The organism is Nocardia sp. CA-119907, assembly GCF_050955995.1.
Lineage (GTDB): Bacteria > Actinomycetota > Actinomycetes > Mycobacteriales > Mycobacteriaceae > Nocardia.
Genome location: NZ_CP192091.1, coordinates 8,725,116 through 8,840,458, shown reverse-complemented (window position 1 = coordinate 8,840,458; position 115,343 = coordinate 8,725,116). Strand labels below are relative to the sequence as shown.

General features: G+C 66.8%; 77 protein-coding genes (1 of these 77 only partly in view). 54 read left to right on the top strand and 23 right to left on the bottom strand.

Annotated elements, in window-relative coordinates:
* The 5 genes from ACQP2D_RS39680 to ACQP2D_RS39660 all read left to right on the top strand — a co-directional run.
* A protein-coding gene (locus ACQP2D_RS39680) for an amino acid adenylation domain-containing protein (protein WP_433681021.1) crosses the window boundary here: on the top strand, positions 1-5,071 show its 3' portion. It extends 2,318 nt beyond the left edge of the window; only the last 5,071 of its 7,389 coding nucleotides appear in the window; its start codon lies off the left edge, out of view; it ends in the stop codon at positions 5,069-5,071.
* 217 nt (positions 5,072-5,288) lie between these two features.
* Positions 5,289-20,960 (top strand): amino acid adenylation domain-containing protein, encoded by a 15,672-nt coding sequence (locus ACQP2D_RS39675; protein WP_433681020.1) that lies wholly within the window; start codon positions 5,289-5,291, stop codon positions 20,958-20,960.
* A gap of 151 nt (positions 20,961-21,111) precedes the next feature.
* A complete protein-coding gene (locus ACQP2D_RS39670; RefSeq protein ID WP_433681019.1) occupies positions 21,112-32,262 on the top strand; it encodes an amino acid adenylation domain-containing protein in 11,151 nt (3,716 codons plus the stop codon).
* 274 nt (positions 32,263-32,536) lie between these two features.
* Complete coding sequence (locus ACQP2D_RS39665) at positions 32,537-33,526, top strand: alpha/beta hydrolase (RefSeq protein ID WP_433685904.1); 990 nt, start codon at positions 32,537-32,539, stop codon at positions 33,524-33,526.
* A gap of 263 nt (positions 33,527-33,789) precedes the next feature.
* On the top strand, positions 33,790-35,040 hold the full coding sequence (locus tag ACQP2D_RS39660; protein ID WP_433681018.1) for an Nramp family divalent metal transporter: 1,251 nt from the start codon (positions 33,790-33,792) through the stop codon (positions 35,038-35,040).
* Here ACQP2D_RS39660 and ACQP2D_RS39655 read toward each other — a convergent pair.
* On the bottom strand, positions 35,037-35,444 hold the full coding sequence (locus tag ACQP2D_RS39655) for a nuclear transport factor 2 family protein (protein WP_433681017.1): 408 nt from the start codon (positions 35,442-35,444) through the stop codon (positions 35,037-35,039). The two genes, ACQP2D_RS39660 and ACQP2D_RS39655, sit on opposite strands and share 4 nt — an antisense overlap.
* Before the next feature lie 10 nt (positions 35,445-35,454).
* A complete protein-coding gene (locus ACQP2D_RS39650) occupies positions 35,455-36,384 on the bottom strand; it encodes a zinc-binding dehydrogenase (RefSeq protein WP_433681016.1) in 930 nt (309 codons plus the stop codon).
* Positions 36,385-36,493: 109 nt separating this feature from the next.
* Between ACQP2D_RS39650 and ACQP2D_RS39645 the strand changes: the two genes are divergently transcribed.
* A complete protein-coding gene (locus tag ACQP2D_RS39645) occupies positions 36,494-36,850 on the top strand; it encodes a winged helix-turn-helix transcriptional regulator (RefSeq protein ID WP_433681015.1) in 357 nt (118 codons plus the stop codon).
* A 9-nt stretch (positions 36,851-36,859) separates the two neighbouring features.
* Here the strand turns inward: ACQP2D_RS39645 and ACQP2D_RS39640 are convergent, their stop codons facing one another.
* Positions 36,860-37,885, bottom strand: coding sequence for an SDR family oxidoreductase (locus ACQP2D_RS39640; protein ID WP_433681014.1), 1,026 nt, complete (start codon positions 37,883-37,885; stop codon positions 36,860-36,862).
* A gap of 89 nt (positions 37,886-37,974) precedes the next feature.
* Positions 37,975-38,778, bottom strand: a complete 804-nt coding sequence (locus ACQP2D_RS39635) for an enoyl-CoA hydratase-related protein (protein WP_433681013.1) — start codon at positions 38,776-38,778, stop codon at positions 37,975-37,977.
* Positions 38,779-38,942: 164 nt separating this feature from the next.
* Here ACQP2D_RS39635 and ACQP2D_RS39630 point away from each other — a divergent pair, with 164 nt between their 5' ends.
* Positions 38,943-40,223, top strand: coding sequence for a TetR/AcrR family transcriptional regulator (locus ACQP2D_RS39630; protein WP_433681012.1), 1,281 nt, complete (start codon positions 38,943-38,945; stop codon positions 40,221-40,223).
* 317 nt (positions 40,224-40,540) lie between these two features.
* On the opposite strand, the gene ACQP2D_RS39625 is transcribed toward ACQP2D_RS39630, so the two are convergent.
* The gene (locus ACQP2D_RS39625) at positions 40,541-42,061 is read right to left on the bottom strand and encodes an aldehyde dehydrogenase family protein (protein ID WP_433685903.1); all 1,521 of its coding nucleotides are present in this window, start codon (positions 42,059-42,061) and stop codon (positions 40,541-40,543) included.
* A 371-nt stretch (positions 42,062-42,432) separates the two neighbouring features.
* Here ACQP2D_RS39625 and ACQP2D_RS39620 point away from each other — a divergent pair, with 371 nt between their 5' ends.
* From ACQP2D_RS39620 to ACQP2D_RS39610, 3 genes are read left to right on the top strand one after another with little or no spacing between them, the layout of a single operon-like run.
* Positions 42,433-43,434, top strand: coding sequence for an ATP-binding cassette domain-containing protein (locus tag ACQP2D_RS39620; protein WP_433681011.1), 1,002 nt, complete (start codon positions 42,433-42,435; stop codon positions 43,432-43,434).
* Positions 43,434-44,252, top strand: a complete 819-nt coding sequence (locus ACQP2D_RS39615; protein ID WP_433681010.1) for an ABC transporter permease — start codon at positions 43,434-43,436, stop codon at positions 44,250-44,252. The genes ACQP2D_RS39620 and ACQP2D_RS39615 overlap by 1 nt, the downstream gene beginning before the upstream one ends.
* Positions 44,249-45,103, top strand: a complete 855-nt coding sequence (locus ACQP2D_RS39610; RefSeq protein ID WP_433681009.1) for an ABC transporter permease — start codon at positions 44,249-44,251, stop codon at positions 45,101-45,103. Before ACQP2D_RS39615 ends, ACQP2D_RS39610 begins: the two co-directional genes overlap by 4 nt.
* A gap of 45 nt (positions 45,104-45,148) precedes the next feature.
* On the opposite strand, the gene ACQP2D_RS39605 is transcribed toward ACQP2D_RS39610, so the two are convergent.
* Both ACQP2D_RS39605 and ACQP2D_RS39600 read right to left on the bottom strand, forming a co-directional pair.
* Positions 45,149-46,330, bottom strand: a complete 1,182-nt coding sequence (locus tag ACQP2D_RS39605) for a lycopene cyclase family protein (protein WP_433681008.1) — start codon at positions 46,328-46,330, stop codon at positions 45,149-45,151.
* Between the two features lie 110 nt (positions 46,331-46,440).
* Entirely contained in the window at positions 46,441-46,917 is a 477-nt protein-coding gene (locus ACQP2D_RS39600) for a hotdog fold domain-containing protein (RefSeq protein ID WP_433681007.1), read from the bottom strand.
* A gap of 509 nt (positions 46,918-47,426) precedes the next feature.
* On the opposite strand from ACQP2D_RS39600, the gene rpsJ reads away from it, so the two are divergent.
* Genes rpsJ through rpsQ form a run of 11 tightly spaced genes read left to right on the top strand, consistent with a single transcriptional unit; the run spans position 47,427 to position 52,679 of the window.
* Entirely contained in the window at positions 47,427-47,732 is a 306-nt protein-coding gene (rpsJ, locus tag ACQP2D_RS39595) for a 30S ribosomal protein S10 (RefSeq protein WP_003938093.1), read from the top strand.
* 14 nt (positions 47,733-47,746) lie between these two features.
* Entirely contained in the window at positions 47,747-48,412 is a 666-nt protein-coding gene (gene rplC, locus ACQP2D_RS39590) for a 50S ribosomal protein L3 (protein WP_433681006.1), read from the top strand.
* The gene (gene rplD / locus ACQP2D_RS39585; RefSeq protein WP_433681005.1) at positions 48,409-49,083 is read left to right on the top strand and encodes a 50S ribosomal protein L4; all 675 of its coding nucleotides are present in this window, start codon (positions 48,409-48,411) and stop codon (positions 49,081-49,083) included. The genes rplC and rplD overlap by 4 nt, the downstream gene beginning before the upstream one ends.
* A complete protein-coding gene (rplW, locus tag ACQP2D_RS39580) occupies positions 49,080-49,385 on the top strand; it encodes a 50S ribosomal protein L23 (RefSeq protein ID WP_040686547.1) in 306 nt (101 codons plus the stop codon). The genes rplD and rplW overlap by 4 nt, the downstream gene beginning before the upstream one ends.
* Positions 49,386-49,418: 33 nt before the next feature.
* Positions 49,419-50,255, top strand: a complete 837-nt coding sequence (gene rplB, locus ACQP2D_RS39575) for a 50S ribosomal protein L2 (RefSeq protein ID WP_364391068.1) — start codon at positions 49,419-49,421, stop codon at positions 50,253-50,255.
* 15 nt (positions 50,256-50,270) lie between these two features.
* Positions 50,271-50,552 (top strand): 30S ribosomal protein S19, encoded by a 282-nt coding sequence (rpsS, locus tag ACQP2D_RS39570; protein ID WP_040686549.1) that lies wholly within the window; start codon positions 50,271-50,273, stop codon positions 50,550-50,552.
* Complete coding sequence (gene rplV / locus ACQP2D_RS39565; RefSeq protein ID WP_062983231.1) at positions 50,549-50,947, top strand: 50S ribosomal protein L22; 399 nt, start codon at positions 50,549-50,551, stop codon at positions 50,945-50,947. Before rpsS ends, rplV begins: the two co-directional genes overlap by 4 nt.
* Complete coding sequence (gene rpsC / locus ACQP2D_RS39560; protein ID WP_355179663.1) at positions 50,948-51,757, top strand: 30S ribosomal protein S3; 810 nt, start codon at positions 50,948-50,950, stop codon at positions 51,755-51,757.
* A gap of 3 nt (positions 51,758-51,760) precedes the next feature.
* Positions 51,761-52,177 carry a 50S ribosomal protein L16 gene (gene rplP, locus ACQP2D_RS39555; protein ID WP_014349059.1) on the top strand — a complete coding sequence of 139 codons (417 nt, stop codon included), beginning with the start codon at positions 51,761-51,763 and terminating at the stop codon, positions 52,175-52,177.
* Positions 52,177-52,416 (top strand): 50S ribosomal protein L29, encoded by a 240-nt coding sequence (gene rpmC / locus ACQP2D_RS39550; protein ID WP_040686552.1) that lies wholly within the window; start codon positions 52,177-52,179, stop codon positions 52,414-52,416. Before rplP ends, rpmC begins: the two co-directional genes overlap by 1 nt.
* Positions 52,413-52,679, top strand: coding sequence for a 30S ribosomal protein S17 (rpsQ, locus tag ACQP2D_RS39545; protein WP_364391063.1), 267 nt, complete (start codon positions 52,413-52,415; stop codon positions 52,677-52,679). Before rpmC ends, rpsQ begins: the two co-directional genes overlap by 4 nt.
* Positions 52,680-52,778: 99 nt before the next feature.
* On the opposite strand, the gene ACQP2D_RS39540 is transcribed toward rpsQ, so the two are convergent.
* Positions 52,779-53,249: a hypothetical protein gene (locus tag ACQP2D_RS39540; RefSeq protein ID WP_433681004.1), complete on the bottom strand. Its 471-nt coding sequence runs from the start codon at positions 53,247-53,249 to the stop codon at positions 52,779-52,781.
* Between the two features lie 129 nt (positions 53,250-53,378).
* On the opposite strand from ACQP2D_RS39540, the gene ACQP2D_RS39535 reads away from it, so the two are divergent.
* From ACQP2D_RS39535 to ACQP2D_RS39505, 7 genes are all read left to right on the top strand, one after another.
* Positions 53,379-54,590: a helix-turn-helix domain-containing protein gene (locus ACQP2D_RS39535; protein WP_433681003.1), complete on the top strand. Its 1,212-nt coding sequence runs from the start codon at positions 53,379-53,381 to the stop codon at positions 54,588-54,590.
* 4 nt (positions 54,591-54,594) lie between these two features.
* Entirely contained in the window at positions 54,595-55,056 is a 462-nt protein-coding gene (locus ACQP2D_RS39530) for an NUDIX domain-containing protein (protein WP_433681002.1), read from the top strand.
* 152 nt (positions 55,057-55,208) lie between these two features.
* Positions 55,209-56,162: an NAD-dependent epimerase/dehydratase family protein gene (locus ACQP2D_RS39525; protein ID WP_433681001.1), complete on the top strand. Its 954-nt coding sequence runs from the start codon at positions 55,209-55,211 to the stop codon at positions 56,160-56,162.
* A gap of 34 nt (positions 56,163-56,196) precedes the next feature.
* Positions 56,197-57,057, top strand: a complete 861-nt coding sequence (locus ACQP2D_RS39520; protein ID WP_433681000.1) for an RNA polymerase sigma-70 factor — start codon at positions 56,197-56,199, stop codon at positions 57,055-57,057.
* A gap of 190 nt (positions 57,058-57,247) precedes the next feature.
* Positions 57,248-58,456 carry an MFS transporter gene (locus tag ACQP2D_RS39515; protein WP_433680999.1) on the top strand — a complete coding sequence of 403 codons (1,209 nt, stop codon included), beginning with the start codon at positions 57,248-57,250 and terminating at the stop codon, positions 58,454-58,456.
* A gap of 419 nt (positions 58,457-58,875) precedes the next feature.
* Positions 58,876-59,349 carry an EXLDI protein gene (locus tag ACQP2D_RS39510; protein ID WP_433680998.1) on the top strand — a complete coding sequence of 158 codons (474 nt, stop codon included), beginning with the start codon at positions 58,876-58,878 and terminating at the stop codon, positions 59,347-59,349.
* 49 nt (positions 59,350-59,398) lie between these two features.
* Positions 59,399-61,585: an MMPL family transporter gene (locus tag ACQP2D_RS39505; protein ID WP_433680997.1), complete on the top strand. Its 2,187-nt coding sequence runs from the start codon at positions 59,399-59,401 to the stop codon at positions 61,583-61,585.
* A gap of 148 nt (positions 61,586-61,733) precedes the next feature.
* Here the strand turns inward: ACQP2D_RS39505 and ACQP2D_RS39500 are convergent, their stop codons facing one another.
* The 5 genes from ACQP2D_RS39500 to ACQP2D_RS39480 all read right to left on the bottom strand — a co-directional run bounded on the left by ACQP2D_RS39500 (position 61,734) and on the right by ACQP2D_RS39480 (position 67,172).
* The gene (locus ACQP2D_RS39500) at positions 61,734-64,415 is read right to left on the bottom strand and encodes a hypothetical protein (protein ID WP_433680996.1); all 2,682 of its coding nucleotides are present in this window, start codon (positions 64,413-64,415) and stop codon (positions 61,734-61,736) included.
* Between the two features lie 161 nt (positions 64,416-64,576).
* Positions 64,577-64,972, bottom strand: a complete 396-nt coding sequence (locus ACQP2D_RS39495) for a VOC family protein (protein WP_433680995.1) — start codon at positions 64,970-64,972, stop codon at positions 64,577-64,579.
* Positions 64,973-64,998: 26 nt separating this feature from the next.
* Positions 64,999-65,742 carry a lysostaphin resistance A-like protein gene (locus ACQP2D_RS39490; protein ID WP_433680994.1) on the bottom strand — a complete coding sequence of 248 codons (744 nt, stop codon included), beginning with the start codon at positions 65,740-65,742 and terminating at the stop codon, positions 64,999-65,001.
* 87 nt (positions 65,743-65,829) lie between these two features.
* The gene (locus tag ACQP2D_RS39485; protein ID WP_433685902.1) at positions 65,830-66,780 is read right to left on the bottom strand and encodes an RluA family pseudouridine synthase; all 951 of its coding nucleotides are present in this window, start codon (positions 66,778-66,780) and stop codon (positions 65,830-65,832) included.
* A 194-nt stretch (positions 66,781-66,974) separates the two neighbouring features.
* Positions 66,975-67,172, bottom strand: coding sequence for a hypothetical protein (locus ACQP2D_RS39480; protein ID WP_433680993.1), 198 nt, complete (start codon positions 67,170-67,172; stop codon positions 66,975-66,977).
* 274 nt (positions 67,173-67,446) lie between these two features.
* Between ACQP2D_RS39480 and ACQP2D_RS39475 the strand changes: the two genes are divergently transcribed.
* Positions 67,447-68,049 (top strand): maleylpyruvate isomerase N-terminal domain-containing protein, encoded by a 603-nt coding sequence (locus ACQP2D_RS39475; protein ID WP_433680992.1) that lies wholly within the window; start codon positions 67,447-67,449, stop codon positions 68,047-68,049.
* On the opposite strand, the gene ACQP2D_RS39470 is transcribed toward ACQP2D_RS39475, so the two are convergent.
* Together ACQP2D_RS39470 and ACQP2D_RS39465 are read right to left on the bottom strand one after the other, a co-directional pair.
* On the bottom strand, positions 68,039-68,602 hold the full coding sequence (locus ACQP2D_RS39470; RefSeq protein ID WP_433680991.1) for a TetR/AcrR family transcriptional regulator: 564 nt from the start codon (positions 68,600-68,602) through the stop codon (positions 68,039-68,041). The two genes, ACQP2D_RS39475 and ACQP2D_RS39470, sit on opposite strands and share 11 nt — an antisense overlap.
* Entirely contained in the window at positions 68,599-69,651 is a 1,053-nt protein-coding gene (locus tag ACQP2D_RS39465) for a saccharopine dehydrogenase (protein WP_433680990.1), read from the bottom strand. The genes ACQP2D_RS39470 and ACQP2D_RS39465 overlap by 4 nt, the downstream gene beginning before the upstream one ends.
* 330 nt (positions 69,652-69,981) lie before the next feature.
* Between ACQP2D_RS39465 and ACQP2D_RS39460 the strand changes: the two genes are divergently transcribed.
* The 3 genes from ACQP2D_RS39460 to ACQP2D_RS39450 all read left to right on the top strand — a co-directional run bounded on the left by ACQP2D_RS39460 (position 69,982) and on the right by ACQP2D_RS39450 (position 74,648).
* A complete protein-coding gene (locus tag ACQP2D_RS39460) occupies positions 69,982-70,977 on the top strand; it encodes a sulfotransferase family protein (protein WP_433680989.1) in 996 nt (331 codons plus the stop codon).
* 90 nt (positions 70,978-71,067) lie between these two features.
* Positions 71,068-72,915, top strand: a complete 1,848-nt coding sequence (locus tag ACQP2D_RS39455) for an ABC transporter ATP-binding protein (RefSeq protein ID WP_433680988.1) — start codon at positions 71,068-71,070, stop codon at positions 72,913-72,915.
* Entirely contained in the window at positions 72,912-74,648 is a 1,737-nt protein-coding gene (locus tag ACQP2D_RS39450) for an ABC transporter ATP-binding protein (protein ID WP_433680987.1), read from the top strand. The genes ACQP2D_RS39455 and ACQP2D_RS39450 overlap by 4 nt, the downstream gene beginning before the upstream one ends.
* Positions 74,649-74,653: 5 nt before the next feature.
* Here the strand turns inward: ACQP2D_RS39450 and ACQP2D_RS39445 are convergent, their stop codons facing one another.
* From ACQP2D_RS39445 to ACQP2D_RS39435, 3 genes are all read right to left on the bottom strand, one after another.
* The gene (locus ACQP2D_RS39445) at positions 74,654-76,051 is read right to left on the bottom strand and encodes an alpha/beta hydrolase family protein (RefSeq protein ID WP_433680986.1); all 1,398 of its coding nucleotides are present in this window, start codon (positions 76,049-76,051) and stop codon (positions 74,654-74,656) included.
* Between the two features lie 187 nt (positions 76,052-76,238).
* Positions 76,239-76,946 (bottom strand): siderophore-interacting protein, encoded by a 708-nt coding sequence (locus ACQP2D_RS39440; RefSeq protein ID WP_433680985.1) that lies wholly within the window; start codon positions 76,944-76,946, stop codon positions 76,239-76,241.
* A gap of 130 nt (positions 76,947-77,076) precedes the next feature.
* Positions 77,077-77,547: a hypothetical protein gene (locus tag ACQP2D_RS39435; RefSeq protein ID WP_433680984.1), complete on the bottom strand. Its 471-nt coding sequence runs from the start codon at positions 77,545-77,547 to the stop codon at positions 77,077-77,079.
* Between the two features lie 165 nt (positions 77,548-77,712).
* On the opposite strand from ACQP2D_RS39435, the gene ACQP2D_RS39430 reads away from it, so the two are divergent.
* Positions 77,713-79,002: a SidA/IucD/PvdA family monooxygenase gene (locus tag ACQP2D_RS39430; protein WP_433680983.1), complete on the top strand. Its 1,290-nt coding sequence runs from the start codon at positions 77,713-77,715 to the stop codon at positions 79,000-79,002.
* A gap of 74 nt (positions 79,003-79,076) precedes the next feature.
* Here the strand turns inward: ACQP2D_RS39430 and ACQP2D_RS39425 are convergent, their stop codons facing one another.
* Positions 79,077-79,742, bottom strand: a complete 666-nt coding sequence (locus tag ACQP2D_RS39425) for a GNAT family N-acetyltransferase (protein WP_433680982.1) — start codon at positions 79,740-79,742, stop codon at positions 79,077-79,079.
* 185 nt (positions 79,743-79,927) lie between these two features.
* On the opposite strand from ACQP2D_RS39425, the gene ACQP2D_RS39420 reads away from it, so the two are divergent.
* From ACQP2D_RS39420 to ACQP2D_RS39400, 5 genes are read left to right on the top strand one after another with little or no spacing between them, the layout of a single operon-like run.
* Positions 79,928-80,698 (top strand): thioesterase II family protein, encoded by a 771-nt coding sequence (locus ACQP2D_RS39420; protein WP_433680981.1) that lies wholly within the window; start codon positions 79,928-79,930, stop codon positions 80,696-80,698.
* A gap of 7 nt (positions 80,699-80,705) precedes the next feature.
* Complete coding sequence (locus tag ACQP2D_RS39415) at positions 80,706-82,034, top strand: polyketide synthase (protein WP_433680980.1); 1,329 nt, start codon at positions 80,706-80,708, stop codon at positions 82,032-82,034.
* Positions 82,027-85,041 (top strand): nocobactin polyketide synthase NbtC, encoded by a 3,015-nt coding sequence (gene nbtC, locus ACQP2D_RS39410; protein ID WP_433680979.1) that lies wholly within the window; start codon positions 82,027-82,029, stop codon positions 85,039-85,041. The genes ACQP2D_RS39415 and nbtC overlap by 8 nt, the downstream gene beginning before the upstream one ends.
* An 11-nt stretch (positions 85,042-85,052) precedes the next feature.
* Complete coding sequence (locus ACQP2D_RS39405; protein ID WP_433680978.1) at positions 85,053-89,573, top strand: amino acid adenylation domain-containing protein; 4,521 nt, start codon at positions 85,053-85,055, stop codon at positions 89,571-89,573.
* Between the two features lie 43 nt (positions 89,574-89,616).
* On the top strand, positions 89,617-94,656 hold the full coding sequence (locus ACQP2D_RS39400; RefSeq protein WP_433680977.1) for an amino acid adenylation domain-containing protein: 5,040 nt from the start codon (positions 89,617-89,619) through the stop codon (positions 94,654-94,656).
* A 201-nt stretch (positions 94,657-94,857) separates the two neighbouring features.
* Here the strand turns inward: ACQP2D_RS39400 and ACQP2D_RS39395 are convergent, their stop codons facing one another.
* Positions 94,858-95,838 (bottom strand): ABC transporter substrate-binding protein, encoded by a 981-nt coding sequence (locus ACQP2D_RS39395; protein ID WP_433680976.1) that lies wholly within the window; start codon positions 95,836-95,838, stop codon positions 94,858-94,860.
* A gap of 213 nt (positions 95,839-96,051) precedes the next feature.
* Here ACQP2D_RS39395 and ACQP2D_RS39390 point away from each other — a divergent pair, with 213 nt between their 5' ends.
* From ACQP2D_RS39390 to ACQP2D_RS39380, 3 genes are all read left to right on the top strand, one after another.
* Entirely contained in the window at positions 96,052-97,764 is a 1,713-nt protein-coding gene (locus ACQP2D_RS39390) for an MFS transporter (protein ID WP_433685901.1), read from the top strand.
* A gap of 43 nt (positions 97,765-97,807) precedes the next feature.
* Positions 97,808-98,854, top strand: a complete 1,047-nt coding sequence (locus tag ACQP2D_RS39385; RefSeq protein ID WP_433680975.1) for an MAB_1171c family putative transporter — start codon at positions 97,808-97,810, stop codon at positions 98,852-98,854.
* 159 nt (positions 98,855-99,013) lie between these two features.
* The gene (locus ACQP2D_RS39380) at positions 99,014-99,358 is read left to right on the top strand and encodes a hypothetical protein (RefSeq protein WP_433680974.1); all 345 of its coding nucleotides are present in this window, start codon (positions 99,014-99,016) and stop codon (positions 99,356-99,358) included.
* A 171-nt stretch (positions 99,359-99,529) separates the two neighbouring features.
* Here ACQP2D_RS39380 and ACQP2D_RS39375 read toward each other — a convergent pair whose 3' ends face one another.
* Positions 99,530-101,566 carry a M13 family metallopeptidase gene (locus ACQP2D_RS39375; RefSeq protein WP_433680973.1) on the bottom strand — a complete coding sequence of 679 codons (2,037 nt, stop codon included), beginning with the start codon at positions 101,564-101,566 and terminating at the stop codon, positions 99,530-99,532.
* 95 nt (positions 101,567-101,661) lie between these two features.
* The gene (locus ACQP2D_RS39370) at positions 101,662-103,704 is read right to left on the bottom strand and encodes a M13 family metallopeptidase (RefSeq protein ID WP_433680972.1); all 2,043 of its coding nucleotides are present in this window, start codon (positions 103,702-103,704) and stop codon (positions 101,662-101,664) included.
* A gap of 345 nt (positions 103,705-104,049) precedes the next feature.
* On the opposite strand from ACQP2D_RS39370, the gene rplN reads away from it, so the two are divergent.
* The 4 genes from rplN to ACQP2D_RS39350 are packed head-to-tail and all read left to right on the top strand — an operon-like array spanning position 104,050 to position 105,492.
* A complete protein-coding gene (gene rplN / locus ACQP2D_RS39365) occupies positions 104,050-104,418 on the top strand; it encodes a 50S ribosomal protein L14 (RefSeq protein ID WP_040686591.1) in 369 nt (122 codons plus the stop codon).
* 1 nt (position 104,419) lies between these two features.
* Positions 104,420-104,737 carry a 50S ribosomal protein L24 gene (gene rplX, locus ACQP2D_RS39360; RefSeq protein ID WP_355183835.1) on the top strand — a complete coding sequence of 106 codons (318 nt, stop codon included), beginning with the start codon at positions 104,420-104,422 and terminating at the stop codon, positions 104,735-104,737.
* Between the two features lies 1 nt (position 104,738).
* The gene (gene rplE, locus ACQP2D_RS39355) at positions 104,739-105,302 is read left to right on the top strand and encodes a 50S ribosomal protein L5 (RefSeq protein WP_433680971.1); all 564 of its coding nucleotides are present in this window, start codon (positions 104,739-104,741) and stop codon (positions 105,300-105,302) included.
* A gap of 4 nt (positions 105,303-105,306) precedes the next feature.
* Positions 105,307-105,492, top strand: a complete 186-nt coding sequence (locus tag ACQP2D_RS39350) for a type Z 30S ribosomal protein S14 (RefSeq protein ID WP_062983162.1) — start codon at positions 105,307-105,309, stop codon at positions 105,490-105,492.
* A gap of 340 nt (positions 105,493-105,832) precedes the next feature.
* On the opposite strand, the gene ACQP2D_RS39345 is transcribed toward ACQP2D_RS39350, so the two are convergent.
* On the bottom strand, positions 105,833-108,640 hold the full coding sequence (locus ACQP2D_RS39345; RefSeq protein WP_433680970.1) for a helix-turn-helix transcriptional regulator: 2,808 nt from the start codon (positions 108,638-108,640) through the stop codon (positions 105,833-105,835).
* A 276-nt stretch (positions 108,641-108,916) separates the two neighbouring features.
* Between ACQP2D_RS39345 and rpsH the strand changes: the two genes are divergently transcribed.
* The 9 genes from rpsH (at position 108,917) to map (ending at position 114,457) form a co-directional block, all read left to right on the top strand.
* Positions 108,917-109,315, top strand: a complete 399-nt coding sequence (gene rpsH / locus ACQP2D_RS39340; protein ID WP_433680969.1) for a 30S ribosomal protein S8 — start codon at positions 108,917-108,919, stop codon at positions 109,313-109,315.
* 15 nt (positions 109,316-109,330) lie between these two features.
* The gene (rplF, locus tag ACQP2D_RS39335; protein WP_433680968.1) at positions 109,331-109,870 is read left to right on the top strand and encodes a 50S ribosomal protein L6; all 540 of its coding nucleotides are present in this window, start codon (positions 109,331-109,333) and stop codon (positions 109,868-109,870) included.
* Between the two features lie 2 nt (positions 109,871-109,872).
* Positions 109,873-110,280, top strand: coding sequence for a 50S ribosomal protein L18 (gene rplR, locus ACQP2D_RS39330; protein ID WP_354952713.1), 408 nt, complete (start codon positions 109,873-109,875; stop codon positions 110,278-110,280).
* A gap of 31 nt (positions 110,281-110,311) precedes the next feature.
* Positions 110,312-110,977 carry a 30S ribosomal protein S5 gene (gene rpsE / locus ACQP2D_RS39325; RefSeq protein ID WP_433680967.1) on the top strand — a complete coding sequence of 222 codons (666 nt, stop codon included), beginning with the start codon at positions 110,312-110,314 and terminating at the stop codon, positions 110,975-110,977.
* Positions 110,978-111,157 carry a 50S ribosomal protein L30 gene (gene rpmD / locus ACQP2D_RS39320; RefSeq protein WP_433680966.1) on the top strand — a complete coding sequence of 60 codons (180 nt, stop codon included), beginning with the start codon at positions 110,978-110,980 and terminating at the stop codon, positions 111,155-111,157. It begins immediately after the preceding gene.
* 1 nt (position 111,158) lies between these two features.
* Complete coding sequence (rplO, locus tag ACQP2D_RS39315) at positions 111,159-111,602, top strand: 50S ribosomal protein L15 (RefSeq protein WP_433680965.1); 444 nt, start codon at positions 111,159-111,161, stop codon at positions 111,600-111,602.
* A gap of 138 nt (positions 111,603-111,740) precedes the next feature.
* Positions 111,741-113,063 carry a preprotein translocase subunit SecY gene (gene secY / locus ACQP2D_RS39310; RefSeq protein WP_433680964.1) on the top strand — a complete coding sequence of 441 codons (1,323 nt, stop codon included), beginning with the start codon at positions 111,741-111,743 and terminating at the stop codon, positions 113,061-113,063.
* A complete protein-coding gene (locus ACQP2D_RS39305) occupies positions 113,060-113,605 on the top strand; it encodes an adenylate kinase (RefSeq protein ID WP_433680963.1) in 546 nt (181 codons plus the stop codon). Before secY ends, ACQP2D_RS39305 begins: the two co-directional genes overlap by 4 nt.
* 54 nt (positions 113,606-113,659) lie before the next feature.
* Positions 113,660-114,457 carry a type I methionyl aminopeptidase gene (map, locus tag ACQP2D_RS39300; RefSeq protein WP_433680962.1) on the top strand — a complete coding sequence of 266 codons (798 nt, stop codon included), beginning with the start codon at positions 113,660-113,662 and terminating at the stop codon, positions 114,455-114,457.
* Positions 114,458-115,343: the final 886 nt, after the last annotated feature.

The window sequence follows — 115,343 nt, the reverse complement described above, 5'->3', positions numbered from 1 at the left end:
GATGTCGGCCTATTCCGATCGGGTGCGCGGCGCACGGCCGGAGTGGCCGCCGCTCGCGGTGCAATACGCCGACTACACCGTCTGGCAGCGCGAAACACTGGGCAGCGAGGACGATCCGGAATCGGTCTTCGCCCAGCAGATCGCCTTCTGGCGCAACGAATTGGCCGCGCTGCCGGAACAATTGGATCTGCCCGCGGATCGGCCGCGTCCGGCCACCGCGTCCAACCAGGGCGCCGTCATCGCCTTCGAGGTCGGCCCTGATGTCCACGAGCGACTGAATCACCTTGCGCACGAACACAATTCGACGCTCTTCATGGTCGTGCACGCGGCGCTCGCGGTGCTGCTCGCCCGGCTGTCGGGCACCCGCGATATCGCGGTGGGCACCCCGGTGGCCGGTCGCGGCGAGGCGGCGCTGGACGATCTGATCGGCATGTTCGTCAACACCCTGGTGTTGCGGACCGAGATCGATCCCGCCATGACCTTCGACGAGCTGCTGCGCACCGTGCGCAAGACCGACGTCGCGGCCTTCGGACATGCCGATGTGCCGTTCGAGCGGCTGGTCGAGCTGCTGGATCCGGTGCGCTCGGCGGCGCGGCATCCGCTGTTCCAGGTGATGCTGGTGTTCCAGAACCTGGCGCGCACCGAACTGGAGCTGCCGGGGCTGACCGTCTCGAGCGTGGATCACGCGGTATCGCTGGCCAAGTTCGATCTGCAGCTGGAGATCGCGGAAAACGTCGACCAGCAGGGGATGTCGGCGACCTTCACTTACGCCACCGATCTGTTCGATGCCGCGACCGTGCAGGACTTCGCCGAGCGCTTCCTGCGCGTACTGTCCGCGGTGGCGGCCGATTCCGACGCGGTGCTCGGCGATATCGATCTGCTCGCCCCCGGCGAGCGCGAGCTGGTCCTGCACGAATGGAATTCGGACGGGGCGACGGTACCCGAGGTGACCCTGGTCGACCTCATCCAGGAGCAGGCGCGCCGCCGTCCGGATGCGATCGCGGTCCGATTCGGCGATACTGCACTGAGTTTCGGTGAACTGCAGCGGCGTGCGAACCGGGTGGCGCGGGCGCTGATGGCGCGCGGTGCCGGTCCGGAATCGCTGGTGGCCGTTGCCGTCGGGCGGACCGAACAGCTGCCCATCGCGCTGCTCGGTGTGCTCACCGCCGGTGCCGGATACCTGCCGATCGACACCACCTACCCGGCGCAGCGGCTCGAGTTCATGCTCACCGACGCCCAGCCGACCTGTGTGCTGACCACCGCCGATCTGATGGCCGATTTGCCGGCGACGGAGCTGCCGGTCGTGCTGCTGGAGGACACCGCGGGCTTCGGCGAATCGTCGATCACCGATATCGAGCGCACGGCCCGTCTGCGTCCGGACAACCTGGCCTACGTCATCTACACCTCGGGCTCCACCGGTGTTCCGAAGGGCGTCGGCGTGGCCCACCGCAATGTGGTGGAGCTGTTCGCCAATACCCAGCTGATGTTCGAATTCGACGAGACCGATGTGTGGACGCTGTTCCACTCCTTCGCCTTCGACTTCTCGGTATGGGAACTGTGGTGTGCGCTCGCCAATGGCGGCACCGTCGTGGTGGTCGACTATCTGACCTCGCGCTCCCCGGAACAGTTCCGCGAGTTGCTGCTTCGCGAACAGGTCACGGTGCTGAATCAGACGCCATCGGCGTTCTATCAGCTCGCCGAGGCCGACCGCGCCTCGCACGCGGGCGATCAGGGCAAATTCGCACTGCGCTATGTCGTATTCGGCGGTGAGGCACTGGATCTGCGCCAGCTGCGGCGCTGGTACGAGCGGCACGCCTACAACGCGCCCTGGCTGGTCAATATGTACGGCATCACCGAAACCACGGTGCACGTATCGTTCCTGGCGCTGGATGAGCAGCTCGCCGAGAATCCGGCCAGTGCCATCGGTCGCGCGCTGCCCGGCCTGGAGAGCTATGTGCTCGACGATCGCCTGCATCCGGCACCGGTCGGGGTGGCCGGCGAAATCTATGTCAGCGGTGCGCAGCTGTCCCGCGGCTACCTCGGTCGGCCCGGACTCGCCGCGACCCGCTTCGTGGCCAATCCGTTCGGGGCGCCGGGCTCGCGCATGTACCGCACCGGCGACCTCGGCCGCTGGGCCGGTTTCGGTGGTCAGGCGAATCTCGAATACGCCGGTCGCAGCGACCAGCAGGTGCAGTTGCGCGGCTTCCGCATCGAACTCGGTGAGATCGAGGCGGCGCTACTCGCCCAGCCCGGGGTCAGTCAGTCCGTCGTGCTGGTGCGCTCCGACGAGCACGCCGGTGACCGGCTGGTCGGATATGTGGTGGCCGAGGCCGATTCGCCATTGGACGACACCGAACTGCGTGCCGCCGTCGCCGAATTCCTCACCAGCTACATGGTTCCCGACGCGATCGTCGTACTGGACGGATTGCCGCTGACCCCCAACGGCAAACTGGACCGAAAGGCGCTGCCCGCACCGGAATTCGTCAGCGGTGTCACCTACCGCGCCCCGCAGACGCCCATCGAACAGGCCGTTGCCAGCGTGTTCGGCGGACTGCTCGGTGTGCGCGAGGTCGGCCTCGACGACGACTTCTTCGGCCTCGGCGGCAACTCGCTGCTGGCCACCAGGGCGGTCAGCCGGATCAATGAGGCGCTGGACGCGAATGTCTCGGTGCGCGAACTCTTCGAGGCCTCGACCGTCGCGGCGCTGGCCGCCCGGATCGTGCCCGGTTCGTCGAACGGTTCTCGTGCGCCGCTGGTTTCGTCGGCGCGCCCCGAGCGGGTGCCGCTGTCGCTGGCCCAGCAGCGCATGTGGGTGCTCAACCAGTTCGATACCCGCTCGGCGGCCTACAACATCCCGCTGGCCATCGGCCTGCAGGGTGCGCTCGATGTGGAGGCGCTGCGCGATGCGGTCGCCGATGTGCTGGAACGGCACGAGGCGCTGCGCACCCGCTACCCGGCGACGGGTCCGGGTGGACTGCCCTACCAGCAGGTCCTGCCGGTCGCCGAGGCATGGCCGGGCGGGCTCACGGTCGAGTCGACCACCGAACCCATCGTGCGCATCACCGAGCTGATGTCGACCGGATTCGATGTGACCGAAGAGGTTCCGGTGCGCGGCGCGCTGCTGCGCGGCGAGACCGAGAACCGTTACCTGCTGGCGATGGTGGTGCACCACATTTCCGCCGACGGCGCCTCGATGGCCCCGCTGGCCCGCGATCTGATGCTCGCCTACGCCGCGCGCTGTGCGGGCAATGTCCCGACCTGGACGCCGCTCGAGGTGCAGTACGCCGACTTCGCGATCTGGCAGCGCGAGGTCATCGGCAGCGATGACGACGAGAATTCGGTGGCCGCCCAGCAATTGGCCTACTGGCGCGAACAGCTGGCCGGACATTCCGGCGCGCTGGAGCTGCCGCTGGACCGGCCGCGCCCCGCGGTGCCGTCCATGCGCGGCGCGTCGACCGGTTTCACACTCTCGCCGGAGGTTCACGCCGGGCTGATCCGCATTGCCCGCGAACACAATTCATCGCTGTTCATGGTCGTGCACGCCGTGCTCGCGGTGCTGCTCGCGCGGTTGTCGGGCAGTTCCGATATTACGATCGGCACCCCGATCGCCGGCCGCGGCGAGCGCGCGCTCGACGATCTGGTCGGTATGTTCGTCAACACCCTGGCGCTACGCACCGCGACCGAATCGGCGACCACCTTCGACGCCCTCGTCGAACATGTTCGCGAAACCGATCTTTCGGCCTTCGGCAATGCCGATATCCCGTTCGAGCGGGTGGTCGAGGTGGTGCTGCCGAACCGCGCGACCTCGCACAATCCGCTGTTCCAGGTGGTGCTGTCGTTCGACAATATCGAGCCGCCGAGGCTGGAACTGCCCGGTCTCACGGTCGCGGCCCTGGATACCGGCGCGGTCGCGGCGAAGTTCGATCTGCAGCTGACCATCGAGCCGCGCCATCGCGAGGACGGCGCACCCGGTGAGCTCGTCGCGGTATTCAATTACGCGACAGATCTTTTCGACGAACCGACGGTGCAGGCCTTCGGGCGCAGGCTGACCCGCATCTGCGCCGCGGTGGTGGCCGATCCACAGGTCAGCGTCGGCGATATCGATATCCTCGATGCGGCCGAGCGCGATCGCAGCGCGACCGTACCGGATACCGCGCTGGAGCAGGCCACCGACGGTGTCCCGGTCACCAGCGGTGCGGCGCTGACCCAGGCGCTGGCCGCCGCGGTGGAGGACGATCCGGACGGACCCGCGGTGGTCTTCGGGGAGGACGCCGTGTCCTTCCAGGAGCTCGACGCCAGGTCCTCGCGACTGGCGCGGGTGCTGATCGGCCGTGGCTGCGGGCCGCGCACCGGTGTCGCGATCCGGCTCGATCGGAGCGTGGACGCCGTGGTCGCCACCTGGGCGGTGCTCAAGGCCGGTGCCGCGCTGGCCCCGGTGACCGCATTCGACACACCACCCCTGGCGAGTGCGCGCAGCGCGGCACTGCCCGACGGGCTGGAGATCAAGGTCGGCCTGACCATCGGCCGCGCTCCCGCCGATACCGGCGGCATCGACTGGCTCGCCCTCGACGATCCGGCCGTACTCGGTGCGATCGCCGCCGAATCGCCGCGACCGGTGACCTATGCGAACCGGACCCAGGCGCTGCGCGGTGAGGATCCGGCCTTTGTCGCCGGGGTGGCGTTGTCCTACAACGACATCGCCCTGGCGACCAAGCGACTGCGGGCACGCACCGAGCTGACCTTCGAGTCACGGCTGTTCCGGCACGGCCGCGCGGATTCCGCGGCGGCACTGCTGGAAGTCGTCGCGGCCGGTGAGAACGGTGCGTCGGTGGTGGTGACGGCGGGCGGTGAGCTGGACAACGTAACGCTGTCGGCATTGTTGGCCGACGAATGGGTGACGCATCTGTTCCTCGATCGTTCCGGTCTGGGTACCGTCGATGTGACGGGGCTGGAGGATCTGCACGCCGTGGTGCTGGACGACGGCGCGCCCGCGCCGGAATTCGGCGCCGTCGCGGCCGTTGTCGAAGTCGATGCGTTGCTGGGCGTCCAGAGGCCGGGCGACCCGAGTTGATCTTCCATCCGGAAGATCCATCGGCCTGTGCGTGCACAGGCCGGCACCGGCGGCGACCGGTCTGCGAAGTGACGATGGGCGAGGTGAGGAAAGTTCCTATGGTTGGGGTGCCGGGACAACGGGTGCTTGGACAGGATCGGGCGCGGCAGCGTCACGATCTGATGCGGTCGGCGTCGTATGCCGCGACCCGCGAGCAGTCGCTCGGGGGGATGTTCGCGTGACGCGGCCCACTCGCACTCGCCCGGTCCGGACCCGGCAGCCGCGGGTCACCACATTGCCGCAGCTGATGGCCACCGCGGTCGAGGCGAATCCCGACGGCACCGCCGTCGTCTTCGCCGATGCCACCGCGACGCTGGGACAGCTGAGCTACGCCGATCTCGACGACCGGTCCACGCGGCTGGCCCGGTTGCTCATCGAACGCGGTGTCGGTCCGGAAGACCTTGTGGCCGTTGGTATTCCGCGGTCGCTGGAGTCGGTGGTCGCGGTGTGGGCGGTGGCCAAGACCGGTGCCGGATTCGTGCCGGTCGATCCCAACTACCCGGCCGAGCGGGTCGCGCATATGGTGACCGATTCCGGTGCGGTGCTCGGCCTCGCCATCGCCGAGGTGGCCCAGCGGCTGCCGGATCGGGTCGAGTGGCTGGTCATCGATACGCCCGAATTCGCGGTGCGCCTGGAGGAATACTCGGGCGAGGCGATCACCAATGCGGACCGGGTCCGCGCGGTGCGGGCGGAATATCCGGCCTATGTCATCTACACCTCGGGGTCCACGGGCAAGCCGAAGGGTGTTGTCGTCACGCAGGCCGGACTGTCGAGCTTCTGTGATGAACAGCGTGAGCGCTATCGCGTCACGAACCAGTCGCGCACACTGCATTTCGCGTCGCCGTCGTTCGACGCGTCGGTGCTCGAGCTGCTGCTCGCGCTCGGTGGTGCGGCCACCATGGTGGTGGTCGCACCGAATATCTACGGCGGCGACGAACTGGCGACGCTGCTGCGCAGGGAACGGGTGACGCACGCGTTCATCACCCCGGCCGCACTCGCCTCCGTCGATCCGACCGGACTCGACGACTTCCGGGTCGTGGTCGCCGGTGGTGAGGCCTGCCCGCCGGATCTGGTGCGGCGCTGGGTATTACCGATCGCGAATGGTCGGTCCCGTGAGTTCTTCAATGGCTATGGACCGACCGAGACCACGATCATGACCAATATCAGCGCGCCGCTGACACCCGGTGAGACCGTGACGATCGGCGGTCCGATCCGGGCCATCACCGAATATGTGCTCGATGACCGGTTGAATCAGGTGCCCAGCGGTGTCGTCGGCGAGCTGTACATCTCGGGCGCGCAGGTGGCGCGCGGCTATCACGCCCGCCCGGCGCTGACCGCATCGCGTTTCGTGCCGAATCCGTTCGACCCCAGTGGTTCTCGGCTCTACGCCACCGGTGACCTGGTGCGCTGGACCGCCGCCGGCGAGATCGAATATGTCGGCCGCAACGACTTCCAGGTGAAGATCCGCGGCTTCCGCATCGAACTCGGTGAGATCGATGCGGTACTCGGCGCGCACGACAGTGTGGACTTCGTCGTCACCATCGGGCACAAACTCGATACCGGCGCAACGATTCTGGTGTCCTATGTGCACGCCGCGGGCAATGCGGTGGTGGACACCGACGAGCTGACCGCCTTCGCCGAACGCTCGTTGCCCGCGCATATGGTGCCGACCGCCATTATCGTGCTCGACACCATCCCGCTGACCCCGGTCGGCAAGCTGGACCGGCGCGCACTGCCCGTCCCCGTATTGGAGACCAAGAAGTACCGGGCGCCGGAGACCGAGATCGAACAGGCCATCGCCGAGGTGCTCGGCGACGTGCTCGGCATCGAACGCATCGGTCTCGACGACGATTTCTTCGCACTCGGCGGCGACAGCATCACCTCCATTCAGGTGGTGTCGCGGGCCAGGGCGCGTGGTGTGATCTTCACGCCGCGAGACGTTTTCGAATCGCGCACGGTGGCCGTGCTCGCCCCGCTGGCCACCATGGGCGCACCGGCCGAGGCCGGCGTCGAGCTGGCGACCGGGCCGCTGGTCGAGCTGTCGCAGGCCGATAGTGACCGCCTGGCGCGCGAATATCCGACGCTGGCCGAGGTCTGGCCGCTGACCCCGCTGCAGTCGGGCATGCTGTTCCACGCACAGCTGGCCGAATCATCGGTCGACGCGTACATGACCCAGTTCATGGTCGATCTCGGCGGTGATGTCGATCCCGAGCGGCTGCACGCGGCGGCGGTCGCCGTGGTGGGTCGGCATGTCAACCTGCGGGTGGCCTTCGCCGAGGATTCCGACGGCAATCCCGTGCAGGTCGTGCTCGATGCGGTCGAAGTGCCCTGGCGCGCTATCGATCTCACTCATCTCGGGTCGGACGCCCCCGCTGAACTGCGGCGGATCATGACGGCGGATCTGGCCGACCACTTCGATATGCGCACCGCGCCGCTGCTGCGCTTCGCCTTGATCCGTTCGGCGGCCGATGCCTACCACCTGCTGGTCACCAGCCATCACATCCTCATCGATGGCTGGTCGATGCCGCTGCTGACCCAGGATCTGCTGACGCTGTACGTCCTCGGCGGCGATGCGTCCCAGCTGCCGCAGGCCCGTTCCTACCGTGACTATCTGGCCTGGCTCGGCGCACAGGACCACAGCGCCGCCCGTGCCGCCTGGCGCGAGGTGCTGGCCGGTATCACCGAGCCGACGCCGCTGGCCCCGGTCGACCCGGCGCGCGAAATCTCGGCTGGCGTAGGCGAAATCGACTTCGAGCTGTCCGAGGACGACACCAAGGCGCTGAGCCGGTTGGCTGCCGATGCCGGGGTCACCGTCAATACCGTCATCCAGGCCGCCTGGGGTCTGCTCATCGGCCGCACCGTGGACCGCGACGATGTGGTCTTCGGCGCCACCGTCTCCGGGCGGCCGCCGCAGCTGGACGGCATCGAGACCATGGTCGGGTTGTTCCTGAACGCGATTCCGGTTCGGGTGCGGCTGGATGCCGACGACACGCTGGCCGGGCTGCTGCGCCAGCTGCAGGCCGAGCAGGCGGCGCTGCTCGACCACCACTACGTCGGGCTGAGTGAGATCCAGGAAATCGTCGGCGTCGAAGGGCTTTTCGATTCGCTGGTGGTCTTCGAATCCTTCCCGGTCGACGGCGAGGCGCTGACCGCGGCGGCGGGCGCGATCGATGGCATGAATATCACCGGCGCGGTCGCGGTGAACGGCACGCACTATCCGGTGACCGTGGTGGTCGTGCCCGATGTTCGCATGCACGTCACCCTCAAGTACCTGCGCGATATCTACGACGAGACGGCGGCACAGACACTCGCCCAGCGCTTCTCGGTGCTGATCGGCCGGTTCCTCAGCGATCCGCTCGCCAAGATCGCCGAAGTGGACGCACTGACCGCGGCCGACCGGGCCGTGCTCGACGCCGCCAATGCCACCGAAGTACCCGAGCTGCTGGATGATTCGACGCTGCTGACGCTGTTCGACGCGCAGGTCGCCCGCACCCCCGAGGCACCGGCGGTCATCTTCGGCGGTACCACGCTCAGCTACGCCGAACTCGACGCCCGCTCGCGCGCGCTGGCCCGTGATCTGGCCGGTCGCGGCGTCGGATCGGAATCGCCGGTGGCCGTTGCGATGCGGCGCAGCATCGAGATGGTCGTCGCGATCTACGGTGTGCTGCGGGCGGGCGGTGCGTATGTGCCGATCGATCCCGACCATCCGGCCGAGCGCAGCGAATATGTGCTCACCAGCGCGGCTCCGGTCTGTGTGCTGACCACGACCGCGACCGGCTTCGAAACCGAGACCGCCGCACCGCTGGTGCACGTGGACGGGCTCGATTCCGCCGATGCGCTGATATTCGGGGATCTGCTGGCCGATACCGTCGCGGCGACGCATCCGGACAACACCGCCTACATCATCTACACCTCCGGTTCGACCGGTCGGCCCAAGGGCGTGGCGATCACCCATCGGCAGATGGCGAACCAATTCCGTTGGGCACAGCGCACCTATCCGCACGGTCCCGGCGATGTGGTGTTGCACAAGACGCCGATCACCTTCGACATCTCGACGTGGGAACTGTTCTGGACCCTGCAGACCGGTGCCGCGGTGGTCATCGCCGAACCGGACGGACATCGCGATCCCGCCTATCTGGCCCGGGTGATCGACGAATATGCCGTCAGCACAGTGCATTTCGTGCCGTCGATGCTGGACGCATTCCTCGATGGCGCGCCTGCGGGTGCGACCGCGCATCCGTCGTTGCGGCGGGTGTTCGCCGCCGGTGAGGCGCTGTCCGCGGAGAGCGCGACGCGCTTCACCCGCTTCCTGCCGGATGCGGACCTGTTCAACTGGTACGGGCCCGCGGAGGCCACGGTCGTCACGGCCTACCCGGCCGAAGTCAACGGGCGCGTTGCGATTCCGATCGGCACCTCGGTCGCCAATACCCGGGTACATGTCCTGGACCGGCAGTTGCGGCCGGTGCCGGTCGGCGCGGTCGGCGAGTTGTATGTCGCCGGTGTGCAATTGGCGCGTGGCTATGTGAACGCACCGGCGCTGACCGCCGAGCGGTTCGTCGCGCACGCCGGTGGTGAGCGCCTGTACCGGACCGGCGATGTGGTGCGCTGGGTACCCGGCAAGGACGCACACGCGCTGGAATACCTGGGCCGCAGCGATTTCCAGGTGAAACTGCGCGGCCAGCGCGTGGAACTCGGTGAGATCGAGACGGTGCTGCTCGGCCTGGACGCGGTGCAGCGCGCGGCGGTGGCGTTGGTCAAGGGGGGCACCGGCGATCGGCTGGTCGCCTACGTGGTGGCCGCCCCGGATGCCCGGATCGACGATGACGCCCTGCTCGATCACGTGCGCACCGCGCTGCCCTCGTACATGGTGCCGTCGGCCATCGTGTGGCTGGATGCCCTGCCGCTCAATGCCAGCGGCAAACTCGACCGCAAGGCGCTGCCCGCACCGGAGTTCATCGGGCGGCCCTACCGCGAACCCGCGACTGCGCTGGAATTCACCGTCGCCGAGGTATTCGCCGAAGTACTCGGCATCGAGCGCGTGGGCGCGGACGACGATTTCTTCGACCTCGGCGGCAACTCGCTCGTCGCCACCCGCGTGGTGGCCCGGCTCGGCACCGCCATCGGCAGCCGCGTCCCGGTGCGCGCGGTGTTCGAGGCGCCGACGGTGGCCGCGCTGGCGGCGGTGATCGCGCCGAGCGCCGGTCAGCGCCGCGAGGTGCCGCTGGTGGCCGGCCCACGGCCGGAACAGATTCCGCTGTCGCTGGCGCAGCAGCGCATGTGGTTCCTGAACCAGTTCGATACCGAATCCGCGGTGAACAATCTGCCGGTCGCCGTCCGGCTCACCGGCGCACTGGATATCGCCGCACTGCAGCAGGCCGTCGCCGATCTGGTGCAGCGGCACGAAAGCCTGCGCACCGTCTACCCGGCCGACCGGGACGGTGTCGCACATCAGGTGATCGTGCCCGCCGCGCAGGCGGTTCCGGATCTGACGCCGCAGCCCATCGCGGCGGAGGCGTTGCGCGCGAAGGTCGTCGAGATCATCGCGGCCGGCTTCGATGTCACCGATCAGGTGCCGTTGCGCGGTGCGCTGTTGCGGGTCGTCGCGGCCGAGGCGCCGACGGACGAGTATGTGCTGGTCTTCGTGGCCCATCACATCAGCGCGGACGGCTGGTCGATGGGACCGATGACCCGCGATCTGATGCTGGCCTATGCCGCGCGCGCCGCCGGTGTGCTGCCCGCGTGGCAGCCGCTGCCGGTGCAGTACGCGGATTTCAGTCTCTGGCAGCGGGAGGTGCTCGGCTCCGAGGACGACCCGGACAGCCTGATCACGGCGCAGACCGAATTCTGGCGCACCGCGCTGGCCGGTCTGCCCGACGAACTGAACCTGCCCGCCGATCGGCCCCGCCCGACGACGCAGTCGTTCGCCGGCGGCACCGTCGGCTTCACCGTCGAGCCGCGGGTGCACCGCCGGCTGCAGGAGCTCGGCCGCGAGCAGAACGCGACCATCTTCATGGTCGTGCACACCGCGCTCGCGGTATTCCTGGCGCGCCTGTCGGGCACCGAGGATATCGCGGTCGGTACCCCGGTCGCCGGACGCGGCGCGGCCGAATTGGACGATGTCATCGGCATGTTCGTCAATACCCTGGTGTTGCGGACCCCGGTGCGCGGCGGCGCGACCTTCGCCGAACTGCTGTCCGTGGTCAAGGATCGCGACCTGCAGGCCTTCGCGCATGCCGATATTCCGTTCGAGCGCCTCGTCGACCTGCTGAATCCGGAGCGGTCCACGGCGCGGCATCCGCTGTTCCAGGTGGCGCTGTCGTTCCAGAATCTGCCGGACAATTCCTTCGAGCTGCCCGAATTGCGGGTCGGCGCGGTCGATCTCGATATCGACACCGCGAAATTCGACCTGTCGCTGGCGATTACCGAACTCGCGGCCACCGCCGAGGGCGGCGGTGGCATGTACGCCGAATTCTCCTTCGCGCGAGACCTGTTCGACGAGGCCTCTGTCCGGGTGTTCGCCGACCGGTTCGTGCGCCTGCTCGAGGCGATCACGACGCGGCCGGAACTGCCGGTGGGCGATCTGCCGTTGCTCGCCGAATCCGAGGCGAAATTCCTGACCCAGGTGCAGCCGGATCATGTGATGGACGGTGGGTTGTTGCCGGATCTGCTGGTGCGTGGATTGCGTCGTGGTGCCGATCGCACGGCCATCCGGTATCAGGGGCGTTCGGTCAGTTACCGCGAGTTGGATGAGTTTTCGTCGCGTTTGGCCCGGGTGTTGATCGAGCGTGGTGTGGGTCCGGAAAGTCTTGTGGCGGTTGCTTTGCCGCGCTCGTATGAGATGGTCGCGGCGGTGTTGGCGGTGTCGAAGGCCGGTGGTGCGCATGTGCCGGTCGATCCGAATTATCCGGTGGATCGGGTGCGGCACATGGTGACCGATTCGGCCGCCGTGGTCGGTCTGACGACTGTCGAATACCTCGGTCAGTTGCCCGATGACGTGCAGTGGCTCGCGCTCGATGACGCCGAGACGGATGCACTGTGTGCCAGCCGATCCGCGGCACCGGTCACCGATGCCGATCGGATCGCGCCGCTGCGGTTGCATCATCCGGCGTATGTCATCTACACCTCGGGTTCGACGGGTATGCCCAAGGGTGTCACCGTGACCCACGCCGGACTCGGCGGCCTGGTCGACCATGCGGTCGGTCTGTACCGGCTGGAGCCGAAACACCGTTTCCTGCACATCTGCTCGCCGAGCTTCGACCCGTCGGTGCTGGAATGGCTTGTCGCCCTTTCGGTCGGCGCCACCTGTGTGATCGTGCCGTCGGCCGTTATCGGCGGTCTGGAACTGGGTGAGCTGCTGCGCACCGAGCAGGTGACGCACGTGATCATCACTCCGGCGGTGTTGGGCACGGTGGATCCGGCTGGGTTGGATCAGCTCGAGATGCTGTCCGTCGGTGGTGATGTCACCACACCGGAACTGCTGGCGAAGTGGCAGCCGGGTCGTCGGTATTACAACGGCTACGGCCCGACCGAAACCACCATCATCTCCTCCTACGGCACGCTGGAAGCGGGTAGGCCGATCACCATCGGCACCCCGGTGCACGGCATGTCGGCGCTGGTACTGGATTCGCGCCTGCACCCGGTGGCCCCCGGCGTCGCGGGCGAGCTGTATCTGTCCGGTGGCGGACTGGCGCGCGGCTATCACAACCGTCCTGGGCTGAGCGCCGAGCGCTTCGTGCCGAATCCATGGGGCGAGCCGGGTGCGCGGATGTACCGCACCGGAGATGTGGTGCGCTGGTTCGCCGAACCCGATGTGCGGGCCGGCAATGCGGCGCTGCCGTCGGTGCCGTGGGTGCTCGACTATGTCGGGCGCTCGGACTTCCAGGTGAAGATCCGCGGCTACCGCATCGAACTCGGTGAGATCGACGCCGTGCTCGGCGGGCACGCCGATGTCGAGTTCGCGATCACCCTCGGCAAGCAGACCGATGCCGGCGTCACGATCCTCATATCGTATGTGCTGCCGGTGCCCGGCCGGGTCGTCGAGCCCAGCGTGCTCACCGACCACGCGGCGCGCAGTCTGCCACCCCATATGGTGCCGTCGGCCGTCGTCGTACTGGACGAGATCCCGCTGACCCCGGTCGGCAAGCTGGATCGCAAGGCGCTGCCGGAACCGGTCTTCGAACGGGTCGCCTTCCGCGCGCCGAAGACCCATACCGAACAGATCGTGGCGAGCACCTTCGCCACGGTGCTGCGCATCGGCACCGGCGCGGACGACCGTCGCTACCTCGGCCTCGACGACGACTTCTTCACACTCGGCGGAAATTCGCTGCTGGCAACGCAACTGGTGGCGCGCCTGGGCGCGGCACTGAATACCCGCGTGCCGGTTCGGGTGCTCTTCGAGGCGTCCACCGTGGCCGAACTCGCGGCCGAACTCGAAAAGCTCGTCGGTACCGGAGGCCGCAGGGCACTGGCGGCGGGTGAACGGCCGCAACATATTCCGCTGTCGCTGGCCCAGCAGCGCATGTGGTTCCTGAACCGGTTCGACACCGACTCCTCGGCCTACAATATCCCGATCGCGGTCCGGCTCACCGGCGCGCTCGATGTGGAGGCGCTGCGGCAGGCGGTCGCCGATCTGGTCGAGCGGCACGAAATCCTGCGCACCATCTACCCGCAGACCGATGCGGGCCCGGTGCAGCTGATCCTGCCCTCGGATGAGGCCGCGACGAAGCTCGAGATCCGCGAGGTGCTGCCGGATGAGCTGGAATCCGCCGTCATCGAGCTGACCTCGACGATCTTCGATGTCACCAGCGAGGTGCCGGTCCGGGTCGCGCTCTTCGATATCGACGGTGCCGCCGCGGCGGGAGCGACGGGGCCGGAGGAGGTAGCCTGCGTAACCACGGAGGGCCCCGCGGACGCCGCCATCGACACCAGCGAATACGTGCTGGCGATGGTGGTGCACCACATCTCCGGCGACGGTTCCTCGGTCGCGCCGCTGACCCGCGATCTGATGATGGCCTACGCGGCCCGTGCCGCGGCCGCCGCGCCCGGCTGGGCGCCACTGACCGTGCAGTACGCGGACTTCAGCATCTGGCAGCGCGAGGTGCTCGGCAGCGAGGACGAACCGGATTCGCTGGCCGCCGAGCAGATCGCCTACTGGCGCGATGCGCTGGCGGATCTGCCCGAACAGCTGGATCTGCCTTCGGATCGGCCGCGTCCCGCGGTGCAGACCTTCGCGGGCGGCACCGCCGAAGTGCGCATCGATCCCGAAACCCACCGGGCGCTCATCGAATTGGCGCGCGCCGAGGGTGCGACGCTGTTCATGGTCGTGCACACCGCGCTCGCCGTACTGCTCGCGCGGTTGTCGGGCACCGATGACATCGCCATCGGCACCCCGGTCTCCGGACGCGGCGAGGCGGCGCTCGACGATCTCATCGGCATGTTCGTCAACACCCTGGTGTTCCGCACCCGAGTCGACGCCGGTGCGACGTTCGCCGAGCTGACCGCACGCCAGCGCGAGGCCGATATCCAGGCGTTCGCGCATGCGGATATCCCGTTCGAGCGGTTGGTCGAGGTCCTCAATCCGGTTCGCTCGACCGCGCGGCATCCGCTGTTCCAGGTCGGGCTGTCGTTCCAGAATCTGGAGCAGTCCACCCTCGAGCTGCCCGGCCTGACCATCTCCGGTGTCGGCATCGATACCCAGGTGGCGCAGTTCGATCTGAACCTCATTGTCAGCGACGCCTACGACGAGCACGGCGTTCCCGCCGGTATCGCAGGTCAATTCGTTTACGCGAAGGACCTTTTCGATCAGGCGACCGTCGAAGGCTTCGCCGAGCGCTTCGTGCGCCTGCTCGGCCGGATCATCGCCGCTCCGGGCTCCCCGGTCAGCGAACTCGACCTGCTGGCTCCGGCCGAGCGGGAGCGCATCCTGCTGGACTGGAACCAGACCGCCCATCCGGTCGCCCCCGAACTGCTGTTGGACGGTTACCGCCGTGCGGTGGCGGAACATCCGGACGCCATCGCGGTGGCCTACGAAGGCGCCGAGCCGGCCCACCCGTCGCCCGACCACCACCCCTCAACGAGTCGCTCCGCGACGCTGACCTATCGGGAATTCGACCAGCGCGTCAACCGGCTGGCCCGACGGCTGATCGAACAGGGGGTCGGCACCGAATCCCTGGTGGGCCTCGCGATTCGACGCTCGCTGGATCTGGTGGTCGGCATGTACGCCATCGTGACGGCCGGTGGCGCGTATGTGCCGCTCGACCCGGATCATCCGGCCGAGCGGATCGCGCACATTCTCGATACCGCCCAGCCCGCGGCCGTGCTCACGACCACCGCCGATGCCATTGCGGTGCCGGGTGATACGCCGATGCTGCACCTGGATGCACTGGAGCTGGACCGATTCGACGCGACCCCGGTGCGCGCCGACGAACTGCTGCGCCCGGTGCGCCCGGAGAATCCGGCCTACGTCATCTTCACCTCGGGCTCGACCGGTCGACCCAAGGGCGTCGCGATCTCCCATGCCGCCATCCACAACCAGACCACCTGGATGCTGGCGGAATACCCGCTCGGCGTCGGCGATGTGTACCTGCAGAAGACCGCGACGACCTTCGACGTCTCGCTGTGGGGCTATTTCATGCCGCTGCGCACCGGCGCGAAGCTGGTCGTGGCCACCCACGACGGCCACCGCGACCCGGCCTATGTCGCGGAAACCATTGCCGCGCAGGGCGTGACGGTCACCGACTTCGTGCCCTCGATGCTGACCGTGTTCGCCGCACACACCCCGGCGGGCACCTGCCCGACGCTGCGGGACATCTTCGTGATCGGTGAGGCACTGCCACCGGAGACCGTCGACGCGGTGCGCGCGATGTCCGAGGCCAGGGTGCACAACCTCTACGGTCCGACCGAGGCCGCGGTCTCGGTGACCTACTGGGAGGCGCGCGGCACCGACCGCCCCGGCGTCCCGATCGGTCTGCCGCAGTGGAATACCCAGGTGTACGTGCTGGATTCGCGGCTGCGGCCGGTGCCAGCGGGTGTCGCTGGTGAGCTGTACCTGGCCGGTGACCAGCTGGCGCGCGGCTATGTGCGCCGACCCGATCTGTCCGCCGATCGGTTCGTGGCCAACCCCTTCGGCGACGGCACACGCATGTACCGCACCGGCGATCTGGTCGTCTGGCGGGAGACCGCGGCGGGCGGTGTCCTCGACTACATCGGTCGCACCGACTTCCAGGTCAAGTTCCGCGGTCAGCGCATCGAACTCGGTGAGATCGAAACCGCGCTGCTGGCCGAGGCTTCGGTGAGCCAAGCCGTCGCGGTGGTGCTGCCATCGGCGCTGGGTGACCAGCTGGTCGCGTACGCCGTGCCCGCGCCGGGTCACGAGATCGATCAGGCCGCACTGCTGACCTCGATCGGGCAAACCCTGCCAGCGTACATGATCCCGGCCGCCATCGTTGCGCTCGACGCCTTCCCGCTGAACACCAGCGGCAAGCTGGATCGCAAGGCACTGCCGGAACCCAGTTTCGCCAGCCGCGAATTCCGCGCCCCGGCCACGCCGGTCGAGGAGATCGTGGCGGGCGTCTTCGCCGATGTGCTCGGCATCGACCGCGTCGGCGTCGACGACGACTTCTTCGCCCTCGGCGGCAATTCGCTGATCGCCACCCAGGTGGTGGCCAGGCTCGGTGCCGCGATCGGCGGCCGGGTGCCGGTGCGCGCCCTGTTCGAGACCTCGACGGTCGGCGGGCTCGCCGTCAAGATCGAGCAGCACGCCGGATCCGGCGGTCGCCGGGCACTGACGGCCGGGCCGCGCCCGGATCGGATTCCGCTGTCGATGGCCCAGCAGCGGATGTGGTTCCTCAATCAGCTCGATCCGTCCTCGGCGGTGAACAATATTCCGGCCGCGGTGCGCCTGACCGGTGCACTGGATCTGGCCGCGCTGGAGCTGGCCGTTGTCGATCTGATCGAACGGCACGAGGTGCTGCGCACCGTCTACCCGCAGACCGATGACGGCCCGGTGCAGCTGATCGTGCCCGCCGAGCAGGCGGTGCCGGATCTGACACCGGTCGAGGTCAGCGCGGACGAGTTGCCCGCGCGAGTCATCGCGACGGCCTCGGCCGGATTCGATGTGACGACCGAAGTTCCGGTGCGGGCCGAGCTCTTCCGGGTCGAGCCGACCGCCGCTGGCGACTGCTCACAGGTCGCTCGAAACAACACAGAGCATGTGCTCGTGCTGGTGGCACATCACATCAGCGCGGACGGCTGGTCCATGGGCCCGCTCACCCGCGATCTGATGATCGCCTACGCCGCCCGCTCGGCCGGTGCGACTCCGGCCTGGGCGCCGCTGCCGGTGCAGTACGCCGATTTCAGCATCTGGCAGCGCGAGGTGCTCGGCTCGGAAGCCGATCCGGACAGTGTGATCAGCGCGCAGGCCGACTACTGGCGAAACACGCTGGCAGGCATGCCGGACGAGCTGAACCTCCCCGCGGATCGGCCGCGTCCGACGACACAGTCCTTCCGCGGTGGACGGGTCGTCTTCCCGATCGGCACCGAACTGCACCGCGGCCTGCGCGAACTCGCCCGCGCCAATAACGCGACCATGTTCATGGTCGTGCACACGGCGCTGGCCGTCCTATTGTCTCGTTTGTCGGGCACCGACGATATCGCCGTCGGCACCCCGGTCGCCGGTCGCGGTGAGGCCGAACTCGACGATGTGATCGGCATGTTCGTCAACACCCTGGTGCTGCGCAGCGAGGTATCGGGCGAGCTGCGTTTCGATGCGCTGCTCGCGCGCACGAAGGACGCGGATCTGCAGGCCTTCGGGCACGCCGATATTCCGTTCGAGCGGCTGGTCGACCTGCTGAATCCGGTGCGGTCGACGGCCCGGCATCCGCTGTTCCAGGTGATGCTGTCGTTCCAGAACCTGCCGGACAGTTCGTTCGAGCTGCCGGGCTTGCGGATCGGCGCGGTCGATCTGGAGATCGATACCGCGAAATTCGATCTGTCACTGACTATTCAGGAGGCCGCGTCGGACGCGGACGCGGGCATGGTCGCCGAATTGTCCTTCGCCAGAGACCTTTTCGACGATGCCACCGTGCAGGGCTTCGCGGACCGGTTCGTCGGATTGCTGGAGCAGATCGTGGCCCGGCCGGATACACCGGTGGGCGATATCGATCTGCTCAGCGATACCGAGCGGGCCGCGGTGCTGTGGCGGTGGAACGACACCAGCCGTGAGCTGGGTGCGGTCGGCACGCTGGTGGACGAGTTCGCCAGGCAGGCGGCGAATACGCCGTACGCGGTCGCGATCGTGGACCCGGCTACCGGAACCTCGTGGACGTATGCCGAATTCGGTGCGCGCGTGCACCGGTTGGCGCGGCGTCTCATCGCGGCGGGGGTCGGTCCGGAAAAACTGGTCGCCCTGGGTCTGCGGCGTTCGGTCGATCTCGTGGTCGCGGCGTATGCGGTGCACGAGGCCGGTGGCGGGTATGTGCCGCTGGATCTCGATCAGCCCGCGGAGCGGATCGGCTATGTGCTCGATTCGGCCGCGCCGGTTTGTGTGCTGACGACCACCCGGGACGATTTCGACAGCGGCGCGCTGCCCACGCTGACCCTCGATGAGCTCGACCTGTCCGGTTACTCGGACCGGCCGATCACCGACATCGAGCGCATCGCGCCCTTGCGGCCGAGCAACCCGGCCTACGTCATCTTCACCTCCGGCTCGACCGGTCGCCCGAAGGGCGTGGCCGTGCCGCATTCGGCGGTGGTGAACCAGATCCGTTGGATCACCGGCGAATACGGCATCGGTGCCGATGACATCGTGCTGTTCAAGACCCCGGCGACGTTCGACGTGTCGGTGTGGGAGTTGTTCGGCCCGTTGAGCACCGGTGGCCGGATCGTCGTCGCGAGCCCGGATGGCCATCGTGACCCGCAGTATCTGGCGGAAGTCATTGCGGCCGAGCGGGTCACCATGACCTCCTTCGTGCCCTCGATGCTCACCGTCTTCGCGGGCGCCGTCGACGGCTCCGCGCTGACCTCGCTGCGCACCCTGCTCGTCGCCGGTGAGGCCTTCACCGCCGACGCGGTGCAGGCCATCCGCAAGGTCAGCTCGGCCGAGCTGTACAACCTGTACGGCCCAACCGAATTCGCCGTACACGCGACCCACAGTCCGGTGGCCGCCGGGATCAAGGGCGCGGTGCCCATCGGCCTGCCGGTGTGGAATGCCCAGGCGTATGTTCTGGATTCGCGGCTGCACCCGGTGCCATCGGGTGTCGCGGGTGAGTTGTACCTGGCCGGTGCGCAATTGGCGCGCGGCTACGCCGGTCGCACCGATCTGACGTCGGACCGCTTCGTGGCCAACCCGTTCGGCGCGCCGGGCGCACGCATGTACCGCACCGGTGACCTGGTCACCCGGAATGCCGACGGCTCGATCGGCTACCTGGGCCGCACCGACTTCCAGGTCAAGCTGCGTGGTCTGCGCATCGAGCTCGGCGAGGTCGAAACCGCCCTCACCGCGCACGATTCGGTGGCCCAGGCGGTGGCGCTGGTGCGTGCGGATGCGCGGACCGGCGACCAGCTGGTCGCCTACGTCGTGCCCGACCACGGTGCGACGGTCGATGCCGAGCAGCTGCGGAGCCAGCTGGCCGAGCATTTGCCGTCCTATATGGTCCCCGCGGCCATTGTGGTGCTCGAGGTCATGCCGCTGAACCCCAATGGCAAGCTCGACCGCCGCGCACTGCCCGAACCCGTCTTCGCGGTGCGGGAATTCCGTGCACCCTCGACCCCGCTCGAGGCCACCGTCGCCGATGTCTTCGCCGAGGTCATCGGCGTCGAGCGGGTCGGCGTCGACGACGATTTCTTCAGCCTCGGCGGTAACTCGCTGCTGGCCGCCCAGGTCGTCAGCCGACTGCGCAAACTGACCGGCGCGCAGATCAAGGTCGCCTGGTTCTTCACCGAACCAACCGTTCTCGGCATCGCCGAGCAGATCATCGCGGTACTCGAGGACGAACACGATTTCGAATCCAGCTCCGCGGCCGCACTCGGCGTGATACTCCCCATCCGCGCCACGGGTACGAGAGCGCCACTGTTCTGCGTGCACCCGTTGGCCGGACTGTCGTGGTCCTACGCCGGATTGGCCAGGGTGCTCCCGGCCGATCAGCCGATCCTCGGCATCCAGTCGCCCGCGCTGTCCGAGGACGACTACCAGCCGGGTTCGATCGACGAGATCGTGCGTCGCTATGTCGCCGAGATCCGAGCGGTGCAGCCGCGGGGTCCGTACCGGGTGCTGGGCTGGTCGCTCGGCGGCAAACTTGCGCACGCGGTGGCGACCCAGCTGCAGGCCGATGGCGCGCAGGTCGAGCTCTTGGCGATCCTCGACGCCTACCCCGGTGGCGACTTCACCGATTTCCGGACCCAGATCCGCCAGGCCTTCACCGAATTGGGATTGGACCCGGCGGCACTGCCGGAGGCGGAGAACCTGCAGGAAATCGGTGACGAGGCGCTGGCCGCACTGCAGGCGATGGTCATCGGTGAGGGCCTGGACGTGCTGACATCGGATCGGCTGCGCCTGATCTACCGCACGGCGATGCGCACGGTCGAGCTGGAATCGCAGTACCGACCACAGGTGTTCCGAGGGCGGCTCGAGTTCTTCAGCGCCACCGCTGATGCCGAGGCGCGCGCCGATCGCACCCCCGCCGACTGGCAGCCTTTCGTTTCCGATGAGATCATCGATCGCCCGATCGGGGTGACGCACGAGTTGATGACCTCGGCCGAAGCGTTGGACGAGATCGGTCCCAGGCTCGCTGAGCTGCTCGAAACCCTGAGCGCAGGTGATAAGCCGGGAAACGCGGGTAGATCGTCGGCGTGAACAAGCGGCCAATGCGGTAACGATCGGCGTCTGACCATGCGATGCTTCTGAGTAAGCGCTGGGTGGGGAGCACTTTAGGGATTACAGGGTAGGTGAGCTCCTTCATGTTTCGGGTGGTTGGACAACGTCGGCATGAGGAAGCGGTGAGCGCGTGACGCGCCAGGCTCGCGTGCGACCGGCACGGGCACAGCGGACGCGAGTTATTACCCTGCCGCAGTTGATGGCGGCCGCCGTGGAAGCTGATCCCGGCGGCCTCGCCGTCGTATTCGCCGATGCGAACCGCAGCTCCGCGGGGCTGAGTTACGCCGAGTTGGATGAGCGTTCTACCAGGCTGGCCCGGCTGCTCATCGATCGTGGTGTCGGCCCGGAGGATCTGGTCGCCGTGGCCATCCCCAGATCGGTGGATTCGGTGCTCGCGGTGTGGGCGGTCGCCAAGACCGGTGCCGGATTCGTTCCGGTGGATCCGAACTATCCGGCGGAGCGGGTGGCGCATATGCTGACCGACTCCGGAGTGAGTTTCGGGTTGACGGTCAGTGCCGTTCGCCGCGGCCTACCCGACTATGCCGAATGGCTATTGCTCGACGATGCCGTCACCGCGCAAGGGATGCAGCGGTATCCGGTGGACCGGGTGACCAATCAGGATCGGGTGCGGCCGCTGCACGGCGCGCATCCGGCCTACGTCATCTACACCTCGGGATCGACCGGTGTCCCGAAGGGCGTGGTCATCACGCACCAGGGGCTATCCGGTTTCTGCGATGAGCAGCGCACCCGGTATCGGGTGACGAGTACCGCGCGGACACTGCATTTCGCCTCGCCGTCCTTCGACGCGTCGGTGCTGGAATTGCTGCTGGCACTGGGCGGTGCGGCCACCATGGTGGTGGTGTCGCCGACCGTCTACGGCGGTGCCGAACTGGCCGCGGTATTGCGGCGCGAGCGGGTGACGCACGCGTTCGTGACGCCCGCGGCACTGGCCTCGGTGGAACCCGAGGGGCTGGACGACCTGCGGGTCGTGGTGACCGGCGGTGAAGCGTGTCCGCCGCAGTTGGTGCGGCGCTGGGTATTACCGATCGCGGGCGGTTTGCTGCGCGAGTTCTTCGACGCCTACGGTCCGACCGAGGCCACCGTCGCCACCAATATCACCGCGCCGATGGTGCCCTGGGAGCCGGTCACCCTCGGCCCGCCCATCCATGGCGTCACCGCCTATGTGCTCAACGATCGGCTGGTGCCGGTGCCGAACCGGGTGGTCGGCGAGCTGTATGTCGCCGGGGCGCAGCTGGCCCGCGGATATCTCGGCCAGCGGGCGCTCACCGCCGCGCGCTTCGTGGCCAATCCGTTCGAACCCGGCACCCGGCTCTACCGCACCGGCGATCTGGTGCGCTGGACCGCGACCGGTGAACTGGAGTACCTGGGCCGCAATGACTCCCAGGTGAAGATTCGCGGCTTCCGCATCGAACTCGCCGAAATCGACGCGGTGCTCGGCTCGTCGCCGAGCGTGGACTTCGCGGTGACCGTCGGGCACGAGCGCGACAGCGGAACCACCGTCCTGGTGTCCTATGTGCACGCGGCGCAGGGGCACACCATCGATCCGGTGGAGTTGAAGTCGCTGGTCGAGCGGAAATTGCCGGCGCATATGGTGCCCGCCTGCATTACCGTGCTCGACCAAGTGCCGTTGACACCGATGGGCAAACTGGACCGGAGGGCATTGCCGGCACCGATCTTCGAGGCCAAGGTGTTCCGCGCGCCCTCGACACCGGTCGAGGAGATCGTCGCGGGTACCTTCGGCGACGTGCTCGGTGTCGCGCGCGTCGGCCTGGACGACGACTTCTTCGAGCTGGGCGGCAATTCGCTGCTCGCGACCCAGGTGACCGCGCGGCTGGACGCGGCGCTGGATACCGAATTGGCGGTCCGCGATCTCTTCCATGCCGCGACGGTGGCCGCCTTCGCCGCGGTGGTCGAACGCACCGCCGGATCCGGCCGGGGTCGACCGCGCCTGATCGCGGGGGAGCGGCCGGAGCTGATCCCGCTGTCGCTGGCCCAGCAGCGGTATTGGTTCCTCAACCAGTTCGACACCGAGAGTTCCGCGGTGGACAACATTCCGCTCGCCGTGCGGCTCTCGGGTGCGCTGGATATCCGCGCGCTCGGTCTGGCGATCGGGGACGTGCTGACCCGCCACGAGGTGCTGCGAACCACCTATCCGAGCGAGGGCGGGCGCCCGCATCAGGTCGTGCATCCGGTGCCGGAGAACTCCTTCGCGCTGGTGCCGACCGAGGTCACCGAGGACGAATTGGTGTCGCGGATCGTCGAATTCGCCGCCATGACCTTCGATGTCACCATCGAGGTGCCGGTCGCGATCGGACTGTTCCAGATCGCGCCGCGTGAGCACGTTGTCGCATTGACGGTGCACCATGTCGCGGCCGACGGTGCCTCGATGGCGCCGCTGGCCCGCGATCTCATGGTCGCCTATGCCGCACGGGTCCAGGGGCAGCCACCGCAGTGGCCCGCGCTGCCGGTGCAGTACGCCGATTACGCGCTGTGGGAGCGCGAGGTACTCGGTTCCGAGGACGATCCGCGATCGCTGGCCGCACAGCAGATCGCGTACTGGCAGGGCCGGCTGGCGCAGCTGCCGGACCAATTGGAGCTGCCAGCGGATCGCCCGCGTCCGCCCGCACAGTCCTTCCAGGGCAGATCGGTCCGATTCGAGATCTCCGCGGATCGGCATGCGCGGCTGCACGCGCTGGCACGGGCCAATCACGCCTCGCTGTTCATGGTCGTGCACGCGGCGCTGGCCGTCCTATTGTCTCGTTTGTCGGGCACCGACGATATCGCCGTCGGCACGCCGATCGCGGGCCGTGGTGAGCGTGAACTCGACGATCTGATCGGCATGTTCGTCAACACCCTGGTCTTCCGTACCCGAGTGCGGCCCGGCGATACCTTCGCCGATCTGCTCGCCGAGGTACGGGAGCGGGATCTGGAGGCGTTTGCGCACGCCGATGTGCCGTTCGAGCGCATTGTCGAGGCGCTGAACCCGGTGCGCTCGATCGCCCGCAATCCGCTGTTCCAGGTCGGCCTGTCCTTCCAGAACCTGGCCGACACCACCTTCGAACTGCCCGGACTTTCGGTCGGCGCGGTGGATTTCGATCTGCAGTTGGCCAAGACGGACCTGCACATCTCGCTGGCCGATCGCTACGGCCCCGACGGTACGCCCGCCGGGATCCTGACCGACTTCGGTTATGCCACCGACCTGTTCGACGAGACCACGGTGCAGGGTTTCGCGGATCGGTTCCTGCGGGTGCTCGATGCCGTCATCACCGATGTCTCGGTGCGCGTCGGCGAGATCGAACTGCTGGCCGTCGACGAGAGTTCGCGGATTCTGGCGGACTGGAACGACACCGCGCACACCGTCGATACGACGGCGACCCTGGTATCGCTATTGGATGCGACGGTGGCGGCGGCACCGGATGCGGTGGCGCTGGTATCGGATCAGCCGGGACGCAAACTCACCTACGCCGAACTCGATGCCCGGGTGAATCGCCTGGCGCGGTATCTGATCCAGCGCGGTGTGCGGCCCGAGGACCGGATCGCGCTGGGCATTCGACGGTCGATCGATCTGATCGTCGCCATGTACGCGGTGGCGAAATCCGGTGCCGCCTATGTGCCCATCGATCCGGATCAACCCGCCGAGCGCGTCGAATACATCCTGCGGACCGCGCGACCGGTCTGCCTGTTGAACACCGCCTACGACGGATTCCACACCGATGCGGTCGATTCGGTGACGATCGACGATCTCGACCTGTCCCGATATCCGGATACGCCGGTCACGGAGCGCGAACGCCGTTGGCCACTGCTACCGGGGAATACCGCGTATGTGATCTTCACATCGGGTTCGACCGGGCAGCCGAAGGGTGTCGCGGTCTCGCACGGCGCGATCGCCAACCAGTTGCTGTGGGAGACGGCCGAATTCGGCCTCGGCACCGATGATGTGGTGCTGCTGAAGACGGTCGCCACGTTCGACCTATCGGTCTGGGAGTTCTGGACGGCGGCGGTATGCGGGGGCACCCTGGTCATCGCCGCCCCCGATGGTCATCGGGATCCGGCCTATCTGGCCGAGCTGACGGCACGCGAGTCGGTGACGACCCTGCATATCGTGCCGTCGATGCTGGACGCGATGTCGACCGGACAACTGTCCCGATCGCTGCGCCGGGTGCTGGCGATCGGTGAGACGCTGCCTGTTTCGACCGCACAGCGGTTCCGTCAGGACAATGCCGCCGACCTGTTCAATCTGTACGGTCCGACCGAGGCCGCGGTATCGATCACCAGTCATCGGGTGACCGATGCGGATGCGGTATCGGTGCCGATCGGTGCCCCGGAGTGGAACAGCCGTGTCTACGTGCTGGATTCGCGTCTGCGTCCGGTGCCGGTGGGCGTTTCCGGAGAGTTGTACCTGGCCGGTGTGCAATTGGCGCGCGGCTACTTCGGACGTGCCGATCTGACGGCGGAACGGTTCGTGGCCAATCCGTTCGAATACGGCGCGCGTATGTACCGGACCGGCGATCTGGTCGCCTGGAACGAACAGGGTGAGCTGGAGTACCACGGCCGCACCGACTTCCAGGTGAAGATCCGCGGTTTCCGCATCGAACTCGGCGAGATCGAGACCGCCTTGCTCGCCCGGCCCGAGATCGCGCAGGCCGCGGTGCTCGTCACATCCGATCCGCGGATCGGCGATCGGCTGGTGGCCTACCTGGTGCCGGCGACCCCGGTGGAGGTCACCGAGGTCAAGGCGGCACTGAGTGCGGTGTTGCCGTCGTACATGATCCCCAATGCCTTCGTGACCCTGGAAGCGTTGCCCCGCAATGCCAATGGCAAGCTGGACCGCGCCGCGCTACCCGAACCCGAGTTCGAAGCCCAGGTCTTCCGCGCGCCGTCGACCCCGATCGAGGAGATCGTGGCCGGCGTCTACGGCGACGTGCTCGGCGTGCAGCGCGTCGGGCGCGACGACGATTTCTTCGACCTGGGCGGCAATTCGCTGCTCGCGACGCAGGTGGCGGCGCGGATCGGCGACGCACTCGATACCAAGGTGCTGGTGCGATCGGTCTTCGAGACGCCCACCGTGGCCGGACTGGCCGCCAAGGTCGAGACCCATGTCGGATCGGGTCGACGGCGGCCGCTGCTGGCCGGACTGCGGCCCGAGCAGGTGCCGCTATCGCTTGCGCAGCTGCGGATGTGGTTCATCAACCAGTTCGATCCCAGCTCGGCGGCCTACCACATCCCGGTGGCCATCCGGCTCTCCGGCGAGCTGGATGTGACCGCGCTCGGCCTGGCCGTCGAGGATATGGTGACCCGGCACGAGGTGCTGCGCACCGTCTACCCGCAGACTCCCGACGGCCCGGTGCAGGAGGTACTCGCCCCGAGCGAGGTGCCGATCGATCTGGTCCCGATTCCGATTGCGGAAGCGGCCGCGGCACAGGAGGTTCGACAGGTCGTCGCGGCGGGCTTCGATGTCACCGTCGAGGTGCCGTTCCGCGCCACCCTGTTCCGGCTCGATACCGGCGATTACATCCTGGTCTTCGTCGCGCATCACATCGGCGCGGACGGCTGGTCGATGGCGCCCCTGGTCCGCGACGTCATGCTCGCCTACTCCTCGCGCAGTGCCGGAGAGCCGCCCGCGTGGGCACCGCTACCGGTGCAGTACGCGGATTTCAGTGTCTGGCAACGCAATGTGCTCGGCTCCGAAGACGATCCGGACAGCCTGATCACGGCGCAGGCCGACTACTGGCGCACCGCGCTGGCCGATCTGCCCGATGAACTCAACCTGCCAACCGATCGACCACGCCCGGCGCTGCGGACCTTCGCGGGCGGACGCACCGAATTCGCGATCGACCCGCAGGTGCATGCCGGTCTGGCTCGGCTGGCGCGCGAACACAACGCCACCATGTTCATGGTGGTGCACGCCGCGCTATCGGTATTCCTGGCGCGCATGTCCGGCACCGCCGATATCGCCATCGGCACACCGGTGGCCGGTCGCGGCGCCGCCGAACTCGACGACATGATCGGCATGTTCGTCAATACGCTGGTGCTGCGCCTGGACGTGCCCGGTGAGAGCACCTTCGGCGATCTGCTCGCCCGTGCCAAGGAGACCGACCTACACGCCTTCTCCCATGCCGACCTGCCCTTCGAGCGTTTGGTCGAGTTGTTGAATCCGCCACGCTCAACCGCACGGCATCCGCTGTTCCAGGTGTCGATGTCGTATCTGAATCTGCCGACCAGCACCTTCGAACTGCCCGGATTGCGAGCGGACACCTTCGATTTCGCGATCGACACCGCGAAATTCGACCTGTCGCTGACCATGTGGGCACCGGGTACCGCCGAGGACAGCCTGCGCGGTGAATTCAACTTCGCGCGGGACCTATTCGACGACGAGACGATCGAGCGATTCGCGGCGCGGTTCACCCGACTGCTCACCGAGATCGTCGCGCGCCCGGATACCCCGGTGGGTGACCTGCCGCTGCTGGAGGCGGCCGAAGAGCGTGCGCTGACGCCGGTGCGGCGCGGTGCGACGCCCGCCGTCCGGCTGCTGCCCGACCTGCTGACCAGTGCCGTCGGCGACGATCCCGAGCATGTCGCGGTGCGTTCCGCCGGTCGCTCGATCACCTATCGCGAACTCGACGAATACTCCTCGCGGCTGGCGCGGGTGCTCATCGATCGCGGCGTCGGCCCGGAAAGCCTTGTCGCACTCGCCTTCCCGCGCTCCTTGGAAATGGTCGCGGCCTTCTGGGCGGTCGCCAAGGCCGGTGGCGCGCATGTGCCCATCGACCCGACCTATCCGGCGGAGCGGATCCGGCATATGGTGACCGACTCCGGCGTCGTCCTCGGCATCACCACCTCGACCTACGCGGAGCACTTGCCCGACGGCTCGAGTGGAACCGCCTGGCTGGAGCTCGACGATCCCGCGATCCACACCGCGGTGGCCGGGAAGTCGCCGGCACCGGTCGCCGATGCCGAACGGCTGACGACGCTGCTGCCGCAGCATCCGGCCTACGTGATCTACACCTCCGGCTCGACGGGTGTCCCCAAGGGCGTCACCGTCACCCATGTCGGCGTCGGCGGGGCCGTGGCGTACGCGAGTGCGCTGTTCCAGGTCACGGCCAACCACCGCTTCCTGCATCTGTGCTCGCCGAGCTTCGATCCGTCGGTTCTGGAGTGGCTGTGCACCTTCCACAACGGCGCGACGCTGGTGATCGTGCCGTCCACGATTCTGGGCGGCCCGGATCTGACCGCCCTGCTGCGCAACGAGCGGGTCACCCACGCGATCTTCACCCCGGCCGTACTCGGCACCGTCGATCCGGCCGGTCTGGACGAATTCCGATACCTGTGCTGCGGCGGCGATATCACCTCGCCGGAACTGGTCGCCAAATGGCAGCCGGGGCGGCACTTCTTCAACGGGTACGGTCCGACCGAGGCGACCGTCGCCGCGTCGTGGAGCGAGATGATCGCCGGGCGGCGCATCACCATCGGCGCGCCCGTGCCGGGAACGCCCATGCTGGTACTGGATTCGCGGATGCGGCCGGTGCCGCCCGGCGCGGTCGGCGAACTGTATCTCGCGGGCACCGCACTGGCGCGCGGCTACCACGACCGTCCGGTGCTGACCGCGGAGCGCTTCGTCGCCGACCCGTGGGGTCCGCCCGGTGCGCGGATGTATCGCACCGGCGATCTGGTGCGCTGGGTCGGCGAATCCGAACAGTGGGAGCTCGAATACGTCGGTCGCGCGGACTTCCAGCTGAAGATCCGCGGCTTCCGCATCGAGCTCGGTGAGATCGACGCGGTGCTCACCGGCCACGACGACATCGAATTCGCCGTCACCATCGGCCGGGAAACCGCGACGGGCGAAAAGATTCTCGTCGCCTATGTGCTCGCGGCACTCGGACGGACCATCGATACCGCCGAGCTCACCGAATACGCGGCGCGCAGCCTGCCGCGGCATATGGTGCCCGCGGCCATCGTGGTGCTCGACGCGGTGCCGGTGACGCCGGTCGGCAAGCTCGATCGCGCGGCCCTGCCCGAACCCGAACTGGCCCGACGCCCCTACCGCGCGCCGTCGACGCCGCAGGAACAGGCCGTCGCCGACGTATACGCCGAGGTGCTGGATCTCCGGAGATCGGGCATCGAGCGGGTCGGCGCCGATGACGACTTCTTCGCACTCGGCGGCAGTTCGCTGGTCGCGATGCGCGCGGTGGGCAAACTGCGCGAGCTGACCGGTATCGCGGTCCAGGTGCAGTGGTTCTTCACCGATCCCACCGTCGCGGCTCTCACCCAGCGCCTCATGGCGGCCGATGAAGCCGGGGACCACGACCACGGATTGAATGCCGAAGCCGCTCTCGACGTGCTGCTGCCGATCCGGCACGGCACCGCGGCACCGCTGTTCTGCATCCATCCGATGGCCGGATTGTCCTGGTGCTATACCGGTCTCGGGCAGTATCTGCCCGCCGACACCCCGATCTTCGGCGTGCAGTCGCCCGCGCTCTCCGAACCGGATTTCCTGCCGGTGTCGGTGGACGCGATCGCGCGCCGCTACGTCGAGGAGATCCGTGCGGTGCAACCGGACGGTCCCTACCGGCTGCTGGGGTGGTCGCTGGGCGGTTCGCTGGCGCACGCGGTCGCGGTCGAATTGCAGTCCGCCGGTGCCGAAGTCGCACTGCTGGCGATGCTGGACAGCCGCACCGGCGGCAGCATCGCCGACTTCTGGGCGGAGCTGCGCGCGGCCTTCGCTGAGCTCGGCATCGGCCCGGAGCAGTTGGGCGACAGCAATATCCGCAACCTCACCGAAGAGGCCCTCGCGGTCCTCTATGCCAGCATCCCGCCGGAACTGGCCCTGCTGACCCCGGAACGCCTGCGCCAGTGCTACCGCGGCGCGGTGCGCTCGGTGGAGCTCGGCATCAACCATCAGCACAAGGTCTTCCACGGCACGCTCGACTTCTTCAGCGCCACCGGCCACACCGCCGAATCCCGGGCCTGGCGCCCCTATGTCGACGGCATGATCACCGAACATCACATCGCCGCGACCCACGAGCTGATGACAACCCCGGCCGCCTTCGCCGAGATCGGCCCGATCATCGCCGGATTGCTAGCGGAAAAGTCCCAGCCGCCGGTCGAGGACGACATCGAGCACACCGCGATGCCGGTCAACGAGCCCGTCGCCGAAAATGCCACGGCATCAATCGAATCCGACGCATTCGTCGATACCCCCGCCCCGGTCGAACGCGAGTACATGGGTTCGGTCGAACGCGAGCATGCGGCCGGATACGAGCGCGTCGGGTCGATCGATTACGACCGTGCCGGTTCGGTCGAACATGAGCGCGTGGGTTCGGCTGACCTCGGGCGTGCGGGGTTGGTCGATTACGAGCGTGCGGGTTCGGTTGAACGTGAGCGTGCGGGGTCGGTCGATTACGACCGTGCGGGTTCGGTCGAACATGAGCGCGTGGGTTCGGCTGACCTCGGGCGTGCGGGGTTGGTCGATTACGAGCGTGCGGGTTCGGTTGAACGTGAGCGTGCGGGGTCGGTCGATTACGACCGTGCGGGTTCGGTCGAACATGAGCGCGTGGGTTCGGCTGACCTCGGGCATGCGGGATCGGTTGAACGCGACCGTGCGGGTTCGGTCGGATACGAGCGCGTAGGTTCGGTCGAACGTGGCCGTGCGGCCGAATACGAGCCCGCGGGATCCGCCAGCGAATACGCCGGATCAGTCGAAACCCCGGCCGCATTCGAATACGACTACCCGACATCGATCCTTGTCCCGGTACAGGTCGATGCCCCAGCACCGGTCGATGACTCGACGTCGATCGATGACCTGCCGCCCACCGTCGAGGCTCCGGCGCTGGGCTTCGACGACGAAGACGACGAAACCGAGGCCGCCGACCGGGCACCCGAGGTCGCCGAGTCCGAACACGTCGCATTCTCGATCGACGCGGCGGCACCCGATGACCCGATCGAACTGGCGGTCCCGCACCGCCCCGAGGAACCCGACGACAGCCCCATTCCGCTGTCGCTCACCCCGAATGCCGTGCGGCTCTTGGATTCCGGTGCCGAACTGCGCGTCATCACCCTCGATATCCCGCCCAACTTCTCGCCGGAGGCGGTGCAGTTCGCCGTCGATACGGTGCTGGAGCAGCATCCGATGCTCTGGGTTCGCCTGCACCGCTCCGGTCTCGGGCCGGATCCGGTCTTCGAGATTCCGGCCGAGGCCCAGCGCCTCGACGAGGCCTTCCTCGGGCTGGAGTACACCGCCGATCAGACCCCGCCGCCGCTCGACGATGTGGTGCGCGCCGTGGCCACCGAACTGGATCCGGCGCACGGCCGCAATATCCGCTTCGTCCTGGTCGGCGGCCGAGAGGTGCCCTCCACCATGGTGGTGGTCGCCAATGGTCTGGTGGTGGACGACACCTCGTGGCGCACCATCATCGACAAACTGTCGCTGGCCTGGTCGCGCGGCAGGCACCGGACACCCGCCGTGCCCGAGTCCGGGCTCTCCGATCTGCTCGATGTGCTCTCGGAGCGGGCGAGCGGCCCGGCCGCGATCGAGGAAGTGGCGTGGTGGCATCACACGCTGAGCGTGGTCTCCGCGGCCGCGGCCGGTGCCACGGGCAAGAATCTGCGGTCGCGTCGTCGCATCTCGCTGACCATCACCACCGAGGGCACCGCGGCCATCGTCGCGGCGGCCGCCGCGCACGGCGCGAGCGTCGACGAGGTGCTGCTGACCGCCCTGGCCCTCGCGCGGATCACCTCCGCGGGCGAAACCGTCACCGACGCCATCGGCCCGGTGGTCCGCCTGCTCGCCGACAGCCGGGGGATGGCCGAGACCGATACCCTCGTCGGCGCCTTCACCACCGCCTATCCGCTCCCGATCGGACTGGAGGGCATCGATATCGAGGAGGCGCTGGTCGGTGGCCACGCGGCGGGTATCGCGATCCAGCAGATCAAGCGGCTCACCGGTGCGGTGCCGTCCTACGGCGTCGGTTACGGATTGCTGCGGTATCTCAATCCCGATACCGCCGCCGCCCTGACCGCGCTGCCGGTCGGCCGCTGCGCGCTGCGCTATCGGGATCTGCGCCCCGCGCGCGTGCACACCGACGAACCGGCCACCGATCTGCTGCTCGATATCACCGCCGACGCGACCGCCGACGGTCTGCTCGTGCGCTTCGACTACGCGGCCGAGGTCTTCGGTGGTGACGAGGTCAAGACCTTCGCCGAACACTGGATCCGGGCACTCGGCGGGCTGGCCGAACACGGTCAGCGGGTGCGTGCCGGATGAGCTCGCCCGGGTGTGGATCCGAGGCGACCATGATCACATTCCAGCAGCTCAGACACGGTCGAGCAACATTGCGGTAACGATGTCCAGTATTGTCACGACTAAATAGGCCGTATGGTCGGGCATGGTGTCGTTGGCACAGGCCCCGACGGTCTGGGGAAGCCCACCCGTAATCACGATACGAAGTGAAGGTGTGAAATTGATGCGTAGTCTGATCCGGCGCCGCGGCACTCGTGCGGCGGCGGTGATCGCGGCAACCGCGGCATTCGCGGGAGTCATGTCCGGCTTCGGCGCATCCACGGCGACGGCCGACCCGATCATGGATTCGAAGACGCTGCTGGCGAATCCCGTCTCGGCGGACGGCTCGAAGATCACCAAGGCCGAGTACAAGGACGACCGCACCATCCGCCTGCAGGTCTACTCCGCGGCCATGGACCGCACCTTCCCGGTCGACGTGCAGCGCCCCGCCGATGCCTCGGTGCCGCGCCCGGTCCTGTACCTGCTCAACGGTGCGGGCGGCGGCGAGGACGACGCGTCCTGGGTGGCCAAGACCGATGCGCTGAAGTTCCTCGGCGACAAGAACGTCAATGTGGTCCAGCCGATCGGCGGCAAGTGGAGCTACTACACCGACTGGATCAAGGACGATCCGGTACTCGGCCGCAACAAGTGGAAGACCTTCTTCACCGAGGAGCTGCCGCCGCTGATCGACGGCGCGCTCGGCACCAATGGCACCAATGCCATCGCGGGCCTGTCCACCTCGGGCACCACCGTGCTCGCGCTGCCGATCGCCAAGCCGGGCCTGTACAAGGCCGCCGCCGCCTACAGCGGCTGCGCCCAGACCAGTGATCCGGTCGGCTCGGAGTTCGTCAAGCTGACCGTCGAGACCTGGGGCGGCGGCAATGTCGAGAACATGTGGGGCCCGATCGGTTCGGCGGACTGGGTGGCGAACGATCCCTACGTCAACGCCGAGGGTCTGCGCGGTACCGACCTCTACATCTCGACCGGCAACGGTCTGCCCGGCCCGTACGACACCCTGAACGGTCAGTACGCCCTCCCCGGCTCCTACGGTCTGGCCAACCAGATCCTTATCGGCGGCATCATCGAGGCGGGCACCAACTACTGCACCAACAACATGAAGACCAAGCTGGATTCGCTCGGCATTCCGGCCACCTTCAACTTCCGCCCCTCCGGCACCCACTCCTGGGGCTACTGGAACGACGAGCTGCACGCCTCCTGGCCCACCCTGGCCCGCGGCCTCGGCCTCTGAGGCAGTCGCCGGGAGATAGTTGCTCGAACCCGACCGCCCCGATGTGTTCTGCGACACAATCGGGGCGGTCGCTTTGTTTTTCGTCGGAGCTAGCGCAATGCCTGATTTCGCAGGTAAATGGGTAACTCGTCGGGCACGGGCTGACTCGCCCGCCTCCGACCGCCGGGCGCCGACGGCACTGTTGGGGCGCCTGAGTCTGGCCTGAAGATTTGGGAGGCGGTACAGCTAACCAAAAAGTTCGGGAACCCGTAAAATTCTGTTCTGTGAGTACAACCCTGGTCGAATCGGCGCGTAACGCGACGACTCGGGCGAGATCTGTCAGCGTCTTGCTCGGCCCGGCATTCGTAGCGGCCATCGCCTATGTCGATCCCGGCAATGTGGCGTCGAATATCAGTGCGGGCGCCGAGTTCGGCTATCTGCTCGTCTGGGTCATCGTGATGGCCAATGTGATGGCCGGGCTCGTGCAGTTCCTCTCCGCGAAGCTGGGGTTGGTCACCGGTATGTCGCTGCCGGAGACGGTCCGGTCGAAGTCGAGTCGTCCGGTGCGCCTGGCCTATTGGGTCCAGGCCGAGACCGTCGCGATGGCCACCGACCTGGCCGAGGTGGTCGGCGGCGCGATCGCGTTGAAGCTGCTGTTCGATCTGCCGCTGCTGGTCGGCGGGCTGATCACCGGTGTGGTCTCGATGGCGCTGCTGCTGGTGCAGAACCAGCGCGGGCAGAAGCCGTTCGAGCGGGTGATCACGGGTCTGCTCGCCGTCATCGCCATCGGCTTCCTGGCCAGCGTGGTGATTTCACCGCCGTCGGTCCCCGGCACTGTCGGCGGTCTGCTGCCGCGCTTCCAGGGTTCGGAGAGCGTGCTGCTCGCGGCCGCCATGATCGGCGCGACCGTGATGCCGCACGCGGTCTACCTGCACTCCGGACTGGCCCGCGACCGCCACGGTCAACCCGAGGTCGGGCCGATCCGCACCCGGCTACTGCGGATCACCCGGTATGACGTCGGACTGGCCATGGTGCTCGCGGGCACGGTCAATCTGGCCATGCTGCTGATGGCCGCGAATACCCTGCGCGGCCGCGAGAATGTCGACACCCTCGAGGGCGCGCATGCCGCCGTCGGCGATGCGCTCGGCCCCGTCGCCGCGCTGCTGCTGGCGATCGGCCTGCTGGCCTCGGGTCTGGCATCGACCTCGGTCGGCGCGTATGCGGGCGCGATGATCATGGAAGGCCTGCTGCGCCGCAAGATTCCGCTGCTGGCCCGCCGGCTGGTCACGCTGGTTCCGGCCATCATCATCCTGGCGGTCGGCATCGATCCCACACGCGCGCTGATCATTTCGCAGGTGGTGCTCTCGTTCGGCATTCCGTTCGCGCTGATCCCGCTGGTCCGTTTCACCAGCGACCGCGTCCTGATGGGCAATGATGTCAACCACCGGGTCACCACGGGGTTGGCCTGGCTGGTCGCCGTCATCATCAGCCTGCTCAATGTCGCGCTGATCTACCTGACCGTCACGGGCAATTAGGCGAACAGGGTGCGCTGGGCGTAGCCGGTATCGAAATACTCACGGGCCTCGATGATTTTGCCGTCCTCGACCCTGAAGACGATCGCCACGTGGTTGACATACGGCTCGCCGGCCTCGGTGGTCGCGCGGGTGGTCCATTCGGCGACCGCCTGCGCGCCGTCGGCCAGTACGGTCCGCACCTCCTGCGTGATCGGCTGGGACAGATCCATCCGCTCGACCATCTGCGCGACGAATTGCCCGAAGATCTCCTCCGGTCCGGTCCAGGTCCGCGCGGTCGGCAGCTCGCCGAACAGGGTCCAGGTCGATTCCGGTGTGAAGAAGGCGGCGGCGCGCTCGGTATCGCCGGATCCGAGCGCCTCGATATAGGCCAGGATCGTGGCGCGGGTCTGCTCGGTGCTCGACATGATCGCTCCTTCAGGCGTCGATGGTGAGGATCGCGTTGCCGCGGATCCGGCGGTTGTTCAAATCGGCGAGCACGCTCGCCGTTTCGGCCCAGTCGGCGACCCTACCGATCTCCGGATGCAGGCGGCCCTGCGCCGTCAGATCCACCAGGACGCGCAGATCTTCGGCATCCGTGGTGTCGGCGACCCAGTGCGGGAAATGCTTCAGCGTGAACGGGCTGACCGTCAGGTATTCGAAGAAGCTGAGCCGGATCGGTCGCAGACTCGCCTGGCCGAACCACAGCACCGTGCCGCCGGGCGCGATCCGGGCGAGCGCGTCCGCGAAGACATCGCCGCCGACCGATTCGAAGATCACCTCGAAGGGCCCGTCCGCATCGGTGACATCGTGGATAACGGCCGCGCCGAGTTCGGCCAGTCGGGCGCCACGCTCGGGGGAGGCCGCGACCGCCGTCACCGCAATGCCCGCGGCCGTTGCCAATTCGACGAGATAGTGGCCGACCCCGCCGGATGCGCCGGTGATCAGCGCCTTCTTATCGGCCGGGGCCTCGACGTGGCGGAGCAGGCGCAGTGCGGTCAAACCCGCGAGCGGCAACGCGGCCGCGGTTGTGGTCGGCATCGCGTCGGGCAGTTCGACCAATGCGGATGTCGGCACCGGCACCCGCTCGGCCCAGCCGCCGCCCTCGGCATGGCCGACCACGCGCGTTCCGACGGCAGGCCCCGAGCCGTCGGCGGCGGCCGCGACCACTCGGCCGACCACATCCTGTCCCATCACCGTGCCCGGCACGGTCGGGGTGCCGTAGGCCCCGGTCATGGCGAGGATTTCGCCACGGTTCACCGAGAATGCCTCGACCTGAATGACCGCGGCGTCGGTGGCGGGCGTGGGTTCGGAGGTCTCGGCGAATCGCACCAAGGTCCGATCACCGGTTGCGGCAAGGGCTTTCATCTGAATTCCTCCTGGTCGTTGCGATGAAAACGACACTAAGAGGGTTGGTTTCCAGGTGAAAGAAGGCAGTAATTAGTGGTATAGGTACCTGGTGGATACCAACGATCCCATGGCATACGACATCTTCAACCTGAACTGCCCGTCCCGCGCGGTCTTCGACCGGCTCGGTGAACGCTGGACCGGACTGGTGCTGCTGGCCCTGAAACCGGGCACTCTGCGCTTCTCGGAGTTGCGCAGGCAGGTGCAGGGCATCACGCAGAAGATGTTGACCCAGACCCTGCGCGGTCTGGAACGCGACGGCATGGTGTCGCGCACGGTCTATCCGACCGTACCGGTCACCGTCGAATACACCCTCACGCCGCTCGGCCACAGTCTCAGCGCCGCGGTCGATGTGCTGCGGACCTGGGCCATCGAGCACATCGACGAAATCAATACAGCCCGAGCGGAATACGCCGCAGTCGGCTAGCTCCTCAGATCAGACCCAGTTCTCGATCCAGTACTTCCAGATCAGCGGGGCGTAGGCGGCCAGCGGCGGCACCTTGATATCGGTGCCGGCCAGCGCGGCGGTGGCATTGCGGCAGTCGAACCAGCAGCTGAATTCGCTGTGCTCCAACACATCCTGGGGCACACCGACGTGTGGTAGCAGCCAGCTCGTACCGGGGATGCGCAGCACCATCTCGAGAGCGCGCTTGGGCATCACCTCGACCAGATGCGGCGCACCGGCCTCATCGGCGAACAGATTCAATGCCTCGGCGGCGCTCTGCCGCCGTGGATCGACCAGATGGTACGTGCTGGCGGTCGAGTCGGGTTGGTGTGCAAGGTGATCCAGGGCGCGGGCCACGAAATCGACCGGGACCATATTGGTTTCCCCCAGCTTCGGCACCAGCACCGGCAGGATCCTGGGCAGCTGCGCGGCCATCCGCAGCAGTCGGAAGAAGTAGTAGGGCCCGTCGATCCGGTCGATCTCTCCGGTGCGTGAATGTCCGATCACGATCGGCGGCCGATAGATGCGCCAGCCTATGCCGGACTCGCGCACGATCTTCTCGGCCTCGAATTTGGCCCGCTGCCTCGGCGAGGTCAGCACCTGGCCGACGTCGAACATGTCCTCGGCGAACAGGCCCTCGAATCCGCCCGCCACATCCACCGTCGACATATGGTGCAGCAGCCCGGCTTTCAGCTCCTCGGCGACGTCGATGACATTGCGGGTGCCGCCGCCCCGTTCGGTGAGGTCATAACTGGACGCCAGATGGAAGATATGGTCGATCGAGCCCCGGTGCTCGGCGAGCCAGCTCGGATCGATGCCGAGCCGAGGCGCGCCGAGATCTCCGCGCACCGGCCGTACCCGATCCGCACCCATCCACTCCCGGGCACACCAGGTGTACCGGTCCGCCGAATCGATGCCCGGCCGTACCAGCACATGAATATCACCCTCGCGTTTCAGCAGCTCGGGGACAAGAAACCGACCGATAAACCCAGTTGCTCCGGTAACCAGGTAAGCCATAGCGGATCAACATAGTCGCTTGTTCGGGCACGACTGTGCCCGGGATCACTTGCCCGCCTCCCCGAGCCCCGCCGAACTGGTCGGCGCGATCAGTCCGCGAAGACCGGCTTGCGCTTGGTGAGCATGGCGGTCGCGCCTTCGATGAAGTCGGGGGACTTCAGCAGTTCGCTCTGGCCGGACTTTTCGGCGGCGAGTGAGCCGTCCAGTGCCGACAGGGTCGCGGCGTTGAGCGCCTTCTTGGTGAGTTCGAGCGCGCGGCGCGGGCCCGCGGCGATCTTGGCGGCCGCCGCCTCGACCAAGGCGTCGAGTTCGTCCTCGGGGACCACGGCGGTGAACATGCCGGCCGCCTTGGCCGCCGGCGCGGGTAGCCGCTCGCCGAGCAGCGCCATCTCCGCGGCCAGCGCGCGTCCGGCCGCCGCCGCGACCATGGTGGCCGCGCCGCCGTCGGGCATCAGGCCGATATTGATGAAGGCGAGCAGCAGGTAGGAGTCCTCGGCGGCATAGACCAGATCGGCGGCGAGCGCGATGCCGACACCGACACCGGCGGCCGCGCCCTTGATCCGGGCGATGACCGGAATCGGAGCGTCCACAATGGCTTTCACGAGCCGGTTGGCAGCGTCCATCACCATGTCCGACGATATGCCGCGCTGCGCTTCCGACGCGGTTGCGGCAAGATCGGCTCCCGTGCAGAAGTCGCCGCCCGCACCGGTCAGTACGATCACCCGCACCGAGCGGTCCGTGGCGGCGGCCAGGAAGGTGTCACCGAGGGCGACCATCGTGTCGTAGTCGATGGCGTTCTTCCGCGTCGGCTTGGTGATCGTTACCCGCAGCACCTTGCCGTCGTGGACGGCGCTGAAGCCCGCGGTCGTGGTCGCGGAGTCGGGGTTGCTCATGTGCTGCTCCTGGTCTGGAATTCGGCGGGTGCTGGGCGATTTCCAGGAACCCGCGATCGCTACGGCCGGCCATGAATGGTGGTTAACTTTGCGAATTGTGGTTAACTTAGGATGATTTGTCCGGCGCTGTCAACCGACGGCGCCGCCGCAGAACGGAGAGCTACATGGTCGCGGATCGCAGCGAGGTCGACATCGCTGGCGATCGCTTGCGGGTCACTCGGAACAACCCCGAGCCCGCGCGCTCCGACGCGGGTGGGGCTCGGGCCGCCGCGGAACCCACCCCGTCGGTCCGGCGTCGCCCGAAGGACCGCAAGGTCCAGATCATCCGCGCCGCCGCGCGCGCGTTCAGCGAACGCGGGTACTACCCGGTCGGCGTCGACGAGATCGCGGCCGAGGTCGGTATCTCGGGGCCCGCGCTGTATCGCCACTTCGCGAACAAGTACGCGCTGCTGGTCGCGGCCGCCGAGGAAGGCGCACTGCACCTGCTGAAGGTCGCGCGCGGCGCGGACGATCCGAACCTGGCGCCGGAGGCCAGGCTCGACGCGCTGATCAAGGCGCTCAGTGACCACACCATCGACATCCGCCGCGAGGCCGGGCTGTACCGCTGGGAGCGGCGCTATCTGGAGGCCGAGGACCGGGCCCGGATCAGGAAGGTCTACGACGCGCTCAACGCGCTGTTGGCCGAGCCGATCGGACAGCTGCGCCCCACCGCGCCGCCCGCCGATGTGGCGATGCTGGCCGCCGGAGTGCTCAGCGCCATCGCCAGCATCTCCTCCCATCGCACCGCGCTGGCCACCGCCCGGCTGCTGCCGCTGCTGCGCGAGATGTGCTGGTCGATCCTGCGCGCCGAACTGCCGCCCGCGCCGACCGAACCCGACCCCGGACCGGCCGCCCGCGGCCTGCCGATCACCTCGAAGCGCGAACAGCTGCTCACCGAGGCGATCCGGATCTTCGGCCGCCAGGGCTATCACGAGGCCAGCATCGAGGAGATCGGCGCGGCCGTCGGCATCAATGCCTCCAGCGTCTACCGGTACTTCACCAGCAAGGCCGATCTGCTCGCCGCCGCCTTCCATCGCACCGGTGACCGGGTGGCCATCGCGATCACCGAGGCGCTGGCCGAGGCGACCAGCCGCCCCGACGCGGTCCGGCGCATCGCCGACCGCTATGCCCGACTCACCTTCTCGATGCCGGAGATCATGCCGGTCTACTACGCCGAATTCAGCAATCTGCCACAGGCCGAACAGCACAAGCTGCGCGCCATCCAGCGCCAGAATGTGCTGGAGTGGGCCAACCTGCTCGACGGCGATCAGATCGAGGCGCGCTTCCGCGTGCACGCCGCGCTCGGTCAGGTGATCGACGTCGGCCGGTTGACCAAATTCGACTCCCGGCCCGAGCAGATCGCACGCGTACGCGCCCTGATGGAAGCCGTCCTGCGCTCTGTCTGATTGCCGCGCCTGCGGCACGGCGTGTTCGCGGCCCCCTGGGGTCTCGCGTCCGAGCCGTCGAGACTCGCGACTTCGTCGCATGCGCTTCGACGGCTCGGACGCGAGACGGGCCGCGAACGGTCGCTCGTAGGACTCGCTCCGTGGTGGTCGCCCAGGGCGGGTAGTTCGACGCCCGAGGTGCACTGTCCAGCGGCTGAGGCTTGCGGCTGCGTGGCATGCGCTTCGACGGCTCGGACGCGAGACGGGCCGCGAACGGTCGCTCGTAAGACTCGCTCCGTGGTGGGGGCGTATGAAGTGATTCGCGGTTGGGCTCAGCTCTAGCGACCGTGGCGCACTCGGAAGATGGTCTTTGCGGTGCGCAGGTGCCGGGTGTGTCGATCGAAGGTGGACAGGTTCACCGGGGCGCGGTAACGCTTGCGCGCGATGGCCAGCGTCCGGCTGAATTCGCGCAGTCCCTGGTCGCCGTGATGGTGTCCCTGCCCGTATTCGCCGACGCCACCGAACGGCAACGCGGGGATTCCGGCGTAGGTGGTCGAAGAATTGATGGTCACAACGCCGACCCGCAGCTGTTCGGCGAAGGATTCGATGCCGTGCACATCGCGGGTGAACACCGACACCGCGACACCGTTGCCGACCGCGTTGATCCGCCGCGCCGCCTCGTCCATATTCGCGACCTTGTTGACGATCAGCACCGGCCCGATGCCCTCACCGGTGATCGCGACGCTCTCCTCCGGCACCTCGGCGAGCACGATGGGTTCGATATAGGGCTCGCGTATCGAGTCCAGTCCGCCGACCACCGCGCGCCCGCCCCTGGCCAGCGCGTCGCGCACCTGTCTGCGCACCACGTCGACCTGTGATTCCAGAATCATGGGACCGTAGGAGGCGCGCCGATCCGCGCCGGGGCGCAGCCGCCGCGCCTGCTCGACCACCAGTTCCAGGAATCGGTCGTAGACGGAGTTGGCGACATAGGCCCGCTGGATGCCGGTGGAGTTCTGGCCCGCATTGGCCATCGCGCCGAAGACCGCGGCCTCCGCGGCCTCGTCGAGTTTGGCGTCTACGTGAACCACCATGGTGCCCTTGCCATTCCGCTCGACCACCACCGGCGTCATGGTCTGCGCGCACAGCGAGATCACCTCGCGCGAGCCCGCATCCGAACCGGCGTAGGCGATTTTGTCCACCTTGCCCCGGCACAGGGCGGCGGTGGTGGCGTGATCGCCGGTGACCACTTGCAGCACAGGCTGATTCGGCGCCAGTTTGTTCCAGCTGTCGGCCAGCCAGACCCCGACGCCGGTGGTGAGTTCATCGGGTTTGAAGACCACGGCATTGCCCGCGGCCATCGCGTAGGCGATCGAACCCATCGGGGTGAAGACCGGGTTGTTCCACGGTCCGAGCACACCGACGACGCCCAGCGGCAGATAGCCGACGGACGCGTGCTGATTGCGGGTCAGCCAGGTCGATCCGAGCTTGCGCCGATCGAGTACCCGGGCGGCGTTGCGGGCCGCCCAATCCAGATTCTCGACGGCGAGCATCACCTCGATTGCCGCGTCCGCCTCCGGTTTTCCGGTTTCCTCGCACAGGATCTCCACCAATTCGCCTGCGCGCCTGGCGATGCTGCGCTTCCAGTCCAGTAGCCAGCGTTTGCGGGTGCCGAATCCCAGTTCCGCCCACCACTTTTCGGCGGAGCGTGCGGCGCGCACGGTGCGGTTGAGTTCACCGGCGCCCATCACGGCGTAGTTGCCGACGATTTCGCCGGTGCGCGGGTCATAGGACGTCAGCACGTTCGGTCGGCCCGATCCTCCCGTATGCGCTGCCAGCCTCGGCTGCGCGGTCTCGGCCATGGTCACCTCTCGCAGGGTCGATCCGCCGCAGACCGCTGCGCGCTAGGCGAAAGCGGTACTGCCGCAAACGAGTGAGTGCGTGTTCCCCCGTCTAGCAGACTATGGTCGCCGCGACGGCCCGACAAGGCGTTCGTACCGCCCCTACGCTGCCCTTGGCGGCCGCGACCAGCGACGATCGCGGCCGTGGCGGATCGGCCACCGCAAATGTGATGAAGGACACACTTAGGTTTCGGACTGGTGGGTATGGCGCGGTCGGCCATGCCGGAATGCGCGGGCCGGTAACATCACGCCTGGCGGCAGGGATCACCAACCGGGACGTATTCATGCCGAACGCCTAGCGACCGCCGCCGATCAGACATAGTGGAGAGTTGATGCCGAGCTTGAACCAACCGGATTCGCACGCGAGCGACCCACCGCTCGACAGTGGTGAGGCCGCGGTCGTCGTTGCCGACGTCCGGAAGTCATTCGGCGATGTGCATGCGCTGCAGGGCATCAGCTTCACCGCCGAGCGGGCCAGCGTGCTCGGCATCCTAGGGCCGAACGGCGCGGGCAAGACCACCATGGTCAAGGTGCTGTCCACCCTGCTGCGCCCGGATTCGGGTACCGCCGTCGTCGCGGGCCACGATGTGCAGAAGGATCCGGCGGGCGTGCGGCGCTCGATCATGATGACCGGTCAGTACGCCGCACTCGATGAGAACCTGTCCGGCCGCGAGAACCTGGAGCTGTTCGGCCGCCTGATGGGCCTGGGCAAATCCGCCGCCCGCAAGCGCGCCGACGTCCTGCTCGAGGAATTCGACCTGGTGAGCGCGGGGCGTCGTACGGTGCGCAACTATTCGGGCGGTATGCGTCGTCGCGTCGATATCGCCTGCGGACTGGTGGTGCGCCCCGAGGTGGTGTTCCTCGACGAGCCGACCACCGGTCTGGACCCGCGCAGCCGTCAGGGCGTGTGGGATCTGGTGACCGCGCTGAAGAATCAGGGCATCACGGTGCTGCTCACCACGCAGTACCTCGAGGAAGCCGACGTGCTCAGCGACAACATCATCGTCATCGATAAGGGCACGGTGATCGCCGAGGGCACCGCCGACGAGCTCAAGGAGAAGACCGGCGGCAGCTACTGCGAGGTGGTGCCGCTGGATCCGACCCAGCTCGGCAAGGCCGCCGCCGCGCTCGGCGATCTGGTGCCCGCCGCGGTGCTCGCCGACATCAATGGCGGGGACCGGCTTTCGATTCCGGCGCCCGATGGTGCCGCTACCCTGTCCGAGGCGCTGCGCAGGCTCGACGCCGCCGCGATCCAGCTGGCCGATATCGCGCTGCGGCGGCCCTCGCTCGATGACGTATTCCTGTCCATCACCGGCCATTCGGGCGGCCACTAGTGAGTTCCGCAACCGTTGAGCAGCCCGATTCGGCGCTGCTCTTCGCCGAGCTGCCCGCGGCCCGGCTGTCCTCCTTCGCGCAGTGGCAGGCGCTGACCGGACGCATCATCCGGACCATGGCCACCAAGGGCGAACTGATCGTCGCGATGATCACCCCGCTGGTGTTCACCCTCGGCTTCTATCTGCCGCTGCGGTATGTGATGAAGTTCCAGGGCATCGACTATGCCCAGTTCGTCATGCCGATCATCGTGCTGCAGACCATGGCCTTCACCATGATGTCGAATGCGCAGCTGGCCGCCTACGAGGCGCTGACCGGTCTGAGCACCCGACTACAGACGATGCCGATCGGCGCCATGGTGCCCTTGAGCGCGCGCATCGCCGCCGGGTTGGTTCGTTCGCTCACCTCGCTGACCGCGGCCATCATCTTCGGCTACATGATCGGCTTCCGATTCGTCGCCGGTCCCGGTCAGGCCGTGCTGTTCTGCGTGTTCTCGATCGCGGTCGGTACCGTGCTCGCACTCGGCGCGGACGCACTCGGCAGTCTGACCAAGAGTCCGGAATCGCTGAGCCAGGCATTGACATTGCCCACCTTGATCTTCGGCATGCTCTCGTGCGGATTCGTCCCGGAGCGCAGTTTTCCGATGTGGATCCGACCGTTCGTGCGTAATCAGCCGATTTCCCAGTTCTCCTTCGCGCTGCGCGATATGGCCCATAACGGGGTGAGCTGGGATGTGCTGTGGGTGCCGCTGGTCTGGTTGGGTGGTGCGGCGATCGTCTTCACCCCGTTGGCGATCTGGGCGAGCGTGAGGCGGTCATGAGTTCTGTCGAGACTGTGGAGCGCACCGAGATCGACGGTTTCGAGGTGCTGCCGCGGGTCATCGCGCCGTCCGAACGCGCGCTGTCCACCTGGGTCGTGCACAGCCTGATCCAGTGCAAGCGACTGCTGCTGGTGTGGGCGCGCGATCCGGCGACCACCATCCAGACACTGGTCTATCCGGCATTGACGCTATTGATGTTCCGCATCGTGCTCGGCAATTCGATCACCGCGGCCACCGGCATGCCGAGCATCTACGGGCAGGTCGCGCTGATCACGCTGGTCGCGGCGATGTCGGGTGCGGTGGTCAGTGCGCTGGGCTTCAAGGGTGAGAAGTTCACCGGACTGCTCGGGCGCTTCTGGACCATGCCGGTGCACCGGGCGGCCGGACTGACCGGCAGGCTTTTTGCCGAGGCGGTCCGTGTCCTGGTCACCACCCTGTTCGTGATCGCGGTCGGCTTCACCCTCGGCTTCCGCTTCGGCCAGGGTCCGCTCGCGGCCATCGCGCTCATCGGCATTCCGGTGCTGTTCGGGGTGGGCTTCGCCGTGCTCGTCACCGCACTGGCGACCATTACCGAGGGCGTCATGCTCGTCAGCCTGATCGGCATCTTCAACACCCTGCTGATGTTCTTCAACACCGGCTTCGTACCGGTCTTCGCCTACCCGATCTGGCTCCAGGACGTGGTCGCCAACCAGCCGATGAGCTGTGCCATCGATGCCATGAAGGGCCTGTCCTACGGCGGTTCGGTAGCCGAACCCCTCCTCGAGACCGTCGCCTGGGTAGTCGGCCTCACCATCGTGTTCGCCTACCCCGCCATCCGCGGCTACCAACGCGCCGCCGAAACCGGCGCCTGACGAACCCGGCCCGGTCCGCGCCGCCGCGCCGACCGGGCCGGGTGCTCAGATGCGCTCGAGCGGCTCCGTGAAATCGTAGTTCAGCCAGCGGTTTCGGTTGGTCCAGCCGACCAGGTCGTAGCGCCAGTGGAAGGGCCAGGTGTGCGCGACGGTGTTGAAGAGGACGGCGCCGAGGGCGGTGTAGTCGTCGTGGGCCGAGAGTAGGGCGCGTTGGCCGCGTGGGGTGGCGCTGAAGAAGGCGTCGAACATGGCGATGGACTGTTCGGTGGTCAGGCGGCCCAGGCCCCAGAGGCCGCGCATGCGCATCCAGTACACCAGCCGCGCCCGCCACGGCCAGAGTTCGGCGATGGGGTCACGGCCTTGCCGCAGGGCCGTGACGGCGGTGTCGGCGAGGGCCAGCGAATCGGCGACGCTGTAGCCAGTGCAGGGATGCATCATGCCGCCGCGGGAGCCGAACGGAATCGCCTGGGCGGTACCCTTTTTCGGCGGTGGCTGGTCGAGCGGGTAGTGCGCGGCCTCGGTCGGCTCATCGCCGGTGAGTGGGATGCCATGTGCGGCAAGGCGGTTCAGGGTGCGCCTGCGCAATTCGTGCTGCGGCATGCCGCCACGCAGGCCGAGGCTGGTCTCCTCGAAGATCACGGTGCCGTCGCCGAGTGGGACGGCGTAGAGGAACGACGGCGGTTCGTCCGGCCCCGCACCGTTGTCCGGGCGCCAATCCAATAGCAGCCCCTCGCCTTCGGTGATCATCGGCGCCGCGGTCTCCGCGTCGACGAAGATGCCGTGCGCGCTCGCGGCCCGGCGCTGTCCGAGCGTGGGCAGTCCGCGGGTATCGAAAACCGTTGCCGCTCTGAGGATCGTGCCGTCGGCGAGCTCCACCTCATTGGCATCAACTCGCGCGGCCCGACCGGCGAATACGGTGGCCTCGTCGAGGGCGAGCGCATCGCGCAGACCGGTTTTCGACAGCACGCAGTAGGGCCGGTCGATACGATGCTCGGACTTGGTCCAGACCGTCGGCTTCGGAATGCGCGCGGCAATGGCGCTGGGCGGCAGCCACTCCGGCAGCTCATCGATCCAGCAGGAGAAGGTGGGCGGCCAGAGCCGGTCGGGTCGCGGATCGACGGCCGCCACGGCGCATCCGGCCCGTATCGCCCGATGCGCCAGCGCCCGTCCGGTCGGCCCGAGCCCGACCACGCAGAGGTCGAATTCCCGGACCGCGCTGTCACTCATGCTTCGCATTCAATCCGCTCCGGCCGTGCGCCCGCAACACCGCCTCCGGCCCACAGACTCGCGGCCCCCGTGGCGCCGCTCACCGGTTCGGGACCGGGCGAGGGCATGACCTACTTGGGCGTGACCCAGGTGGTGATATCGGCGTGCACGACCTCGAGACCGTGCTTGTCGTAGATGGATACCGGCACGACCAGTTCCCGGCCCTCGGTGATCTCGGTGAAGTCGGGCAACTCGGCCAGCTTCGCCACCGCGCGCAGTCCGGTCTCGGCCTTGGCCAGGTACTGCACATTCATCGACTTGGGGATCCAGCGGTGGGTATCGGGCACCGTCGCCTCGCTCAGCATCCCCATGGCCACCTCGGCCAGATTGCATGCCGCGATCGCGTGATAGGTGCCCAGATGGTTGTGGATGCCGAACCACTTCGGCGAGGTCACCTCGCACAGTCCGGGTTCCAACCGCACAACGCTCGGCAGCACCGTGCCGAAATAGGGCACCCGGGCCACCATGCCCAGCGAGAACAGGGTGTGCCCCAGCCGATTGTCCGGCAGCTTCGTCCAGATGCGATGGGTCGCGGTCTGCTTCGTCATGCCCCTATCTTACTCAAAAGTAAGTTCAGCGCTTTCGCCCACGTCCCGCAACCGGTGGCGCGCCCGAGATTCGGGCTCTGACCTGGTGGCGGGTTGAGGGGTGGGGGCGGATTTGATGTCGCCAACGGCGTCGGGCATACTGTTCGGGTTGCCTTGCACCGGGTCATGCCGTTCCGCGGTTGTGGCGGGTGGTGAGGCGAGCAACACCCAATCGTGTACCCCGCTGCCTGCCAGCGCGGGTGCGTCCGGGACAGCGTTCCAGGCCAGGTGAAGTTTCGAACCGGGGCCGAGGAATGAGCGGATGGGCGACACGCCCGACCGCGTGGACCGGAGAACCATGACAGATGAACAGCGGCGAGACTGTCGCATGCCAACCGGCCGAGCCGGGTGGTGTGCCCGGTCGGGGGTCTCACTGAGACGTCTTTCGTGTGTTCGGGCTGTGCAATTGAAGGTGGTACGGAAGCCGGCTTCCGGACCACGAACGATAAGCGGAGAAAAGGACACTTAGCGTGGCGGGACAGAAGATCCGCATCAGGCTCAAGGCCTATGACCACGAAGCGATCGACGCGTCCGCGCGCAAGATCGTGGAGACGGTGACCCGCACCGGGGCCCGTGTGGTCGGGCCGGTGCCGTTGCCGACCGAGAAGAACGTGTACTGCGTCATCCGTTCGCCGCACAAGTACAAGGACTCGCGCGAGCACTTCGAGATGCGGACGCACAAGCGGCTGATCGACATCCTCGACCCGACGCCGAAGACGGTTGATGCCCTGATGCGCATCGATCTCCCGGCCAGCGTCGACGTCAACATTCAGTGACGGGGACTCGAATCATGACTGATAACAAGAACAGGCCCGCGGCGGGCATCCTGGGCACCAAGCTCGGCATGACCCAGGTGTTCGACGACAAGAACCGCGTCGTCCCCGTGACCGTCATCAAGGCCGGACCGAACGTCGTAACCCAGATCCGCACCGTGGAGCGCGACGGCTACAGTGCCGTCCAGGTCGCTTTCGGCGCCATCGACCCGCGCAAGGTGAACAAGCCGGTCTCCGGCCAGTTCGCCAAGGCCGGTGTCACCCCGCGCCGCCACGTCGCCGAGATCCGGGTCGCGGACGCCTCCACCTTCGAGGTCGGCCAGGAGATCAGCGCCGATGTCTTCGAAGAGGGCGCCTACGTCGACGTCACCGGCACCAGCAAGGGCAAGGGCTTCGCCGGCACCATGAAGCGCCACGGCTTCCGTGGTCAGGGCGCTTCGCACGGTGCGCAGGCGGTGCACCGTCGCCCGGGTTCCATCGGTGGCTGCGCCACCCCCGGCCGCGTGTTCAAGGGCATGCGCATGTCGGGTCGCATGGGTAACGACCGCGTCACCACGCAGAACCTCTCGGTTCACAAGGTGGACGCCGAGAACGGCCTGCTGCTGATCAAGGGTGCGATCCCGGGTCGCAAGGGCGGCGTCGTGATCGTCAAGAGCGCAGTGAAGGGTGGTGCGCACGCATGACCAGCGTCGAGAAGAAGACCAACCTGACCCTCCCGGTCAAGGAACTCGGCGGCAAGACCAACGGCACCGTCGAGCTCCCCGCGGAGATCTTCGATGTCACCGCGAACATCTCGCTGATGCACCAGGTCGTCGTCGCGCAGCTCGCCGCCGCACGCCAGGGCACGCACGCGACGAAGACTCGCGGCGAGGTCTCCGGTGGTGGTAAGAAGCCGTACCGCCAGAAGGGCACCGGCCGCGCCCGTCAGGGTTCGACCCGCGCGCCGCAGTTCACCGGTGGTGGCACCGTGCACGGTCCGCAGCCGCGTGACTACAGCCAGCGCACCCCCAAGAAGATGGTCCGCGCCGCACTGCGTGGGGCTCTCTCGGATCGTGCGCGCAACGAGCGCATCCACGTGATCAGCGAACTGGTTTCGGGGCAGACCCCCTCGACCAAGACCGCGAAGTCCTTCCTGTCCGAGCTGTCGGACCGCAAGAAGTTCCTCCTCGTCCTCGGACGTGAGGACATCGCGGCCTGGAAGAGCGTGCAGAACCTGGAGTTCGTGCACCCGATCGCGCCGGATCAGCTCAACACCTACGACGTGCTGGAAAGCGATGAAGTGGTGTTCAGCGTCGAGGCCTTGAACGCCTTCGTGCACGGCCCCGCCGAAGCCGCACAGGAGGAGAGCAAGTGACCACGATCGCCGACCCCCGCGACATTCTGCTGGCGCCGGTCATCTCGGAGAAGTCCTACGGACTGATCGAGGAAGGCACCTACACCTTCATCGTGCACCCGGATTCCAACAAGACGCAGATCAAGATCGCCGTCGAGAAGGTCTTCGGCGTGAAGGTGACCAGCGTCAACACCGCCAACCGTCAGGGCAAGCGCAAGCGGACCCGCTTCGGTTACGGCAAGCGCAAGGACACCAAGCGCGCGCTCGTGACCATCTCGGCCGACAGCAAGCCCATCGAGATCTTCGGAGGCCCGGTCGCGTAAGCGCCTGGGATTCCAGAAAGCAGAGAAGAACTCATGGCAATCCGTAAGTACAAGCCGACAACGCCGGGCCGGCGTGGCTCCAGCGTCTCGGACTTCGCTGAGATCACTCGGTCGACCCCCGAGAAGTCGCTGATCCGCCCGCTGCACAGCAAGGGTGGCCGCAACGCCCACGGTCGCATCACCACCCGGCACCGCGGTGGCGGCCACAAGCGTGCCTACCGTCTGATCGACTTCCGTCGCCTGGACAAGGACGGCATCCCGGCCAAGGTCGCGCACATCGAGTACGACCCGAACCGCACCGCCAACATCGCGCTGCTGCACTACCGCGACGGCGAGAAGCGCTACATCATCGCCCCCAAGGGCGTGGTGCAGGGCACCCCGATCGAGTCCGGCCCCACCGCCGACATCAAGCCGGGTAACAACCTGCCGCTGCGCAATATCCCGACCGGTACCACGATCCACAATGTGGAGCTGCGTCCGGGCGGTGGCGCCAAGCTGGCCCGTGCCGCCGGCATGAGCATCCAGCTGCTCGGTAAGGAAGGCCCCTACGCCACGCTGCGTATGCCCTCCGGTGAAATCCGCCGCGTCGACGTGCGCTGCCGCGCCACCGTCGGCGAGGTCGGCAATGCCGAACAGTCGAACATCAACTGGGGTAAGGCCGGCCGCATGCGCTGGAAGGGTCGCCGTCCCACGGTCCGTGGTGTCGTCATGAACCCGGTCGACCACCCGCACGGTGGTGGTGAGGGCAAGACCTCCGGTGGTCGCCACCCGGTCTCGCCGTGGGGTCAGCCGGAAGGCCGCACCCGCAAGCCCAACCGTCCGAGCGACAAGCTCATCGTCCGCCGTCGCAAGACCGGCAAGAAGCGCTGAAGGAGGAGGTAAGAAATGCCACGCAGCCTCAAGAAGGGCCCGTTCGTCGACGACCACCTCCTCGCGAAGGTGGACGTGCAGAACGAGAAGGGCAGCAAGCAGGTCATCAAGACCTGGTCCCGTCGTTCGACCATCATCCCGGATTTCATCGGTCACACCTTCGCCGTCCACGACGGCCGCAAGCATGTGCCGGTGTTCGTCTCGGAGTCCATGGTCGGCCACAAGCTGGGTGAATTCGCGCCCACCAGGACGTTCAAGAGCCACGTCAAGGAAGACCGGAAGAGCAAGCGGCGATGACCACTGAGACTCAGAACCCGACTGCCCGGGCGACGGCGAAGCACGTTCGCGTCACCCCGATGAAGGCTCGCCGTGTCGTGGACCTGGTCCGCGGCAAGCGGGTCGAGGACGCACTCGCGATCCTGAAGTTCGCGCCGCAGGCCGCGAGCGAACCGGTCGCCAAGGTCGTCGCCAGCGCCGCGGCCAACGCCGAGAACAACCTCGGTCTGAACCCGGCCACGCTGGTCATCTCGACCGCGTACGTCGACGAGGGCGCGACCATGAAGCGCTTCCAGCCGCGGGCCCAGGGCCGCGCGTTCCGGATTCGCAAGCGCACCAGCCACATCACCATCGAGGTCGAGAGCGTGCCCACCGCCGGTGCTGCTCGCAGCCGCCGGAAGGGAGGGGCAAAGTAAATGGGACAGAAGATCAACCCCCATGGCTTCCGCCTCGGTATCACCACCGACTGGAAGTCGCGTTGGTACGCGGACAAGCAGTACGCGGACTACGTGAAGGAAGACGTCGCCATCCGCAAGCTCCTGGCCACCGGCATGGAGCGGGCGGGCATCTCCAAGGTGGAGATCGAGCGCACCCGTGACCGGGTTCGCGTCGACATCCACACCGCGCGTCCCGGTATCGTCATCGGCCGCCGCGGCGCCGAGGCCGACCGCATCCGCGCCGAGCTGGAGAAGCTCACCGGCAAGCAGGTGCAGCTGAACATCCTCGAGGTCAAGAACCCCGAGTCGGATGCGCAGCTCGTCGCCCAGGGTGTGGCCGAGCAGCTGTCGAACCGTGTGGCGTTCCGTCGCGCAATGCGCAAGGCCATCCAGTCGGCCATGCGTTCGCCGAACGTCAAGGGCATCCGGGTGCAGTGCTCGGGCCGCCTCGGCGGCGCCGAAATGTCGCGCTCGGAGTTCTACCGTGAGGGTCGGGTCCCGCTGCACACGCTGCGCGCGGATATCGACTACGGCCTCTACGAGGCCAAGACCACCTTCGGTCGCATCGGCGTGAAGGTCTGGATCTACAAGGGCGACATCGTCGGTGGCAAGCGTGAGGTCACGGCTGCGGCCGCGCCCGCCGCTGGTGACCGCCGCGAGCGTCGTGAGCGGCCGAGCCGCCCGCGTCGGTCCGGTTCCTCGGGTACCACCGCGACCAGCACTGAGGCCGGGCGTGCAGGCGCTGCCACTGCGGTTGCCGACGCCCCGGCAGAAACACAGGAGGGCTGACGCATGCTGATGCCACGGAAGGTCAAGCACCGGAAGCAGCATCACCCGAGCCGCAGCGGCATGGCCAAGGGCGGCACTTCGGTCGCGTTCGGTGAATTCGGCATCCAGGCTCTCGAGCCCGCCTACGTCACCAACCGGCAGATCGAGTCCGCGCGTATCGCGATGACTCGCCACATCAAGCGTGGTGGCAAGATCTGGATCAACATCTACCCGGATCGCCCGCTCACCAAGAAGCCCGCCGAAACCCGCATGGGTTCCGGTAAGGGTTCGCCGGAGTGGTGGGTCGCGAACGTCAAGCCCGGACGCGTGATGTTCGAAATGAGTTACCCCAACGAGGAGATCGCTCGTGAGGCCCTGCGCCGCGCGATGCACAAGCTCCCCATGAAGTGCAGGATCGTGACCAGGGAGGAGCAGTTCTGATGGCTACCGGTACACCGGCCGCAGAGCTCCGCGAGCTCAACGAAGAGGAGCTCGTCGCCCGCCTGCGCGAGTCGAAGGAAGAGCTGTTCAATCTGCGCTTCCAGATGGCGACGGGTCAGTTGGACAACAACCGTCGCCTGCGCGTCGTGCGTCACGAGATCGCGCGCATCTACACGGTCATGCGTGAGCGTGAGCTCGGCCTGGCCTCGGCACCCGCTGGCAAGGGAGATGCGGCATGAGTGAACAGGAAAAGCGCGGTACCCGTAAGGTCCGCATCGGTTACGTGGTCTCGGACAAGATGAACAAGACCATCGTTGTCGAGTTGGAAGACCGTACGCGGCACCCGCTCTACGGCAAGATCATTCGCTCCACCACCAAGGTGAAGGCGCATGACGAGAACGAGATCGCCGGTATCGGCGACCGCGTTCAGCTGATGGAGACCCGGCCGCTGTCGGCCACCAAGCACTGGCGTCTGGTCGAGGTGCTGGAGAAGGCCAAGTAGTTTCAGCGACTGCTGTGCAGTTCGCTCGAAATGACAGCTCTGAAAAGGACCGTCCCCCGGAGTATTTCCGGCGGGGCGGTCCTTTTTATTTGCGCCGAGTCAGATAGTTTCGCGTTGCCGGTGGTTCGCCTTTATCGGTCGCAATGCGAGCGCGGTAGTGATAACCGTCGACAACGGGGGCAGGCGCTGATCTCGCTCGGGCGGGTCGACCCAGTAGGCGCCCTCCCGGGTGTGCCTGCCGAGGCCGGTCGGGATCATCAGCGCACTGCCGACGATCGGAACATGGATGTCCTTGCGGGAGAGCAGGTCCAGTACTCGGTAGCCGGGGGAGTAGTCGACGGCGGCGATGAAGGTCCAGCGAATCTGCCGGGCTAAGAGCGGACCGGGACTGCCCTGCTGGCGGAGTGCGGCCAGCAGTTTCTCGGCGAATAGCTTCGGCACGTGAACGATTCCCACCGCGTTCGTCACCGGCAGCATGACATAGCCGCCGCGTTCTTCGGCGGGCAGGTGAAACTGCTGGCGGTAGTACGCGACCCAATCGAGCACGGTCCGAACCTCTTCGATGTTCACGGTAAATCCCGTCTCATCTGGCAGTGATGTCGTTGGCTTAGCAGTAGCCTGAGCCTTGATCGAGTTCGCGCCCGGAATTTCCTTCCGGGATCCTTTCCAATTGAGGTGGAAGATCGGCCTGTGCGCGGAATGACGCAGAATCTCACCATCGGGGAACGGGTGGCTTGGTATCGCCGCCGCCGGGGTATATCCCAAGAAGCTCTCGCCGGGCTGGTCGGGCGCACCGACGACTGGATGAGCAAGGTCGAGAACAACCGGATCCCGTTGGACCGGCTATCGGTGATCCGTCTGCTAGCCGACGCCCTCGATGTCTCGCTCGGTGATCTGATCGGTGAGCCGACACTGCTGGACTGGACCAGTGAAAGCGGGGTTTCCACCATCCCCGCGCTGCGCGCCACGTTGATGGACTACAGCCACCTGATGCGCACATCGTCACCATCGAGCGTCGGGTCCCCATCGTTCCAGCTCCCAGCGCTCGAACGGGATCTGAGCGAGGTATTCGCGGCGTATCAGGCCTCGAAGTTCGGCTTTGCCGCCGGGCGACTGCCGGTGCTGCTGTCCACGGCGCTGTCGATGGTGCAGTGCAATGGGGACGAACCGAGTAATCGAGTATTGGCGCTGGGCTATCAGGTCGCCGCGTCGGTGCTGACCAAACTCGGCGAAACCGACCTGGCCTGGAATGCGGCCGAGCGCGGACTCGCCGCCGCGCAGCGCGCCAATGATCCGGCGATCATCGGATCGTTGATCAGGACCGTCGCTTTCACCGTCATGTCGACGGGCCGGGTACAACCGGCCGTGAATCTGGTGGAAGCCGGAGCCGACTATCTGCAATCCCATCTCGGCGCGAACCGTCCGGATGTGTGGTCCGTGTACGGGACTCTGCTGCTCGTCGGTTCAATGGCCGCGGCCCGCAATAACCGGCGAGATACCGTCCAGGGCTTTCTCGCAGAGGCAGATCATGCGGCGGCGCGGTTGGGTGGCGACCACAACTACTTGTGGACCGCCTTCGGCCCGACCAACGTTGCGATCCACCGGGTCAATACGGCAATGGAATTGGGCGATGTGCAGATCGCGCTGAGCCTCGGTCCCAACCTCGATACTTCCGCATTGCCGATAGAGCGCCAGATCCGGCACCAACTCGAACTCGCTCGTGCATTCAATCTCGCGGGTCGCCAACAGGATTCGATCACCACAGTGCTCGACGCCGAACAGGCGGCCCCGGAACAAGTTCGCCACCACTACCTGAGTCGACAACTGGTACTCACGTGGATGCGCAGTATCCCCGGCAGTCCTTCGTTCGCATTGCAAGCCTTGGCCAAACGAATGCAGATCGTGAGGTGATCCAATGGTCGACGGGGACAATCGGTTCGCGCGCGCACGAATGGCGGCGGGTGCGCTTTTCGTCCGTGGTGACGAGGTGCTGTTGGTGCACAAGACCTACGGCAACGGTTGGGATATACCCGGTGGCTATGTAGAGCCGGGTGAAGCGCCTACCGCCGCGTGTCGACGCGAGGTCCGTGAGGAGCTCGGAATCGACCGTGCGCCAAGGAGATTGCTCGTCCACGACTGGGCGCCGAGCCAGGGCGAAGGCGATAAGGCACTGTATGTATTCGACTGTGGCGAACTCGGCGACGATGCGCGCGCCATCGAACTTCAGGCAACTGAACTCGACGAATGGAAGTGGGTTCGCATCGATAAGGTCGATGAGTATGTCGTTCCCAGGCTGGGCCGCCGCCTCAGGCAGGCCCATTCCGCGCACTTCGACGGTCGCACGGCCTACCTCGAACATGGGGAACCTGCGCCCTGAGGTGCATTGCTGCCCGAGGGCAGCCGCCTCTGCTCACTATTCGTGACTCGGATCACAGCCGAGGTTGTCACATGGGGGACGGGTCGCCCGTCCTGTTGGTGCAATCGAGGATTCCTCGGCCGATGACGTCGGGGACGGAGTGAGGAGTTGTCATGAGGGTGCTGGTAGCTGGGGCGACCGGGGTTATCGGTAGGAGCCTGGTGCCGCTGTTGGGGGCGGTGGGGCATGAGGTCGTCGGGCTGTCGCGGTCGGTGGCCGGGGCGGAGCAAGTGTGCCGGGTGGGGGCTGCGGCGGTTGTCGCGGACGCGTTGGATGCCGAGGCGGTGGCGCGGGCGGTGCGGGAGGCGGCGCCGGATGCGGTGGTGAATATGCTGACCGCGATTCCGGAGGAGATCAATCCGCGCAAGCTCGCGGAGCAGTTCGCGTTGACCAATCGGCTGCGCGTCGAGGGGACACGCAATCTGATCGAGGCCGCGCGGGCCGTCGGCGGTGCGCGAATCATCAGTCAGGGCTTGGCATATGGCTATCAGCCCGACGCGGGGGCCGCCGATGAGGATGCGCCCCTGTGGCATTCGCGCACACCGAAGCAGTTCGTTTCGGTGCTGGCGGCATTGACCGAGCTGGAGCGTGCAACGGTCGCGGCCGACGGCGTCGTGCTTCGCTTCGGTCATCTCTATGGCCCGGGATCCATTTACGCGGCCGATGGATCGTTCGCGCGACAGGTGCGGGCGGGCAAGGTGCCGCTGGTCGGTGGTGGGCATGCGGTGTTCTCGTTCACCCATGCCGACGACGCCGCGAGTGCGGTGGTCGCCGCGCTCGACCGGACCGAGGTGAGCGGAGCCTTGAATATCGTCGACGATTCGCCCGCGGCTCTGCGAGAGTGGCTGCCGCGGTATGCCGAAATCCTCGGCGCGCCCGCACCGAAGTCCGCGCCCGCCGCGCTGGCCCGGCTGGCGGTCGGCGGCTGGGGTGTCGCGTTCATGAACGAACTGCGCGGCGCCGATAACGCCCGCGCCCGGCTGCGGCTGAACTGGCGGCCCCGATTCACCTCGTGGGCCGAGGGATTCGTGACCGAACTCGACGCCGACCGCGCCGCGGCGGCGTGATCACATCCGAAACGCCGGGCAGAAAGTGATAACCGTGACCACATCGGCCGACCCGACCTTCGAGGAGTATCGGCCGATGCTGCTCGGCCTCGGATACCGCCTGCTCGGCAGCATGTGGGATGCCGAAGATGTGGTGCAGGAGGCGTATCTGCGCTGGCTGCGCACCGATCGAGACGAAATCCGGGAGCCGAGGGCATTTCTGGTGACGGTGGTGTCCAGGCTCGCTCTCGATCAACTGCGTTCGGCCCGGGTCACCCGGGAGGCGTACACCGGTCCCTGGTTGCCGGAACCGGTATCGGCCGACACCTTCGGACCGTCGGATACGGCGGAACTGCGCGACACTCTTTCCTACGCGACTTTGCATCTGATGGAACGGCTTTCGCCACCGGAGCGAGCGGTATTCGTACTGCGCGAGGCATTCGAGCTGCCGTACGAGGACATCGCCGACATTATCGGCGCTTCGGTGCCGAACTGTCGGCAGCTACACAGCCGGGCCGCGAAGCGACTGGCCGACGGTCGGGATCGGTTCCACCCCTCGGCCGCCGAACACGGTGAACTGCTCACCCGTTTCCTCACCGCCGCCGGCAGCGGCGATCTCGCCGCGCTGCGCGAACTGCTCAGCGAAGACGTCGTCGCCTACAACGACGGCGGCGGCAAGGTGCGCGCGGCCCTGGAGCCGATCGTCGGCATCGACGCCGTGCTCGCGTTCGTCACCTGGCTGCAGGCCAATGCCCCGATCGATGCGGTCCGCACCATCGAGGTGAATGGCGAACCGGCGGTGGTGACCCGCCGGGGCGAGCACGAACAGGTACTCGCGATCGATATCCGAGACGGACGAATTCACGCGCTGTACGGAATTCTCAACCCCGAAAAACTCGCCCACGTGCAATCCTGAACTGCCGCAAGGTGGGGTGCGTCGAGGGATCGATCAGCGTGCCTTCGTGCTGGCATCTGTCCATCCCCCTAGATGGGATCACTTGCCCAAGTTGAGGGCGGCTGGTGGGTTGGCTGGAGCGTCTCGGCCGGGCCGAATCATGGGATTAATTGGTGGCGCGGGGACGGATGGGCGTGACACCCTCGACCGAATGCGGTCCTATCGCGAGGTCCTGTCGAACTCGGCGGTGCGCAATGTGCTGCTGCTGGGGGTGATGGTTCGCATACCGTTCTTCGCCGGGGCGGTGCTGCTGGCGCTGCATGTGGTGCAGACGCTGCGCGGGTCGTACGCGCAGGCCGGTGCCCTGAGTTCGGTTGTCACCCTGTGTATTGCGGTGAGCGGTCCGTGGCGGGGGCGGATGCTGGATCGGTTCGGGCTGCGGCGCACGATTCTGCCGTCGATCATTGTCGGGGCGGTGTGCTGGTCGATCGCGCCGTTCGTCGGGTACGGGGCGCTGCTGGTGCTCGCGGCGCTGGCGGGGCTGTTCGATATTCCGATCTTCACGGTGGTGCGCCAGGCCGTGATCGCGGCGACCACCGAACAGAACCGGCAGCCCGCCCTGGCACTGGAATCTGTGTCGGTGGAGACGGCTTTCATGGTCGGGCCGGTGCTCGGCGTCGCCGCCGCGACGGCCTGGTCGACGACGCTCACCCTGTTCGGGATGCAGATGGCGCTGGTGCTCGCAGGTGTTTTCGTGTGGGTGCGCAATCCACCGCTGCGCTCCGATGACAGCGATCGCTCGGCCGCCGTACCGCGGCGCGCGTGGTTCCGGCTCGAATTCGTCGCGCTGTGTATCGGTGCGAGTGCGGCGATCGCGGTACTCGCGGGTTCGGAGTTGACCTTCGTCTCCGCCATTCGAGAGTTCGGCGCGCAACGGTGGCTCGGTGTGGTGATGGCCGTATGGGGTTTCGGTTCGCTGGTCGGCGGACTCGTCTACGGCGCTCTGCATCGACCGATCTCGACCTACCTCCTACTCGCCGGGCTCGGCGCCATCACCATTCCGATGTGCTTCGCCGTCGGACCGGTATCGCTCGGCGGGGCCGGGCTCATCGCGGGCGCACTCTGCGCCCCGACGCTCGTCGCATCCGTGGACCAGCTGAGCCGGATCGTTCCGGAGGGTGGGCGCGGTGAAGCGATCGGCTGGCACGGTGCCGCCATGACACTCGGCAATGGCATCGGCAGCTCACTCGCCGGAGTCGCCATCGATGCGGGCGGATTCCCGGCGGGCTTCGCAGCGGCCGGGGCGCTCGGACTCGGACTCGGTATCGGCCTGGCGCTGCTGGTCAGGGTGGCGCGGCGGCGGCGCGGAGACCGGGAAAGGCAGCCCGCCCTGGCTGGTGGTGAGGGCGCGCGACCGTAGGCCTTGCGTTATACGTATACATCTACTTATAGTGAATACCGACGGACACCGCGGAGCATGCTCGGGGGTACCGGAAAACAGCAGATCAACTCGTCACAGCGAACCGAAACGGGGTCCGCTGGCGCTGATTCCATGCGTAATTGCATATTCGTTTATGAGATGAGGTAGGCATGGCCGCGGGTTCGCACACATCCACTCGCGCGAACGGTTCGACCGTGGGCGCGGGTGATAACGACCGCGAGCTGGTCGACGCCGAGGAGGCGATCGAAGACCTCGACATCTGAACCCTTCGGCGGCCTTCGGAGATGACCGGGGGCGCGATCGCCGGAAAGAGCAAGATCCACCGACGACGGAATCCGGCAGGAACTGTCGATGAAACATCATGCGCATGTGCGCATTCATTTATGAGATGGGGAGTCATGACCACCGATCACAACGCACCCACGGACGCCGAATCCTTGGCCGTCGTCGTCGATGTCACCAAGGCGAGGCCGGGCGAAGCCATCGCGGCGCCGGGTGAGTTCCGGGAGATCCTGCTCGAGGTCGGCCCGGGTGGCGGGCGCAAACAGCGCTTCCAGGGGCGACTGCTCGGCCAGGCGCGCAGCTACACGACCGATGGTGTCGAGCTGACCCGGGTCTACCTGAGCCGCAAAGGCAAGTACGTGGTGCATCGGCGGATATCCGAATGGTCCGACTTCGCGGCGGTGAGCTGGATCAAGGACTGGAAGAAGAACTGGCGCGACATATTCGACATCGACGAGCAGGCCTGGGCCGACTACACGGTCGAAATCGTCGAATCCTTCGAGGATCTGGCCGGCCGGATCCCGTCGAAGATCTACCGCTCCCTGGTCGATATGACCCAGCACCCGCAGACCGAGGACCTCGATATCTGAGCCATCGGCTCCCGAGTCTCGTACCGATTCCCGAAAGGAATTGTCCCGCATGTTCGCTCGATTGGGCGCGATCGTCGTTCACAACCCGTGGAAGGTGATCGGTCTCTGGCTGCTCATCATTATCGCGGTGGTGGCCTCGGCGCCGGAACTCAAATCGACCACCGATCAATCCGCCTTCCTGCCATCGCATTATGAGTCGATTCAGGCAATGGAATTGCAGCAGAAGGCATTTCCGCAGAACGAGGCGCCCGCGGCGCTACTGGTCTTCGTGCGCTCGGACGGCGCGCCACTGAGCGAAGGGGATTCGGCGAGTGTCGCGACGATCGCGGCCGAGTTGAACGACCAGCGCATCAAGGATGTCATCGGAATTCAAGCCGGTCCGGCCTCGGAGAACCGGCTGGTGCAGATCGCCGCCGTGCAGATGACGAAGGTGACCAATGCGGGCGATACCACGCAGAGCGATGCGGTCGAGAAGTTGCGTGACGCATTGCAGGAGCAGGTGCAGGGCACGGATCTGAAGGCGGGCGTTACCGGTCAGGCGGCGCAGATGCTGGATCAGACCGAATCCAGTGCCCAGGGGATGGCCATTATCGGTATCGCCACCGTCGTGCTGATCCTGGTGCTGTTGCTGATCATTTTCCGCAGCCCGGTGATCGCGCTGCTGCCGATCATTATCATCGGCGCGATCTCCAGCACCGTCGGCGGCCTGATCGCCATGGCGGCCAAGGCATTCGATCTGCAGGTGGACAGTTCGGTGAACTCGATCCTGTTGGTCGTGCTCTTCGGCGTCGGCACCGACTACATCCTGTTCCTCATGTTCCGCTACCGGGAACGGCTGCGCGCGGGCGAGGATCCGAAGACCGCCATGGTCAGCGCGGTCACCAAGGTCGGTGAGGCCATTACCTCGGCGGCGGGCGCGGTGATCATCGCCTTCATGGCGCTGACACTCTCGACGCTCGGCATGTTCCGTGCGCTCGGTCCGGCGCTGGCGATCGCCGTCGCGGTGGCGCTGCTCGCCGGGCTGACCCTGGTGCCCGCGGTCGTCTCGCTGCTCGGCACCAAGGTGTTCTGGCCTTCCAAGGCCTGGCGGCAGGAGCCGAAGGGGGCGCGATTCGGCGCCGTCGGCGCGGCGCTGGGCCGGCGGCCGGGAGCGTTCGCGGCGGTCTCCGGTGGTCTGCTGGTGACTTTGGGTGTGCTGGCCTTCGGCTTCGATCCGACGTTCGATCTCAGCTCCGGCTCGACTTCGGACACCTCCGAATCCACGGTCTACAGCAAGGAATTGCTCAAGGGTCTGCCCGCCGGATCCACTCAGCCGTCCGATGTGCTGCTGCACTCCACCAATGGTGCACCGCTCGATGGTGATCAGCTCACCGTCTACCGTGCCGCGCTCGCGGCGGTGTCCGGCGTGAGTCAGGTTGGGGCGCCGACGGTTTCGAGCGACGGGATGGCCGCCGACTTCCAGGTGACGCTCGCGGGCGCGCCCGAATCGGATGCGGCACTGGATACGGTGCGCGATCCGTTGCGGGATACCGCACATTCGATGGCGCCCGCGGGTAGCACGGCCGTCGTCGGCGGGATCTCCTCGGTGTACGTCGATTTCCAGGATGCGATGGTGCGCGACTACAAGATCGTGTTCCCGGTGGCCGGAATCCTGATCATGATCGTGCTCGCCCTCCTGCTGCGCAGTCTGGTTGCTCCGTGGTACCTGATGGCCTCGGTATTCCTCGGCTTCGCCGCCACGCTCGGTGCCGCGGTCCTGGTGTTCCAGCACGTGCAGGGCAACTCCGGGCTGATCTTCACCCTGCCGGTGATCATGTACCTGTTCGTGGTGGCACTCGGCACGGACTACAACATCCTCATGGTCGCGCGGTTGCGTGAGGAGGCCCGTGCCGGTAACGAGCCGAAACAGGCTGCGGCCCTTGCGGTGCGGCATACCGGGCCGACCGTCGCCGCGGCGGGGGTGATCCTCGCGGGCACCTTCGCTTCGATGATGCTGGCGGGCAATAATGTGCTCTCCCAAATGGGGTTCGCCATCTCGGTCGGCATTGCGATCGCGGCATTCGTGATGGCGATGTTCTTCACCCCGGCCGTGACCGCGCTCATCGGTCACCGCGCGTGGTGGCCGGGGCATGGGGATCGCGATGCTTCGGGTGGGTCCGGCGACGGTCGGTCGGACGAGGCGCACTGGGATCGGTACGCCTACGCGGACACCTACTACAGCTCCGGAGCCCAGTAGGCACCGGCGGCGGGCCGATCCTCGGCCTGGTCGAATGTCGGCCAGTGGCAGGGTAGGTTCAGTCGCTGAATGAGCGAGAGGCCGTCCGGTTCGGAATATCCGAGCCGGACGGCCTTTGCGCATCAGCTGATCGCAACCCCGCGCCCGATCAGCTGCTGATCGCGTAGGGGCGGCGGACCCGCCTGGCGAACTCCAGGACCTGGGCGATGGCGGTACGGGAAAGTCCGACCTCCGCGCCGATGCTGGTCGGGGTCCATGATTGATCGGCGAGCATGAGGATTTCGGCAAGTTGCTCCACCGGGATGACCGAAAGTCCGCGCCCCGCGATCGCACGCGCGACCGACCACACCTCGATGTCATCGCCCTCCGAGCCGAGGTTCTCGGCCAGTAGCTCATCGGCCGAAAGTGATTGCACGACTTCGCTGATCACCTCGCTGGTGGTGCGGCGCTGGTCGAGCTGCCTGACTTCCGCCTCGGGTTCCTCGGTGCGGCGCTGCGAATGTTCGTGATCGGTGGCGCGGGCGTCCTCGGTGCTCGAGCGGTCCGCCTGCGCTTCCACAACCCGCCCGATGCGCTCGGCCGGGGTCGGTGCTTCGGCGCTGCCGGTGGTGCGCCGGGATTCGGTCCGCGTTGCGGTTTCGGTTCGAGTGTTCGTGTGTTGGCCGCGAGTTGTGGCGGCGGGCGCACGGTCTTCGGCCGCGTCGCGATCGGTCTGCGCCATTGGTTCGACCGTCGTGGTATCGAAGATGCTCAGTTGCGAATCCGTGGCGGCGCGAAAGGTGCTAGCCCGATGGGAATCGGCCACTGCGGCACTAGCGGTGGGGTGCTTTTCGGGAGCGCTGGCTGTATCTGCCTGTGCCGACTGGGGGTTGATGGCCGAGGTCGGAGTTGTGTGCTCGTCGCGAGTGCTCGCCGCGGAAGCAGCGTGCTCGTCGCGAGGGTTGGCTGTCGTTGGCTGTGTTGCTCGGGGTGCGATGCCGAAGCCAGCGGTGGTGTGCTCGTCACGGGTGCTCGCAGCTGTTGCCACGGGAGTTGTGTGCTCGTCGCGATGGCTGGCCGTATTCGCCCGCGCTGTCTGCGACGCAGCGCCTGAGCCAGGAATGTGCTCGTCACGCGTGCTCACGGCGGCCGGGTGCTCGGTGTGAGTGGTGACCGGTGCGGTGCGGGGCTCGGCCCCAGTGGCGGCAGGAGTCGTGTGCTGTGCGCTGGTGTTTGCGGTCGCCCGTGCGGTGGCGGGCTGGGCCGTAGCGCCAGTCGTGTGCTGGTCGTTGGGAGCCGGTGGGTTTCGGCCGGCCACGGCGGTTGGGGTGTGGGTCGCGTTGGGCTGGTAGTGCGGTGAGATGCCGTCGGTCGTCGCGGATTCGTCGATCGTTGCGCGGATGGCGGCTGCGCCGTGAACAGGTGCTTCACCTGCGGGGGAGGCGGGGGTGGGTGGTTGGCCGTGGCCGATCGACGGGGGGTGACTTGCGCCGTTGAAGGTAGTCGACGGGACGGGGATATCGTCTGCGCCAGTTGCACCGGGTCCGATTTGCGCGCTGGGCGTTGTGCGCGTGGCGGTTTCGGTATGCCCGGCAGTGGACGCCGCGCTGGTTTGGGCGTAATTCGGCTCCGCGTAATTCGGCTCCCTGTGATTCGGCGCCGCGTGATTCGAGATGGGGTGGGTGGTAGGAGTGGTGAAGGCTCGCGCGCCTGCATTGATCGAACCCGCGGATGGAACGGTCGTCGAACTCCCAGCGTGCCGGTATTCGTCGACGGTCGGGATCTGTTGGGCGACACGACCGTTGGTCGAACGGGTGCTTTGGGAGTGGTAGACCAGGGTTTCCGTGCAGTCGAGCCGGGCGAGGGGCACCGCCTCGGGCTGCGGGCCGCGCATCGCTGTCTCGGCGATATGCGATGCGTGGGGGTCGGTCATATCGACCGGAAAGCGGACGCCCGCTTGGTCGAGCAAGGGGTCGTAACCCTTGGCGGCGAGCAGTTCTCGACGGTCGGTTGGTTCGTCGGCGCGGAAGGTGGTGATCGGTGCGCCGCGCTCGGTAGTGACCCGCTGCCGGGGTGGGACCTCGGGCTCGTCGTCGACCAGCGGGACACCATCGATGAGCAGGGCATAACGCGCGGAAACCCAGGCGTGCAACCAGATCACCACACCAACCATGACGGGGGCGATCGCGTATTCGGCGGCCTGCCCGAAGGAACCGGCGGCCAGATGTGGGCCCGCGTTGAGCGCGACGGTCGTACCGAGTAGCGCGGTTTCGAAGAAGACGACCTTGCCCCGATCGAGTTCACGACCCCAGCGGGCGGCGGTGGTCGCGGCCACCATGATGGTGATGATCGGGATCGAGATCATCGCCTCGATCCCATAGCTCAACCAGTACAGCGGATCCGCCATATTTCCGCTGGGCACCAGGTTGTGCTGGACATTCACCCCGGCCCAGACCATGCCGAGCACCACCACCGCGATCAATGCACGCGATGACCACTCGGCCCTGCGGTACAACTGGGCAAGTCGCGCATCCTGATTCGACACCCGCCGCCGCGCCGCCAGTGCCCGCCGATGCCAGCGCGCGTCCGCGTCATCGGCGCGCTGAATCGCGGCCGTGGTCCGCCGACTGCGCTTCTCCGCCGCCAGCTCGTCCTCGACGGCCCGCTTGCGCTGCCCCCGCCGCTGCGCCCGAACCCACTGCGCGAGTTCACGTTCCGCATCGATCTCGGCATCGGACAACACCTGCACCAGTGCCGCGTCATCCTGCAGCGGCAACCGACCACGTGCGTTCGCGACCCGCTCGGCCAACGCGGCAATCTCGGACCTATCGGTCGGCTGTTTGTCGCGCATCGCGAGCCTTCCCAGGAGTAGGTGTCATCTCGACGCAGACCTACTTGCTCGAACATATGTGTGATCGCACCGAGATTAAACCGCTACCCGCCCGAGGTCAATGCTCCCTGTCCGAAAACTCGAACAAATGCGCGAACCCGACGCGCCGGAGGCGTAGGGGCTCAGGCATTCTTGTGGCAGACGGCCTTGAGCATGACACCGTCGGGACCGGTCCAGAAGGTGGCGTAGTACGGCGGCGGGTACTCGGGGAATTCTTGCGGCGCGTGGATGATTTCGTCGCCGCGAGTGCTGGCCCAGATGTACACGCGGTCGACAGCGGCGCGGGTGCGGACCATGAAAGCGAGGTGTTGGAGGCCGGGGGCGGTGCGCGTGTAGCCCGCGGACTCGGCGGGGTAGAAGAAGATGTACGTGCCGGGCTTGTTGTCGGCGGGCCAGTAGGCGAATTGGTCGGCCGCGCTGATCAGCGGCGCGTAGTCGAGCAGGGGCATCAGCTCGTCGTAGTAGGCCTGGGCGGCGCTGAGATCGGTGACGTTGATGCCGAGGTGTCCGAGGGGCATGTTCGGAACTTACGCCCGATCGGGGATCAAGCCAGGGTGGTGTGCCAAACGATGGCGGCGGCCAGCGCACCCGCGCCGTTGACCGACCAGTGCAGCGCGATCGGCGCCAGCAGGCTGCCGCTGCGGCGACGGAGCCAGGTGAAGACGACACCCGCGGCCGCGGTGGCGACTACGGCGAGGAGGATGCCGACGATCTGGCCCGCGGCGCCGCCGCCGAAGAATCCGGTGAGGCCGCGGTTGCTGGTGGTCAGACCGAGCGATGAGGCGATGTGCCAGAGGCCGAAGAGCAGCGAGCCCGCCGCGAAGACCCCCCGCGCGCCGTAAACGCGGTCCAGGGTGCCATGCAGGACGCCGCGGAAGGCGAGCTCCTCCGGAATCGCGGTCTGCAGCGGGATCACGATCATCGACGCGATGAGTGCGCCGGAGATGGTGGCATAGCGGTCGGCCAGGAAGAACGGCCGGGTGACCGGCAGCAGCGCGCCGATCGCCACCACCGCCAGCACCAGGCCCACCGCGCCGAGTGCGTAGAGCGTGCCGCGCCGCCATTGCCGCGGCGAGAGTCCGAGTTCGGACCAGCCGAGTCCACGTCGGCGCATCAGCGCGAGCAGCACCACGGCGGCGATCGGAACGGTCAGGATGCTCGCCCACGCCGTGGTGAAATGGGCGATCAGATTGGTGCCGGCCAGGACGATCACCACAACGGCCACGTCCAGATAGGCGTGCAGCTTGTGGCGGGGCGGGGCCGCTTCGTCGAGGTCCTGTTGCAGCATCGGGTCCAGTCTACGGACGTCCGCAACCGACGAGCGTCCGCTGAGCTGCGGGTCCGGCGTCATCATCATGGTCTTATCGATTTCGCATTACCCGCTGTCGGCGTTAATGCCGGTCCGCCAGCCCTGCGGATCCGCCCATGCCTGCAGCGTGCGGTCGCTGTCGAAGCGGCGCGGTGCGCCGCTGATCGGATCGGTGAATTCGAGTGATGCGGCCAGCAGTTGCAGGGGCCGGGTGAAATCGTTCACAGGTTTGTCGGTGAGCACCGGATAGAAGTCGTCGCCGAGGATCGGAATGCCGAGCCCGTTCATGTGTAGCCGCAGCTGATGGGTGCGTCCGGTCCGCGGCCGTAGCCGGTAGCGGCCGAGTCCGCCGCGCTGTTCCACCAACTCGATCCAGGTCTCGGCATTGGGCTCACCGTCGACCTCCTGCGCGGCGAGCACCTGCTTCTCCTTGATGATGCGGCTGCGCACCGTCCGCGGCAGCGCCAGATCCGGATCGAAGGACGCGATGGCCTCGTATTCCTTGTGCACCGTGCGCTTGTGGAACATGGTCTGATAGGCCCCGCGCCGGGCCGGATTGATCACGAAGAGCACCAGCCCCGCGGTGACGCGATCGAGCCGGTGCGCCGGAACGAGATCGGGTAGGTCGAGTTCGCGGCGCAACCGGACCAGGGCGGTCTGCAGAATGTGCTGTCCGCGCGGAATCGTCGCCAGGAAGTGCGGCTTGTCCACCACCAGCAGATCATCGTCGCGATGGACGATGGGGATATCGAATGGCACCAGGGTTTCGTCGGGCAGATCGCGATGGAACCAGACCGCACCGCCCGGCACATAGGGCGCGTCCGGGGCGATCGGACCGGCCAGGTCGACGATGCCGCCCTGATGTAGTAGCTCGTCGATCCGCGCGGCCGGTACTCGCGGCAGCCGCTCCACGAGGTGGTCGCGAATCGTCGCCCAGCCACCCTGCTCCGGTAGGCGAAGCCGGGCCGGGTCCAGGCCGTGCCGCTTGGGCAACGGCGGCTGCTGCCTCCTTCTCATCGCCAATGACCTTAGCTGCCGGTAAATTCCCAGCTCACAGCCGGGTCGGGCGCAGAATCCGCGCAGTCGATCCGGGGCGATCCACACCGCGACCGAATATTCGGCGTGGAATTCGTCTTCGGTCATCGAGATGGAGGCGAGTCCCTCGGCCTGGCTGACGTCGAGATCGCCGTGTCGATTCCGGGTCGGGCCAGCTAGGGCTCGGCGCGTTCGTCCAAGACCATCCGACGGGACTCGACCAGGGTCTGTCTGGCGCGGCGGCGGACCTTGCAGATATCGACGCTGCAATACAGGTGCACTTGCATCGCGCGGTGCGCTTGCTCCTTGGTCAGGTCGCCGCCCGGATCGTGGTGGCAATCGCCCATATTCGAAATAATTGTCGTGACAAACATTTTCACAACTCCAACCGCAGTCGCATTCGGTTCAGCAGCAGAAGCTAGTGACGTTCGGGCGCGAAAGATACGGGTATGGCCCGCCGTTCACACAACCTTCCTCGGCGCGTCGAACGCGCGAAATCCGCGGGTCCGGGGTGGTCGTTCGATCGAAAGCCCGGCTCGCTCGGCGATACCATGAGTGGGCGGTGGCCATCGACGGCATCGCATGCGTTGCCAAGTGTCCGTGAGGTTTTCGACATCCGACTTATCCACGCGATGAATGGGGGATCGAATGAATACCGAACTTTTGGAAGAGCTTTGGCGGTCCTGGGCCGAGCGAGGTGCGGAGTTCACGGCGGCGCAGTGGGCGACGCCGACCCGGTTGCCCGGCTGGTCCGTGCGCGCCCTGTTCGCCCATGTGGCACCCGACGCGACGGTGCTGAAGGCGATGCGCGAGGCTCCGGTACCGGATGGGCCTACGGTGACCAGCGGCGCGGAAATCCTGCGAATCTTCAACCGCCCCGGCGGAATCGCGCAGACAACGGCAGATGAAATCGAGGAGGCAGCGCGCAAGGCGGCCGAGACGATGGACATCGATGAGCTGTTGCGCCGATTCGACACCGACGGGCTCGCCGAGCTGGATGCGGTGCGGCCCGGTGATGTGCTGGCACATCCGATACTCGGACGCGTGACCTATCGGGCGTTCGCCGAGGTCGCCGTCGTCGATGTCACCGTACATCTGCTCGATCTCATTGCGGCGGTTGGTGGTTCGCCGGTTCCCGAACCGGCGCTACGGCTCACCAGGGAGATACTTGCCGCGGTGCCCGATCCCGTCGAATTCATCGAGGCCGCGACCGGGCGGTCGAAAGTCGCTGTGCTGCCGGTCATGCGGTAGTCAGCAGGGCGACCGCGGTATCCCGGACCACGCGGTCGGTGGCTTCGGAACGGTTGGCGGCGACGCCCGAGCGCATCAGTGCCGCGCCCTCCATGAGCGCGACGAAGGTTTCGGCCCGCGCGCGTGCGCTGGCCGCATCGCATCGGGGCTGGCGCGCGCGAATGAATTCCGCTACCTGACGGACGTATTCGGCGTAGAACTCGGTGACCGCGCGACGGATGGTCGGTTCGGCGGCCGCGATCGCCCAGATCTCGATGAACAGGCGCACCGCGGATTCTTCTTCCTGCTCCGAGAGCAGGCATGCGACAGCGGATTCCGGATCGGTGACATCGCGCAGCCGGGCCTGCGACCGGTCGATCACCCGCCGCAGCACCGCTTGGATCAGCTCGGTCCGGCTCGGAAAGTAGTGCTGCAGGTGGCCGATGCGCACATCCGCCGCGGCGGCGACGGCGCGCATCGAGGTCTGCGCGTAGCCGACAGTGCGGAGCAGTTCTTCCGCGGCATCGAGGAGTGCGTCCTGGCGAGCCGCGCCGGTGGCGTAGCGGCGGGTCACGGCGTGACCTCGATATCGACGCCGGCGTGGGCCAGCTCGGTGAGCCGATCCTGCGGCCGGGTCGCGGACTCCGGGAAGGAGACACCGGCGGGTGCGTCCCCGTCGAGCACGCGGCGCAGGCCGATCAGCGCGCCGACCGCGGTGAGATGCGCCTGACCGGCGGGATCGCGCACCGTCGCGGATCGGGTTCCGCCCGGACCGGTCACATCGATGCGCAATGCGGCGGTCGCACCGTCACCCGGTGAATACAGCATTGATCGCCGCAGCGGACGCCAGCGATCGCCGCGCGCCCGCCGGAAGAATCCGAATTTGGCCGCGGTGAGTAATGCGGTCGATGCCGCGGCGGAATCGAATCCGATTCTGGTGACCGCGGTCGCCGCACCGAGGGTGAGTGGAAATGTGAATTGCTCCGGAGTATCGATGCGGGCGACTCGCGTCTGTGCACCGCCGATGCGCACCTGCCGGGAATCCCGCAGCGGCATCGTCATGCGTCGAACACCATTATGGATTACCTCGAATTCCATGCCGAGTCGATCCATGAATTCCACCGAGTCGGCCCCGGCCCGATCGGCAAGCGCGTAGCGAATTGCGATATCGACTTCATTTGCTCCGCCCACCTGTTCGGCGAGCGCGGCGGTCACCGATCCGGTGACGCCGCCCATCCAACTCGAGGAAAGTAGAACCGGCGCGGTGGGGTGCAGCGTCGCGGCCACCACGGCGGCCCGAGTTAGGCGGGTTGTCCAACGGGTGATGTCGACGTAGGGGATGCCCGCGCGCACGGCGGCCCGCAGCACGCGGTCGTCGGGATCGTTGACGGTACTCACCACCGCGCGCGCCTCGGCGTGGAAGCCGGTGGCGTCGGTGAGGTCCCACCGCGCGACCCGTGCGCCGACTTCCTCGCCAAAGGTGCTGCCCCGCGCGGGGTTTCGGCCAGTGAGCAGCAGGGGCCAGTGTGCGGAGGCGAGGCGGGCCAGTTCGGTGCCGACGGTGCCGTAGCCGCCGACGATGAGGACCGGCGCGTTGATGTCGAACTGCAGGTGATCGGACATGGCAGCAAATATAGGTCGCATGACCTAGATTGTCGAGCCCACCCCCCGGTTAACGGGTCTTGTGAAGTTGCCCAAATCCGATGCATCGTCTTCTTCGGATCGGATCGGCATGACGGTCCATGCGGATTCCGGTGTCGCCGAGCTGAATTCGGCGCTACGGTGATCCGCATTCGATTCCGAAGGGCAGCGGGATCGGGGACGGGAGGCAACAACGTGTGTTTCCTCTATTCGCGCGTCCAGAGCCGCCGAACCATTCGCCACAGGTTGGTTCGGTTCGACGACCGCCGCGGGCCGGGCGGCGATGATCAAGTAATGCGAGGGGAAGTTCCAATGGCAACAGGGGTGACGCCGTCGAGTGCGCAAGACTACGCCTCCGACAAGTACACGAAGGGATTCGAAGTATTCGAAGAATGGCAACTGCACCGCTACAACCGGGAGAGTTACCTGACGCATCCACTGCGCTCCGTGCAGCTGGGAATGCGCTATTTGACGCTGCCGCATTATTTCGGCAGAGTACCGCCGGTTCGGCTGTGGTTGCGGCGCTTCGGCGGGCCGCGAGTTTCACCGGATTTCGCCTGTGTCGGCGCGCTGAAAAGCGGCACGACCGACCTGGCCAGCTATCTCATGCAGCATCCGAGCATCCTGGCGCCGCTCACCAAGGAGATCGGCCACGGCTACCCGCAGTTCTGGGGGCCGTACTTCCCGACCGAACATGAGAAGGCCGAGGTGCTGCGATGTACCGGCCGGGCGCTGACCGGCTATTTCGACCCACTGCTGCACGATCTTCCATTGATCGACAACTACAGTGCGGTCCGCCCGGACGCCAAGATCGTCATGATGTTGCGCGATCCGGTGGATCGTGCGTATTCGCACTACAAATGGGATCTGTTCCTCAGTAGCAAGGACGGCCTGCGCGCCATGCCGTACGGCAAGAGCTACGCCGACTACATCGGATACGCGCTGGACATGTTTCCGGCCCCGCCGCCGCCGACCTCACTGCCCTCCATGCCGGTGCTCGGCACCGGTGTCTATGTGAACTCGGTTCGCCGCTGGCTGCAGGCCTTCGAGAAGGACAACGTCCACATCGTCTCCGCCGAGGACTTCTTCGCCGATATCTCGAAGGCGGTGCGCGGCATCCACGAATTCCTCGAACTGCCAGCCGTCGAGCCGGTCCGCCATCACGTGTTGAACCGCAATCCGCTCGAATTCCCGGAGCCGGACGAAGAATCGGTGGCGCGGCTGCGCGAGTTCTATCGCCCGTGGAACGAGCAGCTGTTCGAGTTAATCGAGCGTGACCTGGGCTGGAACGACGCCGAGCCTAGATAACTTAGCCTAACCTATCCTCTCGGTCTCATGTGTGTGAAGATGGGTCCGATTCGGGCGGCACCCGCACGAAGGGTTGAGAGGTGAGGACATATGACGGTGGAGCTCGCGCCGCCGCTACCGGCGGCGGAGACCGGTAACCGCCCGCCGAAAGCGGTGCAGCAGGCACGCAAGCGGCAGGAAGCCGAGGCGCGCAAGGAGATTCTCGCGCCGGTGCGGCGCACTCTGATGCTCGCGAGCGCCCTCGTCATGATCGCGTCGGTGTGCACGGTCGTGCCGTTCATCCTCATTGTCGCGGCATGCCGGGAATTGCTCGCCGAGCCGATGGACACCGGACAGGTGCGAGGACTGCTACTCGCTGCCGTATGCGTGCTCGTTGTCCGTGCCGCGCTGCAGGCGGTGGCGCTGAGCTGGTCACACCTGACCGATGGCGGCTACCAGCTGACCTTGCGCCAGCTGCTCGCGGCCAAGCTGACCCGAGTGCCGCTGGGCTGGTTCGGCGAACGGACCTCCGGTGAGGTGAAGAAGCTGCTGCAGGACGATGTCGAGGCGCTGCACTATCTGGTGGCGCATGCGCGACTGGATTTCGTTGGCGCGCTGACGGTTCCGCTGGTCACGCTCGCCTATCTGTTGACGGTCGACTGGCGACTTACGCTGGTGCTGCTGGTCCCGCTGATCTGCTATGCCATCGGGTTGAGCCGGATGCTCGATCGCGACGGCCGCGACCGGTTGGTGGTGTACGAGCGCTGGGAGCGGCGCACCCAGGAGGCGGCGATCGAATTCGTGGACGGCATCCAGGTAGTGCGGGCGTTCGGGCAGTCGGGCCGTGCGCACCAGGCATTCCAAGAGACCGTCGACACCCAGGCGAGCAGTCTGAATCGACTCAAGCAGCCGGTTATTCGATTGCAGTCGGCGATCGATGCGGTCGTGTCACCGGTGTTCGTGATGCTGCTCATCATCGCCGCCGGACTCATCGCTGTCGGCCTCGACTGGCTCGCCCCGCTGGATGTATTGCCCTTCCTGCTGGTCGGATTGGGTCTGGGCAGCTCGCTGCTGGGGCTGGGTTATGGGACCCAGGCGATGCGTGCCGCGGGTGCCGCGGCGGTGCGACTGAACGAACTGCGGCAGACGCCCGAGCTGGACTCGGCGGCACCGTCCGATTCGGCCGAGGCCGACGGTGCGCCCGCCGGACTGGTCCGGTTCGAGGATGTGCGTTTCGGCTACCGCGCCGGACACGAGGTGCTGCGCGGCATCGACTTCGAACTCGCGCCGGGCACCATCACCGCGCTGGTCGGTCCGAGTGGGTCGGGCAAGTCCACGCTCGCGAAGCTACTGCCCCGCTTCTACGATGTGACCACAGGCCGAATCACCATCGGGGGCAGGGATATCAGGGCCTATTCGAGTGAAGAGCTGTACCGCACCGTGGGTTTCGTATTCCAGGACGTGCGCCTGATCCGCGGCACCATACGGGAAAACCTCCAGCTCGCCCGCCCCGATGCCGATCAGGCCGTCCTGGAGCGGGCGGCCCGGGCCGCACAGATCCACGACCGGATCACGGCGCTGCCGCGCGGCTATGATTCCGAGATCGGTGTCGACGCGACGCTGTCCGGCGGTGAGGCGCAACGGCTTTCGATCGCCAGGGCGCTGTTGGCCGACACTCCGGTGCTGGTACTGGACGAGGCGACGGCATTCGCCGATCCGGAGTCCGAGGCGGCGGTGCAGGACGCCCTCGCCGTCCTGGTCGCGGACCGCACCGTGCTGGTCATCGCGCACCGCCTGCACACGATTACCGGAGTCGACCGGATTCTGGTGCTGGACAACGGGACTCTCGTCGAACAGGGCGATCAAGCGAGCCTGCGCGCCGCGGGCGGCATGTATCAGCGACTGTGGGAGATCAACGAGGCTGCGCTCGACACGATCGCGCTGGAGGAAACACGATGATTCGCAAGGTGTTCGGGCTCGTCCCCGCCGAATTCGCCCATCTGACACCGAAGTTGCTCGCGGCCATCATCGCGCAGGCCGTGAGTCAGGCCGTTGCCTATGTGCTGCTGGTCCCGGTGCTGGAGGCGCTGTTCGGCGACGACCTCGGCCGCGCCTGGTGGTGGACGCTGGCCATGGCGGTCGCCGTCGGCGCGGTCATCGTCTTCGGCTATCTGCAGGCCACCATCGGTCTGCGTATCGGCATCGGTATGCAGCGCGGATTGCAGCACCGCATCGGTGATCACCTCAACGCCCTGCCGCTGGGCTGGTTCGGTGCCCGGGATGCGGGCGCGCTGTCGCGAGTGGTGGTCGAAAATGTCCGCGAAGTCCAGGGGCTGGTGGCGTATCTGCTGGCCAAGATGCTGACCAGCGTGGTGGTTCCGCTCGGCGTCGCGTTGGGCACACTGTTCGTGGACTGGCGTATCTCGCTGGCCATGCTGGTGGCCGCGCCGGTGTTGTATGTGGTGAACCGTTGGGCGAACCGCAGCTACGGCCGTTCCGACGAGCGGATGCACAGCGCGGCAACCGAAGCCAACTCGCGCGTAATCGAATTTGCTCAGGCCCAACCGGTGTTACGGGCTTTCGGCGCGGTCGGCTCGGGCAACCGGGCACTCGACGGTGCGCTGCGCCGACAGCGTACGGCCGCCAATGGCCTTGTGCTGTCAACGGTTCCGGGGCTGATGGTGTTCGCGCTGCTCGTGCAGGCGGTGCTGCTGGTGCTGGTGTATCTGGTCGTCGGACGGGTGACCGACGGCGCCATCTCCGCCTTCGCCGCGATCGCCCTGATCGCGGTGAGTTCCCGGTTCGTCGAGCCGCTGAACCAGGCCGCGCAGCTGGCGACGGCATTGCGCTCGGCCGCGGCCGCCGCCGAGCGGGTGAACGCCCTGCTTGCCGAACCGACTCTGCCCGAATCGGATTCGCCGGTGACGCCCGGCGCGCCGAGTGTCGTCTTCGAGCGAGTCGAGTTCGGCTATCAGGCCGAGGATCCGGTGCTGTCCGATATCACCTTCACGGTGCCCGCGGGCACCACCACCGCGATCGTCGGCCCGAGCGGCGCGGGCAAGACGACACTCCTGCGGCTGGCCGCGCGGTTCTACGATGTCGGTGCCGGCCGGGTCGAAGTGGGCGGTCACGATGTGCGCGACCAGCCCTCGGCCACGCTGCTGGATCAGCTGTCGCTGGTCTTCCAGAACGTCTACCTGTTCGATCAGTCGGTGGCGGACAACATTCGGATCGGCCGTCCGGATGCCACCGACGCGGAGTTGCACCGCGCGGCGCAGGCCGCCAGGGTGGACGAGATCGTCGACCGGTTGCCAGACGGCTACGATACTGCGGTCGGCGAGGGCGGCGCGACCCTGTCCGGTGGTGAGCGGCAACGGGTTTCGATCGCTCGCGCACTGCTCAAAGATGCGCCGATCGTCTTGCTCGACGAGGCGACCAGCGCGCTGGACCCGCACAGCGAGGCCGTCGTCGTGCGCGGAATTCACGAACTCACCAGGGATAAAACGGTCATTGTGGTGGCGCATCGGCTGGCCACCATCGCGCACGCCGACCAGATTCTGTTCCTGGACGGCGGGCGGATCGTCGAACGTGGCACGCACGCCGAGCTTTTGGCGCTGGACGGTCGGTACGCCGACTTCTGGAACGAGCGATCGCGCGCGACGGGTTGGCGGTTGGAACCAGCACCCGTATAGGCGATCTACGGGATACGACCGCCGTGAATATTCGAGTGGTGAGCGGCTGCGGCGGGGACATCGGCGGGCGGTCCACCCAGCGGCTCCTGGAGAAACGCGACCAGGATGTCGTTGGCCGCGCGTTGCGTATCCACCGGTCCGCGTCCACCGCCGATGAACTCGGCCAGCGCGAATCGTGCTGGTGCAGCCAGGAATAGCGGCACATCGGTGAAGCTGATGTGGTTGGCTTCGACGATCTCGTATCGGAAGCCACTGGACTGCAGGTGCTGGATGAGGTCTCGGTTGCGGTCCAGATACTTCGCGGAATGACCGGTCTCGGCGTGATCGCTCTCCAATAGAAGGAACGGTCGTTGCAGTGCACGGCTGGGCAGGTCGCCGTAGAGGGTGCCGTCGATATTCACCGACGCCTTGATCCGTGGGTCGTCGATCGCCGCGGCGACGGCGCTCACGCCACCGAAAGAATGTCCGATCGCCGCAACGTGATCGGTGTCCAATCGGCCTGCGAGATCGCCGACCGCCTCCGGTCGGCTCAGCTGATCGATCACGAAACGCAGGTCGCCTCTGCGGACTTCGAGTTGTTCGGTCATATACCGTTCGGCATCGTTGTCCGGGAAGTCTTCGATCGGCGTCGCGACGGTGCCATCCGCGAGTTCGGTAACCGCCACCTCGTAGGGATGGTCGATGGCGAGCACGACGTAACCGCGGCTGGCCAGATCGCTGACGAGCCCGGTGTAGAACGCGCGCGGAGCGCCGTAGCCGGGTGAGAACAGCACCACCGGCCAGCGTGCACGTTCCGCGCTGATCGCCACATCGGCATAGGCGTGCGTGTCGATATATCCGTAGTTGCTCATGACGAGCCTCGGCACCTGCGTCACGCGGCTGGGCAGTCGGTCGAGCCCGTCGATATAAACCCACCGCCGACCCGAGGTGAACTCCGTCGGATACCAGGCCTGTACCACGACATTGCGTCGGTCCGAGGTGGATTCCGTCGCCGCCTCTGGCCGTTGCTGGTCGACCCAGCGAAATATATCCGAGCCCACCCGATATCGGCCGGTCGGATCGGGCAGCTTCGGGACCGGGAGAATGCTCCACGGCACGATCGCGAGCATGGCGAGTGCGCCGACGCCCACGGGCGCGATCAGCGCGAGAATCCGACGTTTGCCCGTCGCCTCACTGGTCTCGTTGCGCGTTCGACTGACGATCGACACCGTCGCGGCAACGATGGCGACGTAGCTCGGCACCATCTGCCAGTAGAAGTTCTCCAGTACGAACTGGATCAGGCAGCCGAGCACCAAGAGCGGCAGGACAACCGGCACCGCATAGGCGACTCGCCTAGGAAATACCGCCGCGGCCATCGCGAAAAGGATGGCGGCGGCGGATACGACTCCATCGATGATCGACACGGCTCGCTCGCTTCCCCGTCACTGACCCGTAATGGTCCGGCGGCCATTCGAATTCGAGCATCAGCATTGCGCACCGAGCGGAGCCGACACGTCGCCCCAAAGTAGCCGCTGGTTCATCCTCGAGGATGATCTTTCACGAACTTGCCGCCTCGTGCCGTTGCCGATCAACCAGCCGTGGCCCGGAAAGCTACTTCCAGTACGCCTGGTACTTCATGCCGGTCTTCGGCAGGCCGTGCGTCTGCCTGAAGGTCTTGACGATCGATCTGGTGGTGTGCCCGTCACAGGCGATCCAGGCGAATGCGTCAGCGGGGCAGGCGATTTCCTGGGCGGCTTCGCGCAGCAGGCGGCCGTCGTCGATGCGCTGTAGCCAGGTCACCGTGTGATGAGGCTTATTGCGCAGCGGGATCTGCTGGTCGGATTCGTACTGCCATTCCAACCAGACCCGCGCCGGGGTATCGCCGATCGAGTCGAGCAGCGAATTGATCGCGGGCAGTGAGGCGGTATCGCCGAAGACGAGGTATTCGCTCGGCGCCACCGTCGGCAGTTGGAAGTCGGACCCGAGCACGGTGACGTCGAGTTCATCTCCGGCCGAGGCATTTTCGGCCCAGCGTGCGGCGGGCCCTTCGTGCAACGCGAATTCGATCCACAGGCGGTCGCCCGCCGGATCCGGGTCCACCAGCGTGTAACCCCGGTGGTGCAGCTTCTCGCTGGCACTGTCCGGAATCCAGCAGCGGATCCACTGCGTGGGATGTACCGGATGCTTTTCGAGCAGCCCGCCCGCCGTGAAGCCGAGCCGCAGGTACTTGTCGGTGACGTATTCGCTCGAGGTGACGGTGAGTCGGTAGTCGTCGCCGCCCCAAGCCTTCACCATCAGGCCGTTGAATCCTTTGCCCATGCGAGTAAGGTTAGCCTAACAACACTTAATTGTCTTGTGGCGCCCAACGCAACTGTTCGGCAACGGCTGCTTGCCGCGTCGGGTTGCGCGGCAAGCAGCCGTCATATCTTTGCGTCGCAGTCGATTCCGATCAGCAGGGCAACGAGAGCGCGGATGCAAGGTTGCACTGTGCCTCCCGGGTGAACTTCCAGGTGCCGTCCAGTTGGCGCCAGGACACGGCGTAGTTGAAGTCCGGGTATCCCTCGGTGGTGACGCGCAGGGTCGCATCGATGCGATCGCCGGACACCGACGGGTTGACGACGTTGTAGCGCAGGCTCGGCGGGGCGGCTGCCAGCAGTCCGGCGATCGCGTCCATGGTGCCCAGCCCGGCCTCGCCTGCCTCGAGTTCGGCCGCGCGGGTGGCCCGAGATGCGCCGGTATTGATGGCGACTCCCAGTTTCGCGGTCAGTTCGCCCGCGCTCGGCGTCTCGGCGCGCAGTGGCGCGGTGATCGGCGCGGCAGTGGCGGGTGCGACTGCCGCTGCGGCACCGGCGAAGGTGGCGGTGAGTGCGAGTGCTGCGGTGGCGATGCGCGCCGCGAACTTGTTTCGGGTGTCGATCATCTTCGGTCCAATCGTGTTTCGGGTGTGAGTGTCGCCGCTCTGGACGTCACCCGGGTTCAATATAAGGTAAGCCTATGCAAACATAGATGGGCCGGGTGTGCGCAAACGTGTGGCGACACACACGCATGTCGGACGGCGGTGCAGCGCGGAAGAAAGTAGAGATCGGTGGAAACGCTTCTTGTGGTCGGTGCCGGCCCGAAAGCCCTTGCGGTAGCGACAAAAGCGCATGTGCTGCACGAACTCGGCCTGCCAGCCCCGCGTGTGGTGGCCGTCGAGGCGAGCGCGGTCGGCGGTAACTGGTTGCCGACCGGTGGCTGGACCGACGGTCAGCATCGGCTGGGCACGAGCCCGGAGAAGGATGTCGGCTTCCCTTATCACTCGACCTGGGCGCGCGGGCGCAACCAGGAGATCAACGCGGCCATGATGGCCTACAGCTGGACCTCGTTCCTGGTTGAACAGGGCACCTACGCCGAATGGATCGACCGGGGCCGTCCGAATCCGCATCACCACGTCTGGGCGAAGTACCTGCAGTGGGTGGCCCGCCGCGTTGATCTCGAACTGATCACCGGCACAGTGCGATCCGTCGCCGCGGCCGGTGCGGGCTGGTCGGTCACGGCAACTGATGCCGATGGGATCCCGACTCGCGTTGACGTGGACCGATTGATGATCACGGGTCCGGGGCAGGCCGGCAAGGCGCTGGCCGAACACCCCCGGGTGCTCAGCATCGCGGAGTTCTGGGACCTGGCGGGCAGGCGCGATCTGCCGGTCTCGTCCCGGGTGGCGGTGATCGGCGGCGGTGAGACGGCCGGCTCGGCGCTGGACGAGTTGGTGCGCCACGGCATGCTGTCCATCTCGGTGATCTCGCCGATGGCCACCATCTACACCCGCGGTGAAAGCTACTTCGAGAATTCGCTTTTCAGCGATCCGATCAAGTGGGCGGCATTGACGATCGAGGAACGCCGCGACGTTATTCGGCGTACCGACCGGGGTGTGTTCTCGGTGCGCGTACAGGAGAGCCTGCTCCCGGACAGTCGGGTGCACCATCTGCAGGGCCGAGTGGTTCGAGTGGCGGATCAGGGCGACGGTGTGGCGCTGACACTGCGCAACGAAATGCGCGCAGATCAGGTGCACGCCTTCGATCTGGTGGTCGATGCCACCGGCGGACAGCCGCTGTGGTTCCTGGATCTGTTCGACCAGGATGCCGCGGATCTGGTCGAGCTGGCGGTCGGCGGTCGCCCTACGCAATCTCGGATCGAGGCGTCGATCGGGTACGACCTGGCGGTCACCGGACTGGACTCGAAGCTGTACCTGCCGAATCTGGCCGCCATCGCACAGGGCCCTGGATTCCCGAATCTCAGTTGCCTCGGCGAACTTTCGGACCGGATCTTGCGGTCCGAGCCGGTCCGGCCGCGGTCCGGCGCGTACCTCGCCGGGGCCGTGCGCCCGCGCGGGTGAGCGCGGGTGGCCGCGCGCTCACCCGCGCGGCCCGGTCCGACTGTGGTGCGGTGCCGACGTGGCATCGCACGCGGTCACTTCCGCAGCGTCACTGCATCCGCAGGGGTGCGCGGCAGCGAATAGAGGGAGATACGGCGATCCGACCGGATGTCGAATTCACCCAGGCTGGGCCAGCCGTTCTTCTCGCACAGCCGACGCACCGCGACATTGCGGTGATCCGGATCGGCCAAGAGGCGACGGCATTTCGGCTCGGCCGCGAAGATTGCGGGCAGCAGCGCCCGAATGAACTCGGCCATGAATCCGCGCCCGACCAGTTCGATGTCGGCGGTCGCGATGTGCAGCGCCACGTCGTACGGGTCGGCGTGGTAGAGCCGGGCGATCTCGTCCTTGGCGGGACGGTACAGCTCGAGATAGGCCACCTCACGGCGGCCGAGTTCGGGGCGGCCCGCGGCGGCGAAGTCGTAGCCGACCAAGATGGGCCGGGAATAACTGCCTGCGAGCTGAGCCTGCCAGTCCTGCCTGCGCCGCCGCGCCGACCACGGCTGCTCCCAGGCCGCGAGCAGATGAGGGCGATTCATCCAGTCCGCCAGGGTTTCCGGGTCATCGCTGTCCGGGGCGGCCAGGCGCAGGTCGAAGGGCGCGGGCAGCGTCGGGAGCGGCGGTGCGGGCGCGGCGCGGACCTCATCGGAGATATCGGTCAACTCGCGGGCGAGGACATAGGGCGTCCCGGTCGGGTTCATCGGTGTCGAGCTCCGTTCGCTATCACCTTGGCGATATGGCAGTAAGGTTATCCTATGCTAACCTCCATCGGTCAGCGTGGCCCGGACCGTCCGAGGAGGTCGACAAGGGTCGGCGTCCGTTGTGGTCGAATTCTTCCGCCGCAGTGGCTGCTCGGCTGACACCGCGCGATGTAGGAGCCGTTGTGATGCCGAAAGCCCTTGGCTGGATTCGTCAATTCCACAAACCGACCTCGGAGAGTTGTCCACTCCTGGTGGTATTTCCGCACGCGGGCAGCGGCGCCTCGACCTATCGCGGATTCTCCAAGCGATTCAGCGCGGATTTCGATGTCGCCGTCGTGCAATATCCCGGCCGCCAGGACCGGGCCGCCGAGCCGATTCCGGCCACCATTGCCGAGCTGGCCGCGGGTGCACTCGCGGAATTCCTGAAATCGCCCTATCGACGCGATGTTCCGGTGACCGCATTCGGACACAGCATGGGCGCGATGGTGGCCTTCGAATTCGTGCGTCAGGCAGAAGCCGCCGGTGTCGAGGTCGCATTGCTCGGCGTTTCCAGCGCGGTCGCGCCGCCGCTGGTGGCGGACCAACCACCACATCCCGACGAGGACGAGGCCCTGCTGGACCGGCTTGCCGCACTCGACGGCACCGGCGCCGACCTGCTGGCCAACCGGGAGATCATGCGGATGGCGCTGCCGGTGCTCAAGGCCGACTACCGCGCGTTCGACCGCTATGTCTGCGATCCGGATGTCCAGGTGCACGCCCCGATCCAGGCCCTCGGCGGCGTCGACGACGAGTTCGTCACCGTCGCGCATTTGCGCGCCTGGGCCGCACACAGCCGAAGCGGATACGCGGTAACCCTTTTCGACGGCGGACATTTCTATCTGCACGACCACGTCGACGGCATCGCCGAGGTGCTGGCTGCGGCCGTTCGCGAAAGACAGTCCGTTTCTCCACGTTAGGTTCACCATGGCAGGATCTGTTACCGGGGGCGAAGACCACATCGTCGTTGTCGGAATGGCGGTGGAGGCGCCGGGGGGAATCGATAGTCCACAAACCTTCTGGTCGGCACTGGCCGAATCGCGGGAACTCATCGGTCCATTTCCGCGGGACCGGGAATGGCCGCTCGCGCAATTGTTTTCGCTCGGTCGGAACGAGGGGTGGTCCGATGTTCGCGACGCGGGCGGATTCCTCACCGGGGCCGTGGAATTCGATCCGGCCTTCTTCGGCATCACCCCGCGTGAGGCGGTGGCCATGGATCCACAGCAGCGCGTGGCGATGCGCGTTGCCTGGCGTGCGGTGGAGGCCGCGGGTCTGAACCCGGCCGCGCTCGACGGTGACGGGGCCGGTTGCTGGATGGGTGTTTCGGCGTTGGAGTACGGGCCGCGGATGGCTGAGGTCAGTGCGCTCAGCGGATTTCGGGTGACCGGAACGGCGCTCGGCGCGGTGGCGGGGCGGATCTCGCACAGCCTTGGACTGGTCGGTCCGTCGATCAGCGTCGACACCTCCTGCGCGTCGTCGTTGACCGCGGTGCACCAGGCCGCGGCCGCGATCCGCGCGGGTGAATGCGAGTGGGCACTGGCCGGTGGGGTGTGTGTCATGGGTTCGCCGGGCATGTTCGTCGAGTTCTCCAAGGCCAATGCCCTGGCCCGTGACGGTCACTGCCGCCCCTACTCCGCAGACAGCACCGGAACGCTGTGGGGCGAGGGCGCGGGCGTCATTGTGCTGGAGCGGGAATCGCGGGCACGGCGGCTCGGGCATCGGATCCACGGCCGGCTGCTCGGATCCCGCGTCAACCACAATGGCAAGGGCGTGGCGTTGGCCGTACCGAGCGCGCCCGCCCAGGAACGGTTGATCCGGGACGCGCTCGCCGCCGCCGAGCTTCCCGCGGAACTGATCGGACTGGTGGAGGGCCACGGCACCGGCACCCCGGTCGGCGACCCGCTGGAATTGACCGCCCTGACCAAGACCTACGGTGCGCCGGACCGAGCCGGTGGCGGCGCGAAGCTGGGGTCGGTGAAGTCGAATATCGGTCACGCGCAGGCAGCTTCGGGGATTCTCGGCCTGATCAAGATGCTGCTGTGTGGCGCGCACGGCCACATCGCACCGAGCCTGTGGTCGGACAATCCGACCACCGCAATCGACTGGGAGTCCACGAGTTTGCGCTTGGCCACGAAATTCGAGCCATGGGAACCGGTGGACGGCGTCCGCTACGGGGCAGTGTCCTCGTTCGGTGTCGGGGGCACCAATGCGCACGCCATCGTCGCCATGCCGGAGTGGGAGGACACCGATGTCTAGCCATCGTCTGCCGGATGGCACGGTCCCGGTACTGCTGTCCTCCGATACCGCTGCTGGTGTACGCGCCGAGGCCGCCGCGATCCACGCCTACCTGGTCGAGCATCCGCGCGTTACCCCGGATCAACTGGCGGACATGCTATTTCGAACGCGCTCCGCGCGTCGGTTCCGCGCACTTGTGATGGCGACCGAACGCACGCAGTTGCTGGACGCGCTGCACGCCGTGGTGGATGACGCGCCGCACGACGCGGTGGTGCGCTCGAACGGTCCGGCCAGCACGCGTCGCGTCGGATTCGTCTTCCCCGGCCAGGGCAGCCAGCATCCCGGCATGGGGCGGCTGTACTACGACCTGTCGCCCGACTACCGGAGCGTCGTGGACGGGTACGCGGCGTTGCACGAGGACCGCTTCGGGCACGACCGGCCGCTGCGCTATCTGCTCGGCACCGCGGACAACGCGGCCGAGACGCTGGCGGATATGCAGCCCGCCAGGATGTTCCACATGCTCGGCCTCGCCGCCATGTGGCGGGCGGCCGGCGTTTCCCCGGCCGCGACGATCGGGCACAGCCAGGGGGAACTGGCGGCCTGCGCCGTCGCGGGGACCGTGACACCGCGCCAGGCCGTACTGGTGGTCACGCATCGCGCGGTGCTCGCCGAGCGGGTCGCTTCCGGTGCTTACGCGATGGCGGTGATCGGCACCGATCGCGAGAGTTGTGAGGCAATGCTGGCCCGGCAATCGGGCTGGGCAGAGATCGCCGTGGTCAATTCACCGCAACTGGTCGCGGTGGCCGGTGAGCGCGGCGTGATCGCGGACCTGGTCGCGGCCGCGACCGAGCAGGACCGCTTCGCCAAGGAGATTCAGGTCGCCTATCCGGCGCACACCTCGGTGATGACCGAACTGCGGACGGATTTCGAACGGGTGCTGACCTCCGAGCTCGCCGACGCGACCTTCGCGCCGAGCGAAATCGGTTGCTACGGCGCCACTCTTGGTGCCGCACTGACACCCGATCTGCGCCAGCGCGAGTACTGGTACTGGAATCTGCGCAACCGCGTCCGCTTCGACCGGGCGATCGCGGCCGCGGCGGATGCGGTGGACACCTTTATCGAGATCGCCGAGCATCCGACATTGCAGGTGGTGTTGCAGGAAAATCTGGCATCGAGTGCGCACGCGTTCCAGGTGGTCGGCACGTCACTGCGCACCGCGACCGGACTGGGCGAATTCACCCGCAATCTCGCCGAAGTGGCAGTGCACGATCTGCACTATCCCTGGGCGGCGCTGCGCACCGGTGCGTCTACCGACACCCCGGCTCTGCCGCTGCGCGATTTCCCGCCGACCGTGCTGAACCCGAAAAAGCTGTGGGCGTCCTACCGTTCGACGCAGGACGATATTGCCGAGGTAGCAGCGCCATCTGTGCGGCTGGTCGAGGAGTGGACCGCGCTGTCGCGGCGCTCGCCCGCCGAACCGCGTCGACTGTTGCTTGCCGGTTCCGCCGCCGAACTCGCCATTGCCCTGGCGGAGCGGGCACCCCGATATGGCGCCGAAGTACTCGACGGGGATTCGGACGCCGACACGGTGGTGCTGTTGCTGCCGACGACCCCTGCTGTCGACGTGGCGGGAGCCGTGGCCGAGTTGGCCGATTTCGCGGCCACGATGGACCGACGGCCCGCCTTCGCATCCCGTGTCACCGAATGCTGGCTGGTGACAACGGGTGCCGAGACGGTCGCTGCGACAGAGGTCGCCGCACCGGGGCACAGCGCGGCGGCGGCCGCGTTCCGGTCCCTCGCTCTCGACCATCTCGGTATCGCGTTCCGGCACCTGGATCTGCCGCCGGACGCGGCTGTGCTCGACCCGAAGTCGTTGGCGGATCGCGTCATCGATGCGCTGCATGTGGTGGGCGAGCCGGAACTTGCACTGCGCGGGGGCAAGCCGTATGCCAAGCGCCTACGCGTCGTCGAATCCGATAGCGCCGCATCGGCTCCGGACCTGGACGAGGTACTGATCCTCGGTGGCACCGGGCACGTCGGCCTACGGTTCTGCGAGCAGTTCTGCCGCGACGGCGCGCAGCGCATCACACTGGTGAGCCGACGCGGGGAAAGCCCGGAGTTCACCGAGCGACTGCGGACCTTGCGCGCGCTCGGCTCGACCGAGATCGAGGTTGTGGCCTGCGATATCACCGACGCCGCCGCGGTGGCGGACCTGGCTGAGCGCTACTCCACACGTCCGGTCGACCTCGTGGTGCATGCCGCGGTCAGCTATGTGTGGTCCGAACTCGACGCGGCAGCGGTCACGGCAACCACGGACGCGAAGGTACTCGGCCTCGATACGGTATTGCGCACCGTGCCATTGGCCGAGCACGCCACAGTGCTGCTGTGTTCCTCGTTCGCGGCCACGCTCGGCGGCCGCGACCAGGCGCTCTATGCGGGCGCCAATCGCATGCTGGACGCGCTCGCCACCCGGCTGCGGGCCGACGGGCGAGACTGCGTCGCGGTGCAGTGGGGACTGTGGGAACTGCCACACCACGCCGAGATGGAAACCCGGATCGCGGGTGCGGGACTGTTGCCGATGCCGCCCGCTCAGGCGATTGCGGCGGGTCTGGCCGATCGCTCCCGCAACAGCATGGTGCTGGCAGCGGACTGGCGGCGGCTGCGTGAAGTCTGCGAAACCGTCGGCTTGGCCCCGGTTTTCGCGCCGCTGTGGGATCAGCTGACGCGTCCAGCACCCGGGTCGGCAACACCGCAGGCACCGGCTCCTGCCACGACCGTCGTACCGCAGATCCCCGCGAGTATCGCGGAAGTCGTTCGCCGCGAGCTCGATCGGGTGATGCTCGGCGACGGTGCCGAAGCCATCGACGGCTCGATTCCGTTGGTCGCCTTGGGCATCGACTCGCTACAGGCGCTCGATCTGCGCACTCGGATCAAGGCGACGCTGAACCGCGAGGTGCCGGTGACGACGATCCTGCGGGGTGCGTCCCTCGATGAGGTCGTGCTGCTCGTATCCGAGAACCAAGGCTGAGGAGGCCCGTCATGGCGGAAAACACGCCCGCGCCCGAAATCGAGGACGTGCTCGCGCTGAGCCCGCTGCAGGAGGGTCTGTTCTCACTGGCCAGGCTGGCGGGGGAGGGCGACCTCTACGCGGTGCAATTCGTGCTCGAGGTCGCCGGTCCGGTCGATATCGCCCTGCTGCGGCGCAGCGTCGAGGCGATCCTGCGGCGCCATGCCAACCTGCGGGCCGCGTTTTGGGACCGCGATCTGCCGCGGCCGGTACAGATCGTGCCCGTCGCCGTGGACCTGCCATGGACCGAATGCGACTGCGCTGCGGGCGAACTCGACGATATCGTCGCGGCGCAGGCGCGCCGCCCGTTCGACCTGGCGCGCGGCCCGATGCTGCGGGTGCTGCTGGCCACGTTGCCGGACGAGCAGCGGCGGCTGGTCATCACCGCGCACCACATCCTGCTCGACGGCTGGTCGCTCGGCGTCTTCTTCCGCGAACTGTTCGCGTTGTACCAGGCGGGCGCGGCGCCGGACGCGCTGCCCGCGCCCCGGCCGTACCGGGATTACATCGGCTGGCTCGCCGCCCGCGACAATGACGCGGCCGTCGGCGGCTGGCGCGAATACCTGGACGGACTCGACCCGCTCATCCTCGCCGATCGCCGCGATGGCGCAGTGAACACCACTGTCCCGGCGATCCACACACTGACGCTGGGCGCCGCCGACACCGAGCGGCTGACCGGATGGGCGCGCGCCAACGGGCTCACGATGAATACCGTCGTGCAATACGCCTGGGCGATTCTGCTCGGCCGGCTCACCGACCGCCAGGACGTCGTCTTCGGCACCACCGTCTCCGGCCGCCCGGACGAGCTGAGCGGCGTGGAGACCATGATCGGTCTGTTCATCAACACCATTCCCACCCGAATCCGATTGGACGACAACCGATCCGGTGTCGAGGCCATGCGGGTGCTGCAGCGCGAATCTGCTGTCATGCGCGATCTGGCGTATGTGAGCCTGTCCGCGATCCAGCGCGCGGTGGGTGTCGGCACCCTGTTCGACACGCTGTTCGTCTTCGAGAACGCTCCGATCGGCGATGTCCTGAAACCCACCGTCACAGCCGACGGCACCCGGTTCCGGCCGATCGCCTCCGAAAGCCTCACGCATTACCCGCTCGCGGTCACCTCGTTCCTGCTGGAAGGGCAGCTGGTGGTGGTGATCGAGGGCGTCGACGCGGCCCTGGGCGCGTTGTCGGGCAAGGACATCGGCGCACGGTTGATCTCGGTGCTGCGCGGTCTGCCAGAAATCGGCGAGCGGGGGCCGGGTGCCTGCGACATCCTGCTGCCAGGGGAGGCCCCGCTGCCACCCGCGGCCACCGCCGCGGACGTGGTCGGGCGCAGCGTGCCGGAGCTGTTCGCACGCCAGGTCGCCGCGACGCCGGACGCGCTCGCGCTGAGCACCACGCACGAGCGCTACACCTATCGTGAACTATCGGACGCCGCTGGTCGACTGGCGGCTGTCCTGATCGCGCGGGGTATCGGCCCGGAAGATGTTGTCGCACTGGCGATGCCGAGGTCGGCCCGCTCGATCGTCGCGATTCTCGCCGTGCTGTCCGCGGGTGCCGCGTACGTGCCGGTGGATCTCACCCTGCCCGCTACGCGGATCGAGTCCATTGTGCGCCGAGCGCGCCCGCGACTGGTCTTGGGTGACAGCGCGGACGCGCTCGCCGAAATCGCCGACCTGCCGCCGACGCTGCCGCTGGACGCGCGTGCCGATGACCTGCCGATCGCCGCACCGGTCGCGGGCCGACCGGATCGGTGCGCCTATCTGATCTTCACCTCCGGCTCCACCGGAGAACCGAAGGGCGTCATGGGCACGCATGCCGCGCTGGCCAGCTATTTCGCCGACCACCGCGACCGGGTGTACCGTCCCGCGGTGGCTCGGCTCGGACGGCCGCTGCGCATTGCCCATGCCTGGTCGCTGAGTTTCGATGCGTCCTGGCAGCCGCTGATCGGACTGCTCGACGGCCATGCGATCCACCTGTTCGAGGACGAGGAGATGCGCGACGCACGCGGGCTGGTCGAGGGCATCGTGCGCCATGAGCTGGACATGATCGACACAACGCCGTCGATGTTCACCCAGTTGGCGGGCGCCGGTCTGGTCGAATTGGGCCGGATCCGGCTGGCGGTGCTCGCGCTCGGCGGCGAGGCCATCGGGGCGTCCCTGTGGAAACAGTTGTGTGCCCTGCCCGATACCGCCGTGCACAACTGCTACGGACCGACCGAAACCACGGTCGAGGCGGTGGTGGCCGCGGTGACCGATGCCGATGCCGAGCCGACCATCGGCGCGCCGGTGACCGGCATGACCGGCTACGTCTTCGACTCCGGCCTGCGCTTGGTCCCGGTCGGCGTGGCGGGTGAGCTGTACCTGTCCGGCGCGCAGCTGGCGCGCGGCTACGCGGGTCAGCCGGGGATCACGGCCGAGCGGTTCGTCGCCGACCCCTACCGCGTGGGCGAGCGGATGTACCGCACCGGGGATCTGGTGCGGCGCTTGCCTTCCGGCGATTTCGCCTATCTGGGGCGGGCCGACGACCAGGTGAAGATCCGCGGCTACCGGATCGAGCTCGGCGATATCGAAACGGCGCTGCTCGCGCTGCCCGGGGTGCGTGCGGGAGCGGTCATCGTGGTGCGCCGGGCCAGCGGACCGAGCCTGGTCGGCTTCGCGGTCGGCGTCGGCCTCGACGCCGCTGTGCTGCGTGCCTCGCTCGCCGAGCGATTGCCCGGATATATGGTCCCGCAACGCATTCTGGTCGTCGGCCAGCTACCGGTGACCAGCAACGGCAAACTCGACACCAAGCGGCTCGCCACACAGGCACTGACCGAACTGACCGCCGCCGGGGCGGCGCCCGCGCGCACCGAAACCGAACGCCGACTGTGCGCGGTGCTCACCGATCTGTCCGGCGGCTCGACGCCCGGCATCGATGACGACCTGGTGGGCCTCGGGTTGGACAGCATCGTGGCCATTTCGCTGGTGAATTCGTTACGCCGCGAGGGTATTTCGGTCAGTCCACGGATGGTGCTCGGTTCGGCGACGATTCGGGAGCTGGCTGCTCGCATCGATGCGGGCGCCGAGACCGCCCCCACGGCCCGCGTGGCGGACTATGGCCCGGTGGGCCCGGTGCCGATCGTGTCGTGGATGCACGAGTACGGCGGCTACCGCAGATTGGCCCTCAGCAATCTGCTCGAGCTGCCAACGGATATCGATGCCGCGAGTCTGACCACTGTGCTGCAATCGCTGTTGGACGGGCACGATCTGCTGCGGTCGGTGTTCACCGCGTCGGCCACCGACTACGGGCTGAGCACCCGCGCTCCCGGCGCGGTGCGGGCCGAGGACATCCTGTCCCAGGTGCGAGTCACCGGCGATCTGGAGACTTTGCTGAGCGAGCGGGCGCGAGCGGTGGCCGAGCAGATCGATCCGTTCGCCGGTGCGATGATTCGCGCGGTGTGGTTCGTCCGGGCCGACGCACCCGATGTGCTGCTGCTGACCATCCACCACCTAGCGGTCGACCCGGTGTCCTGGCATGTCATCAGCGCCGATCTCGCTGCGGGCTGGGCGCGGCTGCGCGCCGGACAGGCACCGGACCCGCCGCAGGAACACACCGGCTATCGGGAGTGGTCACGTCTGCTCGCGGGCCGCGCGGGCGCGGAAGCGGTTGCGGCCCAGCGTGACTACTGGGTGCGCCAGGTCACGGGCCCGGACCCGGTGCTCGGCAGTCGGCGGCCCGACCCGCGCACCGACACGTGGGGCTCCTACCGGGTGAGCCCGGTGCCCGCCTCGGCGGAGGCGACCGCGGCGATCCTGCACGGTCTCGGCGGCCGATCGGCCGGGGTGCGCGAATTCCTGCTCACCGCACTGACCATAACCCTGGCGAGTTGGCGCGTCGAACGCGGTCAGGACGCCACGGCCGGTGCCTACCTGGCGCTGGAGGGGCACGGCCGCCAGGATGCGGTGTTCGGTCCCGAGGTCGACACCGCGCACACGGTGGGCTGGTTCACCAGCATCGTGCCGGTCCGGCTCGGCCCCGGCGCGGATTTTGTGGATATCGCAGTGGCACAGCGGCATCCGGCGCGAGCGGCCGCGCTGCTCGATGCGGTTGCCGCCCACCTGTCCGATATGCCGAACGAGGGAGCGGATTACGGCGTGCTGCGCTACCTCGACCGGCAGGCCGAACTGGTGCGTGCCGACGGACCACAGGTGCTGTTCGACTACCTCGGCCGATTCGACCTCGCAGGTGCGGGTCAGCCGTGGACCCCGATCCCGGACCTGGCCTTGCACGAATGTCTGCCGCGCATACCGGAACCGGATTTTCCGCTGCGGTACGCGCTCGACGTGATCGCCGGCGTGCGCACCACCGCGGCCGGGCCGCAGCTGGTCACCATGTTGCGCTGGAGCGAGGCGCTGTTCGAGGCGGCAGAAGTGGACCGGCTCACCCGGCTCTGGCATGACGCCGTCGCCGCGCTGGAGCGTGCCGTTTCCGCGGTCGCCGTCGGCGCCAACTGATCGATCGAAACCCCAGAACCACGCTCATTCAAAGGATTTTGCGATGTCGGACGATATTCTCGAGCGGCGCAAGCGGCTACTGCGGCAGCGTCTGCAGGAACGTCAGTTGACCGCGACCAGCCTCGCGCAGGCGCCGACCAGGGCGGTGGGTGCACCCGCACCGTTGTCCTCGGCGCAGCAGCGAATGTGGTTCCTGCAGACGGTCGATCCCGAGGACACCACGCTGAATGTGTGCGTCGGTTATCGGCTGGTCGGCCCGCTCGACGCGGCGCGATTGCGGGCCGCGTTCGATACCGTACTGGCCCGGCACGAAATCCTGCGTACCACCTACCATGTCGACGCCAACGGACAGCCGTATCAGGTTTCCCACACGGACGCCGAAATCGCCTGGCAGCAGCATGATCTCACCGACTCGCCGACAGACGGGCGGGCCAGGCGGGTGGAGGTGCTGGCCCGGCGAGAGTTCGGTCGGCCCTTCGACCTGACCGCCGAGACACCGCTGCGGGTGCTGCTGGTCCGCACCGGCGCCGCCGAGCATGCGCTGATCCTGGTGATCCATCACATCGGCTGGGATGACGATTCTTGGCCGGTCTTCTTCAGCGAACTCAACGCCGCCTACCGCGGCGCGTCCGGTGAACTGCTCGAAATCCACGTGCAGTACGCCGATGTCGCGCTCACCGAGCGGACCGCCGAGGACGCGGCCGACCTGGCGTACTGGCGCGCCACGCTGACCCCGCTGCCCGAGCGGTTGGAGCTGCCCGGTCGGGCCGGTGGCCCGGTGAGCCGAGCCGCGGACAAATACGTGGCGACACTGCCGCGGGATCTGCTGGATCGGGTCGCCACGGTGGCCCGAGATCATGCCGCTACCCCGTATATGGTCTTGCTCGCGGCGTTCCAGGCGCTGATCCAGCGCTACACCGCGGCAACGGATTTCCTCGTAGCGATGCCGGTAACCGATCGCCGCGGCGCCGCGGCGGAGGCGCTCATCGGCTACTTCGGAAACACGCTGCTGCTACGTGCCCGCCCCGCGGGCGCGCAGACCTTCGCCGAACTGGTGGATGCGACCAGGGATGGCTGCGCCAGCGCCTTCGGCCATCAGGGCATCGGTGTCGAGCAGGTGGTCCGCGCGGTGCGCCCGGATCGGGTGGCCGGCCGCGACGGCCTCGAGCAGTTGGTCCAACTCAGCTTCAGTGTGCGCGGCAGTGCGAACGGCTTCGACCTGCCCGATATCGCCGCCACCGAGCTGGAATTGGCCGCTTCGGTCGCGCAGGAGGCGCTCGGTTTCATGGTTGTGCTCGACGACGCCGATGCCCGAGTCGAGGCCACCTACCTGGTGGACCAGTTCGACCGACCGCTGGTGTCCCGATTGCTCGACCACTATCTGCGGCTGCTCGCAAGCGCGGTGGCCGATCCACGCAACCTGGTACGCGATCTCGACATGTTCGGCGCCGCCGGCCGCGACGAGATCCTCGCGGTGTCGCACGGACCGCTGGTCGAGCTGCCCGCCACCACACTTGTCGATCTGGTGCAGCGTCAGGTCGTGACCACACCGGACCGGGTCGCCATCGTCTCCGATACCGTCGAACTCAGCTACCGCGGCCTCAATGAGCGCGCGAACAGGCTGGCGCACTGGTTGATTCGTCAGGGCACCCGGGTCGAGGACCTCGTCGCGCTGCGGCTCAACACCTCGGTCGAATTCATCGTCGCCAGCCTGGCGGTCATGAAGTCCGGTGCGGCCTACTTGCCGATCGATCCCGGCTACCCGGCCGACCGCATCGATTATCTGCTCGCAGATGCCAGGCCGGTGCGCTCACTGGCCATGGCCGAACTCGACGCCGCGGAAGCCGAGGCGGCCGAGCTGCCGGTCACCGATCCGACCGACGCGGACCGGCTTTCGCCGCTGCGGCCCTCGAATACCGCCTACGTCATCTACACCTCGGGCTCCACCGGCAAGCCGAAGGGCGTGCCCGTTCCGCACGACGCCATCGCCGATCATCTGGTGAACTTCGCCGTGGACTGGGACACCAGCACCCCGGAGCGGGTACTGCAGGCTACCTCGGTCAGCTTCGACGCATCGCTGGCCGATATCTATCTGCCGCTCATCGCCGGTGCCTGCATCGTGGTCCCGAAACCCAATGCCTATCGCGATATTCCGTACATCACCGAACTGATCGCTCGGCACGGGATCACCGTGCTGCCCATGGTCCCGTCCATGCTGGCCACCTTCCTGCTGCTCCCGGAATCCAACGACTGGCGGGCGCTGCGGCATGTCCCGGTCGGCGGTGAGGCACTGCCCGGCGAGATCGCCGATAGGTTCGCCGCGCAGTTCGACGCCGAACTGCGCAACCACTACGGGCCGACCGAAGCGGTCGTGTGCTCGACTTCGATGCCGGTCGACGGTCCGCAGGGCGCCAGGATCGTGCCGATCGGGTTTCCCAACCGCAACGTCTACGTCTACCTGCTCGACGAGTCGCTGCGGCTGGTGCCCCCGGGGGTGGTCGGCGAGATCTACCTCGGCGGCCCGCAGTTGGCGCGGGGCTATCTGCACCGGCCGGTGCAGAGCGCGGAGCGTTTCGTCGCCGACCCCTTCGTGCCCGGCGGACGGCTCTACCGCACCGGCGATATCGCGCGCCGCACGGTCGACGGGGAGATCGAATTCATCGGGCGCGCCGACGAACAGGTGAAGGTGCGTGGCTTCCGCATCGAACTCGGCGAGGTGGAGGCGGCCGCGGCCGACCACCCCGACGTCGCGCAGTGTGTCGCGCTCGTCACCGAGCATGAATCCCTCGGCGCGATCCTCGCCGCCTACCTGGTGCCGGTGCCCGGTGCCCAGATCGACCCGGTCCGGGTGCGCGCGGTCGTCGCGGCCGCGCTGCCCGAACACATGGTGCCCGCGGCCTTCGCGGTGATCGGTGCGGTGCCGCTGACCGCGCACGGCAAACTCGACCGGCGTGCGCTCCCGGAGCCGGTGCTGACCGTATCGCGCAGCTACCGAGAACCGCAGTCGCCGACCGAGATCCGGGTCGCCGCGCTGTTCGGCGAACTGTTCGACACCGACCGAATCGGCGCGGACGATTCCTTCTTCGAACTCGGCGGGCACTCGCTACTCGCGGCCCGGCTGGTCACCATGATCCGCGCGCGCTTCGGGCTGGACATCGATGTCCGCGCGCCATTCGATACCCCGACCGTCGCCGGGCTGGCGGCCCACTTGGTCGCCAGCTATCGGGATCGGTTCGGCGCCGACCTCGACGACGCGGCGTCGTTCGATCCGTCCATTGCGGACACGGCGGGCATCCCGTCGAAGCAGGAACGGCCGGAACGCATTCCGCTGTCCTACTCACAGCGCGCACTCTGGCTGCGGCGGCGGCTGGAGGGCCCCTTCGAATGGGAGAACTTCCGGTTCGCGGTCCGACTGGACGGACCGGTGGATGCCGACGTGCTGGCCGCGGCGGTCGCCGACGTGCTGGCACGGCACGAGGCGCTGCGCACCACGTTCCCCGAGTACGAGGGCACACCGCATCAGCTGGTGCGTCCAGCCGGACCGGTCGAGCTGCCGCGTACCGTGCTCGGCGGCACGCCGGCCGACGCGGGGGCGCGGCTGGAACGTGAGTTGGCCGCGGCGGCGGGGCACGTGTTCGACCTGGCCGACGAACTGCTGGTCCGCCCGCACCTCTATCACCTGGATGAACAGACCCACGTGCTGTCGGTGCTGATGCACCACATGGTGACCGATGTGGAGTCGTGCCGGATCTTCATCGATGATCTGACGACGGCCTACCGGGCGCGGCTGGCCGGCGCGCCGCCGTCGTTCCCCGAACTGCCCCTGCAATTCGCCGATTTCGCGCTCTGGCAACAGCACCATTTCGACCACGCGCCGGGCACTGTCGAGCTCAGCGAATACGGCGCCGCGCGGCTCGAGCACTGGCGCAGCACCCTGGCCGATCTGCCGGTGGAGATCGCGGTTGGGCACGATCGGCTCCGCCCGTCCCGATTGGGTTGTGCAGGCGTCAGCACCACGCGGACCGTGTCGGGCGGAACTTGGCACGCCGTGCGGACGCTGGCCGAGGAGTCCGGCGCGACCGAATTCATGGTGTGCCAGGCCGCCGCTGCGGTGCTGCTGCACGCCCTCGGAGCCGGTGATGATCTGCCGATCGGTGCGACCGTCGCCAATCGAATCGGTCCCGCCGTCGATCGGAATATGGGCCTGTTCGCCGATATGGTCGTGCTGCGCAACGACTTGTCCGGTGACCCGACTCCGCGCATCGTGCTCGATCGGGTACGTGAATCCGCGCTCGGCACGCTCGGCCACCAGGATGTGCCGTTCGAGCGGATCGTCGAAACCCTCAATCCACCACGGATGCTGGCCCGCAATCCGCTATTCCAGGTGATGATGCACTTCGGGCAGCGGCCGCAGCCGGTTCCGTTCAGCGTGGACGGCGCAACCACCGTCACCGCGTTGACAACCCAGTACGACGTCGCGTTCATGGACCTGCACCTGGATTTTCTGGTCGAGACCGGCGGTGGGATGACCGTACGCGTGGTGGTCAACTCCGATCTCTACGAGCCCGCGACCGGTGCGGTGTTCGCCGACGCGCTGGTGGCGACCATCGCCGCGTTCGCCGCGAAACCCGATGTCGCGGTATCGGATCTGAGCGTGACCCCAGACGGCTGGGACGCCACACGCACGGTCGTGCACCGCGCAGGTGCCGCAGTGATGCCGGTCGAGATCGAGGACGGTCCGCCGCAGACCGACACCGAGCGGACACTGGCTGCGTTGCTGGAGGAGTTGCTGGAGACCACCGACATCGGCCGCGCTGACAGCTTCTTCGCCCTCGGCGGTGACAGCATCATCGCCATCCAGTGGGCGACCAGGGCGGGTGCGGCCGGGCTGGCACTGACCCCGCAGTTGGTGTTCGAGCATTTCACGATCGGCGCATTGGCCGCGGCGATCGATGCGGGGGGCCCGGCGGCGGTCGAGCCCACCACATCCGCCGATGATCATCGGCACGCGCCGATGACGACGTCGGGGCTGTCGCAGGACGCCCTTGCCATGCTGCGGGACTCCTGGGCCGCGCAGGGCTGAGCATGCGACCGGTGCGTGCCGCAGGATCGGCACGCACCGGAGGGGGCTATTCGTTCGGGCCGACCTGACACCGGCAGCGGGTGGCTGAAACGGGTACCGGCTCTTCGGGATCCGAATCCGCCACGAAGAATCCGCACCAGTGCAGGTCGTCGGCGAATCGCGCCTTGATGGCGACGGGCAGCGTCGAATCTGCCGGGAGACCTACTTCGCCGCGGCGGCGAAATAGGGCTCGAGCTTGTTCAGGATGTAGGGCACCGATAGTGCGGACGGCTGATTGATCGCACTGATCTCCTGTGTGGTGAGGAAGGCGACCGCGCCCTTCTGCACCGCGGGCAGTTCTGGATAGCCCGGCAGCTGACGGTACTTCTCGTCCATGCCCGGGGAGTAGCCCGCCAGCAGCAGATCGGCCCGCAGCGCGTCCACCCGCTCCGGTGACAGCGCCAAGCGTCCCTGGGTGGCGGGCATATCGGTGATGTTCTTGGGAATGGTCATGCCGAGCTGCGTAAAGACCTTGCTGGAGCCGTCATTCGGGTCGGTCAGCACCATCAGCTGCGCCGGACTCGCCAGCCAGGTGCTGACGAATGTCTTACCCGGCAGGCCCGGATTCGCCTGCTTGATCGCGTCGATCTTCGCGTCCACATCGGCGATCACCTTGGTCGCCGCGTCCTGCTTGTGCAGCACCTTGCCCAGCGCGGTGACCTGTTCCTGCCACGGCGCCACCGCAGCCTGGGACAGACCGGGCAGGGTCGGCGCCACCTTCGAAAGCTCGTCGTAGGTCTTCTGATCCGCTATGAACGGGTCGGCCAGAATCAGGTCCGGCTCCAGCGCCGCGACCTGTTCGGCGAGATTGCCGGTGGTGCTCAGGGACTTCGCCGACTCCAGGGACTTGGGTTCCCACGGCGCCGTGCTCTTGGACGCCACCGCGACATTGTCGACGTAGCCGATCGGGACCACGCCGAGCGCCAGCGCGGCGTCCATCCATTGATTGCCGAGGGTAACGATCTTCTTCGGGGTGCCAGCGATCGTGGTCTCGCCGCGCGCGTGCGTAATGGTTACCGCCGCGCCGCCGGAATCGGAGTCGTCGCTCGATGATCCGCACGCGGCCAGACCTAGGGTCAGGGCACCGGCCAGCGCGGCCACCGCCGCCCGCGCCCAGACCCGGGATGCCCGAACAGACTTCATCGTGGAACCCTCCTTGCGGTAACTCAGCCAAGGCTAACCTATCCGGGCTCGCTCTCGGCGAACACCTCGGCCGGTTCCGGAGGGTGGGATTCGATTTGATCGTTACATCCGCTAATTATATAGTTTGCTGAGGTAATAAATCAGCAAGGGGCCGCCGTGACGATTCCATCCGCCGATCTCGATCTCGACGACATCCAGACCATTCGTCGCCGCATGCGCTACGACCGAGATCATCCGCACTACAAATGGGTTGTCCTGACCAACACCACCCTTGGTGTACTGCTCAGTGCGATCAATGCATCGATCGTGTTGATCTCGCTGCCCGCAATCTTTCGCGGCGTCGGCCTGAACCCGCTGGAGGCGGGCAACGTCGGCTACCTGCTCTGGATGCTGATGGGATATCTGCTGGTCACCGCGGTTCTAGTGGTGATGTTCGGGCGGCTCGGCGATATCTTCGGCCGGGTCCGGATCTATAACCTCGGCTTCACAGTGTTCGCCGCGACCGCGGTCCTGCTGTCCTTCGACCCCTTTCACGGTGGTGCGGGCGCGATGTGGATCATCATCTGGCGAGTGGCGCAGGGCGTCGGCGGCGCAATGCTGATGGCCAACTCCACGGCCATCCTCACCGACGCGTTCCCGGCGAAGCAGCGCGGCACCGCCCTCGGCATCAATATGGTGGCCGCGGTCGCTGGCTCATTCCTCGGCCTGATCATCGGTGGCGTGCTGTCGGAATGGGATTGGCGCGCGGTGTTCTGGGTGAGTGTGCCGATCGGCATCCTGGGCGCCATCTGGTCGTACCGCTCGCTGCACGAAGTCGGCCAGCAGACCAAGGGCAAGGTCGATTGGGCGGGCACCATCACCTTCGGTCTCGGACTCACCGCACTGCTCACCGGTATCACCTACGGCATCCAGCCCTATGGCGGACACCCCACGGGCTGGTCCAACCCGTGGGTGCTCGGTGCGGTCATCGGCGGCATCGCCCTGCTCGGCGTGTTCTGCGTGGTGGAGACCAAGGTCGCCGAGCCCATGTTCCATCTGTCGCTCTTCGGCAACCGCGCCTTCGGTCTCGGCAACTTCGCCAACCTGATGGTGTCCATCGGCCGCGGCGGCATGCAGTTCATGCTGATCATCTGGCTGCAGGGCATCTGGCTGCCGTTGCACGGCTACGACTACGAATCGACACCGCTGTGGGCCGGTATCTATCTGCTGCCGCTGACCGTGGGATTCCTTGCCGCTGGACCGGTTTCGGGTTGGCTGTCGGACCGCTACGGCTCGCGCCTGTTCACCACCGGTGGCGCGATCCTTGCGGGCCTCACCTTCCTGTTGCTGCTGATCGTCCCGGTCGACTTCAACTACTGGGTCTTCGCCGCGATAATCCTGCTCAACGGCATCGGCTGCGGTCTGTTCTTCTCACCGAACACCGCCGCCATCATGTCGAGCGTGCCCGCGGCGCAGCGCGGCGCCGCCTCGGGCATGCGCGGCACCCTGTTCAACGGCGGCAATGCGCTGTCGATGGGAATCTTCTTCTCGCTCATGGTCGTTGGCCTTGCCGCCAGCCTCCCGTCGGCGCTCGACAGCGGCCTGCGCGCCCAGGGCGTCTCCGCGGGCGCTGCGACCCAACTCGCCGATCTGCCGCCGGTGGCGAGCATGTTCGCCGCCTTCCTCGGCTACAACCCGATCCAGGAATTGCTCGGCCCCACCGGCGAATTGGCCAGGCCGGGCGTGCATGCGGATACCCTCACCGGTCAGGAGTTCTTCCCACATCTGCTCACCGGGCCATTCCACTCGGGTCTGGTCGTTGTTTTCGTCGCGGCCGCCGTGATGATGTTCCTGGCCGCCGCGGCCTCGTACTGCGCCGGCGACAAATACGTCGAGGATGAACGGGCCGAACTCGCCGAAGCCGACGAACTCGTCGGCGCACGTTGATCCACTTGGTGCGCGGCGCACCGGAGTTCTACTGTCTGGGGGCATGAACTCCCTGCCCGCCGCGGTGATGGTGGCGATCGGCGTATTCGTCGCCGCGATCACCATCGGTCGGTGGCTGCTCGTCAACGACACCCTCAGCAACCGCCTTATCAATCGTGCGCTGGCATGGGATCTGATCGGTCTGCTCGTCTTCGTGGCAGTTGGTCGGCTCGGTTCCGCGGACCTCGCGTTCGACCTGTTCGTGATCTTCGGCGCGCTGACCGTGGCCAATGTCTTCGGCTTCGCCAGGCTGCTCGACGGAGCGGACGTGGGTATGTCCGCTCGACGCCAACGCACATATGACGCGATCGCGGCCGCGGCCGGGTGCGTCGTGCTGGTCGGCACGGTCGGCACGCACATGGGTTTTTCCGTCGATTGGGGGTCGACGGTGTGGTTCCTGAGTGCGATGCCGACCATCTGGTCCGGTTTACTGATCGTCCGGGCCTGTGTGCGGGAACTGCGCACCGCCGACGCCACCGCGAAGGAACGGCTCACCTACTGCGCACTGCTCGTCGTCGGCGGGTATTGCGCGGTGGCTTCGGTGATCGCCCTGGTACGAACGATCCACGGCACTCGCCCCGACAAGGCCGGGCCCGCTTGGGCGATCGGTACGTACGCGACTCTGGTCCTGCTCACCGCGCTGATCGCGATTCCGCTGTGGAATGCGCTGCTGGCGCAGGCCGGGTTGGACCGGGCCGGTCGGTGCTGTCGCCGTCTGCGGCCGCTGTGGCGCGTGCTGACCGCGGCGGTACCCGAGGTGGTGCTGGAGCCCGCGAGTCCGGGCACCGGCGGATCGGCGTCGCGGCTGTATCGGATGACGGTCGAAATCCGGGATGCCCTAGTGCAATTGAAGCCCTTCGCCCCGGATGCCGAGGCGCACGACGATATCCGCGAATACGCGCGGTGCATCGCGCAAGCCGCACAGGCGAAGGCTGATGGCAGGTCTGCGCCGGTCATCGCCACCGGTCGCGCCGCCGGGTTTGCGCTGTCGGACCACACAGACGAACTCCGGTACCTGCTGGATCTGGCTCGCGCGTGGCCCCGACGATGAACTGCTGTCACGTCATCGGTTACTGACCTATTGAACGTGCCGCTATATAGCGGTACGTTCAATAGGTCAGTAGATCCTCTCGTCCGGGAGTCATCGACGTCGAACCCATGAACACGTGGGGTATCGACGACTGACGCATACCGAATTGAGGTAGTTCCGATGAAGCAAAAGAATTACGCCGGCCGCGTCCGGCCCTTGGTCGCCCGTATCGCCATCACGTCCGCGCTGGTCCTGGCCCCGATCGCGGCTGTCGCCGGTCCGGCCCTCGCCGAACCGGCCCAGTCCCCGGCCATCGTCCAGGTGGATCAGGCCGAAGACATCCACGGGCACCACGGTTACGGCGGCTGGGGCCATGGTGGTTGGGACCGCGGTGGTTGGGGCGGCGGCTGGGGCCTCGGCGGCTGGGGCAACCGCATCTGGCCCGGCTATCCGGGCTACTGGCCCGGCTACCCAGGCATCTGGCCCGGCTACTTCCCCATGCCCTCAACCGGCAGCGCCTTCTGACCCGGCCGTTTCCGAATCGCGCTGACGGCGAAAGCTCTTCGGCGCGAAGCGCTTCCACATGAGTAAGCCCGGCACAGCGGCCGGGCTTATTTCACGCTCATCCCGCGACCCGCACCGGCGAAGTAGACCAACGAAGCCCGGCGTTGGGCCGGGCTTCTTCAGGGGCGAGTGTCAGAGGGCGATGCGGTCCTTTTCGGGGAGGAAGAGTTTGTCGCCGTCCTTGACGGTGAAGGTGTTGTAGAACTGGGCGATATTGCGGACGATTTGGTTGCAGCGGAATTCATTGGGGGCGTGCACGTCCTGGAGCAGGCTGATGGTGGATTCCTCGGTCTGCTTTTCCCGCCAGCTGCGGGCGTAGGAGAGGAACATCTGCTGGTAGTCGGGTTCGATGCCCTCGCGCTTGGCGGCGATGCGGTACGCCTCGACGGCGATTTGCAGGCCGCGCAGGTCGGCGAGGTTTTCGCCGACGGTGAGCGCGCCGTCGACGTGATATTTGGAATCGAGACCCTCGGGTACCAGCACATCGAATTGCTCGATCAGCTGTTTGGTTTTGGCCTCGAACGCGGCCAGGTCCTCGGGGGTCCACCAGTCACTGCGGTTGCCGTCGGCATCGTATTTGCGGCCCTGATCGTCGAAGCCGTGGCCGATCTCGTGGCCGATAGTGGCGCCGACCGCGCCGTAGTTCACCGCGGTGGTGGCGTCCTTATCGAAGAACGGCGGCTGCAGATAGGCGGCCGGGAAGGTGATCTGGTTGCTGGTCGGGGAGTAGTAGGCGTTGACGGTCTGCGGTGACATACCCCATTCGGATTTGTCGACCGGGGTGCCGAGCCGATTGAACGCCTTCTTGGATTCGAAAGCGCTTACCGCACGTAGCGATTCGATCAATTTGCCCCTGGTGATCTTCAGCGCGGAGTAGTCATCCCACTTGTCCGGATAGCCGATTCTGGCCTCGATCTTGTCGAGCTTGACGATCGATGCATCCCTGGTCGGCTGCGACATCCAGGACGAATGGGTGAAGTTCTCCCGATAGGCGGCCATGAGGTCGGCCACCATCTGCTCGGCCCGATCCTTGGCGGCGGGCGGAAAGTGCTTGTCGACATACAGTTTGCCGAGCTGGTCGCCGAGATTCTCATTGACGATGCCGACGCCGGACTTCCAGACTTCCGGTCGCTCCTCGAGCCCGTTGAGCACCTTGCCGACGAAGTCGAAGCGGGCGTCGCGGATCGCCTTGGGCAGGAAGCGGGCATACTCCGCGACCACATTGACGCGCAGGTACTCCCGCCACAGCGCGATATCGGTATCGCCCCACAGCTGCGCCGCCGCGGTCACGAACGAGGGCTGCGCGACCACGAGCTTGTCGAACAGCGAGCGCGGTCGATCGGTATTGCCCGTCATCCACGGATCCCAATCGAATTGCGGTCCGAGCGCGACCAATTCCTGCCAGCTCATCAGGTTGTAGGTGGCGTCGGTATTGCGATTGCGCACGCTGTCCCAATGCGCCGCCGCGATCTTGGTCTCCAGATCGACCATGCGCTGCGCGATGCCCGCTGGATCGGCGAAACCCGCGCCCTGGGACATCTTCTCCAGGTATGTCTTGTAGCCCGCGAGCTGTTTGGCGTATTCCGGCTTGCGGTAGTACTGCTCGCTGAGCCCGATTCCCGATTGGCTGATTGTCGGTATATAGGCGTTGGAGTTCTTGCGATCGATGCCGATACCGATGCCGATCAGCCCGGAGATCGGCAGCTCGGCCATCACCTTGGCCAGATCCGGTTTGGTCGCCGCGCCGTCGATCTTGGCGAACAGATCGGCCAGCGGCGTCATGCCGAGCGTTTCGAAGGCGGCCTCGTCCAGCCGCGCGTCGTAGAGATCGCGAATCTGCTGTGCCTCCGAACCCGCCTTCGGATCCTCGAGGCCCTCGATGATCTCGTGCAGCTGATCCAGCGTCCGATCGCTGGCGTCGCTGATCGCGCCGACCGCGGCCTTATCCGGCGGCAGCTGGTATTCGCGCAGCCATTGGCCGTTGACATGCCGGTACAGATCGTCCTGCGGCCGGATCGTCGGGTCCGCGCCGCCCATATCGACCCCGGTGAGCTGCACCGAACGCGCATCCTTCGAGCAGGAGACCAGGGCGACGGCGGCGGGCACCACCCCGAGCGCCACGAGGAAGGCACGACGGTCCAGCTGGCCGGGACGACCGGTTGATGTCACGAAGATTCCTCTCCCGATGCGGTCCGCCGCATCCTCGTCATGCGCGATAGTGCTGGCCCGAGGCTACCTGCCCCGGGCCATGCCAGCCCGTCGTATCAGAGCGAGACGCGCTGGTCCGGGGGCAGGAACAGCTTGTCAGTCGGTTGCACGCCGAACGTGGTGTAGAACTCGTCGATATTGCGTACCACCTGATTGGTGCGAAACTCATTGGGTGCGTGCACGTCCATGGCGAGTCGCAATTCCTGCTGCTGCACGGTCGCCTTGTTCCGCCAGATCCGTGCCCAGGACAGGAACATGGTCCGGTGGTCGGGATTATTCTTCCCGTCGCGTTTGTCCGCGATCCCCAAAGCGGCCAGGGCGATGCCGAGACCGCGCAGATCGGCGAGATTCTCCCCGACCGTGAGGGCGCCGTCGACGTGCTTGCTCGGATCCAGGCCCGCGGGGACCAGTACGTTGTACTGCTCGATCAGCTGTTTGGTTTTGATGTCGAAGGCGGCGCGATCCTCGGGCGTCCACCAGTCGCGCAGATTGCCGTCGCCGTCATAGCGCGATCCCTGGTCGTCGAATCCGTGTCCGATCTCGTGTCCGATGACCGCCCCGATCGCGCCGTAATTGACCGCGGCCTCGGCGTCCTTATCGAAGAACGGCGGCTGCAGAATGGCGGCGGGAAAGGAGATCGAGTTGGCGCTCGGGTCGTACATGGCATTCACCAGCTGCGGCGGCATAACCCATTCGAACTTGTCGACCGGGGTGCCGAGTCTTGCGAAATGGCGCTCGGTCTCGAATTGGCGTGCGGCACGGACGGATTCGATCACTTTGCCGCGGGTAATGGTCAACCCGGAGTAGTCGATCCAGGTATCCGGATAGCCGATCTTCGTGACGATCTTATCGAGTTTGGCGATGGCGGCCTGCTTGGTCGGCGGCGACATCCAGGTGGACTCGGTGAAATCGGCCCGGTAGGCCGCTTTCAGGTCGGCGACCATCGCCAGCGCGCGCTCCTTGGCCGCGGGCGGAAAGTGTTTGCCCACATAGAGTTTCCCGAGCACCTGGCTGAGATTCGCATTGACGGTGGCGATGGCGTCCTTCCACGGCTCCTGGCGTTCGCGCAGCCCCTGCAATGTCTTGCCGACGAAATCGAATTCGGCATCGGCGATGGCCTTGGGTAGCAGCGATGCGAACCGCTTGACCAGCGCCAGGCGCAGATACTCGCGCCAGGCCGCGATATCGACCTCGGCCCAGAGCTGTCCGGCCGCCGTCACGAACGACGGCTGCCCGACCACCACCGTGTCGAATAGCGAGCGCGGCCGGTCGGTGGTACCCGCGAGCCACGGTTCCCAGTCGAATTGTGGTGCGAGCGCGGTCAATTGGGGCCAGTCGAGCGGGTTGTAGGTGGCATCGGGATCGCGCAGCCGCACGTCGTCCCAGTAACCGGCCGCGATCCTGGTCTCCAGGTCGAATACGCGCTGGGCGGTGCCGGCGGGATCGGCGAAGCCCGCACCGGCGGCGACGCGCTCCAGATAGGTCCGATAGGCCGCACGCTGCTCGGCGTATGCGGGCTTGCGGTAGTACTGCTCACCCAAATTGGGATCGATACCGGACTGGGAGACGGTGGCGACGTATCGACCGGAATTCTTGGGATCCACCCCGACGTCCAATCCGATCAGCCCGCCGATCGGCAGCCCGCCCATCACCCGTGCGAGATCCGCCTTGTTCGCCGCGCCATCGATCGCGGTGAACAGATCGGCCAGCGGGGTGAGGCCGAGCCGCTCGATCTCGACCGAATCGAGTCGCGCGTCGTAGAGATCGCGGATCTGCTGTTCCGCTGACCCGGCCTTCGGATCGCGGATGCCCTCCACGATCTCCCGCAGTTGCAGTTCGACGCGATCGCTGACCTCGTCGAAGGTGCTGTAGGACGGCTTATCCGGGGGCAGCTGATAGTCGCGCAGCCAGCTGCCGTTGACGTGGCGGAACAGATCGTCCTGCGGCCGGATCCCCTGGTCTTCGCCCCGCATATCGACCCCCGTGAGCCGCACCGGCTGATCCCGCGAGCAGGAGACCAGTGCGGTGGCCGGAATCACGCCGAGTGCGATCAGGAAGGTGCGACGACCGAGCCGGGCGGAACGCGCGGACGAACTCAAGAGAACCTCTCTTCCAGCGGTGATGTGGAATGTGCACAGTTCTACTGACGATCTTGCTTTTCCCGAGGGTAGTAACGTCGCAGGTCGCGAGCACTGATCGGCGCGGTTTCACAGCGGAAGTTCAGCCTCCGTTGATGGGCCCTGATTTGGGATCGACCTGGGCATTCGCCTACACTGATCCGGTTGCCTGCGGGAGCTGTGCCCGCAATCCGGCCGCGAACCCCCAGAGGTTGGGTCATCGAGATCCAGATAACCGCTGGCAGGCGCGCGTTCGGGTGGTGACACGACCATGCCCGTCGGGTCGGCAATCCGGCGTGCGTATACATCCAGGTCAAGGAGGCTGAAGTGATTCAGCAGGAGTCGCGACTGCGCGTCGCCGACAACACGGGTGCGAAGGAAATCCTCTGCATCCGCGTTCTCGGTGGTTCGTCGCGTCGCTATGCCGGTATCGGTGACATCATCGTCGCCACCGTCAAGGACGCCGTCCCCGGCGGCAATGTCAAGAAGGGCGAGGTCGTCAAGGCCGTCGTCGTGCGCACCGTCAAGGAGCGTCGTCGCCCGGACGGTTCGTACATCAAGTTCGATGAGAACGCGGCCGTGCTGATCAAGGCGGACAACGACCCGCGTGGCACTCGTATCTTCGGCCCGGTCGGCCGCGAACTGCGCGAGAAGAAGTTCATGAAGATCGTTTCGCTGGCCCCGGAGGTGCTCTGACATGAAGGTGCACAAGGGCGACACCGTGCTCGTCATCTCGGGTAAGGACAAGGGCGCCAAGGGCAAGGTCATCCAGGCCTACCCGAAGGAGAACCGGGTCCTGGTCGAGGGCGTGAACCGGATCAAGAAGCACGTCGCGAACTCCGCCAACCAGCGCGGCGCCTCCTCGGGCGGCATCGTGACCCAGGAAGCCCCCATCCACGTGTCCAACGTGATGGTCGTCGACTCCGACGGCAAGCCGACCCGTATCGGCTACCGGACCGACGAGGAGAGCGGCAAGCGGGTCCGGATCTCCCGTAAGAACGGGAAGGACATCTGATATGACCACCTCTGAGCAGACCCAGCCGCGCCTGAAGGCCCGCTACCGGGCCGAGATCAAGGACGCGCTGAACAACGAGTTCAACTACGCCAACGTGATGCAGATCCCGGGCGTGGTCAAGGTCGTCGTGAACATGGGTGTCGGTGACGCCGCGCGCGACGCCAAGCTCATCAACGGCGCGGTCAAGGATCTGGAGCTGATCACCGGTCAGAAGCCCGAGATCCGCAAGGCCACCAAGTCGATCGCGCAGTTCAAGCTGCGTGAGGGCATGCCGATCGGCGCGAAGGTCACCCTGCGCGGCGACCGCATGTGGGAGTTCCTGGACCGCCTGGTCTCCATCGCGCTGCCCCGTATCCGCGACTTCCGCGGCCTGTCGCCGAAGCAGTTCGACGGCAACGGCAACTACACGTTCGGCCTCAGCGAGCAGTCGATGTTCCACGAGATCGACGTGGACTCCATCGACCGCCCGCGCGGTATGGACATCACGGTGGTGACCACCGCGACCAATAACGAAGAAGGCCGTGCCCTGCTCAAGCACCTCGGCTTCCCGTTCAAGGAGAACTGAGCACATGGCTAAGAAAGCACTGGTCAACAAGGCCAACAGCAAGCCGAAGTTCGCCGTTCGCGCCTACACCCGCTGCCAGCGCTGCGGCCGCCCGCACGCGGTGTACCGCAAGTTCGGCCTCTGCCGCGTGTGCCTGCGCGAAATGGCGCACCGCGGTGAGCTTCCGGGTGTGCACAAGAGCTCCTGGTGAGCTCGCGCTCTCTTTGAGCGCACCCGCACAAAACTGAGCAAGGGCACGGCCTCCTCCGAGGTCGTGCCCTTGCGCGTTTCAGTTGCGTTGGGGGAGTTCAGAATTCGAGTTCGGACCAGGGGATGTGGATCGGGAGTGCTCCGGCTGTTCGGACATACGTGCGCGGGCACAGCGCTTCAGCCCGCTGGTGACTGCGAACGTGAAAGCCTGGTGCTCGGCAGGCTCGGGGCTATCGCATAGCTTCGAGTTCGGGGCACGGCGTTTCGTGCGGTGAGTCGGTGTGCGAGGTGTGCGGAAGGTTTGCGTGACGGGGCAGATCGTCGGGGGCGGCGCGTCGGCGTTACTGCGGTTGGGGCATGGCGGTGGCGATTTCGCGGCGGGAGCGGAGGTCGAGTTTTGCCAGGATGTTCGAGACGTGGGATTGAATTGTGCGGCGGGACAAGAACATTTGGGCTGCGATGTCGGTGTTGGACAGGCCCTCGGCGGCCTGCACGGCGACTTTGCGTTCGGTGTCGGTGAGGGCTGCCCAGCCGGATTTGGGGCGGTTGCGGGGGCCGCGGACGCCGCGGCGGATTCCGTAGGGGCGCACGCGTGCCAGCGCGCGGGCGGAATCCCAGGATGCGCCGAGGCCGGAATACAGTTCGATGGCGGTGTCCAATGCGTTGCGGCACTCGGGTCCGCGGCCCGCGACGGCGAGTAGGACGGCGGCGTTTTCCCGCGCCTGCGCCTCGAACAGCGGGCGGCCGGATTGGTGGAAGGCGTGCGCTGCCGCCAGCAGGTCATCGGGATCGGAGTCGGCGAGGCCGCGGCACAGCAGTGCCGTTCCGGTGCGCGACGCGGTCGGCTGCCGGGTGAGGAGTAGATCCGCACTGTCCGCTACCGATCGGGCCGCGTGCGCGTCACCGATTTCCGCGGCCAAGCGCGCGATATCCGGGAAGATGTAATGCAGTGTCGCCGCGGCCAATCCGTCGGCAAGTCGCTGTTGTGCGTCGAGGAGTAGTTCCAACGCCAGCTCAGCGTGACCGCGGGCCTCGTGGGTCAGCGCCTTGACCCACGGATGGAAGTGCGCGTAGCCGATATTGCCCGGTCGATCATCCGGCGCGGGCAGGGCGTCCGGGTCCGGCAGGAAGGTGCCGCGGCGAATTCCGATGAGCGCCGCGACGGTGTGTGCGACCGTCGCATATCCGAGCACATCGGGTGTCTGCATACTCGCTGTGCATTCGGCCAGCGCGTCGTCCCAGCGCCCGCCCACCAGATACATCCGCGCCTTGGCGACCAGGTTCGAAGACAGGTAGACGCCGCGGAATCGGCGGTTGCGCCCGATGGCGGTCTTCAGCACCTCTTCGGCGTCGGTCAGCCGATCGAGTTCGATCAGGCAGTGGGCGTAGAGCGCGTACGGATCGAATTGGTCGGGCCCGGTCCCGTCCTCGAAGAGGGCCGGGATCCGAGCACTCAGGTCCAGCGCCTCGTCGAGCTGGCCCTGGGTATAGCGCACCGCGCCCACCGCCGTCAGTCCGTATCCGGTGGCCAGTGAGTTCCCGGCGCGCTCGCCGAGCGATACGGCCTGCCGACCGGCCTGCTCCGCCGCCGCGAACCGCTCGAGGAAGAAATTGCCGAGTCCGGATATACCCAGAAAACGGGCGGCGTCCTCGACGCCCAATTCCCTGGTCGTGCCCAATTCATTGGCGGACAGCACCTCCTCGGCGACCGCTACCGCATCGGCCAATCGGGCCTGGGCTTGATAGATCTGGGCGAGCAGCCAGCGCAGTTCGGTATCGTCGCCGTCCTCCGGCCCGGTGAGCAGCGCCTCGCGCACCACCGATTCGGCCTCGGCCGCGTTCCCATCCCACAGCAGGGCATGAATTCTCAGCCGGATCAGTACCGAACGCCGTGCCGCATCGAGATCCGGCGCCGTGGTGACCCGGCTCAACAACCGTTTCGCCAGTTCGGGCGCGCGAACGATCAACTTGTCGGCGGCACCGATCAGCCAATCGAGGCTGGCCGCGTTCAACTCGCGGTCGGCGACCGACAGATAGTAGGCAACCCGTTCGATCGGCGCATCGGTCGACTGGAGCGCCTGTCCGGCCTGCTGGAGCAGTTCCGACCGCAGTGACGCGGGCAGTCGATTGGCCAGTGCATCGCGGATCAGATCGTGCCGAAACACCAGTTCGGAGTTCACCCGGATGAGCAGCCCGCCATCCAGTGCCTCGGTGACGGCGCTCCAGACATCCAGAATCGGGATCTGCAATACCACCGCGAGGTCCGCGACATCGATGGTCGGACCGAGGGCCGCGGCCATCGGCAGCACATCGCGTGTCGGACGGGACAGGAAGTCCAGCCGCTGCGTAATCGCCTCGGCCAATGACGCGGACGTGTTCGCGCCGACAGCGCCCGCGGGATCGGCGGTGTCGGCGACCACCCTGATCGCCCCGTCGCGCTTCAGGGCGGCCACCAATTCCGAGACATGCAGCGGATTTCCACCGGCCTCGGCCACCTTCGCCAACAATCGTGATCCTGGTTCGGCGCCGACCAGCTGACGCACCAGTTTCGCGGCGTCGGTCGCCGGCAGGGCGCCGAGCCGCAGCACCGGGGCCCGCCGTGCGACAAGTTCGGCCGACAGCGCGGCGAGGGCCGGATCGCGCGGCAGTGGCCGGGCCGCGAGCACCAGCAGCAGCGGCAGTTCGTCGACGAGGGCGCACAGCCGGTGCAGCAGCGTCAGGCTCGAGCGATCTGCCCAGTGCACATCGTCCATGACCAGGGCGACCGGGCCCGCGGCGCACCAGGTGTCGATCTGGTCCAGAATCGCCTCGGCGATGGTGAGTTCATGGGTCGCGGCCACATCGCCCACGCGATCTCCGCTGCGCAGCGCATCGATCGGGGATGTCGGGCCCGCGTCGTCGAGCCAGGAGCACACCCCGGCGAACGGCACGCCCTGCCGCAATTCCTCGGCGGCGCCGACACGGATGTGCAGGCCCGCGGCCGCGAACGGGTTTCGCATCGCTTCCAGCAGTGCCGATTTGCCGATCCCCGGCTCACCCTCCACCAGCACGGCGCACCCGTGTCCGGTGGCCGCACGCCGTCCGAGTGCCGCCAGACTCGCCACTTCGACATCGCGACCGACGAGTGTGGTCGCGAAGGAATCCTGCACGCGGGTGAGTGTAAGCGGCGAACCCCGGATTTTGTCCTGGTAGCGACCTTGCCTACACTAGAGCGGTTGCTCGGGCACCTCTGTGCCCGCATGTCCTGGATACAACGACTGTGTCGATGTGTGGGCGGCCCGGGCACCGAGAGCTCTGATGAGAACTCAATCCGGTCGGCAAGCGTCGACCGGACCGCCGAATTGCTATAGGCCCACGGCTGGCGTGCGCGTGCGTACGCCGGTGTTGCATGGGAACCGTAGCGAGAAAGGTGTCAAGGTCGAACCATGACCATGACTGATCCGATCGCAGACTTCCTGACACGTCTGCGCAACGCCAACTCGGCGTACCACGATCAGGTGAAGGCTCCGCACTCGAAGCTCAAGGCGAATATCGCCGAGATCCTCAAGCGCGAGGGTTACATCGCCGACTACCGGACCGAGGACGCGACCGTGGGCAAGACCCTCGTCGTCGACCTCAAGTACGGCCCCAGCCGTGAGCGCAGCCTGCAGGGCCTGCGCCGCGTCTCGAAGCCGGGTCTGCGTGTGTACGCGAAGTCCACCAACCTGCCCAAGGTCCTGGGCGGCCTCGGCGTGGCCATCATCTCCACGTCGACCGGTCTGCTCACCGATCGTCAGGCGGCCAAAGCTGGCGTGGGCGGCGAAGTCCTCGCCTACGTCTGGTAAGGGGAGGTAGGACACATGTCGCGTATTGGTAAGAAGCCCATCGCCATTCCTGCCGGTGTCGAGGTCGCCATCGACGGCCAGAACGTGTCGGTGAAGGGTCCCAAGGGCACCCTGACCCACGTTGTCGCCGAGCCGATCACCGTCACCAAGGGTGAGGACGGCCAGCTCGAGGTCGCCCGTCCGGACGACCAGCGCCAGAACCGCTCGCTGCACGGCCTGACCCGTACCCTGGTCTCGAACATGATCGAGGGCGTGACCAAGGGTTACGAGAAGAAGATGGAAATCTTCGGCGTCGGTTACCGTGTCGCTGCCAAGGGCTCGAACCTGGAGTTCGCCCTCGGCTACTCGCACCCGGTGCCGATCGAGGCCCCGGAGGGCATCACCTTCGCGGTGGAATCGCCCACCAAGTTCTCCGTGTCCGGTATCGACAAGCAGAAGGTCGGCCAGATCTCCGCTGTCATCCACGGACTGCGCAAGCCCGACCCGTACAAGGGCAAGGGCATCCGCTACGCCGGTGAGGTCGTTCGCCGCAAGGTCGGAAAGACGGGTAAGTGATCATGGCGCAAACCGAAAACCAGAAGGCCAAGCGCATTCCGCGTGGCAAGGACGTGTCGACGACGCGTCGCCTGTCGAAGGCCCGCCGTCACTTCCGCCTGCGCAAGAAGGTCGTCGGCACCACCGAGCGTCCGCGCCTGGTGGTCAACCGCTCCTCGCGGCACCTGCACGCACAGCTCATCGACGATTCGGTCGGCAAGACCATTGCCGCCGCGTCCTCGATCGAGGCCGATGTGCGCGCACTGGACGGCGACAAGTCGGCCAAGGGCAAGAAGGTCGGCGAACTGCTGGCCGAGCGCGCCAAGGCCGCGGGCATCGAGGCCGTCGTATTCGACCGTGGTGGCCACGACTACCACGGCCGCATCGCGGCGCTGGCCGATGCCGCTCGCGAAGGTGGGTTGAAGTTCTGATGACTGCAAACATTTACGGAAGGAACGTCTGATGCCGGGACGTCAGAGGCGTGACGGCGGCAGCGGACCCGCCGGACAGCAGAATGGTGCCGCTGGTGGCGGCGACAGCCGCGACGGCCGCGGCGGTGGCCGGGATCGTCGCGGCGGCGGTGACCGTCGTGACCAGCAGACCGACAAGAACCAGCTCGAGCGCGTAGTCGCGATCAACCGCGTCTCCAAGGTCGTGAAGGGTGGTCGTCGCTTCAGCTTCACCGCCCTGGTGATCGTCGGTGACGGCAACGGTCTGGTCGGCGTCGGCTACGGCAAGGCCAAGGAAGTTCCCGCGGCCATCCAGAAGGGTGTCGAGGAGGCTCGCAAGGGCTTCTTCCGCGTCCCGATGATCGGCTCGACCATCACCCACCCGGTGCAGGGTGAGGCGGCGGCCGGTGTGGTCATGCTGCGTCCGGCCTCGCCCGGTACCGGTGTGATCGCCGGTGGTGCGGCGCGCGCGGTGCTGGAATGCGCCGGTATCCATGACATTCTGGCGAAGTCGCTGGGCAGCGACAACGCCATCAACGTCGTGCACGCGACGGTTGCGGCGCTCAAGCAGCTGCAGCGTCCGGAAGAGGTCGCGGCCCGTCGTGGTCTGCCGCTCGAGGACGTCGCCCCCGCGGGCATGCTGCGCGCACGCGCTCAGGCAGTCGGAGGTGCCAGGTAAATGGCAGATCTCAAGGTGACCCAGATCAAGTCTTCGATCGGCGCCAAGCAGAATCAGCGGGAAAGCCTGCGCACGCTCGGCCTGCGCAAGATCCGCCAGACCGTGGTTCGTGAGGACAACCCGCAGAACCGCGGCCTGATCAACGTCGTGCGCCACCTCGTAACAGTTGAGGAGGTCTGACATGACCATCAAGTTGCACCACCTGCGTCCGGCTCCCGGCGCCAAGACCGAGAAGACCCGCGTGGGTCGCGGTGAGGGCTCCAAGGGCAAGACCGCGGGCCGCGGTACCAAGGGCACCAAGGCTCGCAAGAATGTTCCCGCCGCCTTCGAGGGTGGGCAGATGCCGATTCACATGCGGCTGCCCAAGCTCAAGGGCTTCACGAACCCGTTCCGCACGGAATACCAGGTCGTGAACGTCGGCTCGATCGCCAAGCTGTTCCCCGAGGGCGGCGAGGTCGGCAAGGCGGAGCTCGTTGCCGCCGGTGCGGTTCGCAAGAACCAGCTGGTGAAGGTTCTCGGCGATGGCGAGATCGGCGTCGCGGTCCAGGTGACCGTCGACAAGGTGACCGGCGCCGCCAAGGAGAAGATCACCGCGGCCGGTGGCACTGTCACCGAGCTGGGCTGACGGTACTCTGCAGATAGTGGCACCGGACGAGTGGAGAGCTCGTCCGGTGCCACTGTTAGAGTTCAATTGTTGTCTGCCAAGCCTCGTCATGGGTTTTCTACATCCGTGGCATGACCATGTCGTTCGCCAGGAGGATCTGTGCTTTCCGCCTTCGTATCGGCCTTCCGGACTCCGGACTTACGGCGGAAGATTCTCTTCACGCTGGGGTTGATCGCGCTGTACCGCTTGGGTGCGTCGCTGCCGTCCCCTGGCGTCGATTACAAGAGCGTGCAGGAATGCATCGACCTGGTCTCCGGCGGTGAATCCGCAGGTATCTATCAGCTGATCAACCTGTTCTCCGGTGGTGCGCTGCTGCAGTTGTCGGTCTTCGCGATCGGCATCATGCCCTACATCACCGCGAGCATCATCATCCAGCTGCTCACCGTCGTTATCCCACGCTTCGAAGAACTGCGTAAAGAAGGCCAGTCCGGCCAGAACAAGATGACGCAGTACACCAGGTACCTCTCGATCGCACTGGCGATCCTGCAGGCCACCGGACTGGTCGCGCTCGCGGCTCGCGGACAACTGCTGCAGGGCTGCCAGAAGGACATCCTGGCCGATACCAGCATCTTCGGCATGATCATCATCGTGCTCGTGATGACCGCCGGCGCCGCACTGGTCATGTGGTTCGGCGAGCAGATCACCGAGCGCGGTATCGGCAACGGCATGTCGCTGCTGATCTTCGCCGGTATCGCCGCGCGCATCCCGACCGAGGGCAACAACATTCTGCAGAACCGCGGCGGACTGGTCTTCGGTCTGGTCTGCGTCGCCGCGTTTGCCATCGTCAGCGGGGTCATCTTCGTCGAGCAGGGCCAGCGCCGGATCCCGGTGCAATACGCCAAGCGCGTGGTCGGCCGCAAGATGTACGGCGGATCCTCGACCTACCTGCCGCTGAAGGTCAACCAGGCCGGTGTTATCCCGGTGATCTTCGCGTCGTCGCTGCTGTATCTGCCGAACCTGGTCGCGCAGCTGACATCCTCGAAGAACAACCCCAACCCGAGTTGGTGGCAAGAGACCATCCAGAAATACCTGGTAAACCCGGGGAACCCGGTATATATCGCGATCTACTTCGGTCTGATCGTGTTCTTCACCTACTTCTATGTCGCGATCACCTTCAACCCGGAGGAACGCGCCGACGAGATGAAGAAGTTCGGCGGCTTCATTCCGGGGTACCGCCCAGGTAAGCCGACTGCCGACTACCTCAATTTTGTATTGAGCCGCATCACTCTGCCCGGCTCGATCTACCTCGGTCTGGTGGCCGTCCTGCCGAATCTGTTCCTCGATATCGGCGCGTCCGGTGGCACCCAGAACCTTCCGTTCGGTGGCACCTCGGTGCTGATCATGGTGAGTGTCGGCTTGGACACCGTGAAGCAGATCGAAAGCCAGCTGATGAATCGAAATTACGAAGGGTTCCTCAAGTGAGACTTGTACTGCTCGGACCGCCGGGTGCCGGAAAAGGTACTCAGGCCGATCTCCTGTCGGACAAGCTGGGTGTCCCGCACATCTCCACCGGGGACCTGTTCCGCACCAATATCTCCGCCCAGACCCCGCTGGGGCGTGAGGCGCAGAAGTACATCAACGCTGGCGATCTCGTGCCGAGCGATGTGACGAACCGCATGGTCGAGGCCCGGGTCGCTGAGCCGGATGCCGCGAACGGCTTTGTGTTGGACGGCTACCCGCGCACGGTCGACCAGGCCGACGCGCTGGAGAAGATCCTCTCGGATATGGACAAGAAGCTCGACGCGGTGCTGTGCTTCGTCGTGCCCGAGGACACCGTGGTCTCCCGGATGATGGCGCGCGGTCGCGCCGACGACAACGAGGACGTGATCCGCAACCGGTTGCGGGTGTACCGCGAGGAGACCGAGCCGCTGCTGGAGCACTACGACGGTCTGGTCGTCTCGGTCGACGGTGTCGGCGAGATCGACGAGGTCAATGCCCGCGCCTTGCGCGCCCTTGGGCACTGAATGCTGCCCCCTGCGGAGCACATGATGCCGCTCGGAATGGAGCACTGAGGCCGGATGGTCTTCAACCGCAAGAAGAAGGTTGTGCCGTTCCGCACGGCAGGTGAACTGGATGCCATGGCGGCGGCGGGCGCGGTCGTCGGCCGCGCGCTCGTCGCGGTGCGTGCGGCCGCCAAGCCCGGGGTCTCCACCCTGGAACTGGACGAGGTCGCCGAGCAGGTGATCCGGGATGCGGGCGCCGTGCCGTCCTTCAAGGGCTACCACGGCTTTCCCGGTTCGATCTGCGCATCGGTGAACGACCGTGTGGTGCACGGGATTCCGACCGCCGCGGAGATTCTGGCCGAGGGCGATCTGGTTTCGATCGACTGCGGCGCGATTCTCGAAGGCTGGCACGGTGATTCGGCCTGGACCTTCGGCGTCGGCGAGATCATCGAGGCCGATCAGCTGCTCAGCGAGGCCACCAAGATGTCGATGGAGGCCGGTATCGCGGCGATGCTGCCCGGCAATCGGCTGACCGACGTCTCGCATGCCATCGAAATGGGTACGCGCGCGGCCGAGAAGCAGCACGGCCGGTCCTATGGGATCGTCGACGGCTACGGCGGGCACGCCATCGGCCGGGAGATGCATATGGATCCGTTCCTGGCCAACGAGGGTGCACCGGGCAAGGGCCCGAAACTCGTGGTCGGATCGGTACTCGCGATCGAGCCGATGCTGACCTTGGGCACCACACAGACCAAGGTGCTCGACGACGACTGGACCGTGGTGACGCTCGACGGCAGTCGCGCCGCCCACTGGGAACATTCGGTCGCGGTCACTGAGGACGGTCCGCGAATTCTCACGCTGCGTCCGGAGTAGGTGCGGTCCGGACATTGCTCCGGGACCGGATCTTTCGATGCCGAACGTGGGATGGCATCGGATAATGCGTTGGGCCAGAACGGTGTTGGTGCCGGACGTTGGTCGGCATAGGGCGTTGCTCGGCGCTGGTCCCCGTTGGTGCTGAGCATTGGTCGGTACGGACCGTTACGCGGTGCTGGCTGTGGTCGGCGGAGGATGTTCCTCGGTGCCGGACGTTGGTCGGCATAGGACGTTGCTCGGCGCTGGTCCCCGTTGGTGCTGAGCATTGGTCGGTACGGACCGTTACGCGGTGCTGGCTGTGGTCGGCGGAGGATGTTCCTCGGTGCCGGACGTTGGTCGGTGCCGGACGTTGGTCGGCGCGGGATGATGCTCGGTGCCGGGCACTGGTGGACGGGACATTGCTCAGTGCCAGACGATGGTCGCTACGGGACGATGCTCGGTGCCCGGACGTTGGTCGACCAGGGATCTTGGCTTGGCGTCCGATGTTGCTCGGCGCTGTGCCTCGTTGCTGCCGGACGTTGGTTGGCACGGGACGTTGCTCGGTGCCGGACGTTGGTTGGCACGGGACGTTGCTCGGTGCCGGACGTTGGTCGGCGGGAATCCTTGCTCGATCCCGGACGTTGGTCGGTACCGAGCCATTCTCGGTACCGAACATTGCTTTGCCGGATTCTCCTTGGTGCCGTACATATCTCGGCACCTGTGGTTCAGCGCATACATTCGTGCTGAACCCCTACGGCACTGCACATTCGGGGGAGCGCCTTACATTGGGCAGCACCATTCCTTCGGCGTCACCGTGCGCCACCCCTGACGAGTGATCACCATGCACTCATGCAGGTGAACGTCGAGAGCGCACCTGCATGCGCGCATTCTCGGCTGATGGGAGGGC

What these genes read in the sequence shown, in the direction of transcription:
- ACQP2D_RS39665 (WP_433685904.1), top strand. Translation starts at nt 32,537, where the DNA reads ATGTCCGGCTTCGGCGCATCCACGGCGACGGCCGACCCGATCATGGAT.
- ACQP2D_RS39655 (WP_433681017.1), bottom strand. Translation starts at nt 35,444, where the DNA reads ATGTCGAGCACCGAGCAGACCCGCGCCACGATCCTGGCCTATATCGAG.
- ACQP2D_RS39650 (WP_433681016.1), bottom strand. Translation starts at nt 36,384, where the DNA reads ATGAAAGCCCTTGCCGCAACCGGTGATCGGACCTTGGTGCGATTCGCC.
- ACQP2D_RS39645 (WP_433681015.1), top strand. Translation starts at nt 36,494, where the DNA reads ATGGCATACGACATCTTCAACCTGAACTGCCCGTCCCGCGCGGTCTTC.
- ACQP2D_RS39640 (WP_433681014.1), bottom strand. Translation starts at nt 37,885, where the DNA reads ATGGCTTACCTGGTTACCGGAGCAACTGGGTTTATCGGTCGGTTTCTT.
- ACQP2D_RS39635 (WP_433681013.1), bottom strand. Translation starts at nt 38,778, where the DNA reads ATGAGCAACCCCGACTCCGCGACCACGACCGCGGGCTTCAGCGCCGTC.
- ACQP2D_RS39630 (WP_433681012.1), top strand. Translation starts at nt 38,943, where the DNA reads ATGGTCGCGGATCGCAGCGAGGTCGACATCGCTGGCGATCGCTTGCGG.
- ACQP2D_RS39625 (WP_433685903.1), bottom strand. Translation starts at nt 42,061, where the DNA reads ATGGCCGAGACCGCGCAGCCGAGGCTGGCAGCGCATACGGGAGGATCG.
- ACQP2D_RS39620 (WP_433681011.1), top strand. Translation starts at nt 42,433, where the DNA reads ATGCCGAGCTTGAACCAACCGGATTCGCACGCGAGCGACCCACCGCTC.
- ACQP2D_RS39610 (WP_433681009.1), top strand. Translation starts at nt 44,249, where the DNA reads ATGAGTTCTGTCGAGACTGTGGAGCGCACCGAGATCGACGGTTTCGAG.
- ACQP2D_RS39605 (WP_433681008.1), bottom strand. Translation starts at nt 46,330, where the DNA reads ATGAGTGACAGCGCGGTCCGGGAATTCGACCTCTGCGTGGTCGGGCTC.
- ACQP2D_RS39600 (WP_433681007.1), bottom strand. Translation starts at nt 46,917, where the DNA reads ATGACGAAGCAGACCGCGACCCATCGCATCTGGACGAAGCTGCCGGAC.
- rplC (WP_433681006.1), top strand. Translation starts at nt 47,747, where the DNA reads ATGACTGATAACAAGAACAGGCCCGCGGCGGGCATCCTGGGCACCAAG.
- rplD (WP_433681005.1), top strand. Translation starts at nt 48,409, where the DNA reads ATGACCAGCGTCGAGAAGAAGACCAACCTGACCCTCCCGGTCAAGGAA.
- rplB (WP_364391068.1), top strand. Translation starts at nt 49,419, where the DNA reads ATGGCAATCCGTAAGTACAAGCCGACAACGCCGGGCCGGCGTGGCTCC.
- rpsS (WP_040686549.1), top strand. Translation starts at nt 50,271, where the DNA reads ATGCCACGCAGCCTCAAGAAGGGCCCGTTCGTCGACGACCACCTCCTC.
- rplV (WP_062983231.1), top strand. Translation starts at nt 50,549, where the DNA reads ATGACCACTGAGACTCAGAACCCGACTGCCCGGGCGACGGCGAAGCAC.
- rpsC (WP_355179663.1), top strand. Translation starts at nt 50,948, where the DNA reads ATGGGACAGAAGATCAACCCCCATGGCTTCCGCCTCGGTATCACCACC.
- rplP (WP_014349059.1), top strand. Translation starts at nt 51,761, where the DNA reads ATGCTGATGCCACGGAAGGTCAAGCACCGGAAGCAGCATCACCCGAGC.
- rpmC (WP_040686552.1), top strand. Translation starts at nt 52,177, where the DNA reads ATGGCTACCGGTACACCGGCCGCAGAGCTCCGCGAGCTCAACGAAGAG.
- rpsQ (WP_364391063.1), top strand. Translation starts at nt 52,413, where the DNA reads ATGAGTGAACAGGAAAAGCGCGGTACCCGTAAGGTCCGCATCGGTTAC.
- ACQP2D_RS39535 (WP_433681003.1), top strand. Translation starts at nt 53,379, where the DNA reads ATGACGCAGAATCTCACCATCGGGGAACGGGTGGCTTGGTATCGCCGC.
- ACQP2D_RS39530 (WP_433681002.1), top strand. Translation starts at nt 54,595, where the DNA reads ATGGTCGACGGGGACAATCGGTTCGCGCGCGCACGAATGGCGGCGGGT.
- ACQP2D_RS39525 (WP_433681001.1), top strand. Translation starts at nt 55,209, where the DNA reads ATGAGGGTGCTGGTAGCTGGGGCGACCGGGGTTATCGGTAGGAGCCTG.
- ACQP2D_RS39515 (WP_433680999.1), top strand. Translation starts at nt 57,248, where the DNA reads ATGCGGTCCTATCGCGAGGTCCTGTCGAACTCGGCGGTGCGCAATGTG.
- ACQP2D_RS39510 (WP_433680998.1), top strand. Translation starts at nt 58,876, where the DNA reads ATGACCACCGATCACAACGCACCCACGGACGCCGAATCCTTGGCCGTC.
- ACQP2D_RS39505 (WP_433680997.1), top strand. Translation starts at nt 59,399, where the DNA reads ATGTTCGCTCGATTGGGCGCGATCGTCGTTCACAACCCGTGGAAGGTG.
- ACQP2D_RS39500 (WP_433680996.1), bottom strand. Translation starts at nt 64,415, where the DNA reads ATGCGCGACAAACAGCCGACCGATAGGTCCGAGATTGCCGCGTTGGCC.
- ACQP2D_RS39495 (WP_433680995.1), bottom strand. Translation starts at nt 64,972, where the DNA reads ATGCCCCTCGGACACCTCGGCATCAACGTCACCGATCTCAGCGCCGCC.
- ACQP2D_RS39490 (WP_433680994.1), bottom strand. Translation starts at nt 65,742, where the DNA reads ATGCTGCAACAGGACCTCGACGAAGCGGCCCCGCCCCGCCACAAGCTG.
- ACQP2D_RS39485 (WP_433685902.1), bottom strand. Translation starts at nt 66,780, where the DNA reads ATGAGAAGGAGGCAGCAGCCGCCGTTGCCCAAGCGGCACGGCCTGGAC.
- ACQP2D_RS39480 (WP_433680993.1), bottom strand. Translation starts at nt 67,172, where the DNA reads ATGTTTGTCACGACAATTATTTCGAATATGGGCGATTGCCACCACGAT.
- ACQP2D_RS39475 (WP_433680992.1), top strand. Translation starts at nt 67,447, where the DNA reads ATGAATACCGAACTTTTGGAAGAGCTTTGGCGGTCCTGGGCCGAGCGA.
- ACQP2D_RS39465 (WP_433680990.1), bottom strand. Translation starts at nt 69,651, where the DNA reads ATGTCCGATCACCTGCAGTTCGACATCAACGCGCCGGTCCTCATCGTC.
- ACQP2D_RS39460 (WP_433680989.1), top strand. Translation starts at nt 69,982, where the DNA reads ATGGCAACAGGGGTGACGCCGTCGAGTGCGCAAGACTACGCCTCCGAC.
- ACQP2D_RS39455 (WP_433680988.1), top strand. Translation starts at nt 71,068, where the DNA reads ATGACGGTGGAGCTCGCGCCGCCGCTACCGGCGGCGGAGACCGGTAAC.
- ACQP2D_RS39450 (WP_433680987.1), top strand. Translation starts at nt 72,912, where the DNA reads ATGATTCGCAAGGTGTTCGGGCTCGTCCCCGCCGAATTCGCCCATCTG.
- ACQP2D_RS39440 (WP_433680985.1), bottom strand. Translation starts at nt 76,946, where the DNA reads ATGGGCAAAGGATTCAACGGCCTGATGGTGAAGGCTTGGGGCGGCGAC.
- ACQP2D_RS39435 (WP_433680984.1), bottom strand. Translation starts at nt 77,547, where the DNA reads ATGATCGACACCCGAAACAAGTTCGCGGCGCGCATCGCCACCGCAGCA.
- ACQP2D_RS39425 (WP_433680982.1), bottom strand. Translation starts at nt 79,742, where the DNA reads ATGAACCCGACCGGGACGCCCTATGTCCTCGCCCGCGAGTTGACCGAT.
- ACQP2D_RS39420 (WP_433680981.1), top strand. Translation starts at nt 79,928, where the DNA reads ATGCCGAAAGCCCTTGGCTGGATTCGTCAATTCCACAAACCGACCTCG.
- ACQP2D_RS39415 (WP_433680980.1), top strand. Translation starts at nt 80,706, where the DNA reads ATGGCAGGATCTGTTACCGGGGGCGAAGACCACATCGTCGTTGTCGGA.
- nbtC (WP_433680979.1), top strand. Translation starts at nt 82,027, where the DNA reads ATGTCTAGCCATCGTCTGCCGGATGGCACGGTCCCGGTACTGCTGTCC.
- ACQP2D_RS39405 (WP_433680978.1), top strand. Translation starts at nt 85,053, where the DNA reads ATGGCGGAAAACACGCCCGCGCCCGAAATCGAGGACGTGCTCGCGCTG.
- ACQP2D_RS39400 (WP_433680977.1), top strand. Translation starts at nt 89,617, where the DNA reads ATGTCGGACGATATTCTCGAGCGGCGCAAGCGGCTACTGCGGCAGCGT.
- ACQP2D_RS39395 (WP_433680976.1), bottom strand. Translation starts at nt 95,838, where the DNA reads ATGAAGTCTGTTCGGGCATCCCGGGTCTGGGCGCGGGCGGCGGTGGCC.
- ACQP2D_RS39390 (WP_433685901.1), top strand. Translation starts at nt 96,052, where the DNA reads ATGCGCTACGACCGAGATCATCCGCACTACAAATGGGTTGTCCTGACC.
- ACQP2D_RS39385 (WP_433680975.1), top strand. Translation starts at nt 97,808, where the DNA reads ATGAACTCCCTGCCCGCCGCGGTGATGGTGGCGATCGGCGTATTCGTC.
- ACQP2D_RS39380 (WP_433680974.1), top strand. Translation starts at nt 99,014, where the DNA reads ATGAAGCAAAAGAATTACGCCGGCCGCGTCCGGCCCTTGGTCGCCCGT.
- rplX (WP_355183835.1), top strand. Translation starts at nt 104,420, where the DNA reads ATGAAGGTGCACAAGGGCGACACCGTGCTCGTCATCTCGGGTAAGGAC.
- rplE (WP_433680971.1), top strand. Translation starts at nt 104,739, where the DNA reads ATGACCACCTCTGAGCAGACCCAGCCGCGCCTGAAGGCCCGCTACCGG.
- ACQP2D_RS39350 (WP_062983162.1), top strand. Translation starts at nt 105,307, where the DNA reads ATGGCTAAGAAAGCACTGGTCAACAAGGCCAACAGCAAGCCGAAGTTC.
- rpsH (WP_433680969.1), top strand. Translation starts at nt 108,917, where the DNA reads ATGACCATGACTGATCCGATCGCAGACTTCCTGACACGTCTGCGCAAC.
- rplF (WP_433680968.1), top strand. Translation starts at nt 109,331, where the DNA reads ATGTCGCGTATTGGTAAGAAGCCCATCGCCATTCCTGCCGGTGTCGAG.
- rplR (WP_354952713.1), top strand. Translation starts at nt 109,873, where the DNA reads ATGGCGCAAACCGAAAACCAGAAGGCCAAGCGCATTCCGCGTGGCAAG.
- rpsE (WP_433680967.1), top strand. Translation starts at nt 110,312, where the DNA reads ATGCCGGGACGTCAGAGGCGTGACGGCGGCAGCGGACCCGCCGGACAG.
- rpmD (WP_433680966.1), top strand. Translation starts at nt 110,978, where the DNA reads ATGGCAGATCTCAAGGTGACCCAGATCAAGTCTTCGATCGGCGCCAAG.
- rplO (WP_433680965.1), top strand. Translation starts at nt 111,159, where the DNA reads ATGACCATCAAGTTGCACCACCTGCGTCCGGCTCCCGGCGCCAAGACC.
- map (WP_433680962.1), top strand. Translation starts at nt 113,660, where the DNA reads ATGGTCTTCAACCGCAAGAAGAAGGTTGTGCCGTTCCGCACGGCAGGT.